Consider the following 115,343-nt stretch of genomic DNA (forward strand, 5'->3'; position numbering starts at 1 on the left):
CCGAAGGGGCGGCCGCCAGGCCGGGCTTGACCTCCGGCCCGCAGCCCCCACAATCCACCCATCGCGGGGATGGCCCCAAAACACACCAAACCTCTGAAGGTCCCAACCCACAACCAAAAAAGAACAGGCCCCCGGGAAGCCAACCCAAGAGCCCGCCCAACAACCCCCAGAATCAAGCCGCAGACTCAACGTCCTCCAGCTCGCCATCCACCCCAGCCTCCGAAGCCGCAACGGCCCGCTGCGACCGCCGCCGCTTGGCGTACCAAACCCCCACCCCGACAAGCACCACGACAACGACCAGCACCCAACTGGCCCGCCCCAGCATCTCCTCGATGTACTTCGCCGAAGCCCCGGCGGCCCATCCGATGCTCACATGCGTCGCGGACCAGGCGATCGCCCCGATCAACGACGACACGAAGAACCGCGCGTACGACATGCCGCTCGCCCCGGCCGCGGCCGGCATCAGGGTCCGCACCACCGGCAGGAACCGCGCCACCAGCACGGCCCCCACGCCCCACTTGCACAGCAGCTCCCCGGCCCGGTCCCAGTGCTTCTGGCCGAGCTTGCGCACCACCTTCGTCTCGCGCATCTTCAGCCGGTAGCGGCGCCCGAGCCAGAATCCGATGTTGTCGCCGACCGCCGCGCACACCGCGACGACGGAGGCCAGCAGGATGAAGAACCCGACGTCGGTCACCGCCGCCGAGGCGATCAGCAGGCCGCTCTCGCCGGGCACCAGGAAGCCCAGGCCGAGGGTGCATTCGCCGAGCACCAATGCGCCGGTCACCAGTACCAATAGCGGCTTCGGCAAGCCTCCGACGACTGCCAGAATGTCGCTGATGAAGGTCACGGGACGGGCTCCTCGGCATGCGTGCTGGCTTGACCCCGTTCACGCTACCGGCGTAACCGCGCCCCGGTCTCCGGAATGCCCCTTAGCCTTCCCTGAGACCGGGGTCACACCAGCCCTTCCGGGTCAGCACGCCTTCACCCACGAGCATTCCAGGGCACTTTCGTCGACCGGCGTGCCCGGGTCGTCGACGTGCGTGCGCGACTTCGGCACGTGCACCCGGCCGCTCGGCCGGTCGTCGGCGCCGTCGTACTCGGCCAGCCGGATCGCGATCGCGTCCTCCAGATCGCGCGGGGAGCCGCCGAGGAAGTCGTTGAACACCACCGAGAAGACCAGTTCGCGGCCGTTGGCGGCGGTGACGTAGCCGGACAGCGACGTGACCCCGGTCAGCGATCCGGTCTTGGCGTGGACGTTGTTCTGCGCCGCGGTGCCGCCCATCCGGTTGCGGAGCGTGCCGCCGACCATGCGGTCCGCTACCCCGGCGACCGGCAGCGCGTCGTACCAGGACCGGAACCAGGGCCGCTCGCGCGCGTTGTCCAGCAGCAGGGCCAGCTGTTCCGGCGTCACCTGGTCCATCGTGGACAGACCGGAGCCGTCCACCACGCGCAGCACGTCCGGGTTCACGCCGAGGCCGCTCAGCTTCTCGGTCAGCACTTCCAGCCCGGCCGACCAGCTGCCCTCGCCGCGGGCTTCCCGCCCCATCGCTTTGACCAGGACTTCCGCGTGCCCGTTGTTGCTGAGCTTCAGGAACGGGACCAGGAGTTCCCGCAGCGGCATCGACTGCCTCGAGGCGAGCGCCCGCGCGTCGGCCGGCGCGGTCCCCTCCCCCGTCCCCTTGATCGTCACGCCGTGCGCGGCCAGCGCGCGGGCGAAGACGTCGGCGGCGTACGCGGACGCATCCGGCACCGAGGTGAAGTCTTCGAACGGCGGCGACCCGGCTGGCACGTTCCCGGTCACCACCACCCGGGAACCGCCGTGGTCGCGCTGCACGGTCACGTCGGGTTCGCCGTCCGCGGCCGAAGTGGTGGTGCGGTTGTCGATCTGCACGACGCCGGTGGCCGGTTCCAGCCGCACCTCGGCCCGGCTCCCCTCGACCGTCGGGCTGACCCGCACGAGCGCGGTCCCGGCGTCGAAGTCGGTGTTCGGCGCCGCGGTCAGCGCGGAAACCGGTGCGGCGTAGTAGTACGGCTCGTCGTCCCACGCCCAGCCGGTGCCCAGCGGCACGTCGTCGAACCAGGTGTCATCAGCCAGCAACCGGCCGTGCACGACCCGAACCCCGGACGCCGCAACCTGTTCCGCGAGCCGTTCGCAGTCGGCGGCGAGCAGCGTCGGGTCGCCGGTGCCGCGCAGGTAGAGGTCGCCGAGCAGCACCGGCCCGTTCTGCCGCCCGGCGGTCACGACGTCGGTGCGGAACCGGTAGTCCGGCCCCAGCGCCTCCAGCGCCGCGGCCGAGGTGAGCAGCTTCGCGTTCGACGCCGGGGTCGCGCGGTCGGTCGCCTGCCTGCTGTAGAGCACCTCGTCGGTGGCCGGGTCGCGCACCACGACCCCGGCGTGCGACCCGTTCAGCCGCTCGTCGGCGAGGATGTCGTCGAGGTCGACGCGCAGCGCGTCCGGCCCGCTGGGCGCCGCTCCGGACGGTGCTACGAAGGCGACAGACGCGCCCAGCGCCGCAGCGAGCCCGAACGCCAGTCCCCACCGTCGACGCATGAGCAGCTCCCTCGGCTCGCTCGAAACAGATCATGCAGAGTAAGCACGATCATCACAGGCGGTCAACGGAACTGCTCAATGCTGACGTGGAAACCAACCGGTCCTTGGTGAAGACCTCAGCAACTCCCGCAGGGGGCCGCCACCCGCACCGTCGCGAAAAACGAGTTCGCCAGACAGGTAATCAGCCGACGGCGATCGCGGTCGCCATGGCCAGCAGCGCACCGCCGCAGCACCGCTCGAAGACCTTCCGCCGGCGCGGGTCGGACAGGAAGGCGGACAGCCACTGCACCGAGGGCACCACGACCAGCCACCAGGCCGCGAACGCGGACACCGCGACGCCGCTGAGCAGCGCGGCCTGCTGCACCGGCTCCGCCGCCGGGTCCATGGCCTGCGGCAGCAGCGTCAGGAAGGTCAGCATGACCTTCGGGTTGAGCACGTCGGTCAGCAGCCCGCGCAGGAAGACGGCGCGGCCGGAACTGGGCACGTCCACCTCCGGGGCCCCGGCCACGGCTCCGGACTTGCGGAGGATCTGCAGGCCCATCCAGCCCAGGTAGGCGACGCCGATCACCTTCACCACCAGCAGCGCCGCGGGCACGGTCATCACCAGCGCGGACAGCCCCAGGGTCGCCGCCGTCGCGTGCAGCAGCAGCCCGCAGGTGACGCCCGCCGCCGCGAGCCAGCCCCAGCGCGCGCCGTTGGCGGCGTTGCGCGTCACCAGCACGAAGTCCGGCCCCGGTACCAGGACGATCACCAGCAGCGCCAGCAGGAACGACCCCCAGGCGATGTGCACGACTGCTCCTTCGAATCGAATCAGCGGTGGATTGCCCATATCTTCCGCCGTTCGTTCGCCGTCTTGCCAGCTACGCCGTAGCATGTTCGGTTGTGCAGGAGTCTGTAGAACTGGATTCGGTTGACTGGCGGATCCTGGAGGAGTTGCAGAACGACGCGACCTTGCCGAACCGGGCGCTCGCCGAGCGGGTCGGGCTGGCGGCTTCCAGCTGCCTGCAACGGGTTCGGCGACTGCGGGAACAGGGCGTGATCACCGGGTCGCACATCGACGTCAACCCGGCGGCGACGGGGCTGGCGCTGGAGGCGGTGGTGGCGATCAACGTCCGCCCGCACACCCGGCAGGTCGTCGACCAGTTCCGGGAGTTCGTGATGGGGCAGCCGGAAACCCGCTCGCTGCTGCACGTCAGCGGTCAGGCGGACTTCCTGCTGCACGTCGCGGTCGCGGATACCAAGCACCTGCAGGAGTTCCTGGTGGACAAGCTCGCGTCCCGCACCGAGGTCCGGCACTTCACCAGCTCGATCGTGCTGGAGCAGCTGCACACGCGAGCGCTGACGCCGCCGCGGCAGCTGCGCCCGAAGCGCCGCCGCCGGTCCGGCGATGGGTGATTTCCGCAGTTTCAATTGAAACTGCGGAAATCAATCGCCGACGCGGAGCAGGCCCTCTTGCACGACGGTCGCGACCAGCTGGCCGTCGCGGGAGAAGAACCGGCCGGTGGCCAGGCCGCGAGCGCCGGAGGCGCTGGGCGAGGCGCAGTCGTAGAGCAGCCACTCGTCGGCGCGGAAGCGCCGGTGGAACCACATCGCGTGGTCCAGGCTGGCGCCGTTGACCTTGTCCAGGCCCCAGTACACGCCGTGCCGGGCCAGCACCGCGTCGAGCAGCGTCATGTCGGAGGCGAAGGCCGCGATGCACACGTGCAGCAGGTCGTCGTCGGGCAGCACGCCGTCGGCGCGCATCCACACCTGGCTGCGGGCCTCGCGCGGGCCGTTCTCGCGGCTCACCCACGGCGGCTCGGTCACGTAGCGCACGTCGATCGGCCGCGGCTGGGCGCGCCCGAGCTTCTCGATCATCGAGCCGATCTGCTCGCCGTAGGTCGGCAGCGTCTCCGGGTCCGGGACCTCGGGCATGGGCTCGGCGTGGTCGATGCCGTCCTCGTCGACCTGGAAGGACGCGGACAGCGAGAAGATCGCCTTGCCGCGCTGCACGGCGACCACTCGTCGCGTGGTGAACGACCGGCCGTCCCGGGTGCGGTCCACCTCGTAGACGATCGGGATGCTCGGGTCCCCGGGCCGGATGAAGTAGGCGTGCAGCGAGTGCACCCGCCGTTCCGGCGGCACCGTGCGGCCTGCGGCGACCAGCGCCTGGCCGGCGACCTGACCGCCGAACACGCGGACCGGCGACGAGGCCGGGCTGACGCCGCGGAAGATGTTCTCCTCGATGCGTTCGAGGTCGAGCAGCGCGACCAGGCTGTCCAGCACCGGTTGACCGTGCGGCATGCCGTTGACGTCGAGCGGAACCTCGCCCTGCAGGTGGGTTCCGGCCGGATCGGCCGCGGCGGCTCGGGCAGCTTCGGTCACTGCGCGCTCCTCGGGGTTGTACGCCGGATCTCCGGACGGGAGCGCCGGGTGGCTCCCGTCCGAGAATGCGGATCAGACGTGGTCTTCCTCGCCCAACCGGTGCACGCGGATGAGGTTGGTGGAACCGACCGTGCCGGGCGGCGAGCCCGCGACGACGACGACCATGTCGCCGCGCTGCGATCGGCCGATCGACAGCATCGACTGGTCCACCTGCCGCACCATCTGGTCCGTGGTGTCCACCTTAGGCACCAAGAACGTCTCCGTCCCCCAAGTGAGAGCGAGCTGACTCCGCACTGATTCCTCGGGGGTGAACGCCAGCAGCGGCAGCCTGGTGTGCAGCCGGGCGAGCCGGCGCACGGTGTCGCCGGACTGCGTGAAGGCCACCAGTGCCTTGGCGTTGAGGCGTTCGCCGATGTCGCGCGCCGCGTAGGAGATGACGCCGCGCTTGGTGCGCGGGACGTGGCTCAGCGGCGGCGGTGCCGTCGATCCCGCCTCGACCGCTTCGACGATGCGCGCCATCGTCTGGACGGTCTCGATCGGGTAGCGGCCGACGCTGGTCTCGCCGGAGAGCATCACCGCGTCGGTGCCGTCGAGCACCGCGTTGGCGACGTCGGAGGTCTCCGCGCGCGTCGGACGCGAGTTGTTGATCATGGAATCGAGCATCTGGGTCGCGACGATGACCGGCTTCGCGTTCTCCCGCGCGATCCGGATCGCCTTCTTCTGGACCAGCGGCACGTGTTCCAGCGGCAACTCGACGCCGAGGTCACCGCGGGCGACCATGACGCCGTCGAAGGCCAGCACGATGGCCTCCAGGTTGTCCACCGCTTCCGGCTTCTCCAGCTTCGCGATCACCGGGACGCGGCGGCCGACCCGGTCCATCACCTGGTGCACCAGGTCGATGTCGGCCGGGCTGCGGACGAAGGACAGCGCGATGAAGTCCACGCCCAGCTCGAGCGCGAACTCCAGGTCCTCGATGTCCTTCTCGGACAGCGCGGGCACCGAAACATCCATGCCCGGCAAGGAAATTCCCTTGTTGTCCGAAACCGGACCACCTTCCGTCACCTCGCAGATGACGTCGGTGTCCTCGACGCCGGTGACGGTCAGCCCCACCTTGCCGTCGTCGACCAGGAGTCGGTCGCCGACCTTGGCGTCGTTGGCGAGGCCCTTGTACGTGGTGGACACCCTGTCGTGGGTGCCCTGGACGTCGTCGACCGTGATGCGCACGATGTCGCCGGTCCGCCACTCCACCGGCCCGGCAGCGAACTTGCCGAGTCGGATCTTCGGTCCCTGCAGGTCGCCCAGGATGCCGACGGCGCGACCGGACTCCTTGGCCGCGGCTCGGACCATCTCGTAGACCTGCTGGTGATCGGCGTGGCTGCCGTGGCTGAAGTTCAGCCGGGCGACGTCCATTCCGCTGCTGACGAGCTCAGCCATCTTCTCCGGTGTGGCGGTGGCTGGGCCCATGGTACAAACGATCTTGGCTCGTCGACTCACGTTATGCCAGCGTAGTCTGTTGACCGACGCGCGCAGCACGCAGCCATGCCTGTCGACGTCGATCGGGGAGATCGTTGCTGGATCATTACAGAACCCGGCTCACCCGGATTCCGTTCGGGGTCGCGGTGCTGGCCAGCCTGCTCATCCTGTTCATGCCGGCGTCCGGGGTGCCGACCGCGCCGCCGGGCACCGACAAGGTGGTGCACTTCGCGTTGTTCGCGGCACTGGCCGCGACCGGCCGGATCGCCGGGTTCCCGACGTCGCGGCTGCTGCCGGTGCTGGTCGGCTACGCGATCGCGTCGGAGATCATTCAGGGCCTGCTGCCGATCGGGCGCAGCTGCGAGGTCGCCGACGGCCTGGTCGACGTGGCGGGCGCGGCGGCGGGCTGGGCGCTCATCACGGCGGCGCGGCGGGTGCGACGGGTCAGCGACGCTTCTTCTCGGTGACTCCGATGTGGTCGGCGCACCACTGGTTGAGCTCGCGCACCGCGCTCCAGGACTGCCGGACCCGGTCGATGCAGGCGCGCTCGTGCAGGACGTCGTCGGCTTCCCAGTCGCGGGACGCGTAGAGCGTGCGATGCCGCAGCAGGTCCAGCCGGGGATGCCCGGCGGAGAACCCGCGCGGCCGGCTCTTGAGCGTCTCCCCCGCGATCTCCCAGCCCTGCCTGACGAGCGCGGCCAGCAGCGACCGCAGCCGCTCGCCGTGGATGTCGGTGTCGACCGCGGCGCGGAACCGGGCCAGCTGATCGGACTCGGTGTGGTAGCAGCCCCCGGCGACGAGCATCCCGTCCGCGTTGACCTCGACGTAGTAGGCGCCGCCGCCGCGCCCCAGCTCGATCACGGCGCCGCAGTGCGTCTTGTAGGGCGACTTGTCGGCGCTGAACCGGACGTCCCGGTGCGGCCGGAAGACCTTGCCCTGCCCGAATCCCGGCCCGAACTCGGGCTCCAACTCGGCGAGCAGCGCCTCCATCGGCGCGCGGACCTGCTCCCGGTAGAACGCGAGGTTGTCGTTCCAGTAGGCCTTGGCGTCGTGCACCTCTCGCTGCGAATCCACCAGGCCGGCCTGGACCCGTTCGAGCCCTTCGAAGAACTCGACCACTCCCCTGCCGAAGCCCTCGAACCTCTGCCCCGCGATGTCGCCGCCCACTGCTCCTCCCCCTTCGCCCCGACGATGATCCGCGATCGCCCGCCGTTCGCGCACCGGGGGGTGGAGAAAGAACTGCGGCGCCCGACCGAACCTGGGGGTTGCCGGTCAGGCGCCGCAGCCATGAACCGGTCATCGACTGCGACCCCGATGACCGATATTCAAAAGACGCGAACGTCACTCGCGTGCCCTAACAGTAAGCACGCCATATGGCATATACCAACTCAACACGGAATATGCCACCCCTTCGGGCGAAAAGCCGTCCGCCACTCGCCCGGATCACGCGAGTCCACTGTGGCCACTCGCCGACCGCACGAGCGGAAATTCACGCGACCGCGGCCTTAGGCTCGGAAGCCATGGACGAGGACTTCGAGACTGTCATCAACAGCGAGCTCGAACTGCTCACCCCCGGGGTTCGCGCGGACGACGATGCGGTGCGGGCGCTGCTGCACGAGGACTTCCGCGAGTTCGGCGCATCCGGGACGATCTGGGACCGCGAGACGGTCGTGCGCTCGACCCGCGCGAGCAGTTCGACGCCGATCCAGGCGGACGACCTTCGGCCGGTGCGGCTCGGCCCGGACGCGATCCTGCTGACCTACACCGCGCGGATGGAAGACTCGGCCTCCCTCCGGACGGCCATCTGGATCCGCGCGGACGGCGCCTGGAAGCTGCGCCACCACCAGGGAACGCGCCTTCCGTCGAGGTCGTGAACCGGTTCAGCCGAGCGCCTGGCGGGCGCCGGAGGCCGCCGAGGCCCGGATCGCGTCGAGGACTCGGTGCAGGCGGAGGCCGCGAGCGAAGTCCGGCGCGACCTGCTCGCCGGTGCGCAGCCCCTCGGCGATGTCCTCGTACACCGCCGCCACGTTGCGTGCCTCCTGCGCGACCGGGCGGACCGGCGGCAGCTGGACCGCCTCCCACGGCCGGCCCGGCTCGGCGGACACGCGGAGTTCGAGGTCGCTCATCTGGACCTGGGTGCCGCGCGGATCTTCCGCGCCGGTCGAGGCGATGGCCAGACTTCCTTCGGTGCCAACGATTTCCAGCAGCACTCGCGGGTCCGCGACCTCGCCGTCGCGGATGTTCGCCGACAGCGTCGCACCGGAGGCCAGCCCGGCGTGCAGCACCAGGTGGTCCGGGCTGTCGACCGCCACCGGCTCGCCGGTCTCGGCCACTACCTGGTCCGGGAGCTGCAAGGACAGTTCAGCGGACAGGCGGGCGATGTCGCCGAGCAGGTGGTCCAGCACGGACAGAACGTGTCCACCGTGAACTTCCAACAGTCCGGCGGCATTGGCCGACTGCAGCGTGTAGACGGCCCAGGCCGGCACCTTCCCCGTCGCCCCCTTGCCGCGAGCGCTGTGCACCGCGGCAGAGGTGATCCGCCCCAGCGCGCCCTTCAGGAGCAGTTCCCGGGCGTGCTGGATCGCCGGCGAGTACAGCGCCTGCAGGCCGATCACGTTGTGCACGCCGGCTGTCTTGGCGCCTGTCACCAGGACCTCTGCCTCCTCGGTGGTGCGCGCCAGCGGCCACTCGCAGTAGACGTGCTTGCCCGCGTCCAGCGCCGCCTGGACGAGTTCCAGGTGCTTGGGCACGCGGACCGTGACGACGACCAGATCTACGTCCGGGTGCTCGGCCAGCGAACGCGCGTCGGCGAAGGCGTGCTCGGCGCCGAACGCCGCAGCCGCGCGCCGGGCGCTCTCCTCCCTGCTGGTCGCGACGGCGGTCAACTCGTACTGGTCGAGCGCGCGCAGCGCCGGGACGTGCGCCCGCCCCGCCCAGCCCTGGTCCGGGTTGGCCCCGATGATCCCGACCTTGATCCTGCCCACGACATCCTCCAACCGGACCTAGGAGGTCCGTTTCATTCCGACGAACCGGACTCGACAAGTCCGTTTCAGCCCGGAGTCTAACCGGACTCGTCAAGTCCGGTTGCTAGGGTGGTCCGGTGAGCGCGGTGGAACGACTTCTGAGCGAGGATGCGCCGCGGGCGGACGCGCAGCGCAACGTGCGGCGGCTCGTGGTGGCCGCTCGCGAGGCGGTCGCCGAGGTCGGCGTCGGCGTGACCGCGCACGAGATCGCCCGCAGCGCCGGTGTCGGGATCGGCACCTTCTACCGCCGGGTGCCCTCCCGGGAGGCCCTGCTGCAGGCGGTGGTCGAGGACACCATCTACGAGATCGTCGGCCTGGCCCGCCAGGCGCTGCAGGATCCGGACCCGTGGCACGGGTTCTGCAGCTTCGCCGCCGAGTTCGTGCAGCTGCGCGCGATGAGCTGCGGGATCAACGAGGCGCTGGGCGCGGACTGCGCGCTGACCCTCGACCAACCGCTGGCCGACCTGCGCGAACAGATCCGGCTGCTCGTCGAGCGCTGCCAGCAGGCCGGCGCCGTGCGCGGGGACGTGCCGTGGCAGGACGTGCCGTTCGCCCTCACCTCGGTGATGACCGGGAACCGCACCATCGGGCTGCCCGCCGCCGACGACCAGTGGCGGCGGAACCTGCGCATCGTGCTCGCCGGGCTCCGGGCCACGGCCTAGCACCGGAACAAGATCCCAGGTCAGGGGTCGCGCAGCGGGTTAAGCTCGGGACGTGGTCTCCACTGCTCGAGCCCGTGCGCGGGAGCCAGCGGGCAACCTCCCGGCCGACGTCACGAGCTTCGTCGGCCGGCGTCGCGAGATCACCCTCACCAAGCGCCTGCTCGCCGAGTCCCGGGTGGTCACCCTCACCGGCCCCGGCGGCGTCGGCAAGACCCGGCTGGCGATGCGGGTCGCGGGCAACATGCGCCGCACGTTCCGGGACAAGTCCTGGTGCGTCGAGCTCGAGGGCGTCCGGGACGGCTCGCTGGTGGTCGACGCGGTCATCGAACAGCTCGGCATCGGCGGCCCCACCGGCGGGGAGGACATCGACACCATCATCGAGCAGCTCAAGTCCCGCGAGATGCTGCTCGTGCTGGACAACTCCGAGCACGTGATCGAAGACGTCGCGCTGCTGGTCGACGCGGTGGTGCGCTGGTGCCCCGGGGTGCGGGTGCTGGCCACCAGCAGGCAGTCCCTCGGGATCGCCGGCGAGGCGACCCTGGTCGTCCCGCCGCTGCAGGTCCCCGACATCGAGCACCTGCCGCCGCCGGAGGCCTACGAGCAGTTCGCCTCGGTCCGGCTGTTCGTCGACCGGGCCAGGGCTGCGGTCCCCGAGTTCGAGGTCACCGCCGACAACGCCACGGCGCTGATGCGGCTCTGCCACCACCTCGACGGCAACCCGCTGGCGATCGAGCTGGCGGCCGTCCGGCTGCGGTCGCTGTCGCTGCAGCAGCTCGAAGAGCGCCTGGCCGAGCGCTACGACCTGCTCACCGAGGGCCGCCGCGGCGCACCGGCCCGGCAGCAGACGCTGCGCGCGCTGATCGACTGGAGCTACGAGCTCGCCTCCGACCAGGACCGGCTGACGTGGGCGCGGGTGTCGGTGTTCTCCGGCTCCTTCGACCTGGCCGCCGCCGAGCACGTGGCCGGCAACGGGCTGTCCGACGCCGACGTGCTCAGCGCGATCCACTCGCTGGTCGACAAGTCCGTGCTGATGCGCGAGGAGGAAGGCGGCGAGGTCCGCTTCCGGCTGCCGCACACCCTGCGCGAGTACGGCCAGGACAAGCTCGCGGAGTTCGGCGAGCTGGAGACCATGCAGCAGCGGCACTGCTCCTGGTACGCCGACCTGGCCGGGCGCTTCGCCGCGGAGTGGATCGGCCCGGACCAGGTCGCCTGGGTCAACCGGCTGCGCAGCGACCACGGCAACCTGCGCGTGGCACTGCGCACGGCCGCGGCGAATCCCGGGACCGCCGGGGCGGCCCTGCGGATGTGCACCGACCTGTGGCAGTACTGGGGCATCCGCGGCCTCAACGGCGAAGCCCGGCACTGGCTCGACCAGGTGCTGGCCACCACGCCCCGCGAGATGCCCGAGCGGGTGCGCGCGCTGCGGGTCAGCGCCTGGTTCGCGCTGCTGCACGGCGACGTGGAGACCGTGCAGCCGACGCTGGAGCAAGCGACGGTGCTGGCCACGCAGCGCGGCGAGGAAACCGAGAAGGCGCATCTGACGCTGGTGCGCGGGATGGCGGCGTTCGCCCAGAACGACTCGCCGCGGGCCGCCGCGCTGCTGGAGGACGCGCTGGGCCAGTTCCGCAAGCACGAGATCTCCGTCGGCGAGCTGTTCGCCCTGTTCGGCCTAGGCCTGATCAAGGGCCTGGGCGAGGATCCCGAGGCTGGGCTGGGCGTGCTGGCCGAAGGCATCCGGCTGTCGGGTGGCCTCGGCGAGCTGTACTGGCACTCGTACCTGTTGTGGGCGTCGGCGCAGGTGGAGGCGCGGCGGGGCGACCTGGAGCGGGCGGAGACCGCGGCGAAGGAGGCGCTGCGCCTGCAGCGCAAGCTGGACAACCGGCTGGGCATCGCCTTCAGCATCGACACGCTCGCCTGGATCGCGCAGCAGCAGGGCAGGCACGACCGCGCCGCCCGGCTCTTCGGCGCGGCTTCGGCCGTGTGGGACGCGGTGCGCGCGGCGCCCGGCTTCTGGGCGCGGTTCGCCACCGACCACGACGAGCACGAGGCGCAGGCCCGGACCGCGCTCGGCGAGTCGGCCTTCCAGGAGGCGTTCGACCGCGGCCACCAGCTGTCGGTGGCGCACACCGTCGACTTCGCGCTGGAGGTCAAGCGGCACGCGCGGCCGCGCGCCGAGGACAACGTGCACCCGATGCCGCTGACCCGGCGGGAGCAGCAGATCGCGGAGCTGGTCGCGCAGGGCAACACCAACAAGGAGATCGCCGAGAGCCTGGTGATCGCGCAGCGCACCGTCGAGGGCCACGTGCAGAACATCCTGACCAAGCTCGACTTCTCGTCCCGCGCGCAGATCGGCGGTTGGGTGGCCGCGCAGAAGGCGAGTGACGCGAGCGACATCGCCCCCAGATAATCTCACTTTAGGTAGTCGTAACCACTCGAAATGTCGCCCATCTGGGCGAATCTAGGTATTCGTGTACGTACAAACCTCGGTGCGCGAACACTCTCCGTACCGGATTCTCGGTTCTCGTGACCCCCGACGAACCGAACACCCCCGATCGAAGTCCCCGACAGGCCGGGTGGCACCGCTGGGAGAGGGCGGTGCCGCAGACGGCGAACTGGATCCGCGCAGCGTTCCTCGGCGACTCCGCGGACCGGCAGCACCGCGTCCCCCCGAAGATGCGGTCGTTGCAGGTCGGTGCCGCCGTCGCCGCATTCGGCGTGATCGGCGTCTTCGCCGGCACCGCCGGCGCCAAGACCGAAGCCCCCACGGTCGAAGCCGCCGCGCACTTCGCCCCGCTGGCCGAGCAGCTCCCCGCCCCGGCCGCCGTCCCACCGGCCCCCGAAGCCGCCCCGGCCCCCGCCGCGCAGCCCGCCCCCGAGGCCGCGCCCGAGCCGGCCAAGCAGGAACAGCCCGCCGAGCAGGTGGCGGAGAAGCCCAAGGACCAGATCGGCGCCTGGATCGACGAGGCGATCGGTGTCCTGGACCAGCACGGCATCCCGCGCGACCAGATCGACGCGGACGCGATCCGCACGATCATCATGCACGAGTCCAACGGCAACCCGAGCGCCACCAACAACTGGGACTCCAACGCGGCGTCCGGCACCCCGTCGATCGGTCTGATGCAGACCATCGAGCCGACCTTCCAGTCCTACGCGCTGCCCGGCCACGGCGACATCTACAACCCGGTCGACAACATCATCGCGGCCACCCGCTACGCGATGACGACCTACGGCTCGGTGGCCGACGTCCCCGGCGTCGCGGGCCTCCGCTCCGGCGGCAGCTACTCCGGCTACTAATAGCCGCTACTAGGCGTCGGTCAGCCCCAACAGGGTTCCTTCCAGGGCTTCGGCGACCAGTTCGCGCATGGCCCACTCGGCCCGCGCCCGGTCACCGCCGCGGATGCACTCGGCGATTTCGCAGTGCAGCCGCACGGCGACCGGGCGCGGGTGTTCGGGCATCAGCCCGTGACCTGCGCGCCACCGCAGCAGTTCCTCGACGACCTCGTGCAGCTGGGCGAACATCTCGTTGCCCGACGCCGTCAGCACCAGCCGGTGGAACGCGACATCGGCGTCCATGAACGTCTCCAGGTCGCCGGCGCGCGCCGTGGCGACCATCCGCTCGGCGAGGCCGACCAGGCGCGCGGCGTCCTCGTCGTCGCAGCGCTGCGCGGCGGCCGCCGCGGCCATCGGCTCCACCGCGGTACGCAGTTCCGCCAGCGTCTTCAGCTGCGCCGTGCGGTCGGCGGCCAGCAGCCACCGGATGAGCAGCGGGTCGAAGGCGTTCCAGTCCGCGCGCGGCCGGACCACGATGCCGACCCGCTTGCGGCCGATGACCAACCGGATCGACGCGAGGCTGCGGACCACCTCGCGGGCAACGCTGCGTGAGATGCCGAAGCGCTGCTCCATCTCGTCGATGCGCAGCACGCCGCCCGGCCGGTGGACGCCTGCCGCGATCTCGTGACCGAGCTCGTCCAGCACCTTGTCGTGCAGCCCTCCGGCCATCCGGCACGCCCCTTTCGCCCTTGAAATCGCCATCAAACATAGGCGCTCCGGGCCGGGTGACCCGCCTAACAGACATACTTAATCGGTCAACACGCCAATAAAGTCATACTTATTGCTTTAGGCTGTGGCGCGCACCAGCTGCTCAACGAGGAGCCCCTCTATGCCAAGCCTCTCCGGCACCCTCGCCGTCCTAGCCCAGGCACCCGGCGCGTGGACCACCCAAGACACCCGGCTGCTGGCCGCCGCCATCGCGGGCATCGCGGTGATCGTCGTGCTGATCAGCTGGGCCAAGCTGCATCCGTTCCTGTCGCTGGCCCTGGGCGCCGCCGCCCTCGGCGTCGTCGCCGGGATGCCCTTCGACGACCTCGTGGAGACCTTCACCAAGGGACTCGGCAAGACCGTCGGCGACGTCGGCCTGCTCGTCGCGCTCGGCGCGATGCTGGGCAAGCTGCTCACCGACACCGGCGGCGCCGAGCAGGTCGTCGAGACGGTGCTGCGCCGCACCACCCGGCGGACGCTGCCGTGGGCGATGGTGTTCATCGCCGCACTGCTGGGCCTGCCGATGTTCTTCGAGGTCGGCGTCGTGCTGCTGGTCCCGGTCGTGGTCATGGTCGCCAGCCGGTCGAACCAGCCGATGCTGCGCATCGGCATCCCCGCGCTGGCCGGGCTGTCGATCCTGCACGGCCTGGTGCCGCCGCACCCCGGCCCGCTGGCCGCCGTCGACGCGCTGCACGTGGACATGGGGCTGACGCTCGCGCTGGGCGTCGTCGTCGCGATCCCGACCGCCATCGTCGCCGGTCCGCTGTTCGGCTCCTACATCTCGAAGCGCGTCGAGCTGCCCCCAGCGACGCACCTGCTGGGCAAGTCCCAGCTCGACGCCTCGCCCGAGAAGCGGCCCGGGTTCTTCGCGTCGGTGTCGATGCTGCTGCTGCCCGTCGTGCTGATGCTCGGCAAGTCCGTCGCCGACCTGCTGCTGCCCGAGGACACCGTCGCCTACCAGGTGCTGGACACCATCGGCACGCCGATCGTGGCGATGATGCTGACCGTGCTGATCGCGATCGTGGTGCTCGGCACCGGCGCCCGCTTCAACCGCAACCGGCTGTCCGACGTGATCGGCAGCTCGCTGCCTGCGATCGCCGGGATCATCCTGATCGTCGGCGCCGGCGGCGGCTTCAAGCAGACCCTGGTCGACTCCGGCGTGAACAACATGATCACCGACTTCGCCAGCGGGGCGCACCTCTCGCCGCTGGTGCTGGGCTGGCTGATCGCCGTCGGCATCCGGGTCGCGACCGGCTCGGCGACGGTGGCCACCATCTCGGCGGCGGGCATGGTCGCGCCGCTGGTGATGGGGCTCCCGCCCGCGCAGGGCGCGCTGGTCGCGCTGGCCATCGGCTCCGGGTCGCTGTTCCTGTCGCACGTCAACGACGCCGGGTTCTGGCTGGTCAAGGAGTACTTCGGGATGACCGTCGGGCAGACCCTGAAGACCTGGTCGGCGATGGAGACGCTGCTGTCGGTGACGTCCTTCGCCGTGATCCTCGGCCTGTCCGCGGTGCTGTGACCCCGCGGTCGTGAGCGCGCGGGCCCCGCTTTCGCGCTCACGACCGCGCACGCCGGGCGAGGTATATTGGCGGGTCGGGCCTGCGCGTCGCACGCGGGCTTCTCCCCCCGACCCTCCCCAGCACGAGGTGGCGAATTGTCCAACGCCCGAGCCGATCGGGATGCCGTCCGCACGCAGGAGATCGCAACCGAGCAGCAGTACCTCACGATGCTGTACGCGAAGCTCGACGCGCTGCGGCAGGAAACCACGCAGCGCCTGAAGGACACGCTGCGGGACAGCGGCGGACCGCCGCAGGCGCGCACCGAGCGCGACATCTCCACCAGGATGTACACCGACAAGCTCACCCAGCTGAGCGCGGTGGAGCACGGGATGTGCTTCGGGCGGCTGGACCTCGACGGCGGCGAGACGTTCCACGTGGGCCGCCTCGGGCTGTTCGACGAGGACAACGAGTACGAGCCGCTGCTGCTGGACTGGCGGGCCCCGGCGGCCCGGCCGTTCTACCTGGCCACCGCCGCCGCGCGGGACGGCGTCCGCCGCCGGCGGCACCTCCGCACCAGCTGGCGGAAGGTGCTCGACTACGAGGACGAGGTGCTCGACCTCGACACCGCCGAGCAGGGCAGTGACCTGGGCCTGGCCGGCGAGGCCACGCTGCTGGCCCGGCTCGACGCCCGCCGCACCGGGCAGATGCAGGACATCGTCGCCACCATCCAGGGCGAGCAGGACCGGATCATCCGGGCCGGGATGAACGGCGTGCTGGTGGTGCAGGGCGGCCCCGGCACCGGCAAGACCGCCGTCGCGCTGCACCGCGCCGCCTTCCTGCTGTACACCTTCCGCGAGCAGCTGTCCAAGCGCGGCGTGCTGGTGGTCGGCCCGAACCAGACGTTCCTCCGCTACATCGGGCAGGTCCTGCCGTCGCTGGGCGAAACCGGCGTGCTGCTGTCCACTGTGGGCGGTCTCTACCCGGGGATCACCGCCACCGGCGCGGAATCCGCGCGGGCGGCGGAGATCAAGGGCCGCGCGATCATGGTCGAGGTGCTCGCCACCGCGGTCCGCGACCGGCAGCAGGTGCCCGCCGACTACACCGAGATCACCTTCGACCGCGAGGCGCTGCGCATCGACCGGCGCACCGCGACGCAGGCGCGCACCCGCGCCCGCCGCTCCCGCAAGCCGCACAACCTGGCCCGGCGGATCTTCCGCAACGAGATGTTCTCCGCGCTGACCCTGCAGGTCGCCGACCGGCTCGGCCGCGACCTGCTGGACCGCCGCGACCTCGACGACATCAACCGCGAACTGCGCGCGGATGCGGTGGTGGGCAAGGCGCTGGACGAGCTGTGGCCGGAGATCACCCCGCAGGAACTCCTGGACGACCTGCTGTGCTCGCCGGAACTGCTGGCCTCCGCCACCCACAAGCACCTCGACGACGCCGAACGCGACGAGCTGCTGCGTCTGCCGGGCACGCCGTGGACGCCCGGCGACGTGCCGCTGCTGGACGAACTCGCGGAGCTGCTCGGCGAAGACGACGCCCAGGCCCGGGCCGAGCGCGAGCGCCAGGAGCGCGAGGAACTCGCCTACGCGCAAGGCGTTCTGCACATCATGGAGCAGGACGAGGAGCTCGCCGACGAAGAGCGGCTGCGCGTCTCCGACGTGCTCGACGCCGAGCTGCTGGCCGAGCGGTTCCGCAGCAGCAGCGACCTGACCGCCGCCGAACGCGCGGCCGACGACCGCACCTGGACCTTCGGCCACGTCATCGTCGACGAGGCGCAGGAGCTGTCGCCGATGGCGTGGCGGGTGCTGATGCGGCGCTGCCCGAGCCGGTCGATGACGCTGGTCGGCGACGTCGCCCAGACCGGCGCCCTGGCCGGGGCCGACTCCTGGCACGAGGTGCTGCACCCGTACGTCCAGGACCGCTGGAAGCTGGTCGAGCTGACCGTCAACTACCGCACCCCGGCCGAGATCATGGCCATCGCCACCGACGTGCTGTCCGAAATGGACACCGACCTGGTGGCGCCGCGCTCGGTGCGCACCAGCGGGCACCGGCCGTGGACCCGCCGGATCCCGGCCGCCGACCTCGGCGCCGAGCTCCCGGCGGTGATCACCGACGAGCTGCGCGAGATCGGCGAAGGCAGGCTCGCGGTGCTGCTGCCGCCGGAACTGCTGGCCGGGATCGGGCCGCAGCTGGCGGAATCCCTGCCGGAGGCGGTGATCGGCACCCGGCCCGACGACCTGGAAGCACCGGCCGTCCTGCTGACGGTCGACCAGGCCAAGGGCCTGGAGTTCGACTCGGTCCTGGTGGTCGACCCGGCGGCGGTCGTGGCGGACTCCGAACGCGGCCTGAACGACCTCTACGTGGCGCTGACCCGGGCTACCCAGCGCCTCGGCGTGGTCCACCCCGACGAGCTCCCGGCGGTGCTGCGCGGCATGTGAAACCGTGGTCGCAAGTCGGCGCAAAGCACGCCACCAAGATCACCAAAGACGTCGGCAACCTGGGTCACAATGCCCTCATGACCGATCATCAGGCTCCCGCCCGTCCACTGCTGTGCCGTCCCCAGGACGGGGAACTCATCGACGTCGCCGGTGTCGCGCACTTCTTCCGCCTCACCAGCGAGCACACGGGCGGGCACTTCGCCTTCGAGGAATTCAGCCTCGCTCCCGGCATCATCGGCGCCAGGCCGCACGTGCACGACGGACACGACGAGTACTTCTACGTCCTTGAGGGCGATCTGACACTCCACACCGGAGACGGCGAGGTGACGGCCGGCTCCGGACATCTGCTCGCCGCCACCCGCGGCACCCCGCACGGCTTCCGCAACGCGGGCCTGGTCCCCGCACGCGCCCTGTGCCTCTACACCCCCGCCGGCTACGAGAACTACTTCCGCGACGTCCACGCCGCCGTGAGCGCCGGGGCCGAGGCGACCGACGAACTGCTGGCCGAATTCCGCAGCCGTTACCGGACCCGCTCCCACCAGGTTCCCCCGAACACGCCTTAGCTAGTCCCATCTGACCGGCGGTAAGGCGCCAGAACACGCATGACACACTCGGCCGGGTGGATTCCGATCTCGTCCGGTGGCTTCGCAGTCTTGGCCGCGACGGCCTCGCTACGTTGCTGAAAAGCCGGCCCGAGTCAGTGGAAGCCCGCTCGCTACCCGCTCTGGCGGCCATCCTCGACTCCCCCGGCGCTGTGCAGCACGCGTTGGAACAGCTCGACTCCGGGTGTAGTGCGGTGCTCGGAGCGCTCTGCACCCTCGGGGACGGGTGCACCTGCGGCGCGATCGAGGAGTTGCTCGGCGACGACCCGGAAGTCGATCGCGCACTGCAGGCTCTGCAGGAACAGGCCCTCATCCGGCCGAACCCACCGGGAGCGTTCCGGCTTGCCGCACCGCTGCGCGCCGCCCGCATTGCGGGGCTGGGCCGCCCGGTCGCGCAGCTCCTCCACCCGCACGTGAGCAATGCCGTCCGCGGTATCGCCGAAGCCCTCGGATTGGCGCCCGCCAAGAGGAAGGCCGACACGGTGCAGCGGATCGAAGATTTCATGCGGGATCCGGCGAAGGTGTCCGCCGAGCTCGCGAAAGCACCCGGCCCGACCGTTGGGCTCGCCGTGGAGTTGGCACACGCCGACTCCCTCCTCGGCTACTCGCTCGGCGACCCGTCGCCGCGGAGCCCGGAGGTGCGCTGGCTGGTCGACCGGGGTTTTCTGGTCAGCCAGAGCCAGTACGCCGGTTACGGCGGCCCGTTCGAAATGCCCCGCGAGATCGGGCTGGCGCTGCGCGAGTCCGCGGACAAACCGGTGCTCCGGCCCGAACCCGCGATGCCGCCTACCACTCTGGTCGACTCCGTCGAGATCGACGAGGCGGCGACGTTGGCCGCAATCGCATTCGTCGACGGAGTGGCTCAGCTGCTCGAACACTGCGCCGCCAACCCGCTGGCGCAGCTGCAGAACGGCGGAGTCGGCCTCCGGGTGCTCAAGCAGGCCGCCAAGGCCCTGCGGACCGACCAGCACCAGGTCCGGCTCTGGTTGGAGACTGCCGCCGCAGCCGAGTTGCTCAGCATTGATGGAGCCGGCTGCGTCACTGCGTCAAACCTCGCCGATGATTGGCAGCAGGCAACACCCGCACAACGCTACGCCCACCTGGCGCGAGCCTGGTGGAAGCAGCCGGCTGCGGCCATGTTCAGCAAGGTCATGGACAAGCCCGATCCGGCGCTGCTACCGCGCCCCAGCTCGTTCGACCGCAAGTTCCGCATGGACCTGCTGGCAGAGCTTTCCCGTTGGGAAGCGAGTACCGCATTGGGCGAGCCGAACCTGATCGGCGAGAAGCTGGCCTGGAAGCGACCGGTGCTCTACTGCTGCGCGGACTGCCTGGTCGATCCCATCCAGGTCAACTGGGCCGAGGCCGAAGCCATCGGCGCGATCGCCTGCGGGGCACTGTCCACATTGGGCCGTTGCGTGGCCGACGAGGAAGCGCTGCTGTCGGCCGCCACGCGACTACTGCCCAGTGCGCGGGAATCCGCGCTGCTGCAAGCGGACCTGACCGCGGTGGTGGGCGGTACGCCCAGCGGCCGACTTGCCGCCACCCTGAACCTGATGGCCGACCCCGAAGGCCGGGACACCGCATCGACCTGGCGGTTCAGCCCCGAATCCGTCCGGCGAGCGATGGACCAGGGCCACACCGCCGAGGACCTGGTCGACAAGCTCACCGCAATCGCCCACACGAATCTGCCGCAACCGCTGGAATACCTGATCATGGATGTCGGGCGGCAATTCGGCCAGTTGCAGGTCCGAAACGTGCGCTGCTGCGTGCTCGGCGAGGAGGCTCTCCTGCTGGAAATCAGCGAAAGCCGTTCGCTGCGTGAGCTGTCGTTGCACGCCTTGGCGCCGACCGTGCTCGCATCGAGCAAACCTGCGAAGGAGACCCTGGCTGCGCTGCGGAAAGCGGGATATGCCCCGGTGCAGCAGAAGACCGACGGCACTGTCGCGGTCGAGCGCACCGTCGACGACCACCCGCCGATGCCCGTGGAACAGCCTTTCTACCCGGCTGCGCCGGAACCGCTGGCGGAAGCCGGACTCCGCGAACTCGCCGAGCACCTGCTGGCCCAACCGGACGAGACTCCGTCCGCAGCCGCGCTCCCGGTCGGTCCCTGGATCGACTTCCGGATCATGCCGCCAGACTTTCCGACGACATGACGAAGCGCCCACCCGGTCGGATTGATACCGGATGGGCGCTTCCTTTTCAGCCCTGGAAGATCACACCGCCAGGGGAAGCGCGGTGGGGTGCACCGGCGACGGGAGCTGGGAGGCTCCGGTGAGGTGGGCGTCGACCGCGTTGGCCACCGAGCGGCCCTCCGCGATCGCCCACACCACCAGGGACGCGCCGCGGTGCGCGTCGCCGCAGACGAACACGCCCGGCGCGGTGGTCTCCCAGTTCGAGCCGCAGCCGATGGTGCCGCGCTTGGTCAGCGAGATGCCCAGGCCGTCCAGCAGCGGCATGTGCTCGACGCCGTCGAAGCCGATGGCCAGCAACGCCAGGTCGCAGGGGATCTCCTGGACCTCGTCGGACACCGGCACGACCTGCCGGCGGCCGTTCTCGTCGCGCTGCACCTTCACCTCGCGCAGCCGCACCGCCCGCACGTTACCCTCGCCGTCGCCGACGAACTCCTCGATCGCCACCGCGAACTTCCGCTCGCCGGCCTCCTCGTGCGCCGGGTAGGTGCGCAGGATGTACGGCCAGGTCGGCCACGGCGACCGGTCGTCGTCGCGGGTCGTCGGCGGCTGCGGGTAGTTGTCCAGCTGCGTCACCGAAAGCGCGCCCTGCCGGGTCGCGGTGCCGTAGCAGTCCGCGCCGGTGTCGCCGCCGCCGAGGATGATGACGTGCTTGCCCTGCGCCGAGATCGGCGTCGGGCCGTCGCCCTCGCACTCCTTGTTCGCCGGCACCAGGTGCTCCATGGCCAGGTGCACGCCCTTGAGGTCCCGCCCCGGCATCGTGGTGTCGTCGCGGCCGCGCAGGGCGCCCACCGCGAGCACGACGGCGTCGTAACCGGCGCGCAGTTCCTCGATGGTCAGGTCGACGCCGACCTCGCAGCCGGTGATGAACCGGGTGCCCTCGGCGCGCATCTGCGCCAGCCGCCGGTCCAGGACGGACTTCTCCATCTTGAACTCGGGGATCCCGTAGCGCAGCAGGCCGCCGATGCGGTCGTCGCGCTCGTACACGGTCACCTCGTGCCCCGCGCGGGTCAGCTGCTGCGCGGCCGCCAGCCCGCCCGGCCCGGAGCCGACCACGGCCACCCGCTTGCCGGTGTGCGCCTCCGTCACCTGGGCGGAGACGTAGTCGTTGGCCCAGCCGACCTCGGCGATGGTCTCCTCGACCCGCTTGATGGCCACCGCGCCGCCGGCCTCCGGCGAGATCGCCAGCACGCAGCCCGCCTCGCACGGCGCGGGGCACAGCTTGCCGGTGAACTCCGGGAAGTTGTTGGTGGCGTGCAGCCGCTCGGCGGCGTCCTGCCACTGGCCGCGGCGCACCATGTTGTTCCACTCCGGGATCAGGTTGCCCAGCGGGCAACCGGCCGAACCCGAGTGGCAGAACGGGATGCCGCAGTCCATGCACCGCGCGGCCTGCGTGGCGGTCTCCGCCTTCCGGTCCTCAGTGGACAGCGCGGCGTAGACCTCCTGCCAGTCGCCCAGCCGCTCGTCGACGGGGCGCTTGGGGGCGTCGGCCCGCGCGTGCTTCAGAAATCCCCTCGGGTCAGCCACGGGAAGCCTCCATGATCGCCTCGTCCACGTCCCGGCCCTCGATCTTGGCCATCCGCATGGCATCCAGGACACGCTGGTAGTCGCGCGGCATCACCTTGGTGAACGCCGCCGAACGCCGCGGCCAGTCGCCGAGCAGCGAGGCCGCCACCGCCGAACCCGTCAGTTCGTGGTGCCGCTGCACGATCTCGTGCAGCCACTTCAGTTCCTTGGCGCTGGGCCGCTGCAGGTCCACCATCGCGGTGTTCACCCGGACCGGGTCCAGGTCGAGCACGTAGGCGATGCCGCCGGACATCCCGGCGCCGACGTTGCGGCCGGTGCCGCCGAGCACCACCGCGCGACCGCCGGTCATGTACTCGAAGGCGTGGTCACCGGCGCCCTCCGCGACCGCGATCGCACCGGAGTTGCGCACGCAGAACCGCTCGCCGACCTTGCCGCGCAAGAAGATCTCGCCGCTGGTCGCGCCGTAGCCGATCACGTTGCCCGCGATCACCTGGTCCTCGGCGGCGAACGCCGAATCCGGGTGCGGTCGCACGACGATCCGCCCGCCGGAGAGGCCCTTGCCGACGTAGTCGTTGGCGTCGCCGACCATCTCCAACGTGATGCCCGGCGGCAGGAACGCGCCCAGCGACTGCCCGGCCGACCCCTCCAGCTCCACGTGGATGGTGTCCGCGGGCAGGCCGTCGCCGCCGTAGCGGCGGCTGACCTCGGCGCCCAGCAGCGTGCCGACCGTGCGGTTGACGTTGCGCACCGGCAGCTCCAGCCGCACCGGGCGCGCGTCCTCCAGCGCCGCCTCGGCGAGCTGGATGAGCGTGCGGTCCAGCGCGTGGTCCAGGCCGTGGTCCTGCTCGCGGACCCGGCGCCGCACCGGCGAGTACGGCGTCTCGGGCTCGGCGAACACCGGGGTCAGGTCCAGGCCGCGCGCCTTCCAGTGCGCCATCGCCTCGTCCTTGCCCAGCGCCGAGACCTGGCCGATGGCCTCGTCCAGGGTGCGGAACCCGAGCGCCGCCAGGTACTCGCGGACCTCCTGGGCGATGAACTCGAAGAAGTTCACCACGTGGTCGACCTGGCCGGTGTAGCGCTTGCGCAGCACCGGGTTCTGGGTGGCGACCCCGACCGGGCAGGTGTCGAGGTGGCACACGCGCATCATCACGCAGCCCTCGACCACCAGCGGCGCGGTGGCGAAGCCGTACTCCTCGGCGCCCAGCAGCGCGGCGACGATCACGTCGCGGCCGGTCTTGAAGCCGCCGTCGACCTGCACCGTGATCCGGTCCCGCAGGCCGTTGAGCAGCAGCGTCTGCTGCGCCTCGGCCAGCCCGACCTCCCACGGCGTGCCGGCGTGCTTCAGCGACGTCAGCGGCGCGGCGCCGGTGCCGCCGTCGTGGCCGGAGATCAGCACCACGTCGGCGTGCGCCTTGGACACGCCCGCGGCGACCGTGCCGACGCCGATCTCGGAGACCAGCTTGACGTGGACCCGGGCGTGCTCGTTGGCGTTCTTCAGATCGTGGATCAGCTGGGCCAGGTCCTCGATCGAGTAGATGTCGTGGTGCGGCGGCGGCGAGATCAGCCCGACGCCGGGCGTGGAGTGCCGGGTCTTGGCGATCCACGGGTACACCTTGTGGCCGGGCAGCTGCCCGCCCTCGCCGGGCTTCGCGCCCTGCGCCATCTTGATCTGGATGTCCGTGGCGTTGACCAGGTATTCGCTGGTGACGCCGAACCGGCCGCTGGCGACCTGCTTGACCGCGGAACGGCGCTCCGGGTCGTAGAGCCGGTCGACGTCCTCGCCGCCCTCACCGGAGTTGGACTTGCCGCCGATCCGGTTCATCGCGATCGCCAGCGTCTCGTGCGCCTCCGCGGAGATCGCGCCGTAGCTCATGGCGCCGGTGGAGAACCGCTTCATGATCTCCGAGATCGGCTCGACCTCGTCGATGTCGATCGGCGCCCGGCCGCTGTTCAGCTCGAACAGCCCGCGCAGCGTGCCGCCCTCGGCCGACAGCCGGTCGCATTCCGCCGTGTACTTGCGGAACACGTCGTACTCGCCGGTCTTGGTGGAGTGCTGCAGCAGGAACACCGTCTCCGGCGTGAACAGGTGCAGCTCGCCCTCGCGGCGGTAGGAGTAATCGCCGCCGACCTCCAGCTTGCGGTGCACCCGCTCGGTCGGGTTGTCCGGGTAGGCGCGGCGGTGCCGCTGCGCGACCTCCTCGGCCAGCACGTCCAGCCCGACGCCGCCGAGCTTCGAGGTGGTGCCCTCGAAGTACTCGCCGACGACCTGCCCGGACAGGCCGACCGCCTCGAAGACCTGCGCCGCGGTGTAGGCGCCGACGGTGGAGATGCCCATCTTCGACATCACCTTCAGCACGCCCTTGACCAGCGCCTGGACGTAGTTGCGGATCGCCACCTTCGCCCGCGTGCCGGTGATCTGACCGGTGGCGATCATGTCCTCGATGGTCTCGAACGCCAGGTACGGGTTGACCGCCGCGGCGCCGTAGCCGAGCAGCGTGGCGACGTGGTGCACCTCGCGGGCGTCGCCGCTCTCCACCACCAGCGCGACGCGCAGCCGCTCCTTGGTCCGCACCAGGTGCTGGTGGACCGCCGAGACCAGCAGCAGCGACGGGATCGGCGCCATCCGGTGGTCGGAGTCGCGGTCGGAGAGCACCAGCACGCGCGCCCCGGCAGCGATCGCCTCGGACGCCTCCTCGCGGATCCGCTCGATGGCCTCGGCCAGCGCCTCGCCGCCACCGTCCACTTCGTACAGACCGGAGAGCACGGCGGAGGCGAAGCCGGGCAGGTCGCCGTCGTCGTTGACGTGGATGAGCTTGGCCAGCTCGTCGTTGTCGATCACCGGGTTGGGCAGCACGATGTGCCGGCAGGACGCGGCCGACGGGGACAGCAGGTTCTGCTCCGGCCCCATCACGCGGGCCACCGAGGTGACGATCTCCTCCCGGATCGCGTCCAGCGGCGGGTTCGTGACCTGCGCGAACTGCTGCACGAAGTAGTCGTAGAGCATCCGGGAGCGCTGCGACAGCGGCGCCGGCGGGGTGTCGGAGCCCATCGAGCCCAGCGGCTCGCCGGCTCCGGTGGCCATCGGCGCGAGCAGCAGGCTGAGCTCCTCCTCGGTGTAGCCGAAGGACAGCTGGCGGCGCACCACCGACTCGTGGGTGTGCACCACGTGCTCGCGGTCCGGCAGCTCGTCGACGTTGAGCAGCCCGGAGTGCAGCCACTCGTCGTAGGCGTGCTCCCCGGCGAGCGCGGACTTGATCTCCTCGTCGTCGACGATGCGGCCCTGCTCGGTATCGATCAGGAACATCCGGCCCGGCTGCAGGCGGCCCTTGGCGACCACCTCTTCGGGCTTGAGGCTGAGCACGCCGGTCTCGCTGGCGAGCACCACCCTGTCGTCGGCGGTCCGCCACCAGCGGGCCGGGCGCAGCCCGTTGCGGTCCAGCACCGCGCCGACCAGCGTGCCGTCGGTGAACGTGACGCACGCCGGGCCGTCCCACGGCTCCATCAGGCTGGCGTGGAACTGGTAGAACGCCTTGCGCTCGGGGTCCATCTCGGCGTGGTTCTCCCACGCCTCCGGCACCATCATCAGCACCGCGTGCGGAAGGCTGCGGCCGCCCAGGTGCAGCAGCTCCAGCACCTCGTCGAAGGAGGCGGAGTCCGAGCCGTCGCCGGCGCAGATCGGGTACAGCCGGGAGAGGTCGCCGGGGATCAGGTCGGATTCCAGCAGCGCCTCGCGGGCCCGCATCCGGTTGCGGTTGCCGCGGATCGTGTTGATCTCGCCGTTGTGCGCGACGTAGCGGAAGGGGTGCGCCAGCGGCCACGACGGGAAGGTGTTCGTGGAGAACCGGCTGTGCACCAGCGCGATCGCGCTGACCAGCCGCTCGTCGCCGAGGTCCGGGAAGAAGGCGGGCAGCTGCTCGGTGGTCAGCATGCCCTTGTAGACCAGGGTGCGGCTGGACAGCGACGGGAAGTACAGCTCCAGCCCGTCCTGCTCGGCCACCCGCTCGGCGCGCTTGCGCAGGCAGAACGCCAGCCGGTCCAGCTCGACGCCCGCCTCGCCGTGGTGCCCGGCGACCAGCAGGATCGCGAAGTGCGGCATGCACTTCTGGGCGGTGCTGCCCACGCCGGCCCGCTCCGGGGTGATCGGCACGTCGCGCCAGCCCAGGACGCGCATGTTCTCCTCGGCGGCGACCCGCGCCACCAGCTCCACCACCCGCGCGCGCTGCTCGGGGTCGGTGGGCAGGAATGCCATGCCTGCCGCGTAGCGGTGCCGCCCCGCCTCGTCCGGCTCCGGCAGCTCGACGCCGGCCTCGGCGCGCAGCAGCTCGTCCGGCAGCTGGAGGAGGATGCCCGCACCGTCACCGCTGGTCGGCTCGGCGCCGGCGGCACCGCGGTGCTCCAGGTTGGCGAGCGCGGTCAGCGCATCGGCGACGATGCCGTGGGAACGGCGGCCGCGGATGTCGGCGACCATGGCGACACCGCAGGAATCCTGTTCCGCAGCCGGGTCGTACAACCCCTGGGCTGCTGGGACGGCGGAGAAGACCACTGCGCAGACCTCCCTCGTCATTTCTCGTGCTGGAAGCCCCCGGTCAATTCCTGACCTGACTTCATGACTTCTGGGCACGGGACGACGCTGGCCCGCAGATGACTCCCGGCGGCACGACAGAAGTTTTCGGGCTTTCGAAAGCCCGCTCGTGACCGGAGCGTTTAGAGAACTTTAACAGCCACGATACCCGGAAGCAGCACCTTGGGCGTGATGCTGACCATCTTGTAGTAACGCACTCGTTTGAGTTACCGCGCTCGCGATCGAACATCTCCGAACACGGTCCGTCGTCAAATCTAACCGCTGGGTCGCACCCCGGGTAGCCCCCGTGCCGCAGGACACTCCCGCACGGCGCGGACGGCCGATCTTCTCCTGATATCTTTCCAGCTCAGAGCACCCGCGACGCGGGTGCTCGCGGGACGCCAGCGCCAAGCGAAACCGGTGCGAATCCGGTGCTGTGCCGCAACTGCGATGGCCCGCCCCGGGCGGGCACGAGCCAGGTCGCCTTGCGCGTGGCGTCGATGTCCGCCACCCCCGGTGCAGGGGTGCGGCTCGCCCCCGGAAGCCCGGCTTCCCCGAGCCGCGCCCGCCACGCACCGGCCGAACCGTTGGGAAGACATGACCGGGTTCCGCCGACTCGCCGCCCTGCTGCTCGCGATGCTCGCCCTGCTAGTCGGGGTCACCGCGTGCGCCACCCGCCCCCATTCCGAGGCCCCCGCGCCGGCCGACGACCCGGCCTCGGCGTTCCCGGTCAAGGTCGAGCTGCCCGGTCAGCCGCCCGTGACGGTCGCGCAGCAGCCGAAGCGGATCATCTCGCTGTCCCCCAGCGCCACCGAGACGCTGTACGCGATCGGCGCCGGCGACCAGGTCATCGCGGTGGACCAGTACTCCAACTTCCCGGCGGAGGCGCCGCGCACCGACCTCTCCGGCTTCACCGTGGACGCCGCCGCCGTCGGCGCGCACACCCCGGACCTGGTCATCGCGCCGGACAGCGCCGCGAAGCTGGCGGACGGCCTGAAGGTGGTCAACGTGCCGACGCTGCTCACGCCGTCGCCGGCCACGCTGGACGACGCCTACAAGCAGATCGAGGTGCTCGGGCAGGCCACCGGGCACACCAAGCAGGCCGCCGAGCTGGTCGACCGGATGCGCTCGGAGATCGACGAGATCGTCCGCACCACCCCGCGCCCGGCGCAGCCGCTGAACTACTTCCACGAGGTCAGCCCGGACTACTACACCGCGACCTCGCAGAGCTTCGTCGGCAACGTCTACAACCTGTTCGGCCTGCACAACATCGCGGACCCGGCGGGCGGGAACTTCCCGCAGCTGTCCGAGGAGCACATCGTGCAGGCCAACCCGAACCTGATCTTCCTGTCCGACGTCAAGTGCTGCCAGGTCAACGCGGCGGCGGTCGCGGCCCGGCCGGGCTGGAACACCCTGGACGCCGTGCAGCACGGCCGCGTCGTCGAACTCGACGACGACATCGCGAGCCGGTGGGGCCCGCGGGTGGTCGAGCTGGTGCGGGCGATCGGCGGCGGCGTCGCCAAGGCCCAGAACGGGTGACGAAGGCGCTCGGCGGGGCCCTGAAGCAGACCAAGCTCCGCCCGCACCACCTGCTCGTCGGGGTGGCGGTGCTGCTGGCGAGCATCCTGCTGTCGGTGCTGCTCGGGGCCGCCGAGCTCGGCTGGCAGCGGGTGCTCGCCGAGATCGGCGCGCAGCTGACCGGCGGCGTCTCGCCGCTGTCCGAGCGGGAGGCGGCGATCCTGTGGCAGCTGCGGGTGCCCCGGGTCGTGCTCGGCGTGCTGGTCGGGGCGGCGCTGGCGGTGTCCGGCGCCGCGTTCCAGGGCGTGTTCCGCAACCCGCTGGCCGACCCGTACCTGCTGGGTGCGGCGGCCGGCGCCGGCCTGGCCGCCACGCTGGTGATCACCGCGACCCCGGCGGGCGGGCCGTCGGTCCCGGTGCAGCTCGCGGCGTTCGTCGGCGCGCTCGGCGGGGTGGGCCTGACCTGGCTGGTCGGCCGCTCGGCAGGCCGGGACACGGCGACGCTGGTGCTGGCCGGCGTCGCGGTCGGCGCGTTCCTCACGGCCGGTCAGACGTTCGTGCAGCAGCTTCGCGTGGAGTCGTTGCAGCAGGTCTACATGTGGATCCTGGGGCGGCTGACCACCACCGGCTGGCGGGAGGTGCTGATCGTGCTGCCGTACCTGGCGATCGCCGCGGTCGTGCTCTGCACCTGCGCCCGCCTGCTGGACCTGCTGGGCACCGGCGACGAGGAGGCCGCGGCGCTCGGCGTGCACCCGGGGCGGGTGCGGCTGCTGGTGCTCATCGCGGCCTCGCTGGCCACCGCCGCGGCGGTGTCGGTGGCCGGGCTGATCGGTTTCGTCGGCCTCGTGGTACCGCACCTGGTGCGGCTGGCGATCGGCGGCAGCTTCCGGATCATCGTGCCGCTCTCCCTGCTGTTCGGCGGGGTCTTCCTGGTGCTCGCCGACATGCTCGCCCGCACCCTGCTGGCGCCCGCCGAGATCCCGATCGGCGTGATCACCGCGTTCACCGGCGCGCCGTTCTTCGCGGTCCTGCTGCACCGGAGGCGCGCATGAGCACGCTCGAAGTGCACGGCCTGTCGGCCGGATATCGGCGCAGCACGGTGATTTCCGATGTTTCGACCACTGTGGACACCGGCGGCTGGCTGGGCGTCATCGGGCCGAACGGGTCGGGCAAGTCGACGCTGCTGAAGGCCGTCGCGGGCCTGGTGCGGCACGACGGCCGGGTGCTGGTCGACGGCCGGCCGCTGGCGTCGCTGCGGCGCCGCGAACGGGCCCGGGCGATCGGCTACGCGCCGCAGATCCCGCAGCTGCCGATCGGCCTCACGGTCACCGACTACGTGCTGCTCGGCCGCACCCCGCACCTCGGCGTGCTGGGCCGGGAGGGCCCCACCGACCTGGACGTGGTCCGCGCCCTGCTGGAGCGGCTGGACCTGACGCGACTCGCGGACCGAGCCCTTTCGACGCTGTCCGGCGGCGAACGCCAGCGCGCCGTGCTGGCCCGCGCCCTCGCCCAGCGAGCGGGCGTGCTGCTGCTCGACGAGCCGACCACCGGCCTGGACGTCGGGCACGCCCAAGCCCTGCTCGACCTGGTCGACGAACTGCGCCGGGAGCTGGGCACCACGGTGGTCATGACGCTGCACGACCTGACCCTCGCCGCCCAGTACGCCGAACGCCTGCTCCTCCTCGACGAAGGCCGCGTCGCGGCCGAAGGAACCCCGGCGGAGGTCCTGACCCCGGAGGTGCTGGCGAAGCGCTACACGGCCCGCGTCACGGTCCTGCACACCCCCGACGGCTCACCGGTCATCGCCCCCGTCCGGGGCTGACCCGCCGTTCCTCTCCCACGTCACTCGAACTGATCACGTTCGAGATATAGCATCGACGCGTTATCGCGTGCGCGCTATGTTCGTAGCATGTCCCGCGAAACCGGAGGTGGACGATGGAACATCGTTGTGTCGCACGAAGTCGAGCGCTGGTACTGCAGCCTCAAGAACCGGGACCGCGCCATCGCGGACCGGATGTTCGACCTGCTCTCGGAATTCGGATCGCTCCTGGGCATGCCGCACAGCAAGCATCTCGGCGGTGGTCTGCGCGAACTCAGATTTCATTGCGAAGGAGCCGAGCGCCGGGTGACCTACGTTCTCGACCCGGCACGCCTCGCGATCACCCTGACCACGTTCCGGAAGCAACGATCGAACGAACGGCGCGAGGTCTCTCGCGCCCGCACAGCCATGCGGCACGACCGGAGGCCATGAGATGACCTGGAAGAAGCTCGATCAGATCCGGCGCGAGAATCCGATCACCGACCAGGAGGAGTACGACGAGTCGTACGCGGAAGCCTCGCTGGCGTTCGAGCTGGCGCGGCTGGTGTACGGGCTGCGCACGGACGCGGGGCTGACCCAGACCGAGCTCGCGAAGCGGATGGGCACCACGCAGTCCTCGGTCGCGCGCTGGGAGAGCGGCGGCAGCCTGCCGACCATCGACCTGCTCGACCGGCTCGGGCAGGCCGTCGGTGTCCGGCTGGAGCTGGTGGCATCGCAGCACGACCCCACCGGTTCCAAGGACTCGCCGAGCGGCGCGGTGGCCTTCGGCGCCCGGTAGGCCCGTACCGGGCGCTGAAGGTCAGTCCTTCGCGTCCTTGCCGTTGCCGTCGGCGCTACGCGCCTCCGCACGTTCGTCTCCCGGGTCGTCCGAGCCCTTCGGCTCGTCCTTGCCCTCGTCCGGGTCCGCGTCGTCTGTCGTCGCCTTCGACTCCTCGGCGGGCCGCTCCGGCGTCGCGGCCGTGTCGTCGTCGCCGGGCATCGGCTTGCCGCGCAGCAGCTCGGGGTCCTCGCGCTTGCCACGCACGTACAGCAGGTACAGGACCGCGCCGGCGAAGACGATCAGGGAGGTGAAGACGTTGATGCGGATGCCGAGGACGTGCGTGGCGTCGTCGGTGCGCATCATCTCGATCCACACCCGCCCGGCCGTGTAGCCGGCGACGTAGAGCGCGAACACCCGGCCGTGGCCCATCCGGAACTTGCGGTCCGCCCAGATGATCAGGAGGAAGACACCGAGATTCCACAGCAACTCGTACAGGAACGTCGGGTGCACGATCTTGTCCGGCACGCTGTCCATCGCGACGCCGGTGATGGGGTCGGCGAGCCCGGTCGCCGGGTCGATGCGCCGGTAGATCTCCAGGCCCCAGGGCAGGTCCGTCGGCGCGCCGTAGAGCTCCTGGTTGAACCAGTTGCCGAGGCGGCCGATGGCCTGCGCGAGGATGATGCCGGGCGCGACCGCGTCGGCGAACGCGGCCAGCGGCACGCCCCGGCGGCGGCAGCCGATCCAGGCGCCGACCGCGCCGAGCGCCACGGCGCCCCAGATGCCCAGGCCGCCTTCCCACACCTTGAGGGCGTCCAGCGGGTTGCGGTCCGGTCCGAAGTACTTGTACCAGTCCGTGGCGACGTGGTAGAGCCGACCGCCGACCAGCCCGAACGGCACCGCGAACACCGCGATGTCGATGACCGTGCCCTCGCGTCCGCCGCGCGCCACCCAGCGGCGGCTGCCGATCCAGACCGCCGCGATGATGCCGGCGATGATGCACAGCGCGTAGGCGCGAAGCGGGATCGGGCCGATGAACCAAACCCCTTGCGGCGGGCTGGGGATGGTGGCCAGGAACGGACTCGCCAAGGCGGCAACCGGGGCACTCACGCCGCTAACCGTATCGGTCGCTCCACGAATGGTGAGCACCACCCGGTCCCTGGCGGAACGAACGGCCCGTTCGCCTCGCTAGGAGGAGCGAACGGGCCGTTCGCAGCAGATCAGCGGGACCGGACGCCCCGGGCGAGTTCCGCGGTGAGCTCGCGGACGCCGGCGGGGCCGTCCTGCTCGGCGCGAGTGACGAAGGCGGAGCCGACGATGACGCCGTCGGCGAAGCCGGCCACCTCGGCGGCCTGCTCGCCGTTGCGCACGCCCAGGCCGACGCCGATCGGCAGGTCGGTGTGCGCGCGGGTGCGCTGCACGAGCCCGGCCGCGGCCGAGCCGACGCTCTCGCGCGCCCCGGTCACGCCCATAACCGAGGTGGCGTAGACGAAGCCGCTGGTGGCCTTGGCGGTCAGCGCCAGCCGCTCCTCGGTCGACGACGGGGCGACCAGGAAGATCCGGTCCAGGCCGTGCGCGTCGGTCGCGGCGATCCAGTCCTCGCCCTCGTCCGGGATCAGGTCCGGGGTGATCACGCCGAGCCCGCCGGCCGCCTTGAGGTCGCGGGCGAACGCGTCCGGGCCGTAGTGGTGCACCGGGTTCCAGTACGTCATCACCACGGCGTGGCCACCGGCGTCGGCGATCGAGGACACCACGTCGAAGACGTCGCGCAGCCGGAACCCGGCGCGCAGCGCCTTGTCGCTGGCGGCCTGGATGGTGGGGCCGTCCATCACCGGGTCGGAGAACGGGATGCCGACCTCGACGATGTCGCAGCCGGTCGAGCCGTCGGTGCCGGTCAGCATCGCGCTGAACAGCTCCTTGGACTCCTCGACGGTCGGGAACCCGGCGGGCAGGTAGCCGATCAGGGCGGCCCGCTGCTCTTCCCGGCAGTTCTGGAAGACCTCGCGCAGGTTCACCGCGACTCCTCAGTGTTGTGCGGGACACCCGCACCCGGTCGGCTTACATGAGCGGAGAGCGTGCAAGTGTCGCTCATGACGCCTCCGTGTTGTCGTCGTTGTTCTCGTCGACGAGCCCGAAGTACTTCGCCGCGGTGTCCATGTCCTTGTCACCCCGGCCGGAGAGGTTCACCAGGATGATCGCCTCCGGGCCGAGCTCCTGGCCGAGCTTGATCGCGCCGGCCAGCGCGTGCGCCGACTCGATGGCCGGGATGATGCCCTCGGTGCGGGACAGCAGCCGGAAGGCGTGCATGGCCTCGTCGTCGGTGACCGAGCGGTACTCGGCGCGCCCGATGTCCTTCAGGTACGAGTGCTCGGGCCCCACGCCCGGGTAGTCGAGCCCGGCGGAGATCGAGTAGGCCTCGATGACCTGGCCGTCGTCGTCCTGCAGCAGGTACGAGCGGGCCCCGTGCAGCGTGCCGGGCGTGCCCTCGCAGAGGGTGGCGCCGTGCTCGCCGGAGGCGATGCCGTGCCCGCCCGGTTCGAAGCCGACCAGCCGCACGTCCGGGTCGTCGATGAAGCCGTGGAAGATGCCGATGGCGTTGGAGCCACCGCCGACGCAGGCCGCGACCACGTCGGGCAGCCGGCCCGTCATCTCGAGCACCTGCCGACGGGCCTCGTCGCCGATGACCTTGTGGAAGTTGCGCACCATCATCGGGAACGGGTGCGACCCGGCCGCGGTGCCCAGCAGGTAGTGGGTGTGGTCGACGTTGGCGACCCAGTCGCGCAGCGCCTCGTTGATGGCGTCCTTGAGGGTCGCCGAGCCGCTGCTGACCGGGATGACCTCGGCGCCGAGCAGCCGCATCCGGGCGACGTTGAGCGCCTGCCGCTCGGTGTCCACCTTGCCCATGTAGATGACGCACTCGAGGCCCAGCAGCGCGCAGGCGGTCGCGGTGGCGACGCCGTGCTGCCCGGCCCCGGTCTCGGCGATGACCCGGCGCTTGCCCATCCGCTTGACCAGCAACGCCTGCCCCAGCACGTTGTTGATCTTGTGGGAGCCGGTGTGGTTGAGGTCCTCCCGCTTGAGCAGGATCCGGGCGCCGCCGGCGTGCTCGGCGAACCGCTTCGCCTCGGTCAGCAGCGACGGCCGCCCGGCGTAGTTGCGCAGCAGGTCGTCGAGCTCGGCGAGGTACTGCGGGTCGCTCTGCGCCTTGGCGTACTCGGCGGCGAGCTCGTCCTGGGCGGCGATCAGCGCCTCCGGCATGAACCGGCCGCCGTAGATCCCGAAGTGCCCGCGCTCGTCCGGGTCATGCCCCTCCGGCACGGGCTTGCCCGGTCGGTGGGCGCGCGCGGTCTCTGCGCCTACGGTCATTGCCTTACCTCCTGTGCCTTGCGCCGAACCCTGGAACTCGCGGAACCGGTCCGGCTACCGGCTCGGCCGCGGGCACGCGGGGTGCGACCCGGCGGTCACCAGCTGGGTGACCGCGGTCTTGGGATTGTCGCTGGTCACCAGGCCCTCACCGACCAGCACGGCGTCCGCACCGGATCCCGCGTAGGCCATCAGGTCGCTCGGACCGCGGACCCCCGACTCGGCGATCTTGAGGACCTCCTGCGGCAACCCCGGCGCGATCCGCCCGAACACGTCGCGGTCCACCTCGAGCGTATGCAGGTTGCGCGCGTTGATGCCAATTACTTTCGCACCGGCCTCCAACGCGCGGTCGGCCTCTTCGGCGGTGTGCACCTCGATGAGAGCGGTCATGCCCAGCGATTCGACCCGGTCCAGGAGCGCTACCAGCGCGTTCTGCTCCAGGGCCGCGACGATGAGCAGCACCATGTCCGCGCCGTGCGCGCGGGCTTCGTGCACCTGGTACGGGCTGATGATGAAGTCCTTGCGCAGCAGGGGCGTGTTGACCCTGGCGCGGACCGCGTCGAAGTCGGCCAGCGAGCCGCCGAAGCGGCGCTGCTCGGTGAGCACGCTGATGACCCGCGCCCCGGCGGAGGCGTAGTCGGCGGCGAGATCGGCCGGCTCGCCGATCTCGGCCAGCTCGCCCTTGGACGGGCTGCGCCGCTTGACCTCCGCGATCACACCCACGCCCGGCGCCCGCAGCGCGGCGAGCACGTCGCGCGGGGGTGCCGCCGCGGCGGACAGTTGTTTGATCTCGTCGAAGGGAATCGCGGATTCGCGAACTGCCAGATCTTCGCGAACGCCTTCGATGATTGATTCCAGAACGGTCACGCGAACACCTCGCCGGCCGTGTCCCGCACACTCGCCTTCAGGTCGGTCCGCAAGTAACCAGATGCGCAGATGAACTCATTGCGCTCGATCACGACACTCCCCTTCCCGCCGTGCCGTCGCATGGCCGATGCTAAACCTCACCGGCCACCGGTCCCACCAAGGGGTAGCCCAACGTCCCTGCGCAACAAGGACCTTCGGCCCTGGCGACGCGTCCGGTCACCGGCTCGGGGCCGCGCCGAACTGGGTTTTCCACCCTTCGGTGAATTTGAAATATTTTCAGCGATCCTGCTCATCCGTTGGATCGCGTCCGGCGTCCAAGTCGTTCCACATCTGCCGGTCCGGATCGTGGGATTTCTGCTTCGCGGCACCCGGCGCCGAATATTTCGCGCCCATCGCAGGCATCCGACCGGCCCGGAACGCCACCAGAGCACCGGCGGCGAACAGCAGCAGAGCGCCCGCAGCCATCAGCAGCAGCCCGTACGGCCGGCTGGCCATCTCGCCGATCGGCGTGCTGCCCGGCGGCACGTCACCGGCCCTCCCGGTCGCGAACCAGCCGAAGCTGAACTGCTGGAACACCCGCCAGCCCAGCACGGCACCCGCGACCGCGATGAGGGCGCCGACCACGCGCCGCAACCACCCGCCGGTGGCCAGCACCGCGGCGACGGCGGCCAGCGCCGCCAGCGCCATCGGCACCAGCTCCGGGCGGATGTCCTCGCCGGTGATCCCGGCGGAGACCTCGGTGCCGAAGGGCGTGCGGAACCGCTGCTCCACCCAGACGAGCGCGCTCGCGCCCCAGAGCACGCCGGCGGCGACCAGCACCAGCAGCACCACTGACCACAGCAGGCCCTTCGACCGCGCGGGCCGGGGGCCCGGCTCAGATCCCGGCTCGGTGGTCAACCCGCTCCCCCGTCGCCCGTTCGGTCGCCGGCCGCGACAGCGTCTCGGCCGTCGCCACCGCGTTGAGCACCGCGCGCGCCTTGTTCAGGCATTCCTGGTCCTCGGCGACCGGGTCGGAGTCGGCCACGATGCCGCCGCCGGCCTGCACGTACGCGGTGCCGTCGCGCACCAGCGCGGTGCGGATCGCGATCGCCGTGTCCGCGTCGCCGGCGAAGTCCAGGTAGCCCACCACGCCGCCGTACTGGGCGCGCCGGGTCGGCTCCAGCTCCTCGATCAGCTCCAGCGCGCGCGGCTTCGGCGCGCCGGAGAGCGTGCCCGCGGGGAAGCAGGCGGCGATCGCGTCGAACGCCGTCCGTCCTTCGGCCAGCTGACCGGTCACCGTGGACACGATGTGCATGACGTGGCTGTAGCGCTCGATGCGGAAGAAGTCGACGACGTGCACCGAACCCGGCTTGCAGACCCGCCCCAGGTCGTTGCGGCCGAGGTCGACGAGCATCAGGTGCTCGGCGCGCTCCTTGTCGTCGTTGATGAGCTCCTTCTCCAGCAGCGCGTCCTCGTCCTCGTCGGCGCCCCGCCAGCGGGTCCCGGCGATCGGGTGCGTGGTCGCCTGCCCGTCGCGCACCGTGACCAGCGATTCGGGGCTGGAGCCGACGATGTCGAACGGCGTGCCGCCGTCCGGCGCGTCCAGCCGCAGCAGGTACATGTACGGGCTCGGGTTGGTGGTGCGCAGGACCCGGTAGATGTCCAGGGCGTCCGCGCTGGTCTCGATCTCGAACCGCTGCGACACCACGACCTGGAACGCCTCGCCGGCCCGGATCGCCTCCTTGGCCTTCTCGACCGCCGCGTAGTGCTCGTCGGGCTGGCGGCGCCGGACGAACTGCGGGGCGGGCCGGGAGAACGCGGCGACCGTGGGCGCGGCCGGGGTGCACAGCGCCTCGGTCATCTCGTCCAGGCGGCGCACCGCGTCGTCGTAGGCCGCGTCGACGCGCTCCGGGCTGTCGTCCCAGTTCACCGCGTTGGCGATGAGCGTGATGGTGCCCTCGTGGTGGTCCAGCGCGGCGAGGTCGGTGGCCAGCAGCATCACCATCTCGGGGATCTGCAGGTCGTCCTCGGTCAGGTTCGGCAGCCGCTCCAGCCTGCGGACCGCGTCGTAGCCGAGGTATCCGACCATGCCGCCGGTCAGCGGCGGCAGCCCGGGAAGCGGGTCGGTCTGCAGCAGCCGGACCGTCTCGCGCAGCGCCTGCAGCGGGTCGCCGCTGTCCGGCAGACCCACCGGCGGCTTGCCCGTCCAGTGCGCCTGGCCGTCGCGGACGGTCAGCGCGGCGGCGCTGCGGGCGCCCACGAAGGACCATCGCGACCAGGAGCGACCGTTCTCGGCGGACTCGAAGAGGAACGTTCCGGGGCGGTCCCCGGCGAGCTTGCGGTACACCCCGAGCGGGGTTTCGTCGTCCGCGAGCAACCGCCGCACCACCGGGATCACCCGGCGGTCCGCCGCCAGGCTGCGGAACTCCTCGCGTCCTGGGCTGATAGTGCCGATATCACCGTCGCCGACCATGTCGTCATTGTGCCGTCCACCCGATCCCGGCTGCGCGGGACCTCCGCACCGCTTTGCCCTCGGGCCGCCGGGACGGCGAGGATGGGTGGGTGAGCAGTGGCATCGACCAGAGCGGAACAGAGCCGAAGCGCCGCGGGCGACGGCGCAGCGGAGCCGACACCAAGGCGGCGTTGCTGGCCGCGGCGCGCGAGGTGTTCACCGAGCAGGGCTACGACGCGGCCACGGTGCGCGCCATCGCGGGCCGGGCCGGGGTCGATCCGGCGATGGTCAACCACTGGTTCGGGGGCAAGGAGGGGCTGTTCACCGCGGCGGTGCACATCCCGATCAACCCGGCCGAGGTGGTGCCGCAGCTGCTGGTGGGCGATCGGGAGCAGCTCGCCGAGCGGTTGCTGCGGCGGTTCCTGACGGTGTGGGACAACGCGGAGGGCGGCCAGTTCGCGGCCCTGGTCCGCAGCGTCGCGGCCAACGAGAACGCGGTGGGGATGCTGCGGGAGTTCATCCAGAACGTGCTGTTCAAGCGGCTGGTCAAGACGCTGGGCATGGACCGGGCTGAGCTGCGCACGGCGCTGTGCGGGTCGCAGATCGTCGGGCTGGGGATGGCCCGCTACGTGATCCACCTGGAGCCGCTGGCGTCGGCCGACCACGACACCGTGGTGGCCGCGATCGCGCCGAACCTCCAGCGCTACCTGACCGGTGACATCTCCGGAACCACCGGCCCCTGACCACCGGATGACAGTTTCAATTGAAACTGTCACCCACCGAATCGGTCCCGGTGAACAGTTTCAATTGAAACTGCGGTTACTTGAGCAGGACGTCGGCGTCGAAGCAGGTGTGGTCGCCGGTGTGGCAGGCCGCGCCTTCCTGGTCGACCACCAGCAGGATCGTGTCGCCGTCGCAGTCCAGGCGGACCTCGTGCACCTGCTGGGTGTGGCCGGAGGTCTCGCCCTTGACCCAGTACTGCCGGCGGCTGCGGGAGTAGTAGGTGCCGCGGCGGGTGGTGAGGGTGCGGTGCAGCGCCTCGTCGTCCATCCACGCCATCATCAGCACCTCGCCGGTGCCGCGCTGCTGCGCGATCGCCGCGACGAGCCCCTCCGCGTTGCGCTTGAGCCGGGCCGCGATCGCCGGGTCCAGACCGCTCATCGAACAGTGATCCCTTCCGCCCGCATGGCGTCCTTGACCTCGCCGATCTTCAACTGTCCGAAGTGGAACACGCTGGCGGCCAGCACCGCGTCTGCCCCGGCGCGCACCGCGGGCGCGAAGTGCTCGACCGCGCCGGCACCGCCGCTGGCGATCAGCGGCACGTCGACGACCTCGCGAACCGCGCGGATCATCTCCAGGTCGAAACCGGCCTTCGTGCCGTCGGCGTCCATCGAGTTCAGCAGGATCTCGCCGACGCCGAGCTGCTGGCCCTTCGCGGCCCACTCCACGGCGCAGATGCCGGTGCCGCGCCGGCCGCCGTGCGTGGTGACCTCGAAGCCGGACGCCGTCGGCTGACCGCCTTCCGGCACGCGCCGAGCGTCCACGGACAGCACCACGCACTGCGCGCCGAAGCGCTGCGACGCCTCGCTGAGCAGCTCGGGCCGGGCGATGGCGGCGGTGTTCAGGCTGACCTTGTCCGCACCGGCGCGCAGGAGCCGGTTGATGTCGTCGGTGCTGCGCACGCCGCCGCCGACGGTCAGCGGGATGAAGACCTGCTCGGCGGTGCGCCGCACCACGTCGAAGGTGGTCTCGCGGTCCGACGAGGACGCCGTGACGTCGAGGAAGGTCAGCTCGTCGGCGCCCTCCGCGTCGTAGGCGCGGGCGAGCTCCACGGGGTCGCCGGCATCCCGGAGGTTGGTGAAGTTGACACCCTTGACGACCCGCCCCTGATCGACGTCCAGGCAGGGGATCACACGCACCGCAACGGCCATGTCCCCAGGGTAGAGACACGGCCGCGCGGCGCGGTGGATGGGGCGTTCAATCCTGAGCGCACCCGCACTCCAGCGGGCGTCAGCGCACCGCGGCGAGGGCCTCTTCGAGGGTGAAGTTCTGGGCGTAGAGGGCCTTTCCGACGATCGAGCCCTCCAGGCCGACCGGCGCGAGCTTCGACAGCTCCACCAGGTCGTCCACACTGGACACACCGCCGGAGGCGATCACCGGCGCCTCGGTGCGGGCGCAGACCTCGCGCAGCAGCGCGATGTTCGGTCCCTGCAGGGTACCGTCCTTGCTGACGTCGGTGACCACGTAGCGGCGGCAGCCGGCGGCGTCCAGCCGGGCCAGCACCTCCCACAGGTCGCCGCCGTCCTTGGTCCAGCCTCGCGCGGCCAGCCGGTGGCCCTGCTCGGTGATCCGCACGTCCAGGCCGACCGCGACCCGCTCGCCGTACTCGGCGACCACCCGGTCCGCCCACTCCGGGTTCTCCAGCGCGGCGGTGCCCAGGTTGACCCGCGCGCAGCCGGTGGCCAGCGCGGCCTCCAGCGAGGCGTCGTCGCGGATGCCACCGGAGAGCTCCACCTGCACGTCGAGCTTGCCGGTCACCTCGGCCAGCAGCGCCCGGTTCGAGCCGCGGCCGAACGCGGCGTCCAGGTCGACCAGGTGGATCCACTCGGCTCCCGCGCGCTGCCAGGTCAGCGCGGCCTCCAACGGGTCACCGTAGGAGGTCTCGGTACCGGCGGCGCCCTGCACCAGGCGGACCGCCTGACCGTCGGCGACATCAACAGCGGGAAGCAGCGTGAAAGTCACGCCCCAACCCTACTGCCAGGGCTTCGGCCCCTTCACCGGCGGCTGCGCTCGGAGCGGACGACGGCGACGACGGGCACCGCGAGGACGATCAGCACGAGCATCAGGACCGCCCACAGCGGCACCCCGGCCTGCAGCAGGTAGGGCGCGCCGATCCCGGCGATCATCCCGAGCGCGAGCACCAGCGCGATCACCCGCACCGCCGTCGGCCCCAGCAGGCCGCCCCTGCGGGTCACAGGCTGCCCAGCCAGTTCCGCAGCAGCCGTGCGCCCGCCTCCCCGGACTTCTCCGGGTGGAACTGGGTCGCCGTCAGCGGCCCGTTCTCCACTGCGGCGACGAACGGTTCGCCGTGTTCGGCCCAGGTCACCAGTGGCGGCGCGATCGTCTCCGACGCAGGCAGCTGCCACTTGCGGACGCCGTAGGAGTGCACGAAGTAGAACCGGGTGCCCGGCTCGATACCGGCGAACAGGGTGCTGCCCTCCGGCGACTGCACGTCGTTCCAGCCCATGTGCGGGAGGACGTCGGCGTGCAGCCGCTCGACGGTGCCCGGCCACTGGCCGCAGCCGTTGGCCTGCATGCCGTGCTCGACGCCCTCGTCGAAGAGCACCTGCATGCCCACGCAGATCCCGAGGACCGGGCGGTCGCCTGCCAGCCGGTGGTCGATGATCTTGTCGCCGCCGACGTGGAGCAGGCCCTCCATGCACGCGGCGAAGGCCCCGACGCCGGGCACGACCAGGCCGTCGGCCTCGGTCGCGGCACGATGGTCGGCGGTCACCTCGACGTCGGCCCCGGCGCGCTCGAGCGCGCGTTCGGCGGAGCGGAGGTTGCCTGATCCGTAGTCCAAGATGACGACTCGTGCCACGCGCCCAGGCTACCGCCCGGACGCGTCAGCCCACGTCGCGGGCGGCCGCCGCGCAGGTCATCCGGCCAGGAACGACCGCACCGCCGCGCCGATACCGGTCGGGCCGAGGCCGTGCGCCGCTTCGTGCTCCTCGGCGGTGCCGTAGGCCCGCAGTTCCAGGTCGCGGCGAACGCCCAGCGCGAGCACCCGGTGCGGGGTGTCGGCCAGCGCGTCGTTGACCTCGTGCGTCGACGTGCCGCGCAGGTAGGGCTCCACCAGCACCACGTCGGCGGTCGCCGCCCGCACCGCCTCCCGCAGTCCGCCGGCGTCGAACGGCCGGATGGTGGCGGTGTAGAGCACGGTCACGTCGAGCGTCGCCGTCGCCGCGAGAACCGGCCCGAGCATCGGGCCGACGGCGAGCACGACGCCCCGGCTGCCGCGCCGGACGGTGTGCCAGCCCGGCCCCGTCACCAGCGGCTCGGCGTTGACCTGCTCGGAGAGCCGCAGGTAGACGAGGTCGTCGGTGTGCATCGCAGACCGCAGCAGCGCCGAGACCTCGGCCGGGTGGCCGGGCACGTGCACGGTCCAGCCGGGCAGCGTGTCGATCAGCGCGACGTCGCCGGGGGCCATGTGCGTGCGGCCCGCGGTCGGGTAGTCGTAGGAGGCGCCGGTGCTGACCACGACGGCACCGACGCCCTGGTGGTTGAGGTCGAGCTTGAGCTGCTCGAACGGCCGCTCCACGAGGAACGGCGTGATCGAGTGCAGCACCGGCCGCAGCCCGGTCAGCGCCAGCCCGCCGGCCACGCTCACCAGCGCCTGCTCCCGGATGCCGACGTTGAGCACCCGCCGCGGGTGGCGGGCGGCGGCGTCCACGAAGCGGTCGGCGGAGATCTCGGCCAGCACCAGGGCGACCCGCGGATCGGTGTCGAGCGCTTCGGTGACGGTGTCGACGAAGGCTTCCCGCATCGTCGGGGCGGCCGTTTCGGTGGTCGGTGCGGTCATCACAGCTCCTTGGGTTCGACCTCGGCGACCACCGCGAGCGGGCGGTCCTGGTGGGTGTCGGCCAGCGCCTCGCGGAGTTCGGCGTGGTCGCGGCCGTTGACAGTGCGCGCGGCCCAGCCCTCGCGGGCGAAGCGGTCGGCGATGCCGCCCGGCCAGCCGGTGCTGGAGGAGCCGTTGTCCACCACGACGGTGGTCAGCTGCCCGAGCCCCCAGCGGCCGGCGACCTGGATCGCCTCGTGGTTGCTGCCCTCGTCGAGTTCGGCGTCGCCGACGAGGACCACGACGCGCGGCCCGGTGCGGCCCTGGGCGCGCAGGCCGAGCGCCACGCCGAGCCCGAGCGGCAGGCCGTGGCCGAGCGAGCCGCTGCCGATCTCGACGCCGGGCGCCAGGACGCGGTCCGGGTGGAAGCCGAGCCTGGAGTCGAACTCGCCGAAGCGGGCCAGTTCCGCCGGGTCGAGGAAGCCCTTGGCCGTCAGCACGGCGTAGAAGGCCATCGGGCCGTGGCCCTTGGAGAGCAGGAAGCGGTCGCGGTCCGGGTCGTCGGGACGTCGCGGGTCGACCGACAGGATCTGGTCGTAGAGCACCCACAGCACGTCCAGCGTCGAGGTGGCGGCGGCGGAATGCTTCTCGTCGCCGGTCATTTCGCTCATCAGCGGGCGGAGATCGGCGTATCCGAACCCGGCCCTCGGTGCGGTGATCGTCATGCGACCAGGGTGGGACTTCGAGCGCACTCGAAGTCAAGCGAGAATACCTGCACTTTGGTCTAGGTTTTCGGTAGCCTGGCGGACGTGTCGAAGCTACCGAAACTACTGACCATCGGAGAGGTGGCCCACCGCAGCGGTGTCGCCCAGACCGCATTGCGCTTCTACGAGCAGAAAGGGCTGATCGCCACCACCCGAACCTCCGGGAACCAGCGACGCTACGACCGTTCGGTGCTGCGCCGGCTGGCGTTCATCCGCTCCGCGCAGCGCGTCGGCCTGAGCCTGGAGCAGATCTCCGAGGCGCTGGCGACGCTGCCGGACGACCACGCCCCGACCAAGGCGGACTGGGCGCGGCTGTCGCGCCGGTGGCGCGACGAGCTGGACGCGCGCATCGACGGCCTGCAACGGCTGCGCGACCGCCTCACCGGCTGCATCGGCTGCGGCTGCCTGTCGCTGCGCCTCTGCGCGCTGCACAACGCCGACGACAAGCTCGCCGAATTCGGCCCCGGCGCGCCGCTCCTGCGCCCGGCGGCCGACCGCACCTGACCGCCCCCGCGCCGCGTGTTACCGCAATTTCAATGGAAATCGAAGGTCCAATTTCCATTGAAATTGCGGAAGTTGTCCACAGGCACCCGAGGTTGTCCACATCCTTCGGCGTGTCGGGGGTGCGATACACCGGTGGTCCGCAATTTCCATTGAAATCGAAGGTTCGATTTCAATGGAAATTGCGGCGTCGGGACGGTCTCCGGGTTCCGTCGCCCGTACCCGCGCACCTGGCCGGGCTGGGGCCTGGGCCCCCGGTCAGGCTTCGCCGATCCAGCGGTACGCCATCTCCGGCCGGCCGACCGCGCCGTACAGCGGGCGGCGGTCGGCCATGCCGTTGTTGACCAGGTATTCGAGGTACCTGCGGGCCGTCACCCTGGACACCCCGGCGGCTTCGCCCACGGCTCCCGCCGGGCCGCCGTCGGGGTTGGCGCGCAGCGCAGAGACGACCGCCGCGAGCGTCTCCTCGCTCATGCCCTTCGGCAGCGCCGCGCGGTCGACGCCGCGCAGCGCGGAGAACGCCCGGTCGATCTCGGCCTGGCTGCTGACTTCCCGGTCGTGGCCGAGGCTGGCCCGGAACCGCGCGTAGTGCTCCAGCTTCTCCCGCATCGCCGCGAAGGTGAACGGCTTCAGCAGGTACTGCACCACTCCGCTGGACACCGCCGCGCGGACGACCTTGAGGTCGCGGGCCGAGGTCACCGCGATCACGTCGGCGTTGCTGCCCGCGGTGCGCAGCGCCCGCGCGACCTGCAGGCCGTCCATGTCGGGCAGCCGCAGATCCAGCAGCACCAGGTCGACCGCGGTGCGCTCGACGAACCGCAGGGCCGCCTGCCCGGTGCGGACCCGGCCCGCGACCGCGAACCCGTCGAGCCGGTTCACGTAGGCCTCGTGCGCCTCGCCGACCAGCGGATCGTCCTCGACGACCAGGACCGAGATCACCGCGCCACGTCCGTCCCCGAGCGGCCGGGCAACCGGACGGTGAACACCGCGCCGCCGTCGTTGTGCACCTCGATGGTGCCCCGGTGGCGGCGCACGCTCTGCCCGACCAGCGCGAGCCCGAGCCCGCGGCCGTCCTCCTTCGTCGACCAGCCGCGCTGGAAGACCCGCTGGGCGCTGTCCGGGTCGACGCCCGGCCCGTTGTCGGCGACCCGGATCAGCACACCGTCCGATGTGGACCGGATGGTCACCTCGACGCTCGGGCGCGAGCCCTCCAGCGTCGCCTCGACGGCGTTGTCGATCAGGTTGCCGAGGATGGTCACCAGGTCGCGGGAGTCGATGTGCTCCAGGTCGACGTCGTCGATCTCGGTGCCCGCGCCGAGCACGACCTCCACGCCGCGCTCCCCCGCCTCGGCGCTCTTGCCCAGCAGCACCGCCGCCAGCACCGGCTCGCCGACCGCGCCGACGACGCGATCGGTGAGCTGCTGGGCGAGCCGGAGCTCGTCGGTGGCGAACGCGACGGCCTCCTCCGAGCGGCCCAGCTCGATCAGCGACACCACGGTGTGCAGCCGGTTGGCCGACTCGTGGGCCTGGGAGCGCAGCGATTCGGCGAAGCCGCGCATCGAGTCGAGTTCGCCGCTGAGCGCCTGCAGCTCCGTGTGGTCCCGCAGCGTGACGACGGTGCCCAGGTCGCGATCGCCGCTGCGGATCTGCGAGACGTTGACCAGCAGCACGCGGTCGTCGGTCAGGTGGACCTCGTCGCGCACCGCCCGCCCCGCCCCGAGGGTGTCCACAAGGGACACCGGCAGGCCGAGCTCGGACACGTGCCTGCCTTCGGTTTCGACGGGATCCAGCGAGAGCAACACAGCGGCCCCATCGTTGCACAGGGTGATCCGCCCGGAGGGCGCCACCAGCAGCAGTCCCTCGCGCACCGCGTGCAGGATCGCGTCGTGGTACTCGTACATGCGGCTGAGCTCGGCAGGCCGCAGCCCGTGGGTGTGGCGCCGCATCCGGGCGCTGACCAGGTAGGTCAGCAGCCCGCCGACCAGCAGCGCGGCCGCCGCGACCACGACCAGCGCCGTGACCTGCTCGCTGAGCTCGGCGGTGAGCATCCGCACCGTGATGCCGTCCGACACCAGGCCCACCAGCCGGTGCGCGTCGTCGTAGACCGGCACCACGGCGCGCACCGACGGGCCGAGGGTGCCGGTGTAGGTCTCGGTGAACACCTCACCGGCGAGGGCCTGCTCGATGTGCCCGAGGAACCGCTGCCCGATCTGCGCCGGGTCGGGGTGCGTGTAGCGGATGCCCGCCGGGGACATGATCGTGATGAAGTCGACCCCGGTCTCCGCCCGGACGCGTTCGGCCAGCGGCTGCAACGTGGCGGTCGGGTTCGGCGCGGTCAGGCCGTCCCGGACGGCGGGCTGCGCGGCGAGCGTGCGGGCCACCGCGACGACCTTCTCGGTGGCCGCGTCGTCGTTGCGCTGCCGCGCGTCGTACCAGGCCAGCACGGCACCGGCGATGACGACGACGGCGACCACGACCACCTGCAGCACGAAGAGCTGGCGGGCCAGGCTCCAGCTGGGCCGGACGCGGCCGAACCAGTTCCGGTCATCGGCGGTGGGCATCACGGATCCGTGTCGGAGATGTGAACACAATGAACAGAAGCGTGACGCTGACGATACCCGGCACAGATAGTCTCTCCCGGCCGGACCGTGACCTGGGACACGGCTGGTACGAGTGTGACCCGGTAGCCCAGTAGGAGTGCAACAGTGGCAAGCAAAGACGCTGCGCAGACACGCCGTCGGGATCGAACGCATTACCTGTACATCGCGGTGATCGTCGCGGTGCTGGCCGGCATCGCGGTCGGCTTCCTCGCGCCCGACCTCGGCAAGGCTCTCAAGCCGCTGGGCACCGGGTTCGTCAACCTGATCAAGATGATGATCTCGCCGGTCATCTTCTGCACCATCGTGCTCGGCGTGGGAGGCGTCCGGAAGGCCGCCAAGGTCGGCAAGGTCGGCGGTCTCGCGCTGGCGTACTTCATGATCATGTCCGTGGTGGCGCTGATCATCGGGCTGCTGGTGGGCAACGTGCTGCACCCCGGCGAGGGCCTGCACATCACCGAATCGCTGCGCGGCCAGGGCGTGCAGCAGGCCGGCGAGGGCGCCGAGAGCACCACGGACTTCCTGCTCGGGATCATCCCGCACACCCTGGTGTCCTCGTTGACCGAGGGACAGGTGCTGCAGACGCTGCTGGTGGCGCTGCTGGCCGGTTTCGCGCTGCAGGCGATGGGCGACAAGGGCACCCCGATCCTGCGCGGCATCGAGCACATCCAGCGGCTGGTGTTCAAGATGCTGGCGATGGTCATGTGGGCGGCGCCGGTGGGCGCGTTCGGCGCGATCGCCGCGGTCGTCGGCGCGACCGGCGTGCAGGCCCTCAAGGGCCTGGCCGTGATCATGCTCGGCTTCTACATCACGTGCGTGCTGTTCGTGTTCCTGGTGCTGGGCCCGGTGCTGTGGCTGTTCGCGCGGGTCAACATCCTCTCGCTGCTGCGCTACCTGGGCCGCGAGTTCCTGCTGATCGTGTCCACCTCGTCGTCGGAGGCCGCGCTGCCGCGGCTGATCGCGAAGATGGAGCACCTCGGGGTGAGCAAGCCGGTCGTGGGCATCACGGTGCCGACCGGCTACTCGTTCAACCTGGACGGCACCATGATCTACCTGACCATGGCGTCGCTGTTCATCGCGAGCGCGATGGGCGACCCGCTGTCGCTGGGCGAGCAGGTCGGGCTGCTGCTGTTCATGATGATCGCCTCGAAGGGCGCGGCGGGCGTCAGCGGTGCCGGGCTGGCGACGCTGGCGGGTGGCCTGCAGTCGCACCGGCCGGAGCTGCTGGACGGCGTGGGCCTGATCGTGGGCATCGACCGGTTCATGTCGGAGGCGCGGGCGCTGACCAACTTCGCGGGCAACGCGGTGGCGACGGTCCTCATCGGCGCGTGGACGAAGGAGATCGACCGCGGCCAGATGCAGCAGGTGTTCTCGGGGCAGAGCCCGTTCAACGAGCAGTCCTTCGTCGACGAGGGCCACGGCGGCGCGACCAGCGAGGGCGACGAGCCCGAGAAGGAAACCGTCACGGCGAAGAGCTGACGCTCCACGGCAGAAGGGCGCCCCCGACTCGGTCGGGGGCGCCCTTCGCGCGTTCAGGCTCAGCCGTAGATCATCCAGCCGATGCCGCCGACGATGGCCATCAGCGCGGCGACCGCGAGCACCACGGCGAAGAACCGGGCGGTCTTCCACGTCGCGTAGACGCCGCCGATCAGGAAACCCGCGACGGCCAGCAGGATGATCGGCAGGTAGCTCTGCATCACCACTCCCCTCAATCCGGCCAGCGTACCGAGGGGCGCGGGCTCAGCCGGTGACGCCCGGGGCTCCGTTCTCGACGCGGCCGGTGGCCCGGCGCCGGAACGACCGGTCCTGCGCGGCCGTGACCTCGACGTCGTACCAGCCCTGGTCCGTCGGCCACGCCACGGACTCCGCGCCGCCCGCGGCGAGCCGGACCTCGCGCTGCTCGCCGGCCGCGTAGCCCAGGGCCCGCAGGCGCACCGTGATCGGCTCGGCGCCGCTGTTGCGCAGTTCCAGCGACAGGCCGCCGGCGCGGGCGTCGGGGTTCGTCCGCACGTCTAGGCCCGCGGCCTTGCCGTCGCGGGAGCCGCTCAGCTCGAACCAGAACCGGTTCGGCCCCTGCACCGCGAGCCGGTACTCCTCCTTCGCCGGCACGGTCACCACCCGTTCGCCGCGAACGTCCACATGGGACGGTCCAGGCAGCTCGCCCGCGTACGCGTAGATCGCGAAGTGCGCCGATCCGGCGCCGGCGTTGCCCAGCCGCAGCGCCACCGCTTCCCCGTTCAGCGCGGCGGAGACCTGCGGCTGGTACGGCAGGGCCCGCGCCGGGCTGCGGCCCTGCTCCTGCAGCGGGAGCGCCTGCTCCGCCGGCGGCTTGGGGTGCCAGCGCTTGATCGGCTCCGGCACCGGGCCCGGCTCGGCGGGCTTCGGCGGCTTCGCCGCGTTCTCGAAGTCGAACACCGAGGTCAGGTCGCCGCACGCGGTGCGCCGCCAGGAGCTGATGTTCGGCTCCTGCACGCCCGTCCAGCGCTCCAGCAGGCGCAGCACCGACGTGTGGTCGAAGACCTCGGAGTTGACGAAGCCGCCGATCGTCCACGGCGACACCACGGTCATCGGCACCCGCGGGCCGAGGCCGATCGGCCGGCCCTCGAAGTAGTCGTCGCCCTCGCCGGATTCGGGCTTCGGCGGCACCGGCGGCGGCACGTGGTCGAAGAAGCCGTCGTTCTCGTCGAAGTTGAGCAGCAGCGCGGTCTTCGACCAGATCTTCGGGTCGGCGATCGCGTCCAGCACCTCGTAGACCAGGTTGGCGCTGCCGACCGGCGTGGAGCTGCCCGGGTGCTCGGAGTCCACAGCGGACGGGACCAGCCACACCACCTTCGGCAGCCGGTCCGCCTTGATGTCGGCGCGGAGCCGCTCGACGAGGGTGCCCGGCCTGCTGCGGTGCATCGCGCGGTCGAACAGGCTGCGCTCGGCGTCGGTCAGCGCATCGCGGCCCGCCTCCAGCTGCTTGAGCAGCCGCTGCTGCTCCTGGGCGGGCTTGTCGAACAGGGCGGTGTAGAACTCCTCGGTGGTGCGGAACTTCCCGTCCACCGCGGCGAGCATCTTGCGGCCGATCGCCTTGAACGTCTTGAAGTACTCGACGGAGTTGTCGGTGAAGTTGTCCCACTCCTGGTAGATCTGCCAGGGCACCCCGGCCTTCTCCAGCCGCTCCGGGTACGTCGTCCACTCGTAGCCCGCGTGGTCGTAGCTGTAGGCGGCGTTGGTGACGGCCCGCTTGGTGGTGCCCGGCTCGTAGCCGGTGGTGCCGGTCCACAGGTAGTTCCGGTTCGGGTTGGTGGAGCCGAAGACCGAGCAGTGGTAGGCGTCGCAGATGGTGAAGGTGTCGGCGAGCTCGTACTGCAGCGGGATGTCCTGCCGCTCGTAGTACGTCATGGTGGCGGCGGTCTTCGCGGCGACCCAGTCGTTGTTCCAGCCGCCCGCCCAGGCCTTGCCGCTGCCGCCCCAGCTGTGGTCGAGGTCGCCGAGGTACTGGATGTCGGAAACCGGCCGCCCCTCGCGCTCGGCGCCCTGCCGCAGCGAGAACGGCAGCACCTCACCGCCGGTGGCGGGCTGCTGGAAGACGGAGCGCCCATCGGGCTGCTGCAACGGCAACCGGTCGCCGTAGCCGCGCACGCCGCGAAGCGTGCCGTAGTAGTGGTCGAAGGAGCGGTTCTCCTGCATGAGCACGATGACGTGCTCGACTGCATCCAACCCGCCCTGGGGAACCTGCTGCGCCATGGCCCGGTGCAGCGAAGGCGGCAGCAGCGAAGCGGCGGCAACGCCACCGGCCACACCGGCGGCACCGGTCAACACCCGACGTCGAGAAACCTCAGTCACGAGCGGACATCGTCACCGAAGAAAGCCAAGCGGCGTAAGACCCGCAGTGACGCAACGGTGAACCACCGGCATCAGCCAAAAGGCGCAACCGTAGGCATTCCTAGCACCACGTTCCGTGGCTGGGCCGAAGCGGGCGCGCTCCGCGCTCTTCTGCCTCGCGGAGCGGACGTCCTTGACGTGCCACCGGTATCCCTCTGCAACGACCGTGCGGAGAGTGCTGATCAATGCACTCTCCGCACGGCCGAACAAGAAGGGGCGCCGTCGACCGATTCAGCCGGTCGACGGCGCCCCTCTCGGAAAGACTCGCCCCTACAGGGCGCCCTTGGTGGACGGGACCACGCCCGTGAAGCGGGGGTCGGGTTCGACCGCCGCGCGGAGGGCTCGGGCGATCGCCTTGTACTGGGCTTCCGCGATGTGGTGCGGGTCGCGGCCGTGGATGACCCTGGTGTGCAGGTTGATCTGGGCGTGGAACGCCAGGGACTCGAACACGTGGCGGTTCAGGACGAACGGGTAGTTCCCGCCGATCGTGAAGCTGTTGTACTGCTCCGGTTCGCCGGTCATCACGCAGTACGAGCGGCCCGAGACGTCCACCGCCGCGTGCGCGAGGGTTTCGTCCATCGGGATCCAGGCGTCGCCGAAGCGGCGGATGCCCTTCTTGTCGCCGAGCGCCTGGCGCAGCGCCTGCCCGAGCACGATCGCGGTGTCCTCCACCGTGTGGTGCGCGTCGATGTGGGTGTCGCCGGTCGACTTCACCTTGAGGTCGAAGGCCGCGTGGGTGCCCAGCGCCGTGAGCATGTGGTCGTAGAACGGCACCGTGGTGTCGATGTCGACCTGCCCCGTGCCGTCGAGGTCGAGTTCGACCAGCACCGAGGATTCCCTGGTGGTGCGTTCGACCCGCCCGATGCGGGTCCCGGGCTGGAATGTCACTTGCTGATCTCCTCGCTCACGACCTTGCTCGCCGCCAGGAAGGCGTCGTTCTCCTCCGGCGTGCCGATGGTGACCCGCAGGTGGCCGGGAATGCCGACGTCGCGGATCAGCACGTCGGCGTCCAGGTAGCGCTGCCAGGCGCGGTGCGCGTCCGCGAACCGTCCGAAGAGGACGAAGTTGGCGTCGCTGGGCACCGGCGAGAAACCCTGCTCCCGCAACGCTTCCACGACCCGCTCGCGCTCGTCGATGAGCGCCTGAACCGAGCCGAGGGTGGCCTTGGCGTGCCGCAGGGCGGCCCGCGCGGCGGCCTGGGTGACGACCGACAGGTGGTACGGCAGGCGCACCAGCAGCAGGGCGTCGATCATCGCCGGGGCGGCCGCCAGGTAGCCGAGCCGGCCACCGGCGAACGCGAACGCCTTGCTCATGGTGCGGCTGACGATCACCTTCGCCGGGTACTCGCGGATCAGCTCGATCGCGCTGGGCCGGGCGGAGAACTCGGCGTAGGCCTCGTCCACCACGACCACGCCGGGCGCGACGTCGAGGACGGCGCGCAGGTCGTCCTGCGACACCGACTGCCCGGTGGGGTTGTTCGGGCTGGTCACGAACACCACGCCGGGCTGCTTCTCGGCGACGATGCGGGCGGCCTGCGCGCCGTCCAGGCTGAAGTCGTCGCGGCGCGGCGCCGGCACCCAGTCGGTGCGGGTGCCCGCCGACAGGATCGGGTGCATCGAGTACGACGGTTCGAAGCCGAGCGCGGTGCGCCCCGGCCCGCCGAAGGCCTGCAGGATCTGCTGCAGGACCTCGTTGGAGCCGTTGGCCGCCCACACGTTCTCGGTCGCCAGCGCGACACCGGTGGCCTTGGTCAGGTATGCGGCGAGATCGGCGCGCAGCGCCTTGGCGTCGCGGTCCGGGTAGCGGTGCAGCGCCGTGGCGGCCTCCTGCACCGCGGCGGTCACGTCGTCGACGAGTTCCTGCGGCGGCGGGTAGGGGTTCTCGTTGGTGTTGAGCCGAACCGAGACGTCCAGCTGCGGCGCGCCGTAGGGGCTGCGGCCGCGCAGATCGTCCCGCAACGGCAGGTCGGCCAGCGTCGTGTCGGCGCCGGGCACGTCACTCATGGGTTCTACCTTCGGTTGTTCCGGGCGCTCAGCGGGGAAAGCGGGCGGTGACCGCCTGACCGTGCGCGGGCAGGTCCTCGGCGTTGGCCAGCGCCACCACCTGGTCCGCGACGTCGCGGAGCGCCTGCTCGCTGTAGGCGATCACGTGGATGCCGCGCAGGAAGCTCTGCACGCTCAGGCCGGACGAGTGCCGCGCGCAGCCGCCGGTGGGCAGCACGTGGTTGGAGCCCGCGCAGTAGTCGCCCAGCGACACCGGCGCGTACGGGCCGACGAAGATCGCGCCCGCGTTGCGCACCCGCGCGGCCACCGCTTCGGCGTCCGCGGTCTGGATCTCCAGGTGCTCGGCGGCGTACGCGTCCACCACCCGGATCCCGTCCTCCACAGTGGACACCAGGATGCAGCCGGACTGCACGCCGGCCAGCGCGGTGCCGATCCGCTCGACGTGCTTGGTCTGCGCCACCTGGCGCTCCAGCTCGGCGTCGACCGCGTCGGCCAGCTCTTCCGAGGTGGTCACCAGCACGCTCGCCGCGAGCGTGTCGTGCTCGGCCTGGCTGATCAGGTCGGCGGCCACGTGCACCGGGTCGGCGGTGGCGTCGGCGAGCACCGCGATCTCGGTCGGCCCGGCCTCCGAGTCGATGCCGATCAGGCTGCGCAGGTGCCGCTTCGCGGCGGTCACGTACACGTTGCCCGGCCCGGTCACCATGTCCACCGGCACCAGCTCGGCGCCGTCGGTGTCGTGCCCGCCGTAGGCGAGCAACGCCACCGCCTGCGCGCCGCCGACCGCCCAGACCTCTTCGACGCCGAGCAGCTGCGCGGCGGCCAGGATCGTCGGGTGCGGCAGGCCGCCGAACTCCGCCTGCGGCGGGCTGCACACCACCAGCGACTCCACCCCGGCGGCCTGCGCCGGGACGACGTTCATCACCACGCTGGACGGGTAGACCGCCAGGCCGCCCGGCGCGTACAGGCCGACGCGCGCGACCGGCACCCAGCGCTCGGTGACCGTGCCGCCGGGCACGACCTGCGTGGTCGTGTCGGTGCGCCGCTGGTCGTCGTGGACCTTGCGGGCGCGGGCGATCGACTCCTCCAGCGCCGCGCGCACCACCGGGTCGAGCTCGTCGAGAGCGCGACGCAGCTCGTCGGCCGCCACCCTCACCCGTTCCGGTCGGACCGCGTCGAACTTCTCGGTGAACTCCAGGACGGCCGCCACCCCGCGGTCGCGGACCGCCTCGATCACCGGCCGGACCCGATGCAGCACGTGCTCGACGTCCATCTCGGCGCGCGGCAGCGTCGCGCGCAGCTCGACGGTGGACGGAACGCGACCGCGCAGGTCGGTACGGGTGAGCATGTGCGTCCTTCCAATACCCGGGGGCTACACCGACCAGGGTAATCGCCGCCGGGCCCCGCCGTCCCCGAACCCGGTCGCAGGTCACCCGGGACGCGCGCGGAATGGGAAAACGTCAACGGCAGACCATTGTTCGCCAGTGGCTTGCCAACATCGGGCAGCTCCTAGAACCTGCCAACATCACCACCAGTGATCGATCGGAGACCCGATGTTCAGCTCACGGCGCAAGGCAGTGACCGTGGCGGCAGCCGCGTGCCTGGTCCTGCTGGCCCCGATCCAGGCCAGCGTGTCCGCGGAGCCGACCGGGGCGACCGCCGCCCAGGACTTGGCCACCTACACCGTTCCCAACACCGACAGCAAGACGCGAACCGAGATCAACCGCACCGGCGCCCAGGTCATCGCGGTGTCCGGCGCGGTGGCCACCGTGGAGGCCACACCGGCGCAGGCCGAGCAGCTGCGGGCGGCCGGTTTCGTGCTCAACGACGAGACCAAGGTCGCCGACGCGCTCAAGCGGATCAACCCGGCGCAGGCGCAGCAGGTGCCCGGCGACTTCCCGCCCGGGTACGAGGGCTACCACAACCTCGACGAGATGAACGCCGAGCTCGACACCGTGGTCAAGGACCACCCGGACATCGCGTCGAAGTCCAGCATCGGCAAGTCCTTCGAGGGCCGCGACATCCCGGTGCTGAAGATCAGCGACAACGTCGGCCAGGACGAGGACGAGCCGGAGGTGCTGTTCAACTGCAACCAGCACGCCCGCGAGCACCTCACCACCGAGATGTGCCTGCGCATCGCCAACCGGTTCACCGACGACTACGCGAGCGACCAGGCCGTGAAGGACGCCGTCGACAACCGGGAGATCTGGATCATCCCGGTGGTCAACCCGGACGGCTCGTCCTACGACGTGGAGTCCGGCCAGTTCCAGGGCTGGCGCAAGAACCGGCAGGACGCCGGCACCGACCTCAACCGCAACTGGGGTTACAAGTGGGGCTGCTGCGGCGGCTCCGATGACGACCCGAACGGCGAGACCTACCGGGGCACGGCCGAGTGGTCGGCGCCGGAGACCGCGGCGATGCGCGACTTCATCGACTCGCGGGTGGTCGGCGGCGCCCAGCAGATCAAGGCCGCGATCGACTTCCACACCTACTCCGAGCTCGTCCTGTGGCCCTTCGGGCACACCAGCGACGACGTCACCGAGGACATGACGCAGGAGGAGTACGACCGGTTCGCGCGGGTCGGCGGCGAGATGGCCCAGTCCAACGGCTACACCCCGCAGCAGTCCAGCGACCTCTACGTCACCGACGGCGACAGCCTGGACTGGATGTGGGGCCAGCACAAGATCCTGGCCTACACCTTCGAGATGTACCCGGCCAACGGCGGCGGCATCGACGGGTTCTACCCGCCCGACGACGTGATCGAGAAGGAGACCGCCCGCAACGACGCGGCGGTGGACATCCTGATCCGCGAGGCAGGCGCCTGATCCGGTGAGAGGGGAAAAGGGCCCGGGGCGCCACGGCACCCCGGGCCCTTCCACTTCGAAGGCTAATCTTGCGTGGCGGGGCTGTCCTCGCTGGGAGAACCCCGGGGCACCGTGAACCCGCGGCGGTGCGAGCTGAGAGGGAGCGGTCGTCGAGCAGGAGATTTTCGCTTGCCCGGCAGGTGAAACTGATTCCGTGACCATCGACTACGCCCTGGCGGGCTACCGTGTTGCTTCGCGAGCCGCTCGGCGGGATTGGCAGGATGTCGGGCTGCCGAGCGCTGATCTGGTGTCGATGAGCAGTTGTGTGGTGGACCTGCTGGCGGCGGACCCGCAAGGCTGGGACGACTGGTTCGGTGACGCGGAATCGGCCGGGCGAGCATGCGTCCAGGCGAACCGGGCCGACCTGCAGGTGCTCGGGGTGGGGTTCGCCTCAGCGGACATCCCGGGGTTGTCGGCCGACTTGGCCGACGGCGGGTGGGCAGAAGCAGCGGGCAGCGTGCCGGAACGGCTGGCGCGATGGGAGCCCATCTCTGCAGGTCAGACGCTCGGTTTCGAGCTGGTCGGCTATGACTGCGGGCTCTGGCACACCTGGACCTGCCTTGGCGGTCTGGTCAGCGATGTCGGGCACGCGACCGGCGTTCGTCCTGGGCGATGGGGGTTGATCCAGGACGAGCGGCACGCGCGCCGGGCGGCTGACTGGCTCACGGCGTCCGAGCTCGGCGACCCCAAGGTCTTCCTATGGGTCGCGGCCATGCTGGTCGCAGTCCCCGGCGCCGAGGAATAGCGCACGTTCGGAACTTCCGGCCAGCCTCTACCGCACCGACGGTCCTGGGCGACCGGGCGGCGATAATGGTGGTATGGCCGCCGAACCTGCCACCACCGTGGCCGAGCACCGATTCATCCGGCACGGCACGTGGCTCATCTGCCCGTTGCTGGGCGCGCTGCTGATCTGGCTGCTGCGGATGGCGGCGGGCTGGGTCGCCGGGCTGCCGTGGGCGCCGTTCCAGGGCGTTTTCGAGCTCGCCGCGTCGGTGCCCGATCCGTGGGGCACCGTCGGCGCCGTCGCCATCGGCCTGATCATCGGGCTCGGCTTCGCCGGGCTGATGGCGCAGGAGCGGTTGACCGTCACCGTCGAGCCCGAGCGGGTGACGCTGGCCGTCGGCGACTCGGCGCAGCACATCGCGCGCGACGAGATCGGCTCCGTGTTCCTCGACCGCAAACACCTGGTGGTGCTGGACGAATCCGGCTCCGAGCAGGCCCGGCAACCGTCCGATTTGGACTGGACGAAGCTGCGCCGGGCGTTCGCCGAGCACGGCTACCCGTGGCGGGAGAAGGACCCGTTCGCAGGCCACTACGTCCGGTGGGTCGAGGACGCCCCGGAACTGCCGCTGCGGATCAACGCGCTGATGGCGGCCCGCGACCGCGCGCTGCGCAAGCGCGACCGCAAGGAAGCGGCGCTGCTGCGCACCGAGCTCGCCCAGCACGGAATCCTGGTGCGCGACGAGAAGAAGCACCAGTACTGGCGCGCCACCGGCTGACCGGTTCTCCCCGGCTCGCGTCCGCCGCGGGTGGAACAATCGGAAGATGGACGGTGTTGTCTGGAACCTCGCGCTGGTGCTGCTGTTCGTGCTGTTCGGCGGCTACTTCGCGGCCGCCGAGATCGCGCTGGTGTCGCTGCGCGAGAGCCAGGTCCGCAAGCTCGCCGAACGCGACCGGCGCGGCACCCGGGTGGCCAAGCTGCGCGCCGACTCCAACCGGTTCCTCTCCGCGGTGCAGATCGGCGTCACCTTCGCCGGGTTCTTCGCCTCCAGCTACGGCGGCGCGACGATCGCGGTGCGCCTGGAGCCGATGCTGGCCGGGTGGGGCCTGCCGATCGGCCTCGCCGCGTCGGTGGCCCTGGTGCTGGTGACGCTGTTCGTCTCATACCTGTCGCTGGTGCTCGGCGAGCTCGCGCCCAAGCGGCTGGCGTTGCAGAAGTCCGAGGGCGTCGCGCTGGTCACCGCCGGTGTGCTGGACTGGCTCGCGACGCTGTTCCGGCCGCTGATCTGGTTCCTGTCGAAGTCCACCAACGCGGTGGTGCGGCTGATGGGCATCGATCCGCGCGCCGACCAGGACAAGGTCAGCGAGGAAGAACTGCGCGACATGGTGCGCACCAACGAGCAGCTGACCATCGAGGAGCGGCGGCTGCTCAGCGACGCGTTCAAGGCCACCGACCGGGTGCTCGGCGAGGTGATGGTACCGCGCACCGAGGTCGACTTCCTGGACCGCACCACGCCGCTGCCGGAGGCGATCGCCGAGGTGGCCGGCAAGCCGCACTCGCGGTACCCGGTCATCCGGGACACCGCCGACGACGTCGTGGGGTTCATCCACGTCCGGGACCTGCTCGCCACGACCCACGGCGGCCACGAGGCGCGCACGGTCGGCGACCTGACCCGGCCGGTGACGGCGCTGCCGGCCAGCAAGCCGGTGCTGGCCGCGCTCTCGCAGATGCGACGGCGCGGCGGGCACCTGGCCGTGGTGGTCGACGAGTACGGCGGGACCGCGGGCATCGTCACCGTCGAGGACCTCGTGGAGGAGGTCGTCGGGGAGATCTGGGACGAGTACGACCCCAGCGGCGCACCGGTGCGTCCCAAGGGCGACGGGAGCTTCGAGGCCGACGGCCTGCTGCACCGCGCCGATTTCGAGCAGCAGACCGGGATCGCGCTGCCCGACGGCCCCTACGACACGGTGGCGGGTTTCGTGGTCAGCCGCCTGGGCCGCGTCCCGGCCGAGGGCGACTCCCTGGAGGCCCTGGGCCACCGCTTCACGGTCCGCACGATGGACGGCCACCGCGTCTCCCGGCTGCTGGTCACCAAGCTCCCCGAGGAGCAGTGATCCCGTGCCGGGGTTCGCAGTTTCAATTGAAACTGCGAACCCCGGCGGACATCCGGGTCAGGACAGCAGCAGGAAGAGGGATCCCACGACGATCCCGATGACCACCACGATCGCCGCGGTGATCATGAGCGCCCGCATCTTGGGGCGGTCGTCGCGGACCTCGGTCTGGGCCCGTTCCCGCCACTGCATGAAGGTCGTGCCTTCGCCCTCGCTCAACGTCGACTCCTAGGGTCCGTCGTCACTTGCCGAGCGGTCCCCCGCGACCGCGTTCGCCCCACCATGTCATATCGCCCCGCCGCCGAGGCGAACCACGTGCACCGCCCAATGTCCCAGCAGGTCCTCGTCGTGGCTGATCGCGAGCACCCCGGCGCCGTGCTCCTCGACGCGCCGGTTCACCACCCGCACCAGCGCCGCCGTGGTCGACGCGTCCAGCATCGCGGTCATCTCGTCGCAGATCAGGTACTCGGGCCGCAGCGCCAGCGCCCGCGCCAGGCAGGCCCGCTGCAGTTGGCCGTCGCTCACCTCGTGCGGTCGCCGCGACAGCAGCTCGGCGGTCAGCCCCACCTCGTCGGCCAGCTCGCCGACGTCGCCGTCGGCGCCGGTGGCGCGCAGCGGTTCGGCGATGATCTCGCGCAGCGTGAAGCGCGGATCCACGGCGGGCCGCGGATGCTGGAACACGATGCCGATCGCGGTCCGCTGCGCCCGCGGCGTCGCGTGCCGGAAGCCGGTGACCGGTTCGCCGTCGAGCGCCACCCGTCCGGACCACGGCTCGTGCAGCAGCCCGAGGACCCTGGCCAGCGTGGACTTCCCGCACCCGCTCGGCCCGGCCAGCCCGACCACCGCACCGGCCGGGAGGTCCAGGTCGACGCCGTCGAGCACCGGTTCGCCGCGCCGGTAGCCGGCGACCAGGCCGGTCGCGCTCAGCACGGCGGATGCGCGGCGACCCACCGGTCGCCGAGTTCGAGCAGTTCCGGATCTCCCGTGCAGGGCCCGAATCCGGGCACGTCCGGACAGCGTTGGCAGAACACGCAACCCCATTCCTGTTCGAGGCGGGCCAGTTCGGTGAGGGCCGGCGGATGGCCCGGGATCGGCTGGAAGCCGCCGTCGGGCAGCGCGCCGAGCAGCCCCGCGGTGTACGGGTGCCAGGGCTCGGCGAGCACCTGCTCCGCAGGCCCCGCCTCGACGATCCGGCTGGCGTACATCACCGCGACGTCGGTGGCGACCCGGCGGGCGGCCGCGAGGTCGTGGGTGATCAGCAGCACCGCGCGGTCCTCGGCGGCGGCCTCGGCGAGCAGGTCCACGGTGCGGTGCACCAGCGGCCGGTCCAGCCCGGTGGTCGGCTCGTCGGCGAGGATGATCCGCGGATCGCCGGCCAGCGCCAGCGCCACCGCGACCCGCTGCGCCATCCCGCCGGAGAGCTCGTGCGGGTACCGGTCCAGGTCGGCGGGGTCCAGCCCGACGCGCTCGGCGAGTTCGTCCGGCCCGGCCGCGCCGTCCAGCGCCCGGATCGCCTCGACGAGCTGGCTGCGCGCGGTCCGCACCGGGGTCAGGTGGGTGCCCGCGGACTGCGGCACCAGGCCGACCTGCCGGCCGCGGACCTGCCCGGCCAGCACCGCTTCCGGCGCGGCCAGCAGCTCGATGCCGCCGGCGAGCACGGCCTCGCCGCGCACCTGCGCGTTGCCGGGCAGCAGGCCGAGCAACGCGGAGGCCAGCACCGACTTGCCGCAGCCGGACTCCCCGACCAGCGCGAGCACCCGGCCCGGGCGCAGCCGCAGCGTCGCGTCGGTCACGGCCCGCACCTCGGTCCCGCGACCCAGCAGGAACCGCACCGAGAGCCGGTCCAGTTCGAGCAGCGGTTCGCTCACAGCGCCAACTCCGATCGCCGTCGCGGCACGACCCGGTCGCGCCAGGTCGCGGCCAGCCCGGACACCGCCAGCGTCGTGAGCACCAGCAGCACCGACGGGAACAGCACGATCCACCACGCGCCGAGCAGCACCGCTTCCCGGCCGTCGCCGAGGATGTTGCCGATGCTGGCCAGGTGCGGCGGCAGGCCGAGGCCGAGGAAGCTCAGCGCGGTTTCGTGCCACACCGCGTGCGGCACGAGCAGCACCGCCGACAGCGCGGCCTGCGGCACGATCGCGGGCAGCAGGTGCCGCCGCAGGATCCGCCACCGCGACGAGCCGCCCGCGATCGCCGCGTCGATGTGCGGCCGCTGCCGCAGCGACAGCACCTCCGAGCGCACGATGCGCGCCACCGTCGTCCAGTGCGTGAGGGCGATGGACAGGATCACCGCCACCAGGCTGCCCCGGTACAGCGCGACGATCACGATGCCCAGCAGCAGGTGCGGCACCGAGTTGACGGTGTCGACCAGGCGCATCAGCAGCCGGTCCGGCCAGCCGCCGGCGCTGCCCGCGATCGCGCCCACCAGCGAACCGAGCACTGTGGACACGACGGCGCTGATCCCGGCCACCAGCAAGGAGATCCGCAGCCCGGCCAGCGACTGCACGAACAGGTCCCGGCCGCCGGAGTCGGTGCCGAACGGGTGCGCGGGGCTCGGCGCGAGCCGGATCGAGTCGTAGCGCACCGATTCGCTGCCGAACACCGCGGGCACCGCGATCGCGGCCAGCACCAGCAGCGCGAGGCCGCCCAGCGACACCCACAGCCGGGCCTTGGGCCGGGCGCGGGACGTCCCGGCGCGTCCGCGTCCCGCGGCGCGCCACGGACCGGCCGATGTGGAGGGACGGGCGGCGGTGCCGCGCACGGATTCGTCAGCCATCGGCGGCCACCCTCGGGTCGAGCACGATCGCGGCGATGTCGGCGAGCAGCGAGCCCAGCAGCACCGCCGCCGTCGCCACCAGCGTCAGGATCGCCAGCAGCGGGTAGTCGACGGCGGTCGCGGCGGTGACGACGGCCGCGGCCAGGCCCGGCCAGGAGAAGACCTCCTCGACCAGCACCGCCCCGGTGACCAGTTCCGGAACCCGCGCGCCGATCAGCGTGACGAACGGCAGCAGCGCGGTCGGCAGCGCATGCCGCAGCACGACGACGCGTTCCGCCAGGCCGCGTGCCCGCGCCCCGGTCACGTGGTCCTCGGACAGCGACGTCAGCATCGACTGCCGGACGTGCAGCACCAGCCACGGCGACTGCGAGATGCCCAGCACCAGCGCGGGCAGCGCCAGGTGCTTCGCGACCTGCCCGAACGACACCGCGGTGCCCGCGTCGGTCAGGCCCGCCACCGGCAGCCAGCCCAGGCCCAGCGAGAACACCGCGATCGACAGCAGCGCCAGCACGAACGGCGGCACGCCTTCGAGCGCGTGGCCGATGGCGGTGACGAACCGGTCGATCCAGCCGCCCTGCCGCCACGCCGCGACGGTGCCCAGCACCAGCGCGATCACCACGGCCAGCGCGAGCCCGGTCGCGGCCAGCAGGATCGTCCACGGCAGCCGTTCCGCGACGACCTGCGCGACCGGCTGCCGGAACGAGCGGGACACGCCTAGATCGCCGCCGAACACGCCGGTGGCCCACTGCCAGAACTGCACCAGCACGGGCTCGTCGAGCCCCAGCCGGGCCCGCACCGCGGCGACGTCGGCGGCGGACGCGCCGAAGATCTCCACGCCGTAGTACTGGTGGATCGGGTCGAACGGGGATGCCGCGGCGAGCAGGAAGATCCCGAACGCGACGATCACCAGCACCGGTACGGCGAACCCGATCCGCCGCAGCACCAGGCGGCCGATCGCGCGGCTCATGCCTGCGGTTTCCAGGCCTCGATGTTCCACCACGGGCCCCAGGTGGTCCCGTGCACGTGCGGCTCGACGGGCGGCTGGTAGCCGGACCACTTGCCGTCGCGCATCACGTAGCTGTGGTCGATGAACGCCAGGTACACCAGGCCCGGGTCGGCGACGTAGGCGCGCTGCGCCTGCTTGTAGAACTCCGCCCGCTTGGCCGGGTCGAGCTCCTGGCGGCCGCCGTCGAGCGCGGCGTCCACCTCGGCGTTGCGGTACTTGCCGGGGTTGTTGTACGTGCCGGTGCCGATGACCGAGGAGTGCAGGCTGGCGTAGGCCTGCGGGTCGGGGTCCATCGGGTTCCCGCCGCCGAGCACGATCCCGTCGGTGGCCAGCCGCCCGGCCACCGCCGAGCGGTCCACCCCGGCGAGCTCGACCTGGATGCCGATCGCCTTGGCGTCCGAGGCGAACGCGCGGGCCAGGTCCTTGCGCAGGCTGTCGTCGGCGAAGTACATCACCGTGAACTCGGCGCGGACCCCGCCCCGCTCCCGGATGCCGTCGCCGCCGACGCGCCAGCCGGCGTCGTCGAGCACCTTCGCGGCGCGCTGCGGGTCGAAGTCGAACCGGGCGGCGGGCTCGTAGTTCGCGCCCATCGACTCCGGGATCGGGGCGTAGGCGGGCTTCCCGTGCCCGCCCAGCAGGGCCTGGATCATGCCTTCGCGGTTGACCGCGAGGTTCAGCGCCTGCCGGACGGCGCGATCACCGGCGACCGGGTGCTCGTTGGGCAGCGCGATGCTGCGGTAGTCGGCGGTGCTGTGGTGCACCGTCCGGTAGCCGTCGCGGCCGACGCTCTCGGCCAGCACCGGCGGCAGCACGGTGCCGTCGAACTCACCGGAGGACAGGCGCTGGGCGCGGGTGTTGTCGTCCTTGGCGAAGACGACGGTGACCTTGCCGATCGCGGGCGCGCCACCCCAGTAGCCGGCGTTGGCCTCCCAGGTCATCTGGTCGCCCTGGCGCCACTCGACGAGCTTGTAGGGGCCGGTGCCGACCGGCTTGGTGTTCAGCGGCGAGTCCTCCTGCGGCTTCGGCTCGGCGAGCTGCTCGTTCGGCACGATGCCGAGCACCAGCTTCGACGGCCAGGCGGCGTAGGGGATCTTCAGGTCGAACTGCACGGTGTGCGGGTCGAGCGCGCGGACGCCGGCGAGCATGTCGAAGTCCGACGAGACCGTCGAGGCGTAGGCCGGGTCGATCGCGGCCCGGTAGGTGGCGACGACGTCGTCGGCGTCGAAGGGCGTGCCGTCGTGGAAGCGGACGCCGTCGCGGAGCTTGACCGTCCAGGTCTTGGCGTCCGGCGTGGACTGCGGCACCTCGCTGGCCAGTGCCGGGCGCAGAGCGGCCTGGCCGTCGAAGGCCAGCAGCCCGTCGTAGAACTTCGCGGCGCCTTCCACGCCGTAGCCCAGCAGCGGGTTCAGGCTCTCCGGCTCGAAGCCGTCGGCGAGCAGCATCGACCCGGGATCGCCGGTGCCCGGCGCGGAGGGCGCGGCGCAACCGGCCCCGAGCAGGCCCAGGGCGACCGGAACGGCGACGAAGAAGGCACGACGATTCAGCACTCCTGAACAATAGGTGCTGTTGCAAGTAGTTCTCAATAACCTGAGATCTTGCTCGCCAGGTCGGCGCAACCGGGCCCGCCACACCGGTGGCGGTTTCGCGCGAAATCGCCGGCTTCCCGCACGCGGGGCGACGATTTCGCGCGAAAGCGTCGGCTCACGCCACCGGCTCGGGCATCCGGCTGACCCGGTACTCGCAGGCGATGACGTCGCCGGTCTTCGGGTCGCCGAGCTCGACCCGCCAGGAGCCGGCGAACTGGTCGACGGCGGCGTCCATCGGGAGGGTGCCCGACAGCAGCACGGTGCCCGGCTTCAGCAGGCCGCGTTCGCGCAGGTCGTCGAGCCAGAACTGGGGCGTGAGCAGCTCCGCCAGGGTGCCCCGCTGGATCACCTCGCCGTCGGCCCACGCGGTCAGCGTCAGCTCGTCGAGCCGGTCGGCGACGTCGACCAGCCGCCAGGCCTTGCGGCCCAGCACGTCCGGGCCGGCCTGCTTGCTCCACGCGACGCCGTGCACCTCCAGCGCCCGGTCGGTGTGGTCGCAGGCCACGGTCAGCAGCACGTCCCGCTCCTCGGGCCCGGCGACGACCAGCGCCCACTCCGCCTCGCCGGAGGTGCGCTCGTGCTGCGCGGGCACCTCGTCGGCCTGCATCGCCAGGTAGGGCGCGACCGGGTAGAGGCACGGCGTCTTCGTCGGCGCGGGCACACCGAGTTCGGCCAGCTCGGCGACGTGCGCCGCGACGTCCTCCTGGCTGCGCCCGGCGTAGCCGCCGTTGAGCAGGGCCGTCACCGGCACCTCGACGACCTCGCCGTTGACATCGAAACTCAGTGGAAACAAGATGTCCTCCAACGTCCGCATACTGGTTGTATACATTTGGTGTATCACAGTACCCCGGTGGTCGGCATCCACGAGCCGAACGACCCCCGGGAGCCCGGCACAGGAAATGGACCCCGATGACCCAAGCGCTATCCACGCCGGCCCGGCCGGCCCGCAAGGACCTGATCAAGGCCTTCGTCGCGAGCCTCAGCGGCACCTCCCTGGAGTGGTACGACTTCGCCGCCTACTCGGTGGCGTCGGCGCTGGTGTTCGGCCAGCTGTTCTTCCCCAGCCACGACCCGCTGTCCGGCACGCTGCTGGCGTTCTCCACCTACGCCGTCGGCTACGTCTCCCGGCCGCTGGGCGGCTTCGTGTTCGGCCGGCTCGGCGACGTGCTGGGCCGCAAGCAGGTGCTGGTCATCACCCTGCTCATCACCGGCATCTCCACCGTCTTCATCGGACTGCTGCCGACGCACAGCCAGGTCGGCGCGCTCGGCGCCGTGCTGCTGGTGGTGCTGCGCTTCGCGCAGGGCGTGGGCATCGGCGGCGAATGGGGCGGCGCGGTCCTACTGTCCAGCGAGTTCGGCAGCGAGAAGCACCGCGGCTTCTGGGCGTCGGCCGCCCAGATCGGCCCGCCCGCGGGCAACCTGCTGGCCAACGGCGTCCTGGCGGCGCTCGCGGCGCTGCTCACCCAGGAGCAGTTCATGTCCTGGGGTTGGCGGGTCGCGTTCCTGCTCTCCGCGGTGCTGGTGCTGTTCGGCCTGTGGATCCGGGTGAAGCTGGAGGAGACCCCGGTCTTCAAGGAGTTGCAGGAGAAGGGCGAGCAGGCCGGGGCGCCGGTGCGGGACGTCTTCACCCGCGAACCCCGCGCGCTGGTGTCGGCGATCCTCTCCCGCGTCGGCCCGGACGTGCTCTACGCGCTGTTCACCGTGTTCGTGCTCACCTACGCCACCCAGCAGCTGAACATGCCCAAGAGCTGGGCGGTCACCGGGGTCATGCTCGGCTCGACGCTGCAGCTCGTGCTGATGCCGCTGGCCGGCGCGCTGTCGGACCGGTGGGGACGGCGGAAGGTCTACGCGGTGGGCGCGATCGGCGCCGGCGTGTGGCCGTTCGTGTTCTTCCCGATGGTCGGCGGCGGCTCGGCGGGGCTGCTGATCTTCGGCGTGGTCATCGGCCTGGTCTGGCACGCGCTCATGTACGGGCCGCAGGCGGCGTTCGTGTCCGAGCAGTTCAGCCCGGCGCTGCGCGCCACCGGATCGTCCCTGGCGTACACGCTGGCCGGCGTCATCGGCGGCGCACTGGCCCCGCTGCTGTTCACCTACCTGTTCGCCTCGTTCGGCACCTGGTTCGCCCCGGCGTGCTACCTCACGGCGACCTGCGTGGTGACCCTGATCGGCCTGTCCCTGGGCCGCCGGAACGCGCAGTGACCTGCCCGATCCCACCTGGAACCGGGAACCTCACCTGCCGGGAGGCACGGGGGTGGGGTTCCCGATCGGGCGCTTCCCGGCCGGAAGGCCCCTCAGCCCGCCAGGACGACCTGCTGCGTCGCCGTCAGGTGCTCGGTGATCGCCTTCGTCGCGGCCTCCGCGTCACCCGCGGCGAGCGCCGCGAGGATCGCCTCGTGCTCCGCGAGCACCGCCTTGCGCCGTCCGCTGACGCTGAACAGCGCCACGATGCCCGCACGGATCTGGCGGGCCCGCAGCGCGTCGTAGGTCTTGCTGAGCATGTCGTTGCCGACCGCGCACACCAGCGCGGCGTGGAACCCGTGGTCGCGGTCGATGAACGCGCGCGCCTGGTCGTCGCCGCCCAGCTCGCGCTGGGCGTCCAGCTCGGCACGCATCTGCTCCAGCGGCACCGCGTCCAGCTCGACGGCGCGGCGGGCCGCGTAGCACTCGATCATCGCGCGGATCTCGAACAGCTCGCGGATCTCCCGGCCGCCGACCGGCGCGATGTAGGCGCCGCGCTTGGGCACGAGCTGCACCAGCTCCTCGGCGGCGAGCAGCAGCAGGGCCTCGCGGATCGGCGTGCGGGACACCCCGATCTCGTCCGCGAGCGCCTGTTCGTTGACGAACTGCCCCTGCATCGACGGGTCGCTGAGGACCGTGTCCTTGAGATGGTCGTAAGCCAGTTCGCGTCCCGACGGCAACGAAGACCCCCTGTGTGAAATCTAGCCATGCATATCGCTGGTATACAAACATCGTAACGGGTGAGCGCTGGAGGGAGTTTCAAATGTCGTTCTTCTTTGAAGCGGCGCCAGCCGCTTAGCCCACCTACGCAACTCGCACCGCCGCGGGTTCTCAGACCGTGCCCGCCCTTCTGGGCTACTGGGCGAGGACAGCCCCGACGCCGCGTATTGGACATGCGTAAGTCGGGGATCCCACAGTCCAGGCGGCGTCTGTAACTCCCGCAGGGGGGCCGCCACCCGCACCGCTAAGCAAGACGAGTTTGGAAACAATCCCTGAAGGATGGTTGTGGTTATGCGGATTGCTCTCTGCCAGATCGTTTCCGGCCCGGACCCCAAGGCGAACCTGGAGCTGGTCGCCGACTACGTCCGGCGGGCCGCCGACGCCGGCGCCGACCTCGCGGTCTTCCCGGAGGCGACGATGGCCTGCTTCGGGATCAAGCTCGGGCCGCTGGCCGAGCCGCTCGACGGGCCGTGGGCCACCGAGGTGCGGCGGCTGGCCGAGGAGGCGGGCATCGCCGTCGCGGCGGGCATGTTCACGCCCACCGAGGACGGCAGGGTGACCAACACGCTGCTGATCACCGGCCGCGGCGTGGACACCTCCTACGACAAGATCCACCTGTTCGACGCCTTCGGCTTCGCCGAGTCGGACACCGTCGCGCCGGGCGAGCAGCCCGTGGTGGTGGACTTCGGCGGCACCAAGGTCGGCTTCACGACCTGCTACGACGTTCGCTTCCCCGGCCTGTTCACGGCGCTGGCCGACAAGGGCGCGTCGGTGATCGTCACCTCGGCGTCCTGGGGTTCCGGCGAGGGCAAGCGCGAGCAGTGGCAGCTGCTGGTGCGCGCCCGCGCGCTGGACTCCACGTCGTGGGTGGTGGCCTGCGGCCAGGCCGACCCGCGCAGCGTCGGCCGGGAGCCGAGCGGCAAGGCCCCGACCGGCATCGGCTACAGCCTCGCGGCGACCCCGCTGGGCCAGGTGCACGCGCAGCTCGCCGACTCCCCCGACATCCTCGTCGTGGACATCGATCCGGCCGCGGTCGAGCAGGCCCGCCAAGCCATCCCGGTCCTCGCCAACCGCCGCTTCTGAGGTTCCGCCGCGGAGGGCGCCTTCTGGTTCGGAAGGCGCCCTTCACGAACGGGCGAGCTTCCGGCGGTAGGCGAGCGCGGCGAGCACCGCGGCGACGGCCAGGACCGCGGTGGTGAGCAGGCTTCCTTCGATGCCGAACCCGCCGCCGGTGAGCAGGGGCGCGCTGCCCGGCGAGCCGCCGATCTCCAGCACGGTCGTCCGGATGTCCATTCCGGACACTTCGATGCCGTACACGTTGCCCTGCCACCAGTTCCACACCGCGTGGAACGCGCACACGCCCCACAGGCCGCCCTCCGCCAGCGCCCAGAACGCCAGCACCACGGCGATCAGCAGGATGTTGACCAGCGCGATCACGCTGACGCCTGCGTTGACGCCGTGCAGCGCGGCGAACACCAGCGCCTGGAAGGCGATCGCGGCGACCAGGCCCCACTTCCGGTAGGTGACCTGCATCAGGTAGCCGCGGGTGAGGATCTCCTCGGTGCTGGCCTGCACGGCGAACCCGATCAGCGCCACGAGCGCGCCGCCGATCTGCGCGGCGCGCACCGAGCCGATCTCGAACTGCCCGCTGAGCACGTTGATGCCGACCGGCACGGACAGCAGCACCACCGCCACCGCGGTCCCGAGCGCCAGGTGCGAGCCGATGCGCGAAGCGGGGAAGAACCCGACGGAGCCGAAGGGCCGCCGCTCCTTGACCCGGATCCACAGCGCCAGCAGGCCGGCGGCCCCGGCGAAGCTGAGCATCAGCGCCAGCTGGGTGGTCAGCCCCAGCTCGCCGCCGACCAGAGCGCTCATCGGCAACCCGAACGCCGAGACCAGCACCACCCCGGCGACGGCCTGCCCGACGAGCAGGCAGAACAGCACGACGAGCAACCCGACCACGGGCCCGGTGGGCCGCTGGGCCCGGTAGATCCCGCCCAACAGCGGAGAAGGCAGAACCCGCTCGGGCTGCACAGTGCTCACCAGTACCCCACCCCGATCAACTGAGCCATGACCGAACCTCGCAGCCACGAAGAGTAACCTCCGAGCCCGCACGTCCGCCCCCGCTCCGAGGAGGCTGCGATGAACCCCTTTCCCGACTGGATGTTGCTACCGCCCAGTGGAATCGACACCGCGGACTACGAAGCGCTGTCGGACGAGGTGTGCAAGTACATCGAAATCGTCGACGGAGGCATTGTCGTGCGGCCTGAACCGACCCGTCGGCACCAGACCGTCGTCCGACGAGTGGCGGACGAGCTGGAGCGCTCCGGCGGGCCCGAAATCGCGGTCGCCACCAGCGTCGACCTTCGACTACGGGACGTACCCCTGCTCAACCGCCGGCCGGACATCGTCGTCTACGACTCCGCGCTGCCGGACGAAGCTGTGCTCCGCCCGCAGCACTGCCTGCTGGTCGTAGAGGTGATGTCACCGGGCTCGGTCACCGCCGACCAAACCGACAACCCGCCGAGTACGCCGCTGCGGGTATCGAACACTTCTGGCGTATCGAACGCGAACACCAAGACGACCGGCGGCTGGCCGCATTCCGCTACCGGCTGGACCCCACCACACGGCTCTACGCCCCGGCCGGGGTGGACACCGGCAAGCTGGCGGTGTCCGACCCCGTCGACCTCCGGATCGACTTCGAATCGCTGCTGTGACCGGTGATCACATGTCCAGGCCGAGGTCCAGGGCCGGGGAGGAGTGCGTCAGGCCTCCCACCGACAGGTACTGGACCCCCGTCTCCGCGTAGGCCCTCGCCACCTCCAGGGTCAGGCCGCCCGATGCCTCCAGCTCCGTTCGCGGCGCCGCCGCTCGGACCCGGCGCACCGCTTCCGCGCACTGCTGCGGGGTGAAGTTGTCCAGCAGGACCAGCGCCACGTCCTCCGCCAGCACCTCGTCGAGTTCGTCCAGTGTGGACACCTCGACCTCCATCGGCAGGTCCGGCGCGTGCTCCCGGCAGGCCCGCACCGCCGCCACCACCGAGCCCGCCGCGACCACGTGGTTGTCCTTGATCAGCACCGCGTCGCCGAGACCCATCCGGTGGTTGACGCCGCCGCCGCAGCGCACCGCGTACTTCTGCAGGACCCGCAGGCCCGGCAACGTCTTGCGGCTGTCCCGGATCCGGCAGCCCGTGCCCTCGACCTCCTCGACCCACGCGGCCGTCGCGGTCGCGATGCCCGAGAGGTGGCACAGCAGGTTCAGCGCCGTGCGCTCCGCCGTGAGCAGGCCGCGGGCCGGTGCTTTCACCCGCAGCACGCAGTCGCCGGGCTCCAGCACGTCGCCGTCGGCCCGCTCGGAGAGCACCGCGTAGGCGTCCGCGCCCAGCACCTCGTCGAGCACCAGCCGCACCAGTGGCAGGCCCGCGACCACGCCGGCCTTGCGGGTGTTGAACCCCGCCTCGGCGACCGCATCGGCCGGGACCGTCGCCGCGGTCGTCGCGTCCGGCCCGTAGCGCAGGTCCTCGGCCAGTGCCATGCGCACCACTTCGCGCGCGTCGTCCAGATCGATGGTCATGCCGCCCTCTCAATCCCAGCCGCGGTGTGGATGAGGCACCCCGAGGCGTCCAGCCGGAGCACCGTGCTGCGCCGCCAGCGCAGGTCGTCGGTGTCCGGGAAATCCGTTCGGCGGTGGCAGCCGCGCGACTCCGCGCGTTGCCTGGCCGCCGCCAGCAGTGCCTGCGCGGTCAGCGTCAGCGAGGAGTCCTCGACGGCCTGCCGATTCGTAAGTGGACGGACGATGGCCGCCCGGTCCAGCTCCTTCGTCGCGGTCGCCAGGCCCGCGTCGTCGCGCTCGATGCCGGCGTACCGGCTCATGGTGCGCTGCAGCAGATCCCGGTCGACCACCGCCATCGCGGACTGCAGGGCCGCGCCGGTGGGCTTGCGGTTGAGCAGCCCGCAGCACAGGTCCTTGGCCACCGCCTCGGCCGCGCGCCCGCCGACCACGAGGCCTTCCAGCAGGCTGTTGGACGCCAGCCGGTTCGCGCCGTGCAGCCCGGTGCACGCGACCTCACCGGCGGCGTAGAGCCCGGTCACGGCGGTGCGACCATCCACACTGGACACCACGCCGCCGCAGGAGAAGTGCGCGACGCTGGCCACCGGGATCGGCTCGCGGACCGGGTCGATCCCCGCCGCCCGGCACGCCGCGTGGACCGTCGGGAACCGCTCGGGGAACCCGGCCCCGATGCTCGTGGCGTCGAGGAACACGTGCTCGGCGCCGGTTTCGGCGGCCCGCCGGTTGATCGCCGCCGACACGACGTCGCGCGGCGCGAGGTCGGCGAGCGGGTGCTCGCCCTCCATCACGCGCCGCCCGTGCACGTCGACGAGCACCGCGCCTTCGCCGCGCACCGCCTCGGTGATCAGCGGCCGCCGCCCCCGCGGCCCGCCCGGCGTGTAGAGCACCGTCGGGTGGAACTGCACGAACTCCAGGTCGGCGACGGAGGCACCGGCCCGCAGCGCGAGCGCGATTCCGTCCGCAGTGGACACTTCGGGGTTGGTGGTCGCGGCGTAGAGCTGGCCGAGCCCGCCGGTCGCCAGCAGCACCGCCGGGGCGCGCAGCACACCCGGCCTGTTCTCGGCGTCCATCGCGACCGCACCGACCACGGCGCCGCTGTCGCCGCGCAGCAGCTCGACGACGCAATGCTGTTCCAGGATCGGAATCCCGCCGCCGCGCACGGCTTCGGACAGCGCGCGCTGCACCTCCGCGCCGGTCGCGTCGCCGCCGGAGTGGATCACGCGGAACGCGCTGTGCCCGCCCTCGCGGGTGCGCGCCAGCTCGCCGCCCGGGCCCGCGTCGAACCGGGCGCCGGCCGCCCGCAGCCGCGCGATCGCCGCCGCGCCGTCGGCGAGGATGTCCTGCACCGCCGGGCGCGAGCACAGCCCGACCCCTGCGGTCAGCGTGTCCTCGACGTGCTCGCGCAGGCTGTCGCCCAGGTCGAGCTCGTCGGGCCGGACGACGGCGATGCCGCCCTGCGCCCAGCTCGTGTTGCCCGCCGTCGCAGAGTCCTTGCTGACCACCAGCACCCGCAGGCCCAGCTCACGGGCCCGCAGCGCCGCCGTCAGGCCCGCGACGCCGGTGCCGACGACGAGTAAGTCCGCGCCCGCTTCCCAGCTCATTCGCCGCCTCCCGGCTTGCCGATCGCGATCATCCGCTCGACCGAGGCCCGCGCGCGGTCGGCGACGTCCGCCGGCACGTGCACCTCGTCGGCGCCTTCCCGCAGGCAGCGCAGCAGCGCAGCCGGGGTGATCATCTTCATGTAGCGGCAGGACGCCCGGTCGTTGACCGCGCGGAAGTCGATCTCGGGGGCGGCGCGGCGCAGCTGGTGCAGCATGCCGATCTCGGTGGCCACCAGCACCGAGCGCGCGCCGGTCTCCTTCGCCGCGGTCAGCATGTCGCCGGTGGACAGGATCTTCACCCGCTCCTTGGCGACGGTGCCCTCGCCGGCCAGGTAGAGCGCCGAGGTGGCGCAGCCGCACTCGGGGTGGATGAACAGGTCCGCGTCCGGGTTCGCCGCCGCGCGGTCGGCGAGCTCGGGCCCGTTGATCCCGGCGTGCACGTGGCACTCCCCGGCCCAGATGTGCAGGTTCTCGCGGCCGGTCTCGCGCTTGACGTGCGCGCCCAGGAACTGGTCCGGGCAGAACAGCACGTCGCGGTCGGCCGGGATCGAGCGCACCACGTCCACCGCGTTCGACGACGTGCAGCAGATGTCGGTCTCCGCCTTCACCTCTGCGGTGGTGTTCACATAGGACACCACGACCGCGCCGGGGTGTTCGGCCTTCCAGGCGCGCAGCTCGTCGGCGGTGATCGAGTCGGCCAGCGAACAGCCCGCCCGGGCGTCCGGGATGAGCACCGTCTTCTCCGGGCCGAGGATCTTCGCGGTCTCGGCCATGAAGTGCACGCCGCAGAAGACGATCGTGCTCGCGGAGCTGTTCGCCGCGATGCGGCTGAGGGCCAGCGAGTCGCCGGTGTGGTGAGCGACGTCCTGGATCTCCGGCAGCTGGTAGTTGTGCGCCAGCAGCACCGCGTCCCGCTCGTCGGCCAGCCGGCGCACCTCGCGCGCCCAGTCCGCGGTGGGCTCCACCCCGGTGTAACCGGCGTCGGTCCGCTCCCAGGTTGCAGTCGCGGCCATGTAGTCCTCCTCGCCGGACCCTCCGGGGCGACCCGCCCGGAAGCTCCGCTAGCACCCCGGATCAAGCGCTCCGAGGTTTTCGCCTTATAATCGAAAACGTGCCATATCCTAACACCGCAAGTTGTGCGGACAAGAGCGACGCTGGTCACGAAGTGCTCGCCGGAGTCCTCCAGATCCGCGACGACGGGCTGCAGGTGCTGCTCTGGCAACGCGCCCGGGAACCGGACGTGCACCGCTGGTCACTGCCCGGCGGGCGGCTCGCGGCGACCGAGGACGTCGAGACCTCCATCCGCCGCCAGCTGGCCGAGAAGGTAGACGTGCACAAGCTGTCCCACGTCGAGCAGCTCTCGGTGTTCAGCAACCCGGACCGGGTGCCCGGCCGCCGGGTGGTCGCCACCGCGTTCCTCGGCCTGGTGCCCTCCGACATCGATCCCGAGGTGCCCGCCGACACCGCCTGGCACCCGGTCGACGCGCTGCCGCCGACGGCCTTCGACCACGAGCTGATCGTGCTCGCCGCGCAGGACCGGCTGCGCGCGAAGCTGTCCTACACCAACATCGGCTTCGCGCTGGCCCCGGCCGAGTTCACCGTCTCGGAGCTGCGCCGGATCTACTCCGCCGCGCTCGGCTACCAGGTCGCGGCGACGAACCTGCAGCGCGTGCTGTCGCGGCGGGGCGTGCTGGAACCCACCGGCCGGACGGTGCCCGCGGGCCCGGCCGGCGGCCGCCCGCCCGCGCTGTTCCAGTTCACCTGCCGGGACCTGCAGGTCACGGACCCCTTCGCGGTGTTCCGCCCGCCGGCGTGACGAGCGGAAGCCGACACGTCTAAAAGATCGTTTCGCAACTATCACCGCGACGCCGGAATCAGGCCCATCCAAGCCGCCGCGAGCGGCGCAGCCGCTTAGCCCACGTACGCAACCGGCACCGCCGCGGGTTCACGGCGCCCACCCCTCTGGGGTTCTCCCCGCGAGGACAGCCCCGACGTGGCGTATTGGACATACGTGATGTCGGGGATCCCACAGCGAGAAGACCGCAGCAACTCCCGCAGGGGGGCCGCCACCCGCGCCGCCACGCAAGACGAGTCTGGAAACGCTTCACCGTGGTGCCATCGGGTGATTCGGCACGTAGGTTTGGGGCGTGACTGACGTGCTGCCGTTGTTCCCGCTGGGCTCCGCGCTGCTGCCGGGCGGCCACCTGCCGCTGCACATCTTCGAGCCGCGCTACCGGCAGCTGGTCACCGACCTGGTCGGCGAGGAGCTGCCCGACCGCCGGTTCGGCGTGGTGGGCATCCGCCAGGGCTGGGAGGTCGGCGAGGACAACGTCGACTCGATGTACGACGTCGGCTGCTCGGCGCTGCTGGACCAGGTGCGGCAGCTGCCCGGCGGGCGCTACGACATCAGCGCCGCCGGCGAGCGGCGGTTCCGGCTGCTGCAGATCGACCGGACCGCGGCGCCGTACCTGATGGCCGAGGTCGAGTGGCTGCCGGACACCGCCCCGGAGCACGACTCGCCGGCCCGCCGCGAGCACCTGATCACCGCCGCCCGCTCGGCCCACCAGCGCTACCACGAAACCGGCCTGCGCGGCGGGCGGCGCGACGTGCCCACCGAGGACGCCGATGCCGCGGCGCTCTCCTACCTGCTGGCCGACGATTGCGTGCTGACCGTCGAGGACCGGCAGGAGCTGCTGGCCGAGACCGATCCGCTGGAGCGGCTGCGCAGCATCCGGCGGTTGCTGCTGCGGGAGGCCGAGTTCCTCCGCGAGCTCCGCGCGGTTCCGGCGCCGCTGACCGAATTCGCCCAACACGCCAGCGTCAACTGAGGTACTCGCGCGCCTCGCTAGGATCGCCGCATGTCATCACCTGGCAACTGGGGCTCCAACGAGTACGGGCAGTACGACCCGATCACCGGACAGCCCATCGCGGGCAATCCCGGCGGATCGGCGCCGCAACCCGGCGCGCAGTACCAGGGGTTCGGCACGTTCTCGCAACCCCAGCAGCCGCAGCAACAGCCGCAGCAGCCGCCGCAACAGCAGCCGGTCCATCCGGGCATGGCCGGCGGCTACCCGGTGCAACCGGCTCCGCCGGGCAAGAGCCGCGGGCCGCTGATCGCGGCGATCGCGCTCGCCTCGGTAGCCGTGATCGCCATCGTCACGACGATCGTCGTGCTCAGCACCTCCGGCGGCCCGTCGGTGGCGTCGCCGCCGCCCCCGGCCCGCACCAGCTCGCCCACCAAGCCGACCACCAGCGCACCGCCGCCCACTTCGGGGGTGGCCAACCCGAACCTGACGCCGGTGGTGGGCGGCTGGCAGGTGGCGACCGTGCCGAAGCGGGGCGCGGTCTACGACCTGCCGGCCGGCCAGGGCTGGAAGCTCGACCCCAACCCGGAGAACGTCCACGCCTTCGGCCCGCCCGACGACCCGGTGACGATGACCGGCGTCGCCGACTACATGGAAGGCTTCTGCCCCGGCGACGCCGGCAGCTTCCGGGCGACCACGGGCGTGAGCGCGCGCAAGGGCCCGGACGACACCACGGTGGCCAACGAGACGGCGCAGAAGCTCGCCGAACTCGCTTACGTCCGCGACGGCAACAAGCCCCTGGTCGTCCTCGGCCCGCCGGAGCAGGTGCAGCTCCCCGGCGGCCTCCCGGCCGTCCGGGTCACCGCCCGCGTCACGCTGATGGCGCCCGGCCCGTGCGACTCGAAGAACGCCGCGGTCAGCGTGCTCGCCACCAACAGCGACGGGCAGAGCTCGATGGTGTTCCTGGCCGTCGCCGATCAGGACGTGCCGGACGCGGTCCCGATCGACACGCTGAACAAGATGACCCAGTCCCTGCGCGCGATGCCGAAGTGATCGCTCAGCGCAGCCGGCGGCCGAGGTCGTCGAGGCCGTTCCAGGAGGCGGCGAGGCCGTAGCCGAGCGCGACGCCCATCGGCTGGAACAGCAGCACCCAGCCGCTGGCGACCTGCGGGGCCACCGTGATCAGGTCGCCCAGCTCCGCGTTCGGCGGCATCGCGTGGAGGCCCGCGGCGAACGAGGTGCCCATCTGCACGCCCAGCCACGACGCGATCAGCGCGCCGAGCACACCGGCGACGAGCAGCACCGGGCCGCGGCGCCCGCGCAGCAGCCACAGCACCGCGGCGGTCATCAGCCCGGCGGCGAAGGCGAGCAGGGCGAAGATCGCGATCGCGTCGAAGTCGTGGTAGCCCTCCACCAGCAGCGGGGTCAGCCTTCCCCGCTCGCCGAGCACGCTCTCCTGCGGCGGCGCCAGCCGCGACCACACCCAGCCGATCGGCAGGCCCAGCAGCGCGATCAGCGACACCGCGCTCACCGCGGGCAGCAGGTCGGCCTTGACCACCACGGGCGGCACCGGCGGGGCCAGTCGCGGCACCGGCACTTCCGCCGCGGCATCGGCCCTGGGCTCGATCCGCTCCGGGACGGCGCGCGTGCCGCCGGACTCCACCGGGCTGTCCGCCACCCGCCGACCTCCTCCTAGCGGCTATCACGACCGTTCTGCTGCGTCACCCTAGCGTTCCGCCGCGCCCTGCCAGCATCACCCGATGGCGGGGCGCAGGGCGCACATCAACTATTCTGCGCGAGCCCCCATGTCAGCTACGCCTAAGGACGCGCGAAGTGGCGGGAATCCTGCCGAGTCCGCTGTTGACCGGACCGAGCCCGATCGACGAACCTCGCCGAAATTCGGCCGTCCGGCTGCCGCTGCGCAGCACCGTCGTCGAGCTGCTGCTGGGCGCGTTCGTGGCGGCTGTGGTGAGCCTGGTGCTGCAGTTCGCCATCGCCAGGTTGAGCATCAGCGAGCCCAGCTTCGCGCCGGAGGCCCTCGCGGCCGTCAGCAGCGCGCTGGTGCTGGCAGTGCTGTTCCTGCTGCTGGCGTTCGGGCATCGCCGTTCGCCGTGGTGGGCGCGGGTGTTCGGCACCTGGGTGGCGCTGAGCGCGTTCAGCACGTTCGCGCTCGCGATCCCGTTGCAGGCCACCAGGTTCTACTACGGCGGGTCCTCCGTGGACAACGGATTCCGCCTGCAGTACATGACCCGGATGGCCACCACCCCGGGCCTGGCCGACCTCAACTACGCCGACACCTCCCCCTACTACCCGGGCGGCTGGTTCTGGCTGGGCGGCCGGTTCGCCAACCTCATCGGCTGGGAGGGCTGGGCGGCGTACAAGCCCTACGCGCTGGCCTGGGTGGCGGTGACCACCGTCGTCGCCTTCACGCTGTGGAGCGTCGTGGTGCGCCGCCGGCTCGCGCTGCTCGCGGCGGTGGTGACGGCGCTCGCTGGCATGCTGCACGGCATCGAGGAGCCCTACGCGTGGCCGTCGGCGGCGTGGCTGGCGCCGGTCGCGGTGCTGGCCTGGCACGCGCTGCGCCGCCAGGAGCGCGCTCCGCGGTGGGCGCTCGTCTGCATCGGCGGCTACGTCGGTTTCGCGGCGATCACCTACACCCTGCACTTCGCGTTCGCGGTCCTGATGGTCGTGCTGATGGCGGTGCTCATCGGCGCGTTCCGGGTGCACCAGGGGCAGCGGCTGTGGCCGACGGTGCGGCAGCTGTTCCTGCGGCTGCTGCCGATCGGCATCGTCAGCCTCGTCATCGCGCTGCTGGTCTGGTTGCCGTACCTGCTGTCCACGAACTTCCTGCTGGCCAACCCGCGCAGCGCGGCGCAGCACTACCTGCCCGAGGACGGCGCGTTCCTGCCGGTGCCGATGCTGGAGAGCACCGCGTTCGGGATGCTGTGCCTGGCCGGGCTGGTGTGGCTGCTGCTGCGGTGCCGCCGCAGCGAGGTCGCCGCCGCGATGCTGACCACCGTCCTCGCCGTCTACGGCTGGTTCGTGCTGTCGACGGTGGCGCTGATCGCCAAGACCACGCTGCTGGCGTTCCGGCTCAACGTGATCCTGGACGTGACGCTGGCCGTCGCGGGCGTCTTCGGCCTGCTGGAACTCGTCGGCTACCTGCGGCACAAGCTGGACGCCCGGTACGCGCTGCGGATCAGCATGGTCGCCACCGCGCTCGGGCTGCTCGGCGCGATCACCATCAACCAGGGCGCGATCGGGCTGGCGCTGCAGCCGTCCGTCGAACGCGCCTACGCGGACTACTACCCCACCGGCGACAACGCGATGGGGCAGCGCGATCCGCAGGAGCTCGGCTCGTGGACCCCCGCCGAGATCGCCGCGATCGCCGAGCTGACCGGCCGCAAGCCGGAGCACAACGTGCTGCTCACGACCGACTACAAGCTGATGTCCTTCAAGCCCTACTGGGGTTTCCAGCAGGAGACGCCGCACTACGCCAACCCGCTGGCGGACTACCAGGAGCGGGCCGCCGAGATCCACCGGTGGACGACCGCGAAGACCGCCGACGAGTTCCTCGGCATGCTGCGCGACAGCCGGTTCAAGACGCCCAACGTCTTCGTCCTGACCAACCCGGCGAGCCCCTACTCCACAGTGGAGCTCCCGGATGACGAGGCGGGCAAGCTGGTGCTGCAGCTGAAGGGCGACGCCTTCCCGCAGCTGCCGAACGTCCGGGACTACGACGTCTACTTCGACCCGGCGGTGTTCGACTCGCCCGCCTTCGCCAAGCGCGAGGTCGGTCCCTACACCATCATCGCGCTGCGCTGACCGGTGCTGCGGCGGATCTTGTAGTTCACCGCCGCCAGCGCCAGGGCGATCGACCACAGCGGCCAGAGGAACATCGGCAGCCAGACCAGCACGTGTTCGAGGCCGAACCCGGTTTCGGCGAACAGCATCGTCAGGATCACTTTGGACGCCGCGAGCACGAGCACGGACACGGTCAGCGCGGGCACGACGGCCAGGTCGACCGGGACCGGCCGCCCGGCGGCACCGGGGATCCAGCGCGGGAAGCGCTCGCCCCAGGGCCGGATCAGCCCCCAGGTGAGCGCCGCGCCGCCGGTCGCCGCCAGGGCCAGGCCGAGCCCGGCCAGCACCGCGTCGCGATCCATCGGCAGGTCGAAGCCCGGCACCTGCAGCGCCATCAGCACCCGCGTGGCGGCGTAGACCAGCGGCGCCTCCATGGCGATCTTGGTCCATCGCCGGGTCCGCGCGGCCGCCCGCTCCGGGTCCTGAGCTGCGGCGTTCTCCGTTGCCCGGCTCACCAGCACCCACAGCAGGCTCGCGGCGGCAGCGGCGATCCCGACCTGCACCAGCAGCGACGGCGAGAGGTAGATGCCGAGCCTGTCGGAGTGCCCGGTCAGGGCCGAGAACGCCATGAACGGCAGGTATCCGATGGCGGCCAGCACGCCGGAGTCCAGCAGCAGGGCCAGCGCGCCGACCGCGGCCACCCCGGCGATCCGGCTGCGCCCCCGCACCGCCGCGACGAGGGTGAGCGCGCCTACCGCGGCCAGCACCAGGTGCGCGGCGGGTTGCGGCAGGAACAGCAGCGATCGCCCGAAGCTGTCATCCGCCACGGCGAGCGGGTTGGGGTTTCCGGTCGCCCAGCACAGCAGCGAGATCGCGATCAGGGCCAGTCCGGTGATTCCGGCCAGGTAGACCGGGAAGCGGTGTCTTTCGCTTGTCATGCCCCGATGTTCGCCGGGAGCACCCCTCGCGGACCTCCTCCGCGACGACCCGACTTCCTCCTCCTCAGGGAGGAGGCGCGGTCACACCACGCCGTTCTCGTAGGCCCAGATCACCGCGTGCAGGCGGTCGCGGACCGCGAGCTTGCGCAGGATCGCGCCGACGTGGGTCTTCACCGTCGTCTCCGCCAGGTGCAGCTCGGCGCCGATCTCGGCGTTGGACGAGCCGCGCGCCAGCGAGATGAGCACGTCGCGTTCCCGGGCGGTCAGCGCCTCCCACTCCGGGCGGTGCCGGGGCGCCGCGCGGCGGGCGAGTTCCAGCAGGCTCCCGGTCGCGCGGGGCGAGACGATCGAATGTCCCTTGTGGACCGTCCGGACCGCTTCGACGACGTCCTCGCCCGGCGTGTCCTTGGTGAGGAATCCGCTGGCGCCGGCCCGCAGCGCGGCGAACAGGTTCTCGTCGAGGTCGAACGTGGTCAGGACCAGCACGCGGGTGCCGGGCACCTCGCCGGTGATCAGCCCGGTCGCGGCGATGCCGTCCAGGCCGGGCATCCGGATGTCCATCAGCACCACGTCCACCCGGCGGGCCCGGCACGCCTCGACGGCCTCCCGGCCCGTCGACGCCTCGGCCACGCACTCCAGGTCGTCGTGCAGGCCGATCACGGTGGTCAGCGCGGACCGGATGAGCTGCTGGTCGTCGGCGACGACGACTCGGATCGTCATCGCGCGGAATACCCGAACTCGGCCCGGACCTCGGTCCCGGCACCGGGCTCGCTGCGCACCACGAAATCGCCTCCGATCTGCCGCATCCGTTCGGCCATGCCGACGATGCCATAGCCGCCGCGCGCGGTGAGATCGGCCGCGGTGCCCGGCCCGTCGTCCGACACCGCCACCACGAGCCGGTCCGCGCCCCAGTCCAGGGCGACCCGGCAGGAGACCCCGGATCCGACGTGCTTGAGGGCGTTGGTGACCGATTCCTGGACGATCCGGTAGACGGCGTGGCGCTGCGCGGTGCTGATCTCGCGCGGGGTGCCGGTGCCGACCAGCTCGACGTCGGCGCCCGTGCCGCGGAACTTCTCGACCAGCTCGGCGAGATCGCCGCCGGTCTCGATGCTCTCGTCGCCGGCGCGCAGCACGCCGAGCATGCTGCGCATCTCCCCCATCGCCTCCCGGCCGACCTCCACCGCCGTGCCGATCATCGCCCGCGCCTTCTCCGGATCGCGGTCGAAGACCAGCCGCGCGGTGTCGGCCTGGGCGAGCACGACGGCCAGCGAATGCGCGGCCACGTCGTGGATCTCCCGGGCGATCAGCCGGCGCTCGGCGGCGATGGCGTCGCGCACCTGCTGCTCGCGCAGCAGCTCCGCCTGCGCCGCGCGCTCTTCCAGCGAGCGCACGTAAGCGACCCTGATCCGCCGGTACCGGCCGAGCGCCCAGGCCGCGAGCACCGATCCGACCGCCCCGGCCCCCAGGCCGACGACGGCGGGCCAGTCGATCGCGGGCTCCGGGTAGCCGAAAAGCACCCGCGCCACGACGATCGCGGCGCCGAGCAAGCCGCACAGCACCGGCAGCGCGGACCGCTCGGCGTACGCGACGACCGAGTACAGCAGCACCGGGTAAATCAGCGAGAACGGCAGCAGCACCGGCGAGACGTCGCCGGGGATGTCCGGCAGCGCGACCAGCACCATCATCGCGACCGAGCCCGCAACGAACGCCCCGGTCGGCCGCACCCGGCGGAAGGCCAGGCTCGCGGAGAGCCAGACCGAAACCGCGAGGAGCGCCGCCGACAGCAGCGGATCGGCGCCGCGCACGGCGGTCAGCGACGTGCCGCCGGCCAATGCGAGGACGAGCACCGCCACCACGCCGTCGGCCACCAGCGGTCGGCCCGGCCACGAGATCCGCATCGGACCAAGGTAGCCGCGCCACCCGGCCCGGAACCTCCTCCTCGAGGAGGAGATCGTCCCACGCCCGCGTGACCGCAATTTCCATTGAAATCGAATGTCCAATTTCCATTGAAATTGCGGACCCTCAACCTCGGACCGGCACCTCCACCGCGTGTGGTCGCAGTTTCAATTGAAACTGGAAGTCCGATTTCAGCCGGTGGGCCGCAGTTTCAATTGAAACTGCGGCCCACCCATCTCGGATCAGCGGGTTCCGGGGTGGACCGGGAGGCTGCGGAGGCCGTGGATCAGGCTGCTGAAGCGCCACTGGGCATCCTCCACCGAGCCGACCGGCCGGAGGTTCGGGAAGCGCTCGACGAGGTGCCGGATCGCGATCTGCGCCTCCAGGCGGGCCAGCTGCGCGCCCAGGCAGAAGTGGATGCCGTGGCCGAAGGCCAGGTGGCCGTGCGCGTCGCGCTCGATGTCGAAGCGCTCCGGCTCGGCGAAGCGCTCCGGGTCGTTGTTCGCCGAGGCCAGCCCCACCCAGACGATCTCGCCCGCCGGGATCTCCACGCCGCCGACCTCGACCGCCTCGGCAGTGTGCCGGAACGTCCCGTGGATCACCGGGCCGTCGAAGCGCAGCATCTCCTCGACGGCGGCGGGCACCAGCCCCGGATCCGCCACCAGCGCCGCCCACTGATCGGGGTTGCGCAGCAACGCCAGTACGCCGTTGCCGATCAGGTTCACCGTCGTCTCGTGCCCGGCGAGCAGCAGCAGGAACACCATCGAGATCAGTTCATGCTTGCTGAGCCGATCCTCGTCCTCGGTGGCCTCGATGAGCCCGGTGAGCAGGTCGTCGGCCGGTTCGCGGCGCTTGATCTCGATGAGCTCGATCAGGTACTTGGCCATCGCCTCGGCGGCCTGCTTGGCCGACTCGTGGTCCGAGGCGTCCACCAGGGTGTTGGTCCAGGCCCGGAAGTCGTCCCGGCGGGTCTCATCCACTCCGAGCAGCTCGGAGATCACCTGCATCGGCAGCGGGAACGCGAACGCGTCCAGCAGGTCCACTTCGGACTCATCGGCCATCGCGTCCAGCAGTCCCGCGCTGATCTCCTCGACGCGCGGGCGCATGGCCTCCACCCGGCGCGCGGTGAACGCCTTGACCACCAGCTTGCGCAGCCGGGTGTGGTCCGGCGGGTCCATGTTGAGCATGTGCTCGGCCATTTCGCTGGCGAACTCCCGGCGGGCTGCCTCCGGCGGCAGCTTCTCGTTGATCACCAGCTTGAGCCGGGTGACGTCCTTGCTGAGCCGGGAGTCCGCCAACGCGGCGCGTGCGTCGTCGTAGCGGGTGATCACCCAGACTTCCAAGCCGTCCCTGGTGACCATCCGCTGCACCGGGGTGGTGACCCGCAGCTTGTCGTACCGGGCGTGCAGGTTCTGCACGAACTCGTGGTCGAAGACGGGAAGATCGGTGTGCGCCTCGGTGGTGGACATCGGATTCCTTCGTACTAGGCAATCGTTGACCCTGAAATCCAGTGAACTCCTTTCACGTCCGGCTGTCACACCGATCTGAGAGCCCGCTCAGCTATGCGCGTTCGGCCGCGCGCCGCCGCCGCCGAACGGCGCAACACCCGTGGCGGAAAGCGTTCTTCGACCGATTCGTCACCTCGCCGCTTCGCTGCGGATTGCGTCGGTGACGTGCTCCCGGAACCGCCGCGCGGCCGCGGAGAGGTAGGCATCCCGGCGCCACACGAACGACAGGGTGCGGTGGCAATCGGGCGAATCGACGCGCAGGAGCGCCAGCGGCGCCACGTCGTGGTGGCCGGCCATCTCCGGGACGAAGCCGACGCCGAGCCCCATGCTGATCAGGAATGCCGTCCCGCCCGGTTCGTTGCCCTCGCAGGCGATCGACAGCTGTTGCCCCGCGGCGGCGAACAACCGCTCCGCCAGCACTCGCGGCCAGTAGCCGTGGTCGGTGGTGATGAACGGCTCGCCCGCGAGTTCCTCGATGCCGACGCTCTCCCGGGACGCCAAGCGGTGTCCGGCCGGGACCGCGAGCAGCACCTCCTCGCGCAGCACCTCGGCCACCTCCAGCGCCGGGTCGTCCACCGGCTGCGACGACAGGCAGAGGTCCACCTCGCCGTGGCGCAGCCGTTGCAGCATCACCTCCGCCGGCGCCTGGTAGAGCCGCACGTCGACGCCCGGGTGCTCGGCGCGGAAGCCGACCAGCGCGGAGACGACCGTGTACATCGTTTCGGAGGCGACCACGATGCTGCCGTGCGCCAGCCCGGCCGCGTCGGCGAGCTCCTGCCTGCCGTCGTCGAGCTCCCCCAGCGCCCGGTCGACCCTCCGCAGGAACGCCGCGCCGAAGCGGTTCAGCCTGATGTGGCGCCCCTGCCGGTCGAACAGCGGGACGCCGAGCTCGGTCTCCAGCCGCGCGATGGTGCGGCTCAGCGACGGCTGGGAGACCCGCAGCTCCACCGCGGCCCGGCTGATGTGTTCGTGGCGCGCGACGGCCTGGAAGTAGCGCAGCGGCAGCAGGTCCATCAGATCATCATGCCTCATGGGACATGAGTACATAGCGAAATTGGCCTTGGAAGGCATCGAAGAACGCCATTAACGTCGCAATCGCTCCGAGAATCCCGACCATTCAGGAAGAACGCGATGGGACCGTCCACTTCGGCCGAACCGGCCGCACCTGCCCGAGACCGGACCCGTCCGGCGTTGTTCGCGCTCCGCCTCGTCGCGGCGGCCCACGCGGTGGCCATCTTCGGGCAACCGGTGTTCGCGGGCGTTTTCCTCAGCGGCGACTACGACATGCTGCACAACCACGCCGTCGGCGCCGACGTCGTCTTCTACCTCGCCCTGGTGCAGCTGGTCGCCGCGATCGTGCTGTGGGCGCTGCGCGGCGCGCGCTGGCCGAGCGCGGTGGCCCTGCTGATCGTCCTCGGCGAAACGGTCCAGTACTTCGCCGGCCTGAACGGCGCGCTCGACCTGCACTTCCCGCTGGGCGTCGCGCTGATCGTCCTGACCGTCACCTCGCTGATCGCGCTCCTGCGGCCGAGCACCCTGGGCCTTCCGAAGGTGACCCGATGAGCGGCCGGTTGGGACGCCGCCGGTTCCTCGGCCTCACCGGCGGCGCCGGGCTGGTGCTGGCCGCCGGGCTGGGCGGCCCCCAGCTGCTGGCGCAGCGCACCTCGACCGGCGCGATCCTGCGCAGCGCCATCCGGCCGCCCGCCCCGTTCCAGCTGCCGCTGCGCCTGCCGCCGGTGCTCGAACCCGTTGCGCGGGACGGGAAAGCCGATCACTACGAGATCACCGCCCGGGAGGCGGCGGCGGAGATCCTGCCCGGCGTGCGCACGCCGATCTGGGGCTACGAAGGCATCTTCCCCGGCCCGACCATCGAATCCCGGCGCGGTCGCCCCGCGATCGTCCGGCACCGCAACGACCTTCCGGTGCCGACCGTCGTGCACCTGCACGGCGGGCACACCCCGCCGGAGTCCGACGGCTACCCCACCGACCTGATCCTGCCCGCCCGGGGCTGGTCCGGCGGCCACCACTCGATGCACGACCCGGCGGCCGTGATCACCGAAGGCACGCGCGACTACACGTTCCCGCTCGACCAGCGCGCGGCGCTGCTCTGGTACCACGACCACCGGATGGACTTCACCGGCCCGGCGGTGTACCGCGGGCTGGCCGGGTTGCACATCGTGCGCGACGACGAGGAGGACGCCCTCCCGCTGCCGCGCGGCGAGCGCGAGATCCCGTTGCTGATCACCGACCGGGCGTTCGCCGCGGACGGCTCCTTCGACTACCCGTCGCTCGACCCGTCGCTGACCCGGGTGCCCGGCGTGACCGACCCCTACCTGGCCGGCGTGCTCGGCGACGTCATCCTGGTCAACGGCGTGCCGTGGCCGGTCCACGAGGTGTCGGCGACGCGGCACCGGCTGCGCCTGCTCAACGCCTCCAACGCCCGCCGCTACGAACTCGCGCTGGACCCGCCGCCCCCGGACGGCCCGGCGTTCGTGCAGATCGGATCCGACGGCGGCCTGCTCGAATCCCCGCGCGAGCACGGCAGCATCACGCTCGCGTCCGCCGAACGCGTCGACGCGATCGTCGACTTCGGGCGCTACCCGGTCGGCACCGAGGTCACCCTCGTCAACCGGCTGGGCGCCGGCTCGACGGCGCAGGTGATGCGGTTCCGCGTGGCGCGGCGGGAACGCGACGACACCGCCATCCCGGCACGACTGTCCGAAGTGGAGCCGCTGCGCCGCGAACAGGCCGTGGTGACGAGGGATTTCTCCTTCCGCAGCGGGCGGCACGGCGACCGGCACGGCTGGCTGATCGGCGGCCGCCCGTTCGACACCGGCTACGTGGCGGCCCGGCCGCGGCTCGGCGACGTGGAGATCTGGCGCTTCGTCACCGACCTGCACCACCCGATCCACCTGCACCTGGTGAACTTCCAGGTCCTCTCCCGCGGCGGCCGCGCGCCCGGCCCGCTGGACGGCGGCTGGAAGGACACCGTCGACCTGGGCCCGGGCGAGGCGGTGGAGGTCATCGCCCGCTTCGACGGCTACCGGGGCCGCTACGTCTTCCACTGCCACAACGCGGAGCACGAGGACATGGGCATGATGGCGACCTTCGAAACCGTGTGACCGGCGCCCCCGATCGGCGGCGCCGCCCGGGAGGTCAGCCGTCGGTGGGCAGGCGGGCCTCGCCGAGGCGGTTGCGGTCCCGGCCGATCCAGTAGCGGCGCAGGACGTCCAGGACGACCGAGACCTCGACGGACCGGATGCCCCGCAGTTGCGCCAGGTCGCCGGAGAGGAAGTCCGCCAGGTGCTCCTCGTCCCGGAAGACGCCCTGGTGGATGACCGTCGCGTTGCCCGCGACCATCGACACGTAGCGGGCGGAGGGATGGCCGCCCAGGGCCCGCCCGACCTCGTCGGTGGAGCCCGGTTCGGTGGTCAGCGAGAGCACCACCTCCAGGTGGAAGCCCAGCAGGGCGGGCTCCACCTCGACGCGCGGCCGGACGACCTGCCGCTCCAGCAACCCGGCGATCAGCCGGTGCGCGGTGGACTGGCTGACGCCCAGGTCGCGCGCCAGCTCGCTGGACGTCAGCCGCGCGTCGGCGTGCAGCAACCGGGCCGCCCGGCGCTCGTGCTCGGAAAACCCTTGGGCCGCAGGCCCTTCGGGCTGCTCGATGCGGTGCGGGGCGAGCACGGCGCGCTGGTCGTCGTCGAGCTGGCGCACCCGCCACGCGTCGGCCCGCCCGAAGGGCCGCAGCACCAGGTCCGACTGCGTGGCGACCACCCCGGCCAGGCCCGGGATGCGCCGCGTCAGCAGGTCCTTCACCGCGTCCCGGCGCGCCGGGTGGACCGTGCAGTACACGTCCGCTCGCCCGGTCGTCATGGCGACGTACTGCGCTTCGGGGAGTTCGGCGACGCGGTGGGCGACGTTCTGCAGCTGCCCGGCCTCGGTGGTGATCCAGACGTGCCGGGGATGGGTGTCGGAGAACAGCCGCCAGTCGAGCTGCCCGATCACGCGCAACAGGCGGTCGCCGTGCAGGCGCTGCAATCGCCGCCCGACGGTGCTGGGGGAACTGCCCAGCGCCTCGGCCAGCGCGTTGATGGGCGCCCTAGGCGCCTCCTGCAACGCGGCGACCAGGTTCAGATCGAGCTCGTCCAGCACGGCATCTCCGCCCACATCGTCGATACTAATCCCACATGTTCCCGTTGGATGAATAGATGCACCATCTCGATCGCCACTATTGACAGTTCACGTCATGTCCGATTTGAATGTCGCCCTATCGGAGCAACGACGTGATCGACCGCACCGGGTTAGGAGCTGCAAGGTGACCACCACCGGGGACGCGCGGAGCACGCGCTCGATGTCCTTGCTGCTGCGCTTCCTGCAGGGCGTCGAACGCCTGGGGAACAAGCTGCCGCACCCGTTCTGGCTGTTCACCATGATGGCTGGCCTCGTCATCGCGCTCAGCGCGGTGCTCAGCGCCATCGGCGTCTCCGCGGTGTCCCCCGTGGACGGCAAGACGATCCAGGTGAAGAGCCTGCTGTCGGCCGAAGGCGTGCAGGCGATCATCGGCGACGCGGTCGACAACTTCGCGGCCTTCCCGCCGCTGGCGCTGATCATCGTGGTGATGCTGGGCGTTTCCGTCGCCGAGCACAGCGGCCTGCTCAGCGCGATGCTGCGCGGCAGCGTCACCCGCGTCCCGGCCAAGTACCTGACCTTCGTCGTGGCGCTGGTCGGGATCAGCGGCAGCGTGGCCTCCGACGCCGCCTACGTGGTGCTGATCCCGCTGGGCGCGATGGTGTTCAAGGCCGTCGGCCGGAGCCCGGTCCTCGGCCTGGTGGTGGCGTTCGGTTCGATCTCGGCCGGCTACAACGCCTCGCTGCTGCTGACACCCACCGACGCGATCCTGGCCGGGCTGACCACCACCGCCGCCCACCTCATCGACCCGAACTACACCGTCACGCCGCTGGCCAACTACTACTTCTCGATCGGCTCGGCGATCTTCCTCGCGTTCGTGATCACCCTGATCACGGAGCTCGTGCTCACCAAGCGCACCGCCGGGATGACCACCGACGGCGACGGCGCCCCGGACCAGCAGCTCGGCGAGATGCGGCTGACCGCCGCCGAGCGCCGGGGCCTGCGCAACGCCGGGCTGACCCTGCTGGCCCTCGTCGCGGTGCTGGTGGCGGTGCTGGTGCCCAGCGGCTCGCCGTTCCGCGGCGAGGACGGCGACGTCCTCGGCTCGCCGATCATCACCGGGGTCGCCTACGTCCTGGGCTTCGCCTTCCTGCTCACCGGCGCGGTCTACGGCCGCAGCACCGGATCGATCGGCCGCGCCGCCGAGATCCCCGGCGCGATGGCCAAGGGCGTGGTCGACCTGGCGCCCGTGGTGGTGCTGTTCTTCGCCGCCTCCCAGTTCCTGGCCTACTTCAAGTGGACGCACATCGGCGAGATCATCGCCATCCACGGCGCGGCGCTGCTGCAGGCGGCGAACGTGCACCCGCTCGTCCTGTTCCTCGGCCTAATCGCGCTGGTCACCTGCATCAACCTGGTGATCACCAGCGGCTCGGCGCAGTGGGCGCTGGTCGGCCCGATCCTGGTGCCGATGTTCATGCTGCTCAACGTGTCGCCGGAGACGACGCAGGCGGTGTACCGGATCGCGGACTCGGCGACGAACCTGATCAGCCCGATGAGCCCGTACTTCGCGATGGCGCTCGGCCTCCTGCAGCGGCACCGCAAGGAGGCCGGGATCGGCACGCTCATGTCGCTGACCATCCCGATCTCCTTCGCGGTGCTGGTCAGCTGGACCCTGTTCTTCATCGCGTGGTGGGCGCTCGGCGTGCCGCTGGGTCCGGGCGCCCCGGTGCGATGAACACGCAAGCACGAGCAGAGAGGTGACGACGAGTGAGCAGTGCGACGGCATTGACCGGTGCGGCGGAGCGCGACCTTCCCGAGGTGATCGCCGACCTTCGTCGGCTGGTCGAGCACGAGACCCCCAGCAACGACAAGGCCGCGCTGGACGCCGGGCTCGCCGACATCGCGGACTGGCTCGCCGAGCGGCTGGGCGAGCCGGCCGCGCGGACCCGGCACGACTGCGGCGACCGCGGTGACGTCCTCGACATCACCTTTCCCGGCACCGCGGCCGGAACCGTCCTGCTGCTGTGCCACTACGACACGGTGTGGCCGATCGGGACCCTGGCGGACTGGCCGTTCACCGTCGAGGGCGACCGGATCACCGCGCCGGGCTGCCTGGACATGAAGCTCGGCATCGTCCACGGCGTGTGGGCGCTGCGCCTGCTGCGCGAGCTGGAGATCCCGCACCCGGCGGTGCGGTTCCTGCTCACCGGCGACGAGGAGATCGGCAGCATCGCGTCCCGCCCGCACATCGAGCGGGCCTGCGCCGAGGCCACCGCGACCCTGGTGCTGGAGCCCAGCCGGGAGGGCATGGCCAAGGTCCGCCGCAAGGGCCTGGGCATGTTCGACCTGACGGTCTCCGGCGTCGAAGCGCACGCCGGGCTCGATCCGACGGCCGGCGCGAGCGCGATCCACGCCATCACCGAGCTCGTCCCGCAGATCACCGCCCTGGCGGCGCCGGAGCGCGGCACCACCATCAACATCGGCCTGATCACCGGCGGCACCGGCCGCAACGTGGTGGCCGGCCGGGCGACCTGCGAGATCGACATCCGCATCCAGGACCCGGCCGAGACGGCCCGGATCGACGCGGGTTTCGCCGCGCTGGCGGTCACCGACGACCGGATCAAGTTCGACATCACCGGCGACTGGAACCGGCCGCCGATGAACCCGAACCCACCGTCGGAGCGGCTGTTCGACGCCGCCCGCGCCGCCGCGCAGGACATCGGCCGGGACCTGGAGGGCACCGCCGTGGGCGGGGTGAGCGACGCGAACTTCGTGTCAGCGCTGGGAAAGCCGGTCCTCGACGGCCTCGGCGCGGTCGGCGCCGGGCCGCACTCCCGCGACGAGCACGTGATCCCGCGCGAGTCCCCCGGCCAGATCGCCATGCTCGCGGGCCTGATCGGCCGCCTCCGCGACAGCTGAACCCCGGACCCGTGCGTGCTTCGTGCTGCTACAGCAACACGAAGCACGCACGGGCGTGCCCAAACCGGACCAACGCCGCTCCAGCACCAGGCAAGATCACCGCGTGGATCCAGAAGAAGTCCTCCGCTGCCTGGCCGAAGCCGACGCCGGCCGGCTCCGCCCCGAACTCTGCAACGGGCACTACGTGCTCGTGGAGTACACCGGCGAACACGACCACACCCCGTTCGACGAAGACGAGCTCGACGACGAATTCGACGATTTCGAGGACGACGAGGACGAGGACGAGCTCGAATACGCCGTCGGCATGGCGGTGGGCGACGCCTCGTCGATGTACGAAGCGCTGGACCTGCTGGCGAACCGCATCGACGATGTGGAAGATCCCGAGGAGCACGACCAGACCGAGTACCGCCATCCCGAGGCGGGCGTGGTCGAGTCCCCCGGGCGGCGACTCGTCGCGCGCCTGCTCGACGGCGATTTCGGCGCGATGGGAGTCGTGACGACCGGGTTCTGGAACGATCCTTACCTCGGCCGGGCGCTGATCCGGTTCAACGGCGCGCGCTTCGCCTTCCTCACCAGCGCGGCCCCGCCCCACCAGGAGCTGGCGTACGCCATCGTCGAGCTCCAGCCGACCGGTACCCCGACCGAACAGGACCGCACGCTCGTCGACGCGTGCCGCCGCGGGGATGTGGACGCCATCGCAGCGGCGATCTCAGCAGGCGCGAACGTCAACGCGCCGGACGAACGCGGCATGGCGCCGCTCCACGTCGCCGTGGCGCACCGGAAGCCGGCCGCCGTCGCAGCGCTGCTCGCGGCCGGAGCGCGCACCGATCTCCAGGCCGAGTACGGCAACGCTCCGCACTTCGCGGCGCTGGACGGCAACCAGCGGGTCAAGCCGTGCGCCGCGCAGATCGATGACGACGACCACCGGCAGATCCTGCGGGCGCTCGTCGAGGCGGGAGCCCCGGTGAACGCGACCTCGCTCACGGGCGCGACGATGCTCGACCTGGCGATCAGGAGCCTGCCCTACCCGGAGGGCGACGTGCGCTTCCTCGTCGGCCGCGGAGCGCACAGCGGCGAGCTGGACGGCCAGCCCCTCCACGAGCTGCTCGAAGACCTGCCCTACCAGTCCGCCCGCGCACTGCGGGTCCGGATGAACGAGGTGCGCTTCCTCCTGGAATCGGGGGCGGAGAAGGAGCACGCGCTCAGCGCGCTCATCGGCGACACCGGGTACTACGAGCACGAAGTGCCCGCCGAGACGCTCCTCGAACTGGTCGAGGTGCTGCTGGACCACGGAGCCGAGGACTCCCCTGCGGAGGACAGGAGCACCGCGCTGGAGAACGCCGAGTCCTGGGTCGAACACGGCCTCCCCAACTACCAACCCGTGGTGGACCGGCTACGCGCCGCCCGGTGACACCGGCGCCCTCGGGTCCACTGTGGACCCGAGGGTGCCGCGGCATCAGTACGCCTCGAAGCAGCCCGCGCCGAGCAGGCCCTTCAGCTCGCCCTGCAGACCGGTCTCGGTGGACACGAAGTAGTCGCTGGACAACGCCAGGCGGGTCGTGCCGCGCGGGCTCTGCAGCTTCAGCTGCACCGGCGTGGTGCCCGAGTGCGCCTGCAGCGTCCGCTTCAGCTCCGCCACCAGCGACTGGTCGACCCGGCCCACCGGCACCTTGATCACGAACGCCGGGTCGGTGCCCGGGTCGGTCTCCGCCGCCGAGATGTCCACCGGCACCGCATCCGAGGCGAACACGCTGATCGTGCCCTCCCGCTCGTTGATGCGGCCCTTGACCGCCAGCGCGGTGTCCTCCACCAGGCAGTCGGAGTACATCTCGTAGGACTTCGGGAAGAACAGCACCTCCACGCTGGCGTCCAGGTCCTCCAGCGTGACGATCGCCCACGGGTGCCCGTTCTTGTTGATGCGGCGCTGGATGCCCGAGATCATGCCGGCGATCTTCAGCTGCTCCTTGCCGCCGCCGAACTCCCGCTCGCCGCCGACCAGGTCGGCGATCCCGGTGTCCTGGTAGGGCGCGAGCAGCCGCTCCGCCCCGTCCAGCGGGTGCGCCGAGACGTACAGGCCCAGCATCTCCCGCTCGTAGGACAGCAGCTGCTTGCGCGGCCACTCCTCCGGGGTGAACACCAGGTGCGCCAGCGGCGAGGCGTCCGCGCTGTCCTCCGAGGAGTCCGCGCCGAACAGGTCGAACTGGCCCATCGCCTGCTGCCGCTTCAGCCCGATCACCGCGTCCACCGCGGCCTCGTGGTGCTGCACCAGCGACATCCGGCTGTGCCCCAGCGAGTCGAACGCGCCCGCCTTGATCAGCGACTCGATGACCCGCTTGTTGCAGGCCAGGATCTCCGACTTGTCCAGGAAGTCGGTGAACGACGTGTAGCGGCCCTTCTCCTCGCGGGACTTGACGATCGACGCCACCACGTTGGACCCGACGTTGCGGATCGCACTCATCCCGAAGCGGATGTCGGAGCCGACCGCGGCAAAGGTGTCCTTCGAGTCGTTGACGTCCGGCGACAGGACCTTGACGCCCATCCGGCGGCATTCGGCGAGGTAGATCGCCATCTTGTCCTTGTTGTCGCCGTTGGAGGTCAGCAGCCCGGCCATGTACTCGGCCGGGTAGTTGGCCTTCAGGTACGCCGTCCAGTACGCCACCAGGGCATAACCGGCCGCGTGCGACTTGTTGAACGCGTAGCCGGCGAACGGCAGCACCGTCTCCCAGAGCTTGGTGATGGCCTCGTCGCGGTAGCCGTTCGCCTGCATGCCGGCCTGGAAACCCTCGAATTCCTGGTCCAGGACCGACTTCTTCTTCTTGCCCATCGCGCGGCGCAGGATGTCCGCTCGGCCGAGGCTGTAGCCCGCCACCTTCTGCGCGATCGCCATGATCTGCTCTTGGTAGACGATCAGGCCGTAGGTCTCGTCGAGGATGTCGCGCAGATCCTCTTCGAGATCGGGGTGGATCGGCTCGATCTCCTTGCGGCCGTTCTTGCGGTCCGCGTAGTCGAGGTGCGCGTTGACGTCCATCGGGCCCGGCCGGTACAGCGCGTTGGCCGCCACCAGGTCGCCGAACTCGGTCGGCTGCAGGCGTTTGAGCAGCTCCCGCATGCCGCCACCTTCGAATTGGAACACTCCCAGGCTTTCCCCGCGGGCGAGCATCTCGTAGGTGGTCTTGTCGTCCAGCCCCAGATTGGACAGGTCGATGTCGCGGTCGTGGTTCTCCTTCACCATCCGCAGCGAGTCACCGAGGATCGTGAGGTTCGACAGGCCCAGGAAGTCCATCTTCAGCAGGCCGATGGCCTCGCACGAGGGGTAGTCCCAGCCGGTGATGATCGAGCCGTCGTCGCGCGCCCACAGCGGCACCGTGCCCAGCAGCGGCTGCGAGGAGAGGATCACCGCGCAGGCGTGCACGCCGGCGTTGCGGATCAGGCCCTCCAGGCCGCGCGCGGTGTCGAAGATCTGCGACACCGACGGATCGGTCTCGATCAGGCTGCGGACCTCGGCGGCCTCGGCGTAGCGCTCGTGCTGCGGGTCGACGATGCCCGACAGCGGGATGTCCTTGGCCGCGATCGGCGGCGGCAGCGCCTTGGAGATCCTGTCCGCGATGGCGAACCCGGGCTGGCCGTGGTGCACCCGCGCGGAGTCCTTGATCGCCGCCTTCGTCTTGATCTTGCCGAAGGTGATGACCTGCGCCACCTTGTCGCGGCCGTACTTGTTGATCGCGTACTGCAGCACCTCGTCGCGGCGGCGGTCGTCGAAGTCGAGGTCGATGTCCGGCGGGGAGTCGCGCTCCGGGTTCAGGAACCGCTCGAAGATCAGCCCGTGCTCCAGCGGGTCCAGGTTCGTGATGTGCAGGATGTAGGCCAGCAGCGAACCGGCCGCCGAGCCACGGCCCGGCCCGACGTGGATGCCCTGCGACTTGGCCCACCGCGTGAGGTCGCCCACGACCAGGAAGTACGCGCAGTAGCCCTTGGTGTCGAGCACGTCCAGCTCGACCTTGATCCGGTCCAGGCACTCCTGCGTCGGCCCGTCCGGGTACCGCGTCGGCAGGTACTGCTCGACCTCGGCCTCCAGCAGCTCGCGCTCGCTCCGGCCGGTGCCGTCGGTGACGCGCGGCATCCGGTCCTGGAAGGACCAGACGTCCTCGTAGGACTCGACCATCTCCGCGATCAGCAGCGTGCTGTCCGCCGCGCCCGGGACCTCCTTGTCCCAGTACTCCCGCATCTCGGCCGCGGACTTCAGGTAGTAACCATCACCGTCGAACTTGAACCGCGACTCATCGCTGAGCGTCTTGCCCGACTGCACGCACAGCAACGCGCCGTGCGACTCGGCCTGGTCGACCGTGACGTAGTGGCTGTCGTTGGTCGCCAGCGGCGGGATGCCCAGCTTCTTGGAGATCTCCAGCAGACCCTGGCGCACCGACCGCTCGATCGGCAGCCCGTGGTCCATCAGCTCCAGGAAGAAGTAGTCCTTGCCGAAGATCTCCTGGTACTCCGCCGCCGCCCGCAGCGCCTCGTCGAACTGCCGCAGCCGCAGCCGGGTCTGCACCTCGCCGGACGGGCAACCCGTCGTGGCGATGATGCCCTCGGAGAACTCCGAGATCAGCTCCTTGTCCATCCGCGGCTTGCGGTACATGCCCTCGAAGCTCGCGCGGCTGGACAGCGTGAACAGGTTGCGCAGGCCGGTCGCGTTGCGCGCCACCATCGTCATGTGCGTGTAGGCACCCGCACCCGAGACGTCACCGCCCTCACCGAACTCGTCGGTGCCGCGCTGCTTGGCCTCGCCCCAGAACACCGGCTTCTTGTGGAACCGGCTGCCGGGCGCGAGGTACGCCTCGATCCCGATGATCGGCTTGATGCCGGTCTTGCGCGCCTGCTGGTAGAACTCGTCCGCGCCGAACATGTTGCCGTGGTCGGTCATCCCCACCGCGGGCATGCCCAACCGCTCGGCTTCGGCGAACAACGCCCCCACCTTCGCCGCACCGTCGAGCATCGAGTACTCGGTGTGCACATGGAGGTGAACGAAGGGGTCGACAGGCACGGGAAAGTCCTCCTTCGGCGGGCTTCGGGGAGAGGTGCCAGCCTAACTCCCGGCCCCGACTCGGCCGGAGATTCCCCCGGCGTTGCGCGGTGTTTCCACGCGGGCGGGGTGTGAGCCGCCCCGCTGCCCGGCCGCCCGGTCGCGAAGTCCGGATCAAAAGCACATGCCGTTTACGCTTGGGTCGGGGTGAGCGGGTAGCGTGGCACGACGTGGCTGGCCCTGATCCCGTGGACGTGCGTCTGCTGAGCGTCGTCGCCGAGATGGGCCGTGCGGCGGTTCCCGAGATCGCCGGTCGGCTCGGCATGGACGTGCGCGACGTCGCCGCACGCCTTGCTGCCCTCTCCACGACCGGCCTGCCGCTGATCGTCGGCGTCGAGTGCGACCCCCAGGCCATCCGCAACGCGGTCGCGGCCGCCCAGCACTGGGCCGCGCAGCAGAACATGGCCAGCGGGCCGTACCAGGTGCAGGGGCAGGCCAGCGGCGGCCACCAGGTGCAGCCGTCCGGCTCCTACCCGCAGCCCAGCGGCGGCTACCCGATGCCCACCGGCGGCTACCCGGCGCCGTACGGCGGCCCGAGCGGGCCGCAGCCGTTCGTCCCGGCCGGCCCGCCGGCGACGTCCTTCCAGCAGCAGCCCGCGCCGCCGAACCCGATGAACGTGTGGGGGCCGCCGGGATCGGCCGCCTGGGCCCGCGGCGACCAGCAGTGGCCGGGCGCCCAGGCCGCGCCGCAGCAGCAGCCGGTGCGCACCGGCAAGGTCGGCAGCAAGCTCGACGTCGAGGGCCTGGAGGGCGAGCGGATCACGATCCTGCTCGTGGAGGTCGTGGACCCGGCCGACTTCCTGTTCACCGCGGCCGGCTACGAGCTGCAGGACGGCGAGCGCGCGGTCGTCGTGCACACCGAGCTGACCAACCGCGGGGCGACGCCGTTCGCCTCGCTGCCCGACCTGTACCTGGAGCTGATCACCGAGGACGGCGGGGCGGTGTCGAAGGCGCCGGTGTCGCTGTCCTCCCGCCCACCGCACCGCATCGGCGTGCAGCCGGGCGAAACCGCGGGCGGCCACACGGTGTACGTGCTGCCGGAGAACACGGAGCTCACCAAGGTCCGCTGGACGCCCCGCCCCGGCGACGAACAGCGCACCCTCATGTGGGACATCACCGACCTCTGAGCTCCTCGCCGCGTTCCCGGTCGGCGGGGCCGCAAATCTGGTGAATGCCAGAACTCCCGCCCACCAGTACGTCTGTCCTAGTGATCTGCCGGGGCGAACGGGCGGGTGGTCTTGCGGTTTGCGCCGCGGTGTGACGAGCTGGAGTCATGACCTCTCCGGAGAGCGGTCGCACCAGCGTCGGTGTGCCGCGCGAGACGGTGCCCGGGGAACGCCGGGTCGCGCTCGTCCCGGGCGTGGTGGAGCGGTTGTGCGCGCAGGGCCTCGCCGTCGTGGTCGAGGCCGGTGCCGGGCAGGCCGCGCTGATCCCGGACGAGGCGTTCGCCAAGGCGGGCGCGAGCATCGGCGATCCGTGGTCCGCCGACGTCGTGGTCAAGGTGAACGCGCCGACCGAGGCGGAGATCACCCGGCTGTCGCCCGGGTCGGCGCTGATCGGGTTCCTGGCGCCGCTGACCGATCCGGACATCGCCGACCGGCTGCGGGCCGCCGGGGTGCGGGGCTTCGCGCTGGAGTCGGTGCCGCGCATCTCCCGGGCCCAGTCGATGGACGCGCTGTCCTCGCAGGCCAACGTCGCGGGCTACCGCGCGGTGCTGCTGGCGGCGAGCGAATGCACCCGGTTCTTCCCGATGCTGACCACCGCGGCGGGCACCGTGAAGCCCGCGTCGGTGCTGGTGCTCGGCGTCGGGGTGGCCGGTCTGCAGGCGCTGGCGACCGCGAAGCGGCTCGGCGCCCGCACCACCGGCTACGACGTGCGACCGGAGGTCGCCGACCAGGTGCGCTCGGTGGGCGCCAAGTGGCTGGACCTGGGCGTTTCGGCGGTCGGCGAGGGCGGCTACGCCCGGGAGCTGACCGACGACGAGCGCGCCGAGCAGACCCACCGGCTCAACTCGGCCATCGCCGGCTTCGACGTGGTGATCACCACCGCCCTGGTGCCGGGTCGACCGGCCCCGAAGCTGGTCCCGGCGGAGGCGGTGCGCCGGATGCGGCCGGGCAGCGTGATCGTCGACCTGGCGGGCGCGGCGGGCGGCAACTGCGAGCTCAGCGAGCCGGGGCGAACCGTGGTCGGCCACGAGATCACCATCGCGGCGCCGCTGAACCTCCCGGCGAGCATGCCGGAGCACGCCAGCGAGCTCTACGCCCGCAACGTCCAGGCGCTCCTGGAGCTGATGCTCGTCGACGGCCGCCTCGCGCCCGACCTCACCGACGAGGTCCTCGCCGTCGCCTGCATCACCTGTCCGGACCCGGCATGAGCGTCAACGAGCTTCCACAGGCGACGGGAGGAGGGGCGATGTTCCTGGCCGATCTCGCGGTCCTGGTGCTGGCGGGGTTCGTCGGCTTCGCGGTGATCTCGAAGGTGCCGAACACGCTGCACACCCCGCTGATGTCCGGCACCAACGCCATCCACGGCATCGTGCTGCTCGGCGGCGTGCTCGTGCTCGGGTCCGGGGTGGAGGACCTCGGTTCGCAGCTGCTGGCGCTGGTGGCCATCGTGTTCGGCACCATCAACGTCGTCGGCGGATTCCTGGTCACCGACCGGATGCTGGGCATGTTCAAGCGGAAGCCGGAGGCGACGCGGAAGGGTGCCGACAAGTGATCACCCTGCGCTCGGTGCTCTACATCCTGGCGTTCGCGCTGTTCATCTACGGCCTGATGGGGCTGACCGGCCCGCGCACCGCGGTCCGCGGCAACGCGATCGCGGCGGCGGGCATGGCGGTCGCCGTCGTCGCCACGCTGCTCACCCCGGGCCTGGGCAACTGGTGGCTGATCGTGCTGGGCCTGGTGCTCGGCACGGTCGTCGGCGTGCCCGCCGCGCGGCGGGTGAAGATGACCGCGATGCCGCAGATGGTCGCGCTGTTCAACGGCGTCGGCGGCGGCGCGGTGGCGCTCACCGCGTGGGTGGAGTTCCGGGAGACCACCGGGTTCCAGGGCGAGCCGGCGAACGTGGCGATCTCGACGCTGTTCGCGGCGATCGTCGGCTCGATCTCGTTCTGGGGTTCGCTCGTCGCCTTCGGCAAGCTGCAGGAGATCGTGCCGGGCCGCCCGATCACCGTCGGCCGGCTGCAGATGCCGCTGAACGTGCTGCTGCTGGCCGGGGCGATCGGCTGCGCCGTGGCGATCGGCCTCGGCGGCACCGCCGAACTGCTGATCGTGCCGGTGCTGGTGCTGGCCGGGCTGGCCGGGATCGCGGTGGTGCTGCCGATCGGCGGGGCCGACATGCCGGTGGTGGTGTCGCTGCTCAACGCGTTCACCGGGCTGTCGGCGGCCGCGGCCGGGCTGGCGTTGGGCAACACCGCGATGATCGTGGCGGGCATGCTGGTCGGCGCGTCCGGTTCGATCCTCACCGACCAGATGGCCAAGGCGATGAACCGGTCGATCCCGTCGATCGTGGCCGGCGGTTTCGGCGGCGGCGCGACCGCGGCCCCGGCGGCCACCGACGGCACGGTGCGCTCGGTCAGCGCGGCCGACGTGGCGATCCAGCTGGCCTACGCCGGGCAGGTGATCGTGGTGCCCGGCTACGGCATGGCGGTCGCGCAGGCCCAGCACGCGGTGCAGGACATGGCGAAGTTGTTGGCGGACCAGGGGGTTGCCGTCGACTACGCGATCCACCCGGTGGCGGGCCGGATGCCCGGCCACATGAACGTGCTGCTCGCCGAGGCCGACGTGCCCTACGAGCAGCTCAAGGAGATGGACGAGATCAACGACGAGTTCGCCCGCGCGGACGTCGCGCTGGTGATCGGCGCCAACGACGTCACCAACCCGGCGGCCCGCACCGACCCGAACTCGCCGATCTACGGCATGCCGATCCTCAACGTCGACCAGGCGAAGGCGATCGTCGTCCTGAAGCGCTCGATGCGGGCGGGCTTCGCGGGAGTGGACAACCCGCTCTACACGGACCCGAAGACGACGATGCTCTTCGGCGACGCCAAGGCCTCGGTACGAGAAGTGGTCGAAGAGCTCAAGGCCCTGTGAGGCCGTGCTTTTCTCACGACTCCTTGCCGCGGCGGAAGATGTTCAGCGGGTTGTTGCGCTTGGGGCGCTCCAGCTTGTTGCGGCTGCGGTACTCCAGCGTCGGCCAGTCCCCCGCTTCGCCCCCCGCCTGGTTCGGTTCCGGCGCGCCGAGCACCGACGGCGCCGCCTTCCCCACGTCCTCCGCGCTGATCACGTCGCCGAGGCTGGTGAAACCGGCCGGCGGCGTGTCCGCGTCGGCTCCGGCGTCGAACACCGGTATGCCGCTGGGCGGCGTCGGTGCATCCGAGCCATCGAACGACCTCGACTGTGCCATCAAGCCCCCTTGCTCGTTCACAGGCTTGTCCGCCACCGTACCCGGCTCAGCCGTCCTGACCGCGGAGCTCGTCCAGCGCATGCTGCAGGTCGGCGGGGTAATCGCTTTCGAACGTGACCCAGCCGCCGGACGGGTGCTCGAAGGAGAGGCTGCGCGCGTGCAGCCACTGCCTGGTAATAGCGAGTCGTCGGGCCAGCACCGGGTCCGCGCCGTAGGTCAGGTCGCCGACGCAGGGGTGCTTGATCGCCGAGAAGTGCACCCTGATCTGGTGCGTGCGCCCGGTTTCCAGCTTCACGTCCACCAGCGACGCCGCGCGGAACGCCTCCACCGTCTCGTAGTGGGTGACGCTGGGTTTGCCGCCGGTGACGACCGCGAACTTGTAGTCGTGGCGCGGGTGCCGGTCGATCGGCGCGTCGATGGTGCCGCGGCTCGGGTCCGGATGCCCCTGCACCACCGCGTGGTAGCGCTTGTCCACGGTGCGTTCCTTGAACGCGCGCTTGAGCACCGAGTACGCGTGCTCGCTCTTGGCCACGACCATCACACCCGTGGTGCCCGCGTCCAGGCGGTGCACGACGCCCTGCCGCTCGGAGGCCCCGGAAGTCGCGATGCGCACGCCTGCGGCGGCGAGCCCGCCGACGACGGTCGGCCCCTCCCAGCCAGGGCTCGGGTGCACGGCGACGCCGATCGGCTTGTCGACCACGACGATGTCGTCGTCCTGGTGCAGGATCCTCAGCCCGTCCACCGGCACCGCGACGACCTGCAGCGGCTGCTGCGCCGGCGGCAGCGTCACCTCCAGCCAGGCCCCGGCGACCAGCCGGTCCGACTTGCCCGCCTGGTTGCCGTCGACCAGCACGTCGCCGGACTCGGCCAGCGAGGCGACGGCGCTGCGGGACAGGCCGAGCAGCTTCGACAGGCCCGCGTCGACCCTCATGCCGTCCAGCCCGTCGGGAACCGGCAGCGTTCGAAGATCGCTCACGACTGCGCTGCCTTCTTCTTGCGGTGCACCGTGCCGTCGTAGTCGCGGCCCAGCAGCGACATCAGCACGACCAGGATGCCGCCGCAGACGATGCAGGAGTCGGCGACGTTGAACACCGGCCACACCGCGCCGCCCGGCGCGAACACCGACAGGAAGTCCACCACGTGCCCCTGCAGCGGTCCGGGGGCGCGGAAGAACCGGTCGACCAGGTTGCCGCAGGCGCCGCCGAGCACCAGGCCGAGCCCCACCGCCCAGCCCGGCGAGCGCAGCTTCGGCGCCAGCCAGATGATCACGCCGACGACTGCCGAGGCCAGCAGCGCGAGCAGCCAGGTCATGCCGGTGGCCAGCGAGAACGCGGCACCGGGGTTGCGCAGCACGTCGAGGTAGAGCAGGCCGCCGAACAACTCGACCGGCTGCTTGCCCTCCAGGTTGGCGACCACGGCGACCTTGGTGAGGATGTCGATGGCCAGGGCCACCACGGCGACCCCGCCCAGCAACCCGAGCAGCTTCCCGGAGGCGCGCTTGGGCGGCTCCGCCGCCTCGGCTTGCGTCTCGGGTGCCTGTTCCGCGGCGGTCGGCTCGGTGCCCGCCTGCTCTGCTGAGGACTCCCTCGGGGAGGACTGCTCGGTGCTCACACCAGCCATTGTCCCTGAACCCGCCCGCACGCGGTCCGGCAGGACCACTCCCCGCGATGCGCCCTTGAACACACCGTCACCCCGAGGCCGACGCCCCTGCGTTCCGCCCCGCCCACGCGGCTCCGTTTCCACTGGTCAAGTGCCGTGAGCGCACTGGGGTGCCATAGCAGAGCCGGGTTCCGGTCAGCCGAGGAAGTCCGGCAGCGGGCGCGGGTCGTTGACCGGCGCCCAGCGGCCGTCGACCTGCTCGTAGCGCCAGACCGGGCCCACTGCCACCAGCCGCCGCAGCGCGTTCACCAGGCGGTCGATGTGCTCCGCCGTCGTGCCCAGCCCGACGCTGACGCGCACCGCGCGGTCGGCGTCCGAGCCCGCCCGCGAGAGCAGCCGCCGCGTGGCCACGTGCGCGCAGAACAAGCCGTCGCGGACACCGATGCCGTGCTCCGCGGAAAGCGCCGCGGCCAGCAGGCCGGGGTCCTGACCGTCGATGGTGAAGCTCACCACGCCGACCCGGTCGTGATCGGCGTCGAACAACCGCAGCTCGCGCAGCCCCGGCACGCCGCGCAGCCCGGCCCGCAGCCGGCGCAGCAGCGTCTCCTCGTGCTCGACGACGTCCGGCCAGTTGGCCGCGAGGGTCTCGCAGGCCTTGGCCAGCGCGTGCACGCCGACGGTGTTCGGCGAACCGGCCTCGTGCCGCTCCGGCCCGGTCGTCCAGCTGACCGACCGCTCCTGCACCAGCCGGGTCGCGCCGCCGCCCGCCAGGTACGGCTCGGCGGCGTTGAGCCAGTCCGCGCGGCCGATCAGCGCGCCCGCGCCGAACGGCGCGTAGAGCTTGTGCCCGGAGATCGCGACGTAGTCGACGTCGAGCTCACCGATCCGCACCGGCCGGTGCGGCGCGAGCTGCGCGGCGTCCAGCACGGTGCGCGCCCCGCGCCGGCGGGCCACCTTCGCCAGCTCGGCGACCGGCCACACCTCGCCGGTGACGTTGGAAGCGCCCGTGATCACCGCCAGCCGCGGCCCCTCCGGGCATTCGGCCAGCGCGGCGTCGAGCGCGGCGACCGCGTCCGCCGGGGTCTCCGGCGCGGGCAGGCGGCGCACCCGCGGGCCGGACCAGGGCAGCAGCGCGGCGTGGTGCTCGGTGTCGAAGACGACGACGGAGGTGCCGCGCGGCAGCGCCCGCCCCAGCAGGTTCAGGGCGTCGGTGGTGTTGCGCGTGAAGATCACCGAGTCGGTGCGCCGGGCGCCGACGAAGGTCCGGAGCTTGTCCCGGGCGCCCTCGTAGACCCGGGTGCACACCTGGGAGGCGAACCCGGCGCCGCGGTGCACGCTCGCGTACCAGGGCAGCAGCTCGTTCACCGCCGACTGCACCGGCTCCAGACAAGGCGCGCTCGCCCCGTGATCGAGGTTCGCGTATCCGATGTGCTCGCCGGTGACCAGCGGGACCTGCAGCGAGCGACCGACGACAGCGGGGATCCGGTAGTCCACATCGGACTGCTTCGGGATGTCGATGACGGCAGAAGACATGACGGCCTCCTCGGGGGCCTCATCGGACCCGCCCAGGAGGGGTCCGCGCTTGCCGGATCGCCCTGCACGACCGGCCAGGTCCTCACCCGGGGCACCCCACCGCGGTTGGAGGGTTGCCGGCCAGCAAGCCGGGGCTTGACGCTGGCACTCATGACCTTCGACTACGGACCTTAGAAAACCGCCGCGGCACCGGACAACAGCAATCCCGGATCGTGGGAGCGGCCTTGGTCACACCGACCCGGGAAGCGCGAAGGGCGCTTCCCGCCGGGAAATCCGGCGGAAAGCGCCCTCGACCTCGCGGGATCAGGCCTTGGTGACGCCGATCTTGATCTCGGTGCCGTCACCGACGGTGCCGGTGAAGCCGTCCGCCACGTCGCCGGACTCGACCGCGTTCGCCAGCGTTTCGGCCGCGATGAACTCGCGGTGCTCGGCGACGGCCGACAGGACCTCGGCCGGGGCCGAGATCGCCACCGCGATCCGGTCGGAGACCTGGAAGTCCGCCTCCTTGCGGGCCTGCTGGACGACCCGGACCACGTCGCGGGCCAGGCCCTCGGCCGCCAGCTCCGGGGTCACCTCGGTGTCCAGCACCACCAGGCCCTTGCCGCCGGGCAGCGCCGAGGCCGCGCCGGGGTCGGTGGAGACCAGCCGCTCGTCGAACTCGTTCTCCTGCAGCTCGATGCCGGCCGCGACCACGGTTCCGCCGGTGCGCTGCCACTCGCCCGACTTCACCGCCTTGATCACCTTCTGCACGTCGCGGCCCAGCCGCGGACCGGCGGCCCGCGCGTTCACGGCGATCTCGAAGTGACCGTGCGCGGCGACGTCGGTGCTCAGCTCCAGGTCCTTGACGTTGACCTCGTCGCGGATCAGGTCCGCGAAGGGCCGCAGCGCCTCCGCGTCCGGGGTGGCGACCACGAGCTTGGCCAGCGGCAACCGCACCCGGAGGTTGTTGGACTTGCGCAGCCTCGACACCGACGAGCACACCTGGCGCACCTCGTCCATCGCGGTCACCAGCGCGGCGTCCGCGGGCAGTTCGTCGACCAGCGGCCAGTCCGCCAGGTGCACCGAGCGGCCGCCGGTCAGCCCGCGCCAGACCGCCTCCGCGGTCAGCGGCAGCATCGGCGCCACCACCCGGCAGGTCACCTCCAGCACGGTGTGCAGCGTGTTGATCGCGTCCCGGTCGCCCGCCCAGAAGCGGTCGCGGGAACGGCGCACGTACCAGTTGGTCAGCACCTCCAGGAAGTCCCGCACGTCCGAGCAGGCGCCCGCGAGGTCGAAGGAGTCCATTGCGGACTGCACGTCGCCGACCAGCTCGTGCGTCTTGGCCAGGATGTACCGGTCCAGCACGTGCTTGCTGTCCACCTTGGACTCACCGGAGACGCCCTCGGCGTTGGCGTACAGCGCCAGGAAGTACCAGGAGTTCCACAGCGGCAGCACCGCCTGGCGCACCGCGTCCCGGATGCCGCGCTCGGTGACCACCAGGTCGCCGCCGCGCAGGATCGGGCTGGCCATCAGGAACCAGCGCATCGCGTCGGAGCCGTCGCGGTCGAAGACCTCGTTGACGTCCGGGTAGTTGCGCTTGGACTTCGACATCTTCAGGCCGTCGTCGCCCAGCACGATGCCGTGCGCCAGCACGTTGGTGAACGCCGGCCGGTCGAACAGCGCCGTCGCCAGCACGTGCAGCAGGTAGAACCAGCCGCGGGTCTGGCCGTTGTACTCGACGATGAAGTCGCCCGGGTAGTGGTGCTCGAACCACTCCGAGTTCTCGAACGGGTAGTGCACCTGGGCGAACGGCATCGAGCCGGACTCGAACCAGCAGTCCAGCACCTCCGGCACCCGGCGCATCGTCGACTTCCCGGTCGGGTCGTCCGGGTTCGGCCGGGTCAGGTCGTCGATCTCCGGGCGGTGCAGGTTCGCCGGCCGCACCCCGAAGTCGCGCTCCAGCTCGTCCAGCGAGCCGTAGACGTCGGTGCGCGGGTAGGCCGGGTCGTCGGAGACCCACACCGGGATCGGCGAACCCCAGTACCGGTTCCGGGAGATGTTCCAGTCGCGGGCGTTCTCCAGCCACTTGCCGAACTGGCCGTCCCGGATGTGCCCCGGCACCCAGTTGATCTGCCGGTTCAGCTCGACCATCCGGTCCTTGAACTGGCTGACCGCCACGAACCAGGACGACACCGGACGCTGGATGAGCGGGTTGTCGCAGCGCCAGCAGTGCGGGTACGGGTGGTCGTAGGTCTCGTGCCGCAGCAGGAGCCCGGCGTCCTTGAGATCGCGGATGATCTGCTTGTTGGCGTCGAAGATGTGCTGGCCCTCGTACGGCGGAGCCTCGGCGGTGAACTTGCCGTGGGCGTCGACCGGGACCGCCAGCTCGACGTCCGCCGCATCGGTGACAGCCTTGTCGTCCTCACCGAACGGCGCGATGTGCACGATTCCGGTGCCGTCCTCGGTGGTGACGAACTCCCCCGGCAGCACCTGGTGGGCATTGCGGTTGCCGACGAAGAAGTCGAACGGCGGCGTGTAGCGGACACCGAGCAGGTCGGCCCCCTTGACCCGCTCCACCACGTGCTCGGCCACGTCCTCGCCGAGCTCCCGCGCGTACGCGCCGAGCCGCGCCTCTGCCAGCACGTAGCGCTCGGTGGCGTTGGGCGGCGCGACCAGCACGTAGTCCACGTCCGGGTGCACGGCCGCCGCGAAGTTCGACGGCATGGTCCACGGGGTCGTCGTCCACACCAGGGCCAGCGCGCCGTCGAAGGCCTTGCCCGGCGCGTTGAGCCGCAGGCCAACGGTCACCGCCGGGTCCTGCCGCTGGCGGTAGACGTCGTCCATCTTGGTCTCGGTGTTGGACAGCGGCGTCTCGCACCGCCAGCAGTACCAGAGCACCCGGAAGCCCTCGTAGACCAGACCCTTGTCCCACAGGGTCTTGAAGGCCCACATGACGCTTTCCATGTAGTCCAGGTCGAGCGTCTTGTAGTCGTTGTCGAAGTCCACCCACCGGGCCTGCCGGGTGACGTAGTCCTCCCACTCGGCGGTGTAGCGCAGCACCGACGCCCGGCACGCGTCGTTGAACGCGGCGACGCCCATCTGCTCGATCTCGGACTTCGACGTGATGCCGAGCTGCTTCTCCGCCTCCACCTCGGCGGGCAGCCCGTGGCAGTCCCAGCCGAACCGGCGCTCCACCCGGCGGCCGCGCATGGTCTGGTAGCGCGGCACCACGTCCTTGACGTAGCCGGTCAGCAGGTGCCCGTAGTGCGGCAGCCCGTTGGCGAACGGCGGCCCGTCGTAGAAGACGAACTCGTTGGCGCCGTTGGCGCCGGTCTCGCGGGCCTGCACCGAGGCCCGGAAGGTCTTGTCGTCGGCCCAGAAATCCAGCACCTGGCGCTCGATCTCGGGGAACACGGGCTGGGCCGCCACGCCGCGCTCACCGGCGTCGCCGAACTGAACCTTGGGATAAGCCATCGCGGTTGTGCTCCTCGCGGTGTGTCGTTTCCGCCGCACGGTCACCGAAACTCCGGTGCCCACGCGGGGACGACACCTCGCGCGCATGCCCGCACGAGATCCGCGGTACCACCCCGCTTGCCGCCGGACGACGCCGACGACCACTCGTTGCCAGCTGTGACGGGCTGGACCCGTCCGGTTCTACTGAGGCGCCCAGGCAGGGCACCCGTTCTTCCGGAGGCTCCCCGGTGATGGCCGGATCATTGCCTGGTCAGTCCAGGGTACCGGGCGCCCGCCACCGGTTTTCACCGGTGCGCGGTTTCACTTGAAACCGTCCCCGGGGCCCGGGAAGGACCGAGGTTTCAATTGAAACTGCTACACGCGGCGGACCTCGGCGGCCAGCGTCGCGTTCGGCGCGCAGCGGGCGCACGGCGTGAAGCCGAGCTCCCGGGCCTCGCGCAGCGGCAGCGCGATCGTCTTCCGATCACCGATCCACTCGCAGGTGCGGACGTGGTAGCGCGGCCGTTCATCGAGCACCAGCACCTCGGCGCCCGGATCCGCCGCTTCCGCGGCGTTGCTGCGCTCCTCGCCCGGCTCCTTGCCGTCGACCGGCGCGGGCTCCGCCGGCGGCCGCTCTCGCGGCCCGGCCCGGCGCCATCGCCGATCGGCGACCAGCAGCGCCACGCCGACGACGCTGATCAGCACCGACAGCCACGCCAGATCCGGTTCGCCCGCGGCGACCGCACCGGCCAGAACACCGCCGGCCACCAGGACCAGCAGCAGCACGACCAACAGCACGCGACCTCACGCCCCTCGCCGAACGCCCCCGATGCACGTCGGCGGCGACGGGCGGTTCAGCCCGTCGCCGCCGATGCGGACGAACTCGCTCAGCCGGCTTCGGCTGCGCGCGCCCCGAAGCTGTAGCTGGCCTGCTGACCGGACGACCGGCTGCCGCTGCTGTCCGCGGGCGCGGCCGAGCCCCGGTCCTGCAGTTCGCGAAGCTGCGACTCCAGGTAGGTCTGCAGTCGAGTGCGGTACTCGCGCTCGAACGTGCGCAGGGTCTCGATCTTCTTCTCGAGGGCGTTCTTCTCCGACGTGATGTTGCCCATCACCTCGGCGTGCTTGCGCTGCGCGTCGCGCTCCAGGCTCGCCGCCTTGTCGCGGGCTTGCCGCTCCAGCGTCTCGGCCCGCGTGCGGGCGTCGTTGAGCATCGTCTCGGCACGGGTCCGGGACTCGTTGACCATGCTGTCGGACTTCGAGCGCGCTTCGGACAGCAGCTGCTCGGACTTCGTCCGCGCCTCGGACAACATGCCGTCGGCCTCGGCCTTGGCCTCACCGGTCAGCCGGTCGGCCATCTCCTGTGCGAGGCCCAGCACCTTGGCGGCCTGCACGTGGTGGTCACCGCCCGGGGACGTCTGCTCGGCGGCGGTCGGCGCCGGGACCGGGGTAAGCCGGCGCGGTTCCTCCGGTGGGGCGGCCGGGGTCGAGGGAACCGACGCGGCCTGGCTGCGCGCGTCGTCCAAGTCGACCTGCGCGGTCTGCAGCTGGGACTCCAGCTGCTCCACCTGGCTGCGCAGGTCGTTGTTCTCCTCCACCAGCCGGGCAAGCTCGGCTTCAACCAGGTCGAGGAATGCGTCCACCTCGTCCTCGTTGTAGCCCCGCTTACCGATCGGAGGTTTGCTAAACGCGACGTTATGCACGTCGGCGGGGGTCAGGCCCACAAGATCACCTCACGCACTCCTCGGCTGCGGGTAGCCCGGGTTCCCCGTCACCCGGGCTGCACCAGTCGCATCAGTATGAACACGACCAGCAGCAGCACCATAATCGATAGGTCCAGTCCGACGCCGCCGATCCGGACCGTCGGAATCACCCGACGCACCAACTTTACGGGTGGGTCGGTCACTGTGTAGATGCTCTCCAACGCGATTGCAACCCCTCCGACGGGCCGCCAATCGCGAGCGAACACTCGAACGAGTTCGATCACGATACGGGCCGTGAGCAGCAGCCAGAAGAAGAACAGAACGTAAAACAGGACGATCTGCACCGGGTTCACGCTTCAACTGTGCCACCACTCACCCGTAGTTGAAAAAGGCACCCTCGGCCAGCCGCCGCTTGTCCTCCGCCGCGACGTCCACGTTCGGCGGTGAGAGCAAGAACACGCGGTTCGTGACCTTCTCGATCGAGCCCCGCAACGCGAACGCCAGACCTGCGGCGAAGTCGACCAGGCGCTTGGCGTCGGCCTCCTCCATCTCGGTCAGGTTCATGATCACCGGCGTGCCGTCGCGGTACTGCTCGCCGATCGTGCGGGCCTCGCTGTAGCTGCGCGGATGCAGCGTTGTGATCTTGCTCAAGTTGAACTGGGTGCCCGTGTCGGTGATCGCCCGCAGCCGGGAGACGGACTCCCGCGGCGGGTCGACCGGTGTCACGCTGCGCACCGGCGCGTCCGGTGTCCACTGTCGCCGGGGTCGCGCCGCTGGTTCGCGGTACTCCTCGACGAAGCTGTCCGCTTCCGCCTCGGCCTCTGCCTGGTAGCCGCCGCGGGTGCCGACCCGGCGACGCGCGCCGACCCGGTCCGACGGGCCGTCGTAGGCATCGCGATCGGCGTCGGAGTACCGATCACGATAGCCGGGCTCGTCGTCGTAGTCGTCCACCTCGTCGGCCGGGACCATGCCGAAGTAGGCCTTCAACTTGTGCAAAGCGCTCATCGGCATGCCCTTCCTCTGCGACTCCTTAGCACCGAGCACGAGGCGGCCGGCCCTCGACCCCCCTGTTCACGGCTATGGCGAGGTTAACCGCCGCCCACCGAGCAGCGCGGTTCCGACACGCACCCGGGTCGAGCCGTGGGCAACGGCACTTTCCAGGTCGCCGGACATCCCCGCCGACACTTCGCCAGCTTCGGGGTGATCACGGCGCAAGCGCTCGGAGATCTTGGAAAGTGTGGCAAAAGCCACATCGGGTTCGCCACCCAGCGGGGCGACGGCCATCACGCCACGCAGCCTAAGACCACTCGTACGCGTGATCATATCGGCCAGCGCCGGCACGTCCTCCGGACGGCAGCCGCCGCGCCCGGTCGCCTCGTCCAGGCCCACCTGCACGAGGACGTCCAGCGGACGCTCCCGCTCCCCCGCGTCCAGGGCGTTCGCGGCGGCCCGGCCCAGCGCCTCGACGAGCCGGTTGCTGTCCACCGACTCGACCACGTCGGCCCAGCGGACCACGGCCCGGGCCTTGTTCCGCTGCAGCTGCCCGACCATGTGCCAGTGCGCCTCCGCCGCCGGCCGCAGCGCGGCGAACTCGGCGACCTTCCCGCGCGCCTCCTGCTCCCGGTTCTCGGCGAACTCGGTCAGCCCGAGATCGGCCAGCAGCGCCACGTCCGATGCCGGGAAGGTCTTCGTCACCGCGAGCAGCTCGACCTCGTCGGGCTCGCGCCCCGCCGCTCGGCAGGCGCGGTCGACCCGGTCGCGGACCTCCCGCAGCGACTCCGCCAGCTCGGCCCGCCGCAGCTCCTCGCTCACTCGGTCTCCTCCGGCTCGGCCCAGATCACCGCGGCGAACCGGCCGGTGCGGCCGTTGTCGCGGCGATGGCTGTAGAGCTCCGGGGATTCCATGGTGCAGCGCGGATCGACGCCGATCTTGGCGATCCCGGCCGCGGCCAGCTGCTCCCAGAGCCCCGCGCGCAGGTCGAGCCCGGCGGTGCCCTTGCGGGTCTTGCACGCGCTCCCCGGCAGGTGCTTCTCGACGTCGGCCTGCATCTCGGCGGGCACCTCGTAGCACTCGCCGCAGGCCGCCGGGCCGAGCAGCGCCTCGATCCGGTCCAGCCGCGCGCCCGCCTCCTGCATCGCCTTCAGCGCCGCGACGAGCACTCCCACGCGCGCGCCGACCCGGCCGGCGTGCACCGCCGAGACCACGCCGGTCTCCGGGTCGCCGAGCAGCACCGGCACGCAGTCCGCGGTGAGGGCGATCAGCGCCAGCTTCGGCTCGGCGGTCACCAGCGCATCGGTCGCCTCCACCGGAGCCGGCTGCGGCCCGTCGACGATGGTCGCGGTGCGCCCGTGGATCTGCTCCATCCACACCAGACGGTCTTCGGGCAGGCCGATGCCGTCGGCCAGCTTGCGCTGGTTCGCCGCCAGGGCCGCGGGATCGTCACCGACCCGGCCGCCCAGGTTGAAGGAGTCGAAGGGCGGCCGGGAACTCCCGCCCTCCCGCGTGGTGATCACGCGCCGAATCCGCACTGCTGCTCAGCCTCCCGAACACAAGTCGACACCGGAAACGGGGTGTTTCCGGTGTCGATTCTCGCTCATGCGCCGCGCGGTGCGGGCACCGCGCTTCAGCGACGCATGAAGGGTGGTATGTCGACGTCGTCGTCGGTGTCGTCGGTAACCGGGATGCCACGGTTGGACAGCGCACCGGGGCGGCCCGTGGCGGAGGTACCGCTGTGCGTCGGGTAGCCGCCGGCGCGGGTGGGCACCGAGACGTTCTGCTGCCCGGTCGAGGAGCCGTCGCTGCCGAACAGCCCGGACCGCTGGCCGAGGTTCGGCCGCTGCGGCGGTTCCGGCGCGGGCTCCGGCTGCGCCGGAACCGGCTGGGCCGCAGGCTGTTCCGCCTGCGGAGCGGGCTGCGGCGGGGTGGGCTGCACCGGCGGCGCGGGCTGCGGCACCGGGGTCGACTGCTGCTGCGGCGGCTGCGGCGCGGGCTGCGGCGGCGCGGGCTCGCTCGCCACCGGCTGTGGCGCGGGCTTCTCCGGGACCGGAGCGGGCTCGGGCTCCTCGGTGCGCGCGCCGACCTTCGTCGGTTCGAGCTTCTTGTGGGTGGGCGTGCCGGAGTCGAACCCGGCCGCGATCACGGTCACCCGCACCTCGTCGCCGAGCGAGTCGTCGATGACCGTACCGAAGATGATGTTGGCCTCGGGGTGCGCGGATTCCTGCACCAGCGACGCCGACTCGTTGATCTCGAACAGCCCGAGGTCGGAACCGCCCGCTATCGCCAGCAGCACTCCGTGCGCGCCCTCCATGGACGCCTCCAGCAGCGGCGAGTTGATCGCCTTCTGGGCGGCCTGCACCGCCCGGCCCTCGCCGCGCGCCGAGCCGATGCCCATCAGCGCGCTGCCCGCGCCGGACATGACGCTCTTGACGTCGGCGAAGTCGAGGTTGATCAGACCCGGGGTGGTGATCAGGTCGGTGATGCCCTGGACACCGGAGAGCAGCACCTCGTCCGCGGACCGGAAGGCGTCCATCAGGCTCACCCCGATGTCGCCGAGCTGCAGCAGCCGGTCGTTCGGGATGACGATGAGCGTGTCGCAGCAGTCGCGCAGCTCCTTGATGCCCTGTTCGGCCTGGGCCGCGCGGCGCTTGCCCTCGAAGGAGAACGGCCGGGTGACCACGCCGATGGTCAGCGCGCCGAGCTTGCGCGCGATCGACGCCACGACGGGCGCGCCGCCGGTGCCGGTGCCGCCGCCCTCGCCAGCGGTCACGAACACCATGTCGGCGCCCTTGAGGACCTCTTCGATCTCTTCCTTGTGGTCTTCGGCGGCCTTGTGGCCGACCTCCGGAGCCGCACCGGCTCCGAGGCCGCGGGTCAGCTCGCGGCCGATGTCGAGCTTCACGTCGGCATCCGACATCAGCAGGGCCTGCGCGTCGGTGTTCACCGCGATGAACTCGACACCTTTGAGCCCGACCTCGATCATGCGGTTCACGGCGTTGACGCCGCCGCCGCCGATGCCGACGACCTTGATCACCGCGAGATAGTTGTGCGGGGGCGTCATCGGATCCGCCTTCCTGATCGTGGCTCTGTGCTCTCTGCGTCGACCGCCGGGGCGGCCGCGGTACCGGTCGTCGCCGACGCGGGTTCCCCCGGTTGCTGTCGGTGCGGGATGCGAGCTTCGGCCGTTCCCGTGCCCGGTCCGGACGGTAGGCAAGCAACCGCCCCCGCGTCCAGCAGCCACGCCGGGAGTTTCAGCAGGTGTGTTGTGCCGCGCACCTCGTCGCTTCCGTCCCGACCGCTTTCACCGCCGCCCGGCGGGTCCGTCCGCCGCAGCGAGCCCAGTCTTGTTCCTCCCCTTGGTGGTGCTCACGTCGCGGACGTGATCACCACCAATACCGTACCCCGAGTACCGCTCACCCGGTCGAGGCAGGCAGAAGAGCAGGTGCGTGAACTCCTTTCGCGTGGCGGAGCTGCGACGAGCGATCCGGAACCCGGCGGGGAATCCTGACCGCAGGTGTCCGGATTCGCTGGCAGGTTCGCTTCCGAACCGTTCGGGAAGAGGAGGAATCGCAGACATGAGTGGACAACTACACGGCAAGGTCGCGCTGGTGGCCGGGGCGACCCGCGGTGCGGGCCGCGGCATCGCGGTGGAGCTGGGGGCGGCCGGCGCGACCGTCTACGGGACCGGGCGCAGCACCCGGGCGCAGCGCTCGGACTACGACCGGCCGGAGACCATTGAGGACACTGCCGAGCTGGTGACCCGGGCCGGCGGCAACGGCATCGCGGTCCAGGTCGACCACACCGACCCGGACCAGGTCCGCGAGCTGGTCCGGCGGATCGAGGCGGAGCAGGGCCGGCTGGACATCCTGATCAACGACCTCGGCGGCGAGAACCTGATGGACTGGCACAAGCCGATCTGGGAGCAGGACCTGGCGAAGGGCCTGCAGCGGCTGCGGGTCGGCATCGAGGCGCACATGATCACCAGCCACTTCGCGCTGGCGCTGCTGAGCAAGCGCCCGGGCGGGCTGGTCGTGGAGCTCACCGATGGCACCGCGGAGGTCCACGACCAGTACTACCGCAGCGAGGGCGGCGCGTTCTTCGACATCGTCAAGGTCGCCGCGCACCGCCTCGCCCGGGCGCAGGGCGAGGAGCTGGAGAAGCACGGCGGCACGGCGGTTTCGCTGACGCCGGGCTGGCTGCGGTCGGAGATGATGCTCGAACTCTTCGGCGTGACCGAGGAGAACTGGCGGGAGTCCACGACGGCGCCGGAGGGTTTCGGCATCTCCGAGTCGCCGCAGTTCGTCGGCCGCGCGGTGGTCGCGCTGGCGACGGACCCGGAGGTGGCCCGCTGGAACAAGGAGTCGCTGTCCAGCGGACAACTCGCGAAGGCCTACGGCTTCACGGACGCGGACGGCTCCCAGCCGGACGCCTGGCGCTACGTCCTCGAGGTCGAATGGCCCGGCAACCCCGGCAGCCCGGCCGACTACCGCTGACGGGATTTGTCCATCCCGACCCACAACAGTCACGATCTGCGCCAAGATGCGCACGGAAAGTGATCGCGGACAGGAGGCGGCATGGGGTGGCTCGACGAAGTGATCGAAGCCGTCGCCAGCCAACTCCCAGATCGTGCCAAACCGGCTCGTCCTACGACCAAGCTTGTTGGGAGAGCAGTCCAGACCGAGCCGGGTCGGTATCGGGTTTCCACGCGCAACAACGCGACCCGGATCGACGAACTCTCTGACCTTCGCCTCATGCCCGAAGACCGTGACGAACCCAGCTATCGGGTCATCGACGCGTACGAGGAGCAGGAAGCGGTAGTGGTGCAGGTCGGTCGGCACGCCCCGCAGCACGGACTTGTACTGCGGGGAACCGGCCGCCCGGCCGACTTCCTGGTACGCAGTCAATTGGAGGCGCTGAAGAAGCTGAGCGATCCGGGCTTCGCCGACCGGCTCGCTACGGGACGAATCGACGCGCTGCCACGCAACGTCGCAGACGTCGGAGCGCTGCAAGGAGCTCAAGCCCAAGCACACCACGCATGCGTGAGCCCTGGCCTGCACTTGGTCTGGGGCCCGCCCGGCACTGGTAAGACCACGGTACTCGGCAGGGCGATAGACGACCTAGTCGGGCGCGGTAGCCGTGTGCTGCTCGTGTCCGGCACGAACATAGCGGTGGACAACGCCCTGTTCGCCGCGCTCAAGCTCGGTTCCCCGGCACGGGGCGAACTGCTACGTGTCGGAACGCCGCAGATGCGGCAGATCGCGATGGACGATCGTGTGGCGCTGCGCCGGATCATCGCCGCGAGAATCCACGAACTGGAAGAGCGACGGCATTCGGTCGAGGAGGAGCTCCTACGGCTTCAGCAGTCGCCGACGTTACAACGGCTGAAGATCCTCGATGACCGGCTTATCGACTACGACTTCGACGCGCACCAAGCCGCCCTCGAGCGAATCGAACGAACGACAGGTATAGAACAGCTACAACGAGTTCGCGAACAGCGTGCGACGGAAGCGGCTGACGCGCGCAGTCGGCTTGAAACAAGTCGTCGAGCGCTGAGCACAGCTCGAGAGCAGCACCGGGCAGCATCGAAGGCAGCGCAGCAGCTCCGCGAAGCGGAGCAGTTGACGGATGTGTTGCGCGGTCTAGCCGCCGAAGTGGAACGCCGGCAACGAGAACTCGACCGGATTGCCGCTGAGCGGCAGCAACTCGCGGCGCGATCGCAACGATCGGCGGACCGGCCAGGCCTCCGGGGCTGGATTGCTCAGCGATACCTGCGACAACAGCTCAGCGATACGGCTGGACTCGCGCGCCATGCCAGTGCGCAAGTGCGGCAAGCTCGGAACGAGTTCGACCGGCAAAGCTCAGCGCTAAAGCCGAGGATCGCACAGCACCGAACAGCCGCCGATCCGTTCGATCAGGAGTCGATCGACCGAATCAGTGGGCAACTCGAAGCGGCGGAGCACGCTGTCCGAGCTTCTGAGGACGCAGTCGCAGCGGCAGATCAACGACTGCAGGAGGCCGGGAAGGCACTGTCTGCCGCAGAAGCACTGCGCCGCGCTACCCCGGATGATCATCGCTTGGCGGCGCACGCAGCACGCCACGACCTGGCCAACCTGCACGCCGAACGCGAGGAGGCACGCGCGGGTGCCGAAGCCGAAATCCGGCGGCGTGCCTCGCTCGAGAAAGAGCACGAAGAACTGCTGGCACGCCTCGCGAAGGAGCAAAACGAAGCGGAGCCCGAGATCATCCGGAATGCGAGGCTGGTGGCGACCACGCTTAGCCGAGCCCACCTGAACAAAGCGGTGGCTGAGGGCCCCTACGACGTGGTGTTGGTCGACGAAGCGGCGGCGGCGGCGATTCCGGACGTGCTGCTGGCCGTGTCGTTGGCGTCCAGGACAGTCACGCTGCTAGGCGACTTCTGCCAGCTCGGACCAATCGAACCGGCCAACAACGCCAAACGTCAGCAGGTCACCCGCTGGTTGACGCGTGACTGCTTCGAGCTCGCCGGTATTACCACCGCCGACCAAGCGCTGCGCGAGCCTGGCTGCGCGGCATTGCTGGAAACACACCGTTTTGGACCGAACCTCGTCGAGCTGGCCAACCGAATCGCCTATGGCGGGCACCTCCGGGTCGCACCGAACCGATCAACGCACGGCGATGACACCGAGATCATCCTGATCACCACTGACAACCTTGGCGAGATGGGCCAGTTCCGCCACTCTCCCACCGTCAAAGGCCGCTGGTGGCCAGCCGGAAGCGTGCTCTCACATGCGCTTGCGGAGCACCACTTGGGGAAGGGTGAGACGGTCGGCGTGGTCACGCCCTACAAGCTTCAGCGAAAGGCGACGCAGGCGTATCTCCAAGACCTCGGTCAGGTCGCGGAGCAAGTCGAAGTCGGCACCACGCACAGCTTCCAGGGCCGGGAGTTCGACGTGGTGATACTCGACACCGTCGAGGACGGGAGCACACGCGGCTGGATCGCGCAGGGAAGCATGAGCTCCACGCGGAGCTTCCAGCGCGCGGGTGCCAGGCTTCTCAACGTCGGGGCTACTCGCGCCAAGCACCGTCTCTATGTGTTGTGTGCGTGGAAGACCGTACGAGATGCCGACCCCGGCACGGTGCTACATGCAGCCCGCGAGATGGTCAACAACGGCGTCAAAGGCATTCGTGCCGACGACTTCCTCGGTCTTACCGCTGCGGAACGCCGACCGGCGGCAGACCCCATCGAGGAGGACGTGTGGGAGGCGTTCGACGACCACGTCCACGTCGTCGCTGACGGGATGTTCGACGAACGCGGCTACTACCCCGCGGTTCTCGACGACATAGGCGGAGCCCGGGAATCCATCTGGATGTGGTCACCCTGGGTACACCCGCGAATGGACACGGTCCTACCGCAGCTCCGCGCGGCGCGTGAACGCGGGC

The 115,343-nt window shown here is 71.0% G+C and carries 102 protein-coding genes and 1 riboswitch (1 of these 103 running past the window's edge); of the genes, 40 read left to right on the top strand and 62 right to left on the bottom strand.

What is annotated here, in order from left to right; genetic code table 11:
- Window positions 1-172 precede the first annotated feature (172 nt).
- The 3 genes from AB0H93_RS28630 to AB0H93_RS28640 form a co-directional block, all read right to left on the bottom strand.
- Window positions 173-847, bottom strand: coding sequence for a DedA family protein (locus tag AB0H93_RS28630; protein WP_358576468.1), 675 nt, complete (start codon window positions 845-847; stop codon window positions 173-175).
- Between the two features lie 123 nt (window positions 848-970).
- Complete coding sequence (dacB, locus tag AB0H93_RS28635) at window positions 971-2,551, bottom strand: D-alanyl-D-alanine carboxypeptidase/D-alanyl-D-alanine-endopeptidase (protein WP_358576469.1); 1,581 nt, start codon at window positions 2,549-2,551, stop codon at window positions 971-973.
- A 181-nt stretch (window positions 2,552-2,732) separates the two neighbouring features.
- Entirely contained in the window at window positions 2,733-3,341 is a 609-nt protein-coding gene (locus AB0H93_RS28640) for a LysE family translocator (protein WP_358576471.1), read from the bottom strand.
- A 92-nt stretch (window positions 3,342-3,433) separates the two neighbouring features.
- On the opposite strand from AB0H93_RS28640, the gene AB0H93_RS28645 reads away from it, so the two are divergent.
- Window positions 3,434-3,946 (top strand): Lrp/AsnC family transcriptional regulator, encoded by a 513-nt coding sequence (locus AB0H93_RS28645; protein WP_358576472.1) that lies wholly within the window; start codon window positions 3,434-3,436, stop codon window positions 3,944-3,946.
- Between the two features lie 30 nt (window positions 3,947-3,976).
- Here the strand turns inward: AB0H93_RS28645 and tesB are convergent, their stop codons facing one another.
- Entirely contained in the window at window positions 3,977-4,915 is a 939-nt protein-coding gene (gene tesB / locus AB0H93_RS28650) for an acyl-CoA thioesterase II (protein WP_358576474.1), read from the bottom strand.
- A 72-nt stretch (window positions 4,916-4,987) separates the two neighbouring features.
- Window positions 4,988-6,409 (bottom strand): pyruvate kinase, encoded by a 1,422-nt coding sequence (pyk, locus tag AB0H93_RS28655; RefSeq protein WP_358576475.1) that lies wholly within the window; start codon window positions 6,407-6,409, stop codon window positions 4,988-4,990.
- A gap of 74 nt (window positions 6,410-6,483) precedes the next feature.
- On the opposite strand from pyk, the gene AB0H93_RS28660 reads away from it, so the two are divergent.
- Window positions 6,484-6,855, top strand: a complete 372-nt coding sequence (locus AB0H93_RS28660; protein ID WP_358576477.1) for a VanZ family protein — start codon at window positions 6,484-6,486, stop codon at window positions 6,853-6,855.
- Here AB0H93_RS28660 and AB0H93_RS28665 read toward each other — a convergent pair.
- Window positions 6,833-7,555 (bottom strand): DUF2461 domain-containing protein, encoded by a 723-nt coding sequence (locus AB0H93_RS28665; protein WP_358576478.1) that lies wholly within the window; start codon window positions 7,553-7,555, stop codon window positions 6,833-6,835. The two genes, AB0H93_RS28660 and AB0H93_RS28665, sit on opposite strands and share 23 nt — an antisense overlap.
- Before the next feature lie 353 nt (window positions 7,556-7,908).
- Between AB0H93_RS28665 and AB0H93_RS28670 the strand changes: the two genes are divergently transcribed.
- On the top strand, window positions 7,909-8,262 hold the full coding sequence (locus tag AB0H93_RS28670) for a DUF4440 domain-containing protein (protein WP_358576480.1): 354 nt from the start codon (window positions 7,909-7,911) through the stop codon (window positions 8,260-8,262).
- Window positions 8,263-8,268: 6 nt separating this feature from the next.
- Here AB0H93_RS28670 and AB0H93_RS28675 read toward each other — a convergent pair whose 3' ends face one another.
- A complete protein-coding gene (locus tag AB0H93_RS28675; RefSeq protein WP_358576481.1) occupies window positions 8,269-9,372 on the bottom strand; it encodes a Gfo/Idh/MocA family oxidoreductase in 1,104 nt (367 codons plus the stop codon).
- 116 nt (window positions 9,373-9,488) lie between these two features.
- Between AB0H93_RS28675 and AB0H93_RS28680 the strand changes: the two genes are divergently transcribed.
- From AB0H93_RS28680 to AB0H93_RS28690, 3 genes are all read left to right on the top strand, one after another.
- Window positions 9,489-10,073, top strand: coding sequence for a TetR/AcrR family transcriptional regulator (locus AB0H93_RS28680; RefSeq protein WP_358576482.1), 585 nt, complete (start codon window positions 9,489-9,491; stop codon window positions 10,071-10,073).
- Between the two features lie 52 nt (window positions 10,074-10,125).
- The gene (locus tag AB0H93_RS28685; RefSeq protein WP_358576483.1) at window positions 10,126-12,480 is read left to right on the top strand and encodes a LuxR C-terminal-related transcriptional regulator; all 2,355 of its coding nucleotides are present in this window, start codon (window positions 10,126-10,128) and stop codon (window positions 12,478-12,480) included.
- Window positions 12,481-12,668: 188 nt separating this feature from the next.
- Window positions 12,669-13,367, top strand: a complete 699-nt coding sequence (locus AB0H93_RS28690; RefSeq protein ID WP_358576484.1) for a transglycosylase SLT domain-containing protein — start codon at window positions 12,669-12,671, stop codon at window positions 13,365-13,367.
- A 9-nt stretch (window positions 13,368-13,376) separates the two neighbouring features.
- Here AB0H93_RS28690 and AB0H93_RS28695 read toward each other — a convergent pair whose 3' ends face one another.
- The gene (locus AB0H93_RS28695; protein WP_358576485.1) at window positions 13,377-14,072 is read right to left on the bottom strand and encodes an FCD domain-containing protein; all 696 of its coding nucleotides are present in this window, start codon (window positions 14,070-14,072) and stop codon (window positions 13,377-13,379) included.
- 160 nt (window positions 14,073-14,232) lie between these two features.
- On the opposite strand from AB0H93_RS28695, the gene AB0H93_RS28700 reads away from it, so the two are divergent.
- The 4 genes from AB0H93_RS28700 to AB0H93_RS28715 all read left to right on the top strand — a co-directional run bounded on the left by AB0H93_RS28700 (window position 14,233) and on the right by AB0H93_RS28715 (window position 20,809).
- Window positions 14,233-15,630, top strand: coding sequence for a gluconate:H+ symporter (locus tag AB0H93_RS28700; protein WP_358576486.1), 1,398 nt, complete (start codon window positions 14,233-14,235; stop codon window positions 15,628-15,630).
- Window positions 15,631-15,765: 135 nt separating this feature from the next.
- Window positions 15,766-18,054, top strand: coding sequence for an ATP-binding domain-containing protein (locus tag AB0H93_RS28705; RefSeq protein WP_358576487.1), 2,289 nt, complete (start codon window positions 15,766-15,768; stop codon window positions 18,052-18,054).
- Window positions 18,055-18,131: 77 nt separating this feature from the next.
- On the top strand, window positions 18,132-18,617 hold the full coding sequence (locus AB0H93_RS28710) for a cupin domain-containing protein (protein ID WP_358576488.1): 486 nt from the start codon (window positions 18,132-18,134) through the stop codon (window positions 18,615-18,617).
- 56 nt (window positions 18,618-18,673) lie between these two features.
- On the top strand, window positions 18,674-20,809 hold the full coding sequence (locus AB0H93_RS28715) for a helicase-associated domain-containing protein (RefSeq protein ID WP_358576490.1): 2,136 nt from the start codon (window positions 18,674-18,676) through the stop codon (window positions 20,807-20,809).
- 60 nt (window positions 20,810-20,869) lie between these two features.
- Here AB0H93_RS28715 and AB0H93_RS28720 read toward each other — a convergent pair whose 3' ends face one another.
- Together AB0H93_RS28720 and gltB are read right to left on the bottom strand one after the other, a co-directional pair.
- Entirely contained in the window at window positions 20,870-22,372 is a 1,503-nt protein-coding gene (locus AB0H93_RS28720) for a glutamate synthase subunit beta (protein WP_358576491.1), read from the bottom strand.
- Window positions 22,365-26,915, bottom strand: a complete 4,551-nt coding sequence (gene gltB / locus AB0H93_RS28725; protein WP_358576598.1) for a glutamate synthase large subunit — start codon at window positions 26,913-26,915, stop codon at window positions 22,365-22,367. The genes AB0H93_RS28720 and gltB overlap by 8 nt, the downstream gene beginning before the upstream one ends.
- Window positions 26,916-27,530: 615 nt before the next feature.
- Between gltB and AB0H93_RS28730 the strand changes: the two genes are divergently transcribed.
- From AB0H93_RS28730 to AB0H93_RS28750, 5 genes are all read left to right on the top strand, one after another.
- The gene (locus AB0H93_RS28730) at window positions 27,531-28,472 is read left to right on the top strand and encodes an ABC transporter substrate-binding protein (protein ID WP_358576493.1); all 942 of its coding nucleotides are present in this window, start codon (window positions 27,531-27,533) and stop codon (window positions 28,470-28,472) included.
- Window positions 28,469-29,503: an iron ABC transporter permease gene (locus tag AB0H93_RS28735; RefSeq protein WP_358576494.1), complete on the top strand. Its 1,035-nt coding sequence runs from the start codon at window positions 28,469-28,471 to the stop codon at window positions 29,501-29,503. The genes AB0H93_RS28730 and AB0H93_RS28735 overlap by 4 nt, the downstream gene beginning before the upstream one ends.
- Window positions 29,500-30,273, top strand: a complete 774-nt coding sequence (locus AB0H93_RS28740; RefSeq protein WP_358576496.1) for an ABC transporter ATP-binding protein — start codon at window positions 29,500-29,502, stop codon at window positions 30,271-30,273. The genes AB0H93_RS28735 and AB0H93_RS28740 overlap by 4 nt, the downstream gene beginning before the upstream one ends.
- An 87-nt stretch (window positions 30,274-30,360) precedes the next feature.
- A complete protein-coding gene (locus tag AB0H93_RS28745; RefSeq protein ID WP_358576497.1) occupies window positions 30,361-30,702 on the top strand; it encodes a type II toxin-antitoxin system RelE/ParE family toxin in 342 nt (113 codons plus the stop codon).
- Between the two features lies 1 nt (window position 30,703).
- Window positions 30,704-31,048 carry a helix-turn-helix transcriptional regulator gene (locus AB0H93_RS28750; RefSeq protein WP_093261448.1) on the top strand — a complete coding sequence of 115 codons (345 nt, stop codon included), beginning with the start codon at window positions 30,704-30,706 and terminating at the stop codon, window positions 31,046-31,048.
- A 21-nt stretch (window positions 31,049-31,069) separates the two neighbouring features.
- On the opposite strand, the gene lgt is transcribed toward AB0H93_RS28750, so the two are convergent.
- The 6 genes from lgt to AB0H93_RS28780 form a co-directional block, all read right to left on the bottom strand.
- On the bottom strand, window positions 31,070-32,137 hold the full coding sequence (gene lgt / locus AB0H93_RS28755) for a prolipoprotein diacylglyceryl transferase (protein ID WP_358576499.1): 1,068 nt from the start codon (window positions 32,135-32,137) through the stop codon (window positions 31,070-31,072).
- A gap of 110 nt (window positions 32,138-32,247) precedes the next feature.
- Complete coding sequence (gene trpA, locus AB0H93_RS28760; RefSeq protein WP_132485612.1) at window positions 32,248-33,042, bottom strand: tryptophan synthase subunit alpha; 795 nt, start codon at window positions 33,040-33,042, stop codon at window positions 32,248-32,250.
- Window positions 33,043-33,115: 73 nt separating this feature from the next.
- Window positions 33,116-34,393: a tryptophan synthase subunit beta gene (trpB, locus tag AB0H93_RS28765; protein WP_358576501.1), complete on the bottom strand. Its 1,278-nt coding sequence runs from the start codon at window positions 34,391-34,393 to the stop codon at window positions 33,116-33,118.
- A gap of 54 nt (window positions 34,394-34,447) precedes the next feature.
- Window positions 34,448-35,257 (bottom strand): indole-3-glycerol phosphate synthase TrpC, encoded by an 810-nt coding sequence (gene trpC / locus AB0H93_RS28770; RefSeq protein ID WP_358576502.1) that lies wholly within the window; start codon window positions 35,255-35,257, stop codon window positions 34,448-34,450.
- 276 nt (window positions 35,258-35,533) lie between these two features.
- A complete protein-coding gene (locus tag AB0H93_RS28775) occupies window positions 35,534-36,154 on the bottom strand; it encodes a Trp biosynthesis-associated membrane protein (protein ID WP_358576504.1) in 621 nt (206 codons plus the stop codon).
- On the bottom strand, window positions 36,132-37,709 hold the full coding sequence (locus tag AB0H93_RS28780; RefSeq protein WP_132485604.1) for an anthranilate synthase component I: 1,578 nt from the start codon (window positions 37,707-37,709) through the stop codon (window positions 36,132-36,134). The genes AB0H93_RS28775 and AB0H93_RS28780 overlap by 23 nt, the downstream gene beginning before the upstream one ends.
- A gap of 89 nt (window positions 37,710-37,798) precedes the next feature.
- Between AB0H93_RS28780 and AB0H93_RS28785 the strand changes: the two genes are divergently transcribed.
- Window positions 37,799-38,431, top strand: a complete 633-nt coding sequence (locus AB0H93_RS28785; protein ID WP_358576505.1) for a TetR family transcriptional regulator — start codon at window positions 37,799-37,801, stop codon at window positions 38,429-38,431.
- A 76-nt stretch (window positions 38,432-38,507) separates the two neighbouring features.
- Here AB0H93_RS28785 and hisI read toward each other — a convergent pair whose 3' ends face one another.
- From hisI to AB0H93_RS28820, 7 genes are all read right to left on the bottom strand, one after another.
- Window positions 38,508-38,849: a phosphoribosyl-AMP cyclohydrolase gene (gene hisI, locus AB0H93_RS28790; RefSeq protein WP_358576506.1), complete on the bottom strand. Its 342-nt coding sequence runs from the start codon at window positions 38,847-38,849 to the stop codon at window positions 38,508-38,510.
- Window positions 38,846-39,619 carry an imidazole glycerol phosphate synthase subunit HisF gene (hisF, locus tag AB0H93_RS28795; protein ID WP_093261466.1) on the bottom strand — a complete coding sequence of 258 codons (774 nt, stop codon included), beginning with the start codon at window positions 39,617-39,619 and terminating at the stop codon, window positions 38,846-38,848. The genes hisI and hisF overlap by 4 nt, the downstream gene beginning before the upstream one ends.
- A gap of 79 nt (window positions 39,620-39,698) precedes the next feature.
- Complete coding sequence (gene priA / locus AB0H93_RS28800) at window positions 39,699-40,430, bottom strand: bifunctional 1-(5-phosphoribosyl)-5-((5-phosphoribosylamino)methylideneamino)imidazole-4-carboxamide isomerase/phosphoribosylanthranilate isomerase PriA (RefSeq protein ID WP_358576507.1); 732 nt, start codon at window positions 40,428-40,430, stop codon at window positions 39,699-39,701.
- Between the two features lie 32 nt (window positions 40,431-40,462).
- Complete coding sequence (locus AB0H93_RS28805) at window positions 40,463-40,663, bottom strand: hypothetical protein (RefSeq protein WP_132485594.1); 201 nt, start codon at window positions 40,661-40,663, stop codon at window positions 40,463-40,465.
- On the bottom strand, window positions 40,660-41,289 hold the full coding sequence (gene hisH / locus AB0H93_RS28810; RefSeq protein WP_358576508.1) for an imidazole glycerol phosphate synthase subunit HisH: 630 nt from the start codon (window positions 41,287-41,289) through the stop codon (window positions 40,660-40,662). The genes AB0H93_RS28805 and hisH overlap by 4 nt, the downstream gene beginning before the upstream one ends.
- Window positions 41,290-41,346: 57 nt before the next feature.
- Window positions 41,347-42,270: a transketolase C-terminal domain-containing protein gene (locus tag AB0H93_RS28815; RefSeq protein ID WP_358576509.1), complete on the bottom strand. Its 924-nt coding sequence runs from the start codon at window positions 42,268-42,270 to the stop codon at window positions 41,347-41,349.
- Complete coding sequence (locus AB0H93_RS28820) at window positions 42,270-42,974, bottom strand: thiamine pyrophosphate-dependent enzyme (RefSeq protein WP_358576510.1); 705 nt, start codon at window positions 42,972-42,974, stop codon at window positions 42,270-42,272. The genes AB0H93_RS28815 and AB0H93_RS28820 overlap by 1 nt, the downstream gene beginning before the upstream one ends.
- A gap of 84 nt (window positions 42,975-43,058) precedes the next feature.
- Here AB0H93_RS28820 and soxR point away from each other — a divergent pair, with 84 nt between their 5' ends.
- On the top strand, window positions 43,059-43,517 hold the full coding sequence (soxR, locus tag AB0H93_RS28825) for a redox-sensitive transcriptional activator SoxR (protein ID WP_358576511.1): 459 nt from the start codon (window positions 43,059-43,061) through the stop codon (window positions 43,515-43,517).
- Window positions 43,518-43,772: 255 nt separating this feature from the next.
- Here soxR and AB0H93_RS28830 read toward each other — a convergent pair whose 3' ends face one another.
- Both AB0H93_RS28830 and AB0H93_RS28835 read right to left on the bottom strand, forming a co-directional pair.
- Complete coding sequence (locus AB0H93_RS28830) at window positions 43,773-44,453, bottom strand: response regulator (protein WP_358576512.1); 681 nt, start codon at window positions 44,451-44,453, stop codon at window positions 43,773-43,775.
- Window positions 44,450-46,075, bottom strand: coding sequence for a sensor histidine kinase (locus AB0H93_RS28835; RefSeq protein ID WP_358576514.1), 1,626 nt, complete (start codon window positions 46,073-46,075; stop codon window positions 44,450-44,452). Before AB0H93_RS28835 ends, AB0H93_RS28830 begins: the two co-directional genes overlap by 4 nt.
- Window positions 46,076-46,219: 144 nt before the next feature.
- On the opposite strand from AB0H93_RS28835, the gene AB0H93_RS28840 reads away from it, so the two are divergent.
- The gene (locus AB0H93_RS28840; protein WP_358576515.1) at window positions 46,220-47,590 is read left to right on the top strand and encodes a cation:dicarboxylase symporter family transporter; all 1,371 of its coding nucleotides are present in this window, start codon (window positions 46,220-46,222) and stop codon (window positions 47,588-47,590) included.
- A gap of 59 nt (window positions 47,591-47,649) precedes the next feature.
- Here AB0H93_RS28840 and AB0H93_RS28845 read toward each other — a convergent pair whose 3' ends face one another.
- The 5 genes from AB0H93_RS28845 to hisD all read right to left on the bottom strand — a co-directional run bounded on the left by AB0H93_RS28845 (window position 47,650) and on the right by hisD (window position 53,329).
- Window positions 47,650-47,823 carry a hypothetical protein gene (locus AB0H93_RS28845; protein ID WP_177226261.1) on the bottom strand — a complete coding sequence of 58 codons (174 nt, stop codon included), beginning with the start codon at window positions 47,821-47,823 and terminating at the stop codon, window positions 47,650-47,652.
- Between the two features lie 28 nt (window positions 47,824-47,851).
- Window positions 47,852-49,942 carry a phosphocholine-specific phospholipase C gene (locus AB0H93_RS28850; RefSeq protein WP_358576516.1) on the bottom strand — a complete coding sequence of 697 codons (2,091 nt, stop codon included), beginning with the start codon at window positions 49,940-49,942 and terminating at the stop codon, window positions 47,852-47,854.
- A gap of 309 nt (window positions 49,943-50,251) precedes the next feature.
- Window positions 50,252-50,869: an imidazoleglycerol-phosphate dehydratase HisB gene (gene hisB, locus AB0H93_RS28855; RefSeq protein WP_358576517.1), complete on the bottom strand. Its 618-nt coding sequence runs from the start codon at window positions 50,867-50,869 to the stop codon at window positions 50,252-50,254.
- Window positions 50,866-51,984, bottom strand: coding sequence for a histidinol-phosphate transaminase (locus AB0H93_RS28860; protein WP_358576518.1), 1,119 nt, complete (start codon window positions 51,982-51,984; stop codon window positions 50,866-50,868). Before AB0H93_RS28860 ends, hisB begins: the two co-directional genes overlap by 4 nt.
- A 28-nt stretch (window positions 51,985-52,012) precedes the next feature.
- Window positions 52,013-53,329, bottom strand: coding sequence for a histidinol dehydrogenase (gene hisD, locus AB0H93_RS28865; protein WP_358576519.1), 1,317 nt, complete (start codon window positions 53,327-53,329; stop codon window positions 52,013-52,015).
- A 205-nt stretch (window positions 53,330-53,534) separates the two neighbouring features.
- Here hisD and AB0H93_RS28870 point away from each other — a divergent pair, with 205 nt between their 5' ends.
- From AB0H93_RS28870 to AB0H93_RS28885, 4 genes are all read left to right on the top strand, one after another.
- Window positions 53,535-54,806, top strand: a complete 1,272-nt coding sequence (locus AB0H93_RS28870; RefSeq protein ID WP_358576520.1) for a M14 family metallopeptidase — start codon at window positions 53,535-53,537, stop codon at window positions 54,804-54,806.
- Between the two features lie 193 nt (window positions 54,807-54,999).
- Complete coding sequence (locus tag AB0H93_RS28875) at window positions 55,000-55,590, top strand: hypothetical protein (RefSeq protein WP_358576521.1); 591 nt, start codon at window positions 55,000-55,002, stop codon at window positions 55,588-55,590.
- A 73-nt stretch (window positions 55,591-55,663) separates the two neighbouring features.
- Complete coding sequence (locus AB0H93_RS28880; protein WP_358576522.1) at window positions 55,664-56,344, top strand: hypothetical protein; 681 nt, start codon at window positions 55,664-55,666, stop codon at window positions 56,342-56,344.
- A gap of 46 nt (window positions 56,345-56,390) precedes the next feature.
- Complete coding sequence (locus AB0H93_RS28885; RefSeq protein WP_358576523.1) at window positions 56,391-57,680, top strand: hemolysin family protein; 1,290 nt, start codon at window positions 56,391-56,393, stop codon at window positions 57,678-57,680.
- 57 nt (window positions 57,681-57,737) lie between these two features.
- Here the strand turns inward: AB0H93_RS28885 and AB0H93_RS28890 are convergent, their stop codons facing one another.
- From AB0H93_RS28890 to AB0H93_RS28920, 7 genes are all read right to left on the bottom strand, one after another.
- Complete coding sequence (locus AB0H93_RS28890) at window positions 57,738-57,896, bottom strand: hypothetical protein (protein ID WP_358576524.1); 159 nt, start codon at window positions 57,894-57,896, stop codon at window positions 57,738-57,740.
- Window positions 57,897-57,962: 66 nt separating this feature from the next.
- Window positions 57,963-58,607 carry an ATP-binding cassette domain-containing protein gene (locus AB0H93_RS28895; protein WP_358576525.1) on the bottom strand — a complete coding sequence of 215 codons (645 nt, stop codon included), beginning with the start codon at window positions 58,605-58,607 and terminating at the stop codon, window positions 57,963-57,965.
- Window positions 58,601-59,545 carry an ABC transporter ATP-binding protein gene (locus AB0H93_RS28900; protein WP_358576526.1) on the bottom strand — a complete coding sequence of 315 codons (945 nt, stop codon included), beginning with the start codon at window positions 59,543-59,545 and terminating at the stop codon, window positions 58,601-58,603. The genes AB0H93_RS28895 and AB0H93_RS28900 overlap by 7 nt, the downstream gene beginning before the upstream one ends.
- The gene (locus tag AB0H93_RS28905; protein WP_358576528.1) at window positions 59,542-60,456 is read right to left on the bottom strand and encodes an ABC transporter permease; all 915 of its coding nucleotides are present in this window, start codon (window positions 60,454-60,456) and stop codon (window positions 59,542-59,544) included. The genes AB0H93_RS28900 and AB0H93_RS28905 overlap by 4 nt, the downstream gene beginning before the upstream one ends.
- A complete protein-coding gene (locus AB0H93_RS28910) occupies window positions 60,449-61,423 on the bottom strand; it encodes an ABC transporter permease (RefSeq protein ID WP_358576529.1) in 975 nt (324 codons plus the stop codon). The genes AB0H93_RS28905 and AB0H93_RS28910 overlap by 8 nt, the downstream gene beginning before the upstream one ends.
- On the bottom strand, window positions 61,420-63,009 hold the full coding sequence (locus tag AB0H93_RS28915; RefSeq protein ID WP_358576531.1) for an ABC transporter substrate-binding protein: 1,590 nt from the start codon (window positions 63,007-63,009) through the stop codon (window positions 61,420-61,422). Before AB0H93_RS28915 ends, AB0H93_RS28910 begins: the two co-directional genes overlap by 4 nt.
- A gap of 154 nt (window positions 63,010-63,163) precedes the next feature.
- Entirely contained in the window at window positions 63,164-63,841 is a 678-nt protein-coding gene (locus AB0H93_RS28920) for a DUF2848 domain-containing protein (RefSeq protein WP_358576532.1), read from the bottom strand.
- Window positions 63,842-63,957: 116 nt separating this feature from the next.
- On the opposite strand from AB0H93_RS28920, the gene AB0H93_RS28925 reads away from it, so the two are divergent.
- Window positions 63,958-65,247, top strand: a complete 1,290-nt coding sequence (locus tag AB0H93_RS28925; protein WP_132485554.1) for an MFS transporter — start codon at window positions 63,958-63,960, stop codon at window positions 65,245-65,247.
- Between the two features lie 92 nt (window positions 65,248-65,339).
- Here AB0H93_RS28925 and AB0H93_RS28930 read toward each other — a convergent pair whose 3' ends face one another.
- Window positions 65,340-65,966: a GntR family transcriptional regulator gene (locus AB0H93_RS28930; RefSeq protein ID WP_132485552.1), complete on the bottom strand. Its 627-nt coding sequence runs from the start codon at window positions 65,964-65,966 to the stop codon at window positions 65,340-65,342.
- Window positions 65,967-66,297: 331 nt separating this feature from the next.
- Here AB0H93_RS28930 and AB0H93_RS28935 point away from each other — a divergent pair, with 331 nt between their 5' ends.
- Entirely contained in the window at window positions 66,298-67,089 is a 792-nt protein-coding gene (locus AB0H93_RS28935; protein WP_358576534.1) for a carbon-nitrogen hydrolase family protein, read from the top strand.
- Window positions 67,090-67,131: 42 nt separating this feature from the next.
- On the opposite strand, the gene AB0H93_RS28940 is transcribed toward AB0H93_RS28935, so the two are convergent.
- A complete protein-coding gene (locus AB0H93_RS28940; protein WP_358576535.1) occupies window positions 67,132-68,049 on the bottom strand; it encodes a type II CAAX endopeptidase family protein in 918 nt (305 codons plus the stop codon).
- 99 nt (window positions 68,050-68,148) lie between these two features.
- Here AB0H93_RS28940 and AB0H93_RS28945 point away from each other — a divergent pair, with 99 nt between their 5' ends.
- On the top strand, window positions 68,149-68,730 hold the full coding sequence (locus AB0H93_RS28945; RefSeq protein WP_358576536.1) for a Uma2 family endonuclease: 582 nt from the start codon (window positions 68,149-68,151) through the stop codon (window positions 68,728-68,730).
- Here the strand turns inward: AB0H93_RS28945 and nadC are convergent, their stop codons facing one another.
- From nadC to nadA, 3 genes are read right to left on the bottom strand one after another with little or no spacing between them, the layout of a single operon-like run.
- Window positions 68,731-69,579 carry a carboxylating nicotinate-nucleotide diphosphorylase gene (gene nadC, locus AB0H93_RS28950; RefSeq protein WP_358576538.1) on the bottom strand — a complete coding sequence of 283 codons (849 nt, stop codon included), beginning with the start codon at window positions 69,577-69,579 and terminating at the stop codon, window positions 68,731-68,733.
- Complete coding sequence (locus AB0H93_RS28955) at window positions 69,576-71,177, bottom strand: L-aspartate oxidase (RefSeq protein ID WP_358576539.1); 1,602 nt, start codon at window positions 71,175-71,177, stop codon at window positions 69,576-69,578. Before AB0H93_RS28955 ends, nadC begins: the two co-directional genes overlap by 4 nt.
- Entirely contained in the window at window positions 71,174-72,190 is a 1,017-nt protein-coding gene (gene nadA / locus AB0H93_RS28960; protein ID WP_358576541.1) for a quinolinate synthase NadA, read from the bottom strand. Before nadA ends, AB0H93_RS28955 begins: the two co-directional genes overlap by 4 nt.
- A gap of 152 nt (window positions 72,191-72,342) precedes the next feature.
- Between nadA and AB0H93_RS28965 the strand changes: the two genes are divergently transcribed.
- The 3 genes from AB0H93_RS28965 to AB0H93_RS28975 all read left to right on the top strand — a co-directional run bounded on the left by AB0H93_RS28965 (window position 72,343) and on the right by AB0H93_RS28975 (window position 75,034).
- The gene (locus tag AB0H93_RS28965) at window positions 72,343-72,993 is read left to right on the top strand and encodes an NUDIX domain-containing protein (protein ID WP_358576600.1); all 651 of its coding nucleotides are present in this window, start codon (window positions 72,343-72,345) and stop codon (window positions 72,991-72,993) included.
- A gap of 331 nt (window positions 72,994-73,324) precedes the next feature.
- On the top strand, window positions 73,325-74,005 hold the full coding sequence (locus tag AB0H93_RS28970; RefSeq protein WP_358576542.1) for an LON peptidase substrate-binding domain-containing protein: 681 nt from the start codon (window positions 73,325-73,327) through the stop codon (window positions 74,003-74,005).
- A 30-nt stretch (window positions 74,006-74,035) separates the two neighbouring features.
- Entirely contained in the window at window positions 74,036-75,034 is a 999-nt protein-coding gene (locus AB0H93_RS28975; protein WP_358576544.1) for a hypothetical protein, read from the top strand.
- Between the two features lie 4 nt (window positions 75,035-75,038).
- Here AB0H93_RS28975 and AB0H93_RS28980 read toward each other — a convergent pair whose 3' ends face one another.
- On the bottom strand, window positions 75,039-75,659 hold the full coding sequence (locus tag AB0H93_RS28980) for a DUF2567 domain-containing protein (protein ID WP_358576545.1): 621 nt from the start codon (window positions 75,657-75,659) through the stop codon (window positions 75,039-75,041).
- A 155-nt stretch (window positions 75,660-75,814) separates the two neighbouring features.
- On the opposite strand from AB0H93_RS28980, the gene AB0H93_RS28985 reads away from it, so the two are divergent.
- Entirely contained in the window at window positions 75,815-77,806 is a 1,992-nt protein-coding gene (locus AB0H93_RS28985; protein ID WP_358576547.1) for an arabinofuranosyltransferase, read from the top strand.
- Here the strand turns inward: AB0H93_RS28985 and AB0H93_RS28990 are convergent.
- From AB0H93_RS28990 to AB0H93_RS29010, 5 genes are all read right to left on the bottom strand, one after another.
- Complete coding sequence (locus AB0H93_RS28990) at window positions 77,782-78,723, bottom strand: hypothetical protein (protein ID WP_358576548.1); 942 nt, start codon at window positions 78,721-78,723, stop codon at window positions 77,782-77,784. The two genes, AB0H93_RS28985 and AB0H93_RS28990, sit on opposite strands and share 25 nt — an antisense overlap.
- A gap of 81 nt (window positions 78,724-78,804) precedes the next feature.
- Window positions 78,805-79,443 (bottom strand): response regulator transcription factor, encoded by a 639-nt coding sequence (locus AB0H93_RS28995; protein ID WP_358576549.1) that lies wholly within the window; start codon window positions 79,441-79,443, stop codon window positions 78,805-78,807.
- Complete coding sequence (locus AB0H93_RS29000; RefSeq protein ID WP_358576550.1) at window positions 79,440-80,621, bottom strand: sensor histidine kinase; 1,182 nt, start codon at window positions 80,619-80,621, stop codon at window positions 79,440-79,442. Before AB0H93_RS29000 ends, AB0H93_RS28995 begins: the two co-directional genes overlap by 4 nt.
- Before the next feature lie 240 nt (window positions 80,622-80,861).
- Window positions 80,862-82,088, bottom strand: coding sequence for a cytochrome P450 (locus tag AB0H93_RS29005; protein WP_358576551.1), 1,227 nt, complete (start codon window positions 82,086-82,088; stop codon window positions 80,862-80,864).
- Window positions 82,089-82,256: 168 nt separating this feature from the next.
- Window positions 82,257-83,159 (bottom strand): LysR substrate-binding domain-containing protein, encoded by a 903-nt coding sequence (locus AB0H93_RS29010; protein WP_358576552.1) that lies wholly within the window; start codon window positions 83,157-83,159, stop codon window positions 82,257-82,259.
- 99 nt (window positions 83,160-83,258) lie between these two features.
- On the opposite strand from AB0H93_RS29010, the gene AB0H93_RS29015 reads away from it, so the two are divergent.
- Both AB0H93_RS29015 and AB0H93_RS29020 read left to right on the top strand, forming a co-directional pair.
- Window positions 83,259-83,690, top strand: coding sequence for a hypothetical protein (locus tag AB0H93_RS29015; RefSeq protein ID WP_358576553.1), 432 nt, complete (start codon window positions 83,259-83,261; stop codon window positions 83,688-83,690).
- Window positions 83,687-85,249, top strand: coding sequence for a multicopper oxidase domain-containing protein (locus AB0H93_RS29020; RefSeq protein WP_358576555.1), 1,563 nt, complete (start codon window positions 83,687-83,689; stop codon window positions 85,247-85,249). Before AB0H93_RS29015 ends, AB0H93_RS29020 begins: the two co-directional genes overlap by 4 nt.
- A 34-nt stretch (window positions 85,250-85,283) precedes the next feature.
- On the opposite strand, the gene AB0H93_RS29025 is transcribed toward AB0H93_RS29020, so the two are convergent.
- The gene (locus AB0H93_RS29025; protein ID WP_358576557.1) at window positions 85,284-86,297 is read right to left on the bottom strand and encodes an Lrp/AsnC family transcriptional regulator; all 1,014 of its coding nucleotides are present in this window, start codon (window positions 86,295-86,297) and stop codon (window positions 85,284-85,286) included.
- A 184-nt stretch (window positions 86,298-86,481) separates the two neighbouring features.
- On the opposite strand from AB0H93_RS29025, the gene AB0H93_RS29030 reads away from it, so the two are divergent.
- From AB0H93_RS29030 to AB0H93_RS29040, 3 genes are all read left to right on the top strand, one after another.
- The gene (locus tag AB0H93_RS29030; protein ID WP_358576601.1) at window positions 86,482-87,993 is read left to right on the top strand and encodes an AbgT family transporter; all 1,512 of its coding nucleotides are present in this window, start codon (window positions 86,482-86,484) and stop codon (window positions 87,991-87,993) included.
- Between the two features lie 32 nt (window positions 87,994-88,025).
- Window positions 88,026-89,177: a M20 family metallopeptidase gene (locus AB0H93_RS29035; protein ID WP_358576558.1), complete on the top strand. Its 1,152-nt coding sequence runs from the start codon at window positions 88,026-88,028 to the stop codon at window positions 89,175-89,177.
- Window positions 89,178-89,280: 103 nt separating this feature from the next.
- Window positions 89,281-90,588, top strand: coding sequence for an ankyrin repeat domain-containing protein (locus AB0H93_RS29040; RefSeq protein WP_358576559.1), 1,308 nt, complete (start codon window positions 89,281-89,283; stop codon window positions 90,586-90,588).
- A 45-nt stretch (window positions 90,589-90,633) separates the two neighbouring features.
- Here the strand turns inward: AB0H93_RS29040 and dnaE are convergent, their stop codons facing one another.
- A complete protein-coding gene (gene dnaE, locus AB0H93_RS29045) occupies window positions 90,634-94,218 on the bottom strand; it encodes a DNA polymerase III subunit alpha (protein ID WP_358576560.1) in 3,585 nt (1,194 codons plus the stop codon).
- A 209-nt stretch (window positions 94,219-94,427) separates the two neighbouring features.
- Here dnaE and AB0H93_RS29050 point away from each other — a divergent pair, with 209 nt between their 5' ends.
- The 4 genes from AB0H93_RS29050 (at window position 94,428) to AB0H93_RS29065 (ending at window position 98,351) form a co-directional block, all read left to right on the top strand.
- Window positions 94,428-95,384, top strand: coding sequence for an AsnC family protein (locus tag AB0H93_RS29050; protein WP_358576561.1), 957 nt, complete (start codon window positions 94,428-94,430; stop codon window positions 95,382-95,384).
- Window positions 95,385-95,530: 146 nt separating this feature from the next.
- Window positions 95,531-96,631, top strand: a complete 1,101-nt coding sequence (locus AB0H93_RS29055; protein ID WP_358576563.1) for a Re/Si-specific NAD(P)(+) transhydrogenase subunit alpha — start codon at window positions 95,531-95,533, stop codon at window positions 96,629-96,631.
- A gap of 38 nt (window positions 96,632-96,669) precedes the next feature.
- Window positions 96,670-96,975, top strand: coding sequence for an NAD(P) transhydrogenase subunit alpha (locus AB0H93_RS29060; protein WP_093261552.1), 306 nt, complete (start codon window positions 96,670-96,672; stop codon window positions 96,973-96,975).
- Window positions 96,972-98,351, top strand: coding sequence for an NAD(P)(+) transhydrogenase (Re/Si-specific) subunit beta (locus AB0H93_RS29065; protein WP_358576565.1), 1,380 nt, complete (start codon window positions 96,972-96,974; stop codon window positions 98,349-98,351). The genes AB0H93_RS29060 and AB0H93_RS29065 overlap by 4 nt, the downstream gene beginning before the upstream one ends.
- Before the next feature lie 13 nt (window positions 98,352-98,364).
- On the opposite strand, the gene AB0H93_RS29070 is transcribed toward AB0H93_RS29065, so the two are convergent.
- From AB0H93_RS29070 to ftsZ, 12 genes are all read right to left on the bottom strand, one after another.
- Complete coding sequence (locus AB0H93_RS29070) at window positions 98,365-98,664, bottom strand: hypothetical protein (RefSeq protein ID WP_358576567.1); 300 nt, start codon at window positions 98,662-98,664, stop codon at window positions 98,365-98,367.
- 46 nt (window positions 98,665-98,710) lie between these two features.
- Window positions 98,711-99,595 (bottom strand): RluA family pseudouridine synthase, encoded by an 885-nt coding sequence (locus AB0H93_RS29075; RefSeq protein WP_358576603.1) that lies wholly within the window; start codon window positions 99,593-99,595, stop codon window positions 98,711-98,713.
- A 41-nt stretch (window positions 99,596-99,636) separates the two neighbouring features.
- Window positions 99,637-100,284, bottom strand: coding sequence for a signal peptidase II (lspA, locus tag AB0H93_RS29080; protein ID WP_358576568.1), 648 nt, complete (start codon window positions 100,282-100,284; stop codon window positions 99,637-99,639).
- A 174-nt stretch (window positions 100,285-100,458) separates the two neighbouring features.
- Window positions 100,459-101,796: an aminotransferase class V-fold PLP-dependent enzyme gene (locus AB0H93_RS29085; RefSeq protein WP_358576570.1), complete on the bottom strand. Its 1,338-nt coding sequence runs from the start codon at window positions 101,794-101,796 to the stop codon at window positions 100,459-100,461.
- Window positions 101,797-101,836: 40 nt separating this feature from the next.
- Window positions 101,837-101,952: riboswitch (SAM riboswitch) on the bottom strand.
- A gap of 147 nt (window positions 101,953-102,099) precedes the next feature.
- Window positions 102,100-105,249, bottom strand: a complete 3,150-nt coding sequence (gene ileS, locus AB0H93_RS29090) for an isoleucine--tRNA ligase (protein WP_358576572.1) — start codon at window positions 105,247-105,249, stop codon at window positions 102,100-102,102.
- 354 nt (window positions 105,250-105,603) lie between these two features.
- Window positions 105,604-106,026, bottom strand: coding sequence for a hypothetical protein (locus tag AB0H93_RS29095; RefSeq protein WP_358576573.1), 423 nt, complete (start codon window positions 106,024-106,026; stop codon window positions 105,604-105,606).
- Window positions 106,027-106,115: 89 nt separating this feature from the next.
- Window positions 106,116-106,949: a DivIVA domain-containing protein gene (locus tag AB0H93_RS29100; protein ID WP_358576575.1), complete on the bottom strand. Its 834-nt coding sequence runs from the start codon at window positions 106,947-106,949 to the stop codon at window positions 106,116-106,118.
- Between the two features lie 47 nt (window positions 106,950-106,996).
- Window positions 106,997-107,281, bottom strand: coding sequence for a YggT family protein (locus AB0H93_RS29105; protein WP_093160639.1), 285 nt, complete (start codon window positions 107,279-107,281; stop codon window positions 106,997-106,999).
- A gap of 19 nt (window positions 107,282-107,300) precedes the next feature.
- Window positions 107,301-107,933, bottom strand: coding sequence for a cell division protein SepF (gene sepF, locus AB0H93_RS29110; RefSeq protein ID WP_358576576.1), 633 nt, complete (start codon window positions 107,931-107,933; stop codon window positions 107,301-107,303).
- A gap of 72 nt (window positions 107,934-108,005) precedes the next feature.
- Window positions 108,006-108,740 carry a YggS family pyridoxal phosphate-dependent enzyme gene (locus AB0H93_RS29115; RefSeq protein ID WP_358576578.1) on the bottom strand — a complete coding sequence of 245 codons (735 nt, stop codon included), beginning with the start codon at window positions 108,738-108,740 and terminating at the stop codon, window positions 108,006-108,008.
- Window positions 108,737-109,441: a peptidoglycan editing factor PgeF gene (gene pgeF, locus AB0H93_RS29120; protein WP_245760923.1), complete on the bottom strand. Its 705-nt coding sequence runs from the start codon at window positions 109,439-109,441 to the stop codon at window positions 108,737-108,739. Before pgeF ends, AB0H93_RS29115 begins: the two co-directional genes overlap by 4 nt.
- Window positions 109,442-109,551: 110 nt before the next feature.
- Window positions 109,552-110,985: a cell division protein FtsZ gene (ftsZ, locus tag AB0H93_RS29125; protein ID WP_358576580.1), complete on the bottom strand. Its 1,434-nt coding sequence runs from the start codon at window positions 110,983-110,985 to the stop codon at window positions 109,552-109,554.
- A gap of 514 nt (window positions 110,986-111,499) precedes the next feature.
- Between ftsZ and AB0H93_RS29130 the strand changes: the two genes are divergently transcribed.
- On the top strand, window positions 111,500-112,417 hold the full coding sequence (locus tag AB0H93_RS29130) for an SDR family oxidoreductase (protein ID WP_358576581.1): 918 nt from the start codon (window positions 111,500-111,502) through the stop codon (window positions 112,415-112,417).
- A gap of 81 nt (window positions 112,418-112,498) precedes the next feature.
- Window positions 112,499-115,343, top strand: partial view of an AAA domain-containing protein gene (locus AB0H93_RS29135; protein WP_358576583.1) — the 5' portion only. 422 nt of this gene lie beyond the right edge of the window; 2,845 of the gene's 3,267 nt are visible here — the first part of the coding sequence; the start codon lies at window positions 112,499-112,501; its stop codon lies beyond the right edge, outside the window.

The sequence above is a fragment of the Saccharopolyspora sp. NPDC050642 genome (genome assembly GCF_040654735.1).
Lineage (GTDB): Bacteria > Actinomycetota > Actinomycetes > Mycobacteriales > Pseudonocardiaceae > Saccharopolyspora > Saccharopolyspora elongata.

Excerpts from the sequence above, each read along its gene's own strand:
- AB0H93_RS29020 (WP_358576555.1), top strand. The coding sequence starts at position 83,687 with ATGAGCGGCCGGTTGGGACGCCGCCGGTTCCTCGGCCTCACCGGCGGC.
- nadC (WP_358576538.1), bottom strand. The coding sequence starts at position 69,579 with ATGACCATCGATCTGGACGACGCGCGCGAAGTGGTGCGCATGGCACTG.
- AB0H93_RS28870 (WP_358576520.1), top strand. The coding sequence starts at position 53,535 with ATGTTCAGCTCACGGCGCAAGGCAGTGACCGTGGCGGCAGCCGCGTGC.
- AB0H93_RS28780 (WP_132485604.1), bottom strand. The coding sequence starts at position 37,709 with ATGGTCGGCGACGGTGATATCGGCACTATCAGCCCAGGACGCGAGGAG.
- AB0H93_RS28730 (WP_358576493.1), top strand. The coding sequence starts at position 27,531 with ATGACCGGGTTCCGCCGACTCGCCGCCCTGCTGCTCGCGATGCTCGCC.
- AB0H93_RS28945 (WP_358576536.1), top strand. The coding sequence starts at position 68,149 with ATGAACCCCTTTCCCGACTGGATGTTGCTACCGCCCAGTGGAATCGAC.
- AB0H93_RS28925 (WP_132485554.1), top strand. The coding sequence starts at position 63,958 with ATGACCCAAGCGCTATCCACGCCGGCCCGGCCGGCCCGCAAGGACCTG.
- AB0H93_RS29130 (WP_358576581.1), top strand. The coding sequence starts at position 111,500 with ATGAGTGGACAACTACACGGCAAGGTCGCGCTGGTGGCCGGGGCGACC.
- dacB (WP_358576469.1), bottom strand. The coding sequence starts at position 2,551 with ATGCGTCGACGGTGGGGACTGGCGTTCGGGCTCGCTGCGGCGCTGGGC.
- hisI (WP_358576506.1), bottom strand. The coding sequence starts at position 38,849 with ATGAGCGGTCTGGACCCGGCGATCGCGGCCCGGCTCAAGCGCAACGCG.
- AB0H93_RS28815 (WP_358576509.1), bottom strand. The coding sequence starts at position 42,270 with ATGACCGCACCGACCACCGAAACGGCCGCCCCGACGATGCGGGAAGCC.
- AB0H93_RS29075 (WP_358576603.1), bottom strand. The coding sequence starts at position 99,595 with ATGAGGGTCGACGCGGGCCTGTCGAAGCTGCTCGGCCTGTCCCGCAGC.
- AB0H93_RS28835 (WP_358576514.1), bottom strand. The coding sequence starts at position 46,075 with ATGCCCACCGCCGATGACCGGAACTGGTTCGGCCGCGTCCGGCCCAGC.
- ileS (WP_358576572.1), bottom strand. The coding sequence starts at position 105,249 with ATGGCTTATCCCAAGGTTCAGTTCGGCGACGCCGGTGAGCGCGGCGTG.
- AB0H93_RS28750 (WP_093261448.1), top strand. The coding sequence starts at position 30,704 with ATGACCTGGAAGAAGCTCGATCAGATCCGGCGCGAGAATCCGATCACC.
- nadA (WP_358576541.1), bottom strand. The coding sequence starts at position 72,190 with ATGGCCGCGACTGCAACCTGGGAGCGGACCGACGCCGGTTACACCGGG.
- sepF (WP_358576576.1), bottom strand. The coding sequence starts at position 107,933 with ATGAGCGCTTTGCACAAGTTGAAGGCCTACTTCGGCATGGTCCCGGCC.
- AB0H93_RS29030 (WP_358576601.1), top strand. The coding sequence starts at position 86,482 with ATGTCCTTGCTGCTGCGCTTCCTGCAGGGCGTCGAACGCCTGGGGAAC.
- AB0H93_RS29005 (WP_358576551.1), bottom strand. The coding sequence starts at position 82,088 with ATGTCCACCACCGAGGCGCACACCGATCTTCCCGTCTTCGACCACGAG.
- lspA (WP_358576568.1), bottom strand. The coding sequence starts at position 100,284 with ATGGCTGGTGTGAGCACCGAGCAGTCCTCCCCGAGGGAGTCCTCAGCA.
- AB0H93_RS29070 (WP_358576567.1), bottom strand. The coding sequence starts at position 98,664 with ATGGCACAGTCGAGGTCGTTCGATGGCTCGGATGCACCGACGCCGCCC.
- AB0H93_RS28905 (WP_358576528.1), bottom strand. The coding sequence starts at position 60,456 with ATGGCTGACGAATCCGTGCGCGGCACCGCCGCCCGTCCCTCCACATCG.
- AB0H93_RS29010 (WP_358576552.1), bottom strand. The coding sequence starts at position 83,159 with ATGAGGCATGATGATCTGATGGACCTGCTGCCGCTGCGCTACTTCCAG.
- AB0H93_RS28700 (WP_358576486.1), top strand. The coding sequence starts at position 14,233 with ATGCCAAGCCTCTCCGGCACCCTCGCCGTCCTAGCCCAGGCACCCGGC.
- AB0H93_RS29085 (WP_358576570.1), bottom strand. The coding sequence starts at position 101,796 with ATGTCTTCTGCCGTCATCGACATCCCGAAGCAGTCCGATGTGGACTAC.
- AB0H93_RS28880 (WP_358576522.1), top strand. The coding sequence starts at position 55,664 with ATGGCCGCCGAACCTGCCACCACCGTGGCCGAGCACCGATTCATCCGG.
- hisD (WP_358576519.1), bottom strand. The coding sequence starts at position 53,329 with ATGCTCACCCGTACCGACCTGCGCGGTCGCGTTCCGTCCACCGTCGAG.
- AB0H93_RS29000 (WP_358576550.1), bottom strand. The coding sequence starts at position 80,621 with ATGCGGATCTCGTGGCCGGGCCGACCGCTGGTGGCCGACGGCGTGGTG.
- AB0H93_RS29060 (WP_093261552.1), top strand. The coding sequence starts at position 96,670 with ATGTTCCTGGCCGATCTCGCGGTCCTGGTGCTGGCGGGGTTCGTCGGC.
- trpB (WP_358576501.1), bottom strand. The coding sequence starts at position 34,393 with ATGACCGTAGGCGCAGAGACCGCGCGCGCCCACCGACCGGGCAAGCCC.
- AB0H93_RS28820 (WP_358576510.1), bottom strand. The coding sequence starts at position 42,974 with ATGACGATCACCGCACCGAGGGCCGGGTTCGGATACGCCGATCTCCGC.
- AB0H93_RS29055 (WP_358576563.1), top strand. The coding sequence starts at position 95,531 with ATGACCTCTCCGGAGAGCGGTCGCACCAGCGTCGGTGTGCCGCGCGAG.
- AB0H93_RS28990 (WP_358576548.1), bottom strand. The coding sequence starts at position 78,723 with ATGACAAGCGAAAGACACCGCTTCCCGGTCTACCTGGCCGGAATCACC.
- AB0H93_RS28910 (WP_358576529.1), bottom strand. The coding sequence starts at position 61,423 with ATGAGCCGCGCGATCGGCCGCCTGGTGCTGCGGCGGATCGGGTTCGCC.
- AB0H93_RS29015 (WP_358576553.1), top strand. The coding sequence starts at position 83,259 with ATGGGACCGTCCACTTCGGCCGAACCGGCCGCACCTGCCCGAGACCGG.
- AB0H93_RS28860 (WP_358576518.1), bottom strand. The coding sequence starts at position 51,984 with ATGAGTGACGTGCCCGGCGCCGACACGACGCTGGCCGACCTGCCGTTG.
- hisF (WP_093261466.1), bottom strand. The coding sequence starts at position 39,619 with ATGGCCGTTGCGGTGCGTGTGATCCCCTGCCTGGACGTCGATCAGGGG.
- AB0H93_RS28710 (WP_358576488.1), top strand. The coding sequence starts at position 18,132 with ATGACCGATCATCAGGCTCCCGCCCGTCCACTGCTGTGCCGTCCCCAG.
- AB0H93_RS28955 (WP_358576539.1), bottom strand. The coding sequence starts at position 71,177 with ATGAGCTGGGAAGCGGGCGCGGACTTACTCGTCGTCGGCACCGGCGTC.
- AB0H93_RS28740 (WP_358576496.1), top strand. The coding sequence starts at position 29,500 with ATGAGCACGCTCGAAGTGCACGGCCTGTCGGCCGGATATCGGCGCAGC.
- AB0H93_RS28885 (WP_358576523.1), top strand. The coding sequence starts at position 56,391 with ATGGACGGTGTTGTCTGGAACCTCGCGCTGGTGCTGCTGTTCGTGCTG.
- AB0H93_RS28695 (WP_358576485.1), bottom strand. The coding sequence starts at position 14,072 with ATGGCCGGAGGGCTGCACGACAAGGTGCTGGACGAGCTCGGTCACGAG.
- AB0H93_RS28995 (WP_358576549.1), bottom strand. The coding sequence starts at position 79,443 with ATGACGATCCGAGTCGTCGTCGCCGACGACCAGCAGCTCATCCGGTCC.
- AB0H93_RS28745 (WP_358576497.1), top strand. The coding sequence starts at position 30,361 with ATGTCCCGCGAAACCGGAGGTGGACGATGGAACATCGTTGTGTCGCAC.
- AB0H93_RS28670 (WP_358576480.1), top strand. The coding sequence starts at position 7,909 with ATGGACGAGGACTTCGAGACTGTCATCAACAGCGAGCTCGAACTGCTC.
- AB0H93_RS28975 (WP_358576544.1), top strand. The coding sequence starts at position 74,036 with ATGTCATCACCTGGCAACTGGGGCTCCAACGAGTACGGGCAGTACGAC.
- ftsZ (WP_358576580.1), bottom strand. The coding sequence starts at position 110,985 with ATGACGCCCCCGCACAACTATCTCGCGGTGATCAAGGTCGTCGGCATC.
- AB0H93_RS28935 (WP_358576534.1), top strand. The coding sequence starts at position 66,298 with ATGCGGATTGCTCTCTGCCAGATCGTTTCCGGCCCGGACCCCAAGGCG.